Source organism: Cupriavidus yeoncheonensis (genome assembly GCF_905397275.1).
Lineage (GTDB): Bacteria > Pseudomonadota > Gammaproteobacteria > Burkholderiales > Burkholderiaceae > Cupriavidus > Cupriavidus yeoncheonensis.
On the sequence record NZ_CAJPUY010000001.1, the window covers coordinates 397,201 to 485,894 of the forward strand.

78 protein-coding genes and 1 tRNA gene (1 of these 79 running past the window's edge) are annotated in these 88,694 nt (G+C 66.2%); 34 read left to right on the top strand and 45 right to left on the bottom strand.

Annotated features, from left to right (window positions below):
- The 4 genes from ldcA to queE all read right to left on the bottom strand — a co-directional run.
- Positions 1-765 carry the 5' portion of a muramoyltetrapeptide carboxypeptidase gene (gene ldcA / locus KHO22_RS01910; RefSeq protein ID WP_211945383.1) on the bottom strand. The gene continues 192 nt to the left of window position 1, outside the view, so the window shows 765 of its 957 coding nt (coding positions 1-765); it begins with the start codon at positions 763-765; the stop codon falls past the left edge of the window.
- 15 nt (positions 766-780) lie between these two features.
- Positions 781-1,326: a tRNA adenosine(34) deaminase TadA gene (gene tadA / locus KHO22_RS01915; RefSeq protein WP_211945384.1), complete on the bottom strand. Its 546-nt coding sequence runs from the start codon at positions 1,324-1,326 to the stop codon at positions 781-783.
- Between the two features lie 7 nt (positions 1,327-1,333).
- A complete protein-coding gene (locus tag KHO22_RS01920; RefSeq protein WP_211945385.1) occupies positions 1,334-1,810 on the bottom strand; it encodes a 6-pyruvoyl trahydropterin synthase family protein in 477 nt (158 codons plus the stop codon).
- Between the two features lie 106 nt (positions 1,811-1,916).
- A complete protein-coding gene (queE, locus tag KHO22_RS01925) occupies positions 1,917-2,552 on the bottom strand; it encodes a 7-carboxy-7-deazaguanine synthase (protein WP_211945386.1) in 636 nt (211 codons plus the stop codon).
- Between the two features lie 428 nt (positions 2,553-2,980).
- Here queE and KHO22_RS01930 point away from each other — a divergent pair, with 428 nt between their 5' ends.
- A complete protein-coding gene (locus KHO22_RS01930) occupies positions 2,981-4,186 on the top strand; it encodes an MFS transporter (protein WP_211945387.1) in 1,206 nt (401 codons plus the stop codon).
- A 32-nt stretch (positions 4,187-4,218) separates the two neighbouring features.
- Here KHO22_RS01930 and KHO22_RS01935 read toward each other — a convergent pair whose 3' ends face one another.
- A complete protein-coding gene (locus KHO22_RS01935) occupies positions 4,219-4,725 on the bottom strand; it encodes a DUF1993 domain-containing protein (RefSeq protein ID WP_211945388.1) in 507 nt (168 codons plus the stop codon).
- A 175-nt stretch (positions 4,726-4,900) separates the two neighbouring features.
- Between KHO22_RS01935 and KHO22_RS01940 the strand changes: the two genes are divergently transcribed.
- A complete protein-coding gene (locus KHO22_RS01940) occupies positions 4,901-5,302 on the top strand; it encodes a hypothetical protein (RefSeq protein WP_211945389.1) in 402 nt (133 codons plus the stop codon).
- Positions 5,303-5,391: 89 nt separating this feature from the next.
- Here the strand turns inward: KHO22_RS01940 and KHO22_RS01945 are convergent, their stop codons facing one another.
- On the bottom strand, positions 5,392-6,816 hold the full coding sequence (locus KHO22_RS01945; RefSeq protein WP_211945390.1) for an aldehyde dehydrogenase family protein: 1,425 nt from the start codon (positions 6,814-6,816) through the stop codon (positions 5,392-5,394).
- A 108-nt stretch (positions 6,817-6,924) separates the two neighbouring features.
- Here KHO22_RS01945 and KHO22_RS01950 point away from each other — a divergent pair, with 108 nt between their 5' ends.
- Entirely contained in the window at positions 6,925-7,827 is a 903-nt protein-coding gene (locus tag KHO22_RS01950; protein ID WP_211945391.1) for a LysR family transcriptional regulator, read from the top strand.
- A gap of 112 nt (positions 7,828-7,939) precedes the next feature.
- Here the strand turns inward: KHO22_RS01950 and guaA are convergent, their stop codons facing one another.
- From guaA to guaB, 3 genes are all read right to left on the bottom strand, one after another.
- Positions 7,940-9,559, bottom strand: coding sequence for a glutamine-hydrolyzing GMP synthase (gene guaA, locus KHO22_RS01955; protein WP_211945392.1), 1,620 nt, complete (start codon positions 9,557-9,559; stop codon positions 7,940-7,942).
- Positions 9,534-10,157, bottom strand: coding sequence for a hypothetical protein (locus KHO22_RS01960; protein WP_211945393.1), 624 nt, complete (start codon positions 10,155-10,157; stop codon positions 9,534-9,536). Before KHO22_RS01960 ends, guaA begins: the two co-directional genes overlap by 26 nt.
- 76 nt (positions 10,158-10,233) lie before the next feature.
- On the bottom strand, positions 10,234-11,697 hold the full coding sequence (gene guaB / locus KHO22_RS01965; protein WP_211945394.1) for an IMP dehydrogenase: 1,464 nt from the start codon (positions 11,695-11,697) through the stop codon (positions 10,234-10,236).
- 123 nt (positions 11,698-11,820) lie between these two features.
- Here guaB and KHO22_RS01970 point away from each other — a divergent pair, with 123 nt between their 5' ends.
- Together KHO22_RS01970 and KHO22_RS01975 are read left to right on the top strand one after the other, a co-directional pair.
- A complete protein-coding gene (locus tag KHO22_RS01970) occupies positions 11,821-12,780 on the top strand; it encodes a DMT family transporter (RefSeq protein ID WP_211945395.1) in 960 nt (319 codons plus the stop codon).
- A 79-nt stretch (positions 12,781-12,859) separates the two neighbouring features.
- Entirely contained in the window at positions 12,860-13,378 is a 519-nt protein-coding gene (locus KHO22_RS01975) for a DUF4124 domain-containing protein (RefSeq protein WP_211945396.1), read from the top strand.
- Between the two features lie 37 nt (positions 13,379-13,415).
- Here the strand turns inward: KHO22_RS01975 and KHO22_RS01980 are convergent, their stop codons facing one another.
- Positions 13,416-13,763, bottom strand: coding sequence for an RnfH family protein (locus KHO22_RS01980; protein WP_211945397.1), 348 nt, complete (start codon positions 13,761-13,763; stop codon positions 13,416-13,418).
- Positions 13,750-14,187, bottom strand: a complete 438-nt coding sequence (locus KHO22_RS01985) for a type II toxin-antitoxin system RatA family toxin (protein WP_211945398.1) — start codon at positions 14,185-14,187, stop codon at positions 13,750-13,752. Before KHO22_RS01985 ends, KHO22_RS01980 begins: the two co-directional genes overlap by 14 nt.
- Before the next feature lie 211 nt (positions 14,188-14,398).
- Here KHO22_RS01985 and smpB point away from each other — a divergent pair, with 211 nt between their 5' ends.
- Positions 14,399-14,851: an SsrA-binding protein SmpB gene (gene smpB, locus KHO22_RS01990; protein ID WP_211945399.1), complete on the top strand. Its 453-nt coding sequence runs from the start codon at positions 14,399-14,401 to the stop codon at positions 14,849-14,851.
- Positions 14,852-14,869: 18 nt separating this feature from the next.
- On the opposite strand, the gene KHO22_RS01995 is transcribed toward smpB, so the two are convergent.
- The 3 genes from KHO22_RS01995 to ppsA all read right to left on the bottom strand — a co-directional run bounded on the left by KHO22_RS01995 (position 14,870) and on the right by ppsA (position 18,865).
- A complete protein-coding gene (locus tag KHO22_RS01995; RefSeq protein WP_211945400.1) occupies positions 14,870-15,799 on the bottom strand; it encodes an SPFH domain-containing protein in 930 nt (309 codons plus the stop codon).
- A 61-nt stretch (positions 15,800-15,860) separates the two neighbouring features.
- Positions 15,861-16,286, bottom strand: a complete 426-nt coding sequence (locus KHO22_RS02000; protein WP_211945401.1) for an NfeD family protein — start codon at positions 16,284-16,286, stop codon at positions 15,861-15,863.
- Positions 16,287-16,480: 194 nt separating this feature from the next.
- Complete coding sequence (gene ppsA / locus KHO22_RS02005; RefSeq protein ID WP_211945402.1) at positions 16,481-18,865, bottom strand: phosphoenolpyruvate synthase; 2,385 nt, start codon at positions 18,863-18,865, stop codon at positions 16,481-16,483.
- 277 nt (positions 18,866-19,142) lie between these two features.
- Here ppsA and ppsR point away from each other — a divergent pair, with 277 nt between their 5' ends.
- Entirely contained in the window at positions 19,143-20,060 is a 918-nt protein-coding gene (gene ppsR / locus KHO22_RS02010; protein ID WP_230426707.1) for a posphoenolpyruvate synthetase regulatory kinase/phosphorylase PpsR, read from the top strand.
- A 12-nt stretch (positions 20,061-20,072) separates the two neighbouring features.
- Here the strand turns inward: ppsR and KHO22_RS02015 are convergent, their stop codons facing one another.
- The 16 genes from KHO22_RS02015 to rpsB form a co-directional block, all read right to left on the bottom strand.
- Positions 20,073-20,858, bottom strand: a complete 786-nt coding sequence (locus KHO22_RS02015; protein ID WP_211945403.1) for a TrmH family RNA methyltransferase — start codon at positions 20,856-20,858, stop codon at positions 20,073-20,075.
- A gap of 28 nt (positions 20,859-20,886) precedes the next feature.
- On the bottom strand, positions 20,887-21,543 hold the full coding sequence (gene rnhB, locus KHO22_RS02020; RefSeq protein WP_211945404.1) for a ribonuclease HII: 657 nt from the start codon (positions 21,541-21,543) through the stop codon (positions 20,887-20,889).
- Positions 21,543-22,751, bottom strand: a complete 1,209-nt coding sequence (gene lpxB / locus KHO22_RS02025) for a lipid-A-disaccharide synthase (RefSeq protein WP_211945405.1) — start codon at positions 22,749-22,751, stop codon at positions 21,543-21,545. The genes rnhB and lpxB overlap by 1 nt, the downstream gene beginning before the upstream one ends.
- A 12-nt stretch (positions 22,752-22,763) precedes the next feature.
- Positions 22,764-23,567 carry an acyl-ACP--UDP-N-acetylglucosamine O-acyltransferase gene (gene lpxA, locus KHO22_RS02030; protein WP_211945406.1) on the bottom strand — a complete coding sequence of 268 codons (804 nt, stop codon included), beginning with the start codon at positions 23,565-23,567 and terminating at the stop codon, positions 22,764-22,766.
- Between the two features lie 110 nt (positions 23,568-23,677).
- The gene (gene fabZ, locus KHO22_RS02035) at positions 23,678-24,130 is read right to left on the bottom strand and encodes a 3-hydroxyacyl-ACP dehydratase FabZ (RefSeq protein ID WP_211945407.1); all 453 of its coding nucleotides are present in this window, start codon (positions 24,128-24,130) and stop codon (positions 23,678-23,680) included.
- 10 nt (positions 24,131-24,140) lie between these two features.
- Complete coding sequence (gene lpxD / locus KHO22_RS02040) at positions 24,141-25,229, bottom strand: UDP-3-O-(3-hydroxymyristoyl)glucosamine N-acyltransferase (RefSeq protein ID WP_211945408.1); 1,089 nt, start codon at positions 25,227-25,229, stop codon at positions 24,141-24,143.
- A 34-nt stretch (positions 25,230-25,263) separates the two neighbouring features.
- On the bottom strand, positions 25,264-25,791 hold the full coding sequence (locus KHO22_RS02045) for an OmpH/Skp family outer membrane protein (protein WP_211945409.1): 528 nt from the start codon (positions 25,789-25,791) through the stop codon (positions 25,264-25,266).
- Between the two features lie 21 nt (positions 25,792-25,812).
- The gene (bamA, locus tag KHO22_RS02050; protein ID WP_211945410.1) at positions 25,813-28,167 is read right to left on the bottom strand and encodes an outer membrane protein assembly factor BamA; all 2,355 of its coding nucleotides are present in this window, start codon (positions 28,165-28,167) and stop codon (positions 25,813-25,815) included.
- A 99-nt stretch (positions 28,168-28,266) separates the two neighbouring features.
- Positions 28,267-29,658: an RIP metalloprotease RseP gene (rseP, locus tag KHO22_RS02055; protein ID WP_211945411.1), complete on the bottom strand. Its 1,392-nt coding sequence runs from the start codon at positions 29,656-29,658 to the stop codon at positions 28,267-28,269.
- Positions 29,659-29,778: 120 nt separating this feature from the next.
- Positions 29,779-30,966 carry a 1-deoxy-D-xylulose-5-phosphate reductoisomerase gene (ispC, locus tag KHO22_RS02060; RefSeq protein WP_211945412.1) on the bottom strand — a complete coding sequence of 396 codons (1,188 nt, stop codon included), beginning with the start codon at positions 30,964-30,966 and terminating at the stop codon, positions 29,779-29,781.
- Between the two features lie 17 nt (positions 30,967-30,983).
- Positions 30,984-31,805 carry a phosphatidate cytidylyltransferase gene (locus KHO22_RS02065; protein ID WP_211945413.1) on the bottom strand — a complete coding sequence of 274 codons (822 nt, stop codon included), beginning with the start codon at positions 31,803-31,805 and terminating at the stop codon, positions 30,984-30,986.
- Between the two features lie 39 nt (positions 31,806-31,844).
- Positions 31,845-32,615, bottom strand: a complete 771-nt coding sequence (locus KHO22_RS02070; protein ID WP_211945488.1) for an isoprenyl transferase — start codon at positions 32,613-32,615, stop codon at positions 31,845-31,847.
- A gap of 48 nt (positions 32,616-32,663) precedes the next feature.
- On the bottom strand, positions 32,664-33,224 hold the full coding sequence (frr, locus tag KHO22_RS02075) for a ribosome recycling factor (RefSeq protein ID WP_211945414.1): 561 nt from the start codon (positions 33,222-33,224) through the stop codon (positions 32,664-32,666).
- Positions 33,225-33,331: 107 nt separating this feature from the next.
- On the bottom strand, positions 33,332-34,042 hold the full coding sequence (gene pyrH, locus KHO22_RS02080) for a UMP kinase (protein ID WP_211945415.1): 711 nt from the start codon (positions 34,040-34,042) through the stop codon (positions 33,332-33,334).
- 271 nt (positions 34,043-34,313) lie between these two features.
- Complete coding sequence (tsf, locus tag KHO22_RS02085) at positions 34,314-35,192, bottom strand: translation elongation factor Ts (RefSeq protein ID WP_211945416.1); 879 nt, start codon at positions 35,190-35,192, stop codon at positions 34,314-34,316.
- A gap of 293 nt (positions 35,193-35,485) precedes the next feature.
- Positions 35,486-36,229 carry a 30S ribosomal protein S2 gene (rpsB, locus tag KHO22_RS02090; RefSeq protein WP_211945417.1) on the bottom strand — a complete coding sequence of 248 codons (744 nt, stop codon included), beginning with the start codon at positions 36,227-36,229 and terminating at the stop codon, positions 35,486-35,488.
- A 354-nt stretch (positions 36,230-36,583) separates the two neighbouring features.
- Between rpsB and map the strand changes: the two genes are divergently transcribed.
- From map to KHO22_RS02105, 3 genes are all read left to right on the top strand, one after another.
- Positions 36,584-37,402 carry a type I methionyl aminopeptidase gene (gene map, locus KHO22_RS02095; RefSeq protein WP_211945418.1) on the top strand — a complete coding sequence of 273 codons (819 nt, stop codon included), beginning with the start codon at positions 36,584-36,586 and terminating at the stop codon, positions 37,400-37,402.
- Between the two features lie 74 nt (positions 37,403-37,476).
- Complete coding sequence (locus KHO22_RS02100) at positions 37,477-40,059, top strand: [protein-PII] uridylyltransferase (protein ID WP_211945489.1); 2,583 nt, start codon at positions 37,477-37,479, stop codon at positions 40,057-40,059.
- A 23-nt stretch (positions 40,060-40,082) separates the two neighbouring features.
- Positions 40,083-42,095 (top strand): pseudouridine synthase, encoded by a 2,013-nt coding sequence (locus tag KHO22_RS02105; protein ID WP_211945419.1) that lies wholly within the window; start codon positions 40,083-40,085, stop codon positions 42,093-42,095.
- Positions 42,096-42,194: 99 nt separating this feature from the next.
- Here KHO22_RS02105 and def read toward each other — a convergent pair whose 3' ends face one another.
- The 4 genes from def to smc are packed head-to-tail and all read right to left on the bottom strand — an operon-like array spanning position 42,195 to position 49,713.
- On the bottom strand, positions 42,195-42,728 hold the full coding sequence (gene def / locus KHO22_RS02110) for a peptide deformylase (RefSeq protein ID WP_211945420.1): 534 nt from the start codon (positions 42,726-42,728) through the stop codon (positions 42,195-42,197).
- On the bottom strand, positions 42,725-44,857 hold the full coding sequence (gene ligA / locus KHO22_RS02115; RefSeq protein WP_211945421.1) for an NAD-dependent DNA ligase LigA: 2,133 nt from the start codon (positions 44,855-44,857) through the stop codon (positions 42,725-42,727). Before ligA ends, def begins: the two co-directional genes overlap by 4 nt.
- Before the next feature lie 12 nt (positions 44,858-44,869).
- Positions 44,870-46,201: a cell division protein ZipA C-terminal FtsZ-binding domain-containing protein gene (locus KHO22_RS02120; protein WP_211945422.1), complete on the bottom strand. Its 1,332-nt coding sequence runs from the start codon at positions 46,199-46,201 to the stop codon at positions 44,870-44,872.
- Positions 46,198-49,713 carry a chromosome segregation protein SMC gene (gene smc, locus KHO22_RS02125; RefSeq protein WP_211945423.1) on the bottom strand — a complete coding sequence of 1,172 codons (3,516 nt, stop codon included), beginning with the start codon at positions 49,711-49,713 and terminating at the stop codon, positions 46,198-46,200. The genes KHO22_RS02120 and smc overlap by 4 nt, the downstream gene beginning before the upstream one ends.
- A 409-nt stretch (positions 49,714-50,122) precedes the next feature.
- Here smc and KHO22_RS02130 point away from each other — a divergent pair, with 409 nt between their 5' ends.
- Positions 50,123-50,950, top strand: a complete 828-nt coding sequence (locus KHO22_RS02130) for a ferritin-like domain-containing protein (protein WP_211945424.1) — start codon at positions 50,123-50,125, stop codon at positions 50,948-50,950.
- Positions 50,951-50,979: 29 nt separating this feature from the next.
- Here the strand turns inward: KHO22_RS02130 and KHO22_RS02135 are convergent, their stop codons facing one another.
- Positions 50,980-51,945, bottom strand: coding sequence for a DMT family transporter (locus KHO22_RS02135; RefSeq protein ID WP_211945425.1), 966 nt, complete (start codon positions 51,943-51,945; stop codon positions 50,980-50,982).
- Positions 51,946-52,122: 177 nt separating this feature from the next.
- Between KHO22_RS02135 and dapC the strand changes: the two genes are divergently transcribed.
- The 8 genes from dapC (at position 52,123) to KHO22_RS02175 (ending at position 59,798) form a co-directional block, all read left to right on the top strand.
- A complete protein-coding gene (gene dapC, locus KHO22_RS02140; protein ID WP_211945426.1) occupies positions 52,123-53,322 on the top strand; it encodes a succinyldiaminopimelate transaminase in 1,200 nt (399 codons plus the stop codon).
- 77 nt (positions 53,323-53,399) lie between these two features.
- Positions 53,400-54,227, top strand: a complete 828-nt coding sequence (gene dapD / locus KHO22_RS02145; RefSeq protein ID WP_211945427.1) for a 2,3,4,5-tetrahydropyridine-2,6-dicarboxylate N-succinyltransferase — start codon at positions 53,400-53,402, stop codon at positions 54,225-54,227.
- A gap of 113 nt (positions 54,228-54,340) precedes the next feature.
- Positions 54,341-54,700 (top strand): hypothetical protein, encoded by a 360-nt coding sequence (locus KHO22_RS02150; protein ID WP_211945428.1) that lies wholly within the window; start codon positions 54,341-54,343, stop codon positions 54,698-54,700.
- A 41-nt stretch (positions 54,701-54,741) separates the two neighbouring features.
- A complete protein-coding gene (locus KHO22_RS02155; protein WP_211945429.1) occupies positions 54,742-55,089 on the top strand; it encodes an ArsC family reductase in 348 nt (115 codons plus the stop codon).
- 16 nt (positions 55,090-55,105) lie between these two features.
- A complete protein-coding gene (gene dapE, locus KHO22_RS02160; protein ID WP_211945430.1) occupies positions 55,106-56,257 on the top strand; it encodes a succinyl-diaminopimelate desuccinylase in 1,152 nt (383 codons plus the stop codon).
- Between the two features lie 43 nt (positions 56,258-56,300).
- Positions 56,301-57,194 carry a 50S ribosomal protein L3 N(5)-glutamine methyltransferase gene (gene prmB / locus KHO22_RS02165; protein ID WP_211945431.1) on the top strand — a complete coding sequence of 298 codons (894 nt, stop codon included), beginning with the start codon at positions 56,301-56,303 and terminating at the stop codon, positions 57,192-57,194.
- Between the two features lie 100 nt (positions 57,195-57,294).
- Positions 57,295-58,557, top strand: a complete 1,263-nt coding sequence (locus KHO22_RS02170) for an MFS transporter (protein WP_211945432.1) — start codon at positions 57,295-57,297, stop codon at positions 58,555-58,557.
- Positions 58,558-58,907: 350 nt separating this feature from the next.
- The gene (locus tag KHO22_RS02175; protein ID WP_230426708.1) at positions 58,908-59,798 is read left to right on the top strand and encodes a CAP domain-containing protein; all 891 of its coding nucleotides are present in this window, start codon (positions 58,908-58,910) and stop codon (positions 59,796-59,798) included.
- A gap of 99 nt (positions 59,799-59,897) precedes the next feature.
- Here KHO22_RS02175 and KHO22_RS02180 read toward each other — a convergent pair whose 3' ends face one another.
- Entirely contained in the window at positions 59,898-60,776 is an 879-nt protein-coding gene (locus tag KHO22_RS02180) for a substrate-binding periplasmic protein (protein ID WP_211945434.1), read from the bottom strand.
- Between the two features lie 64 nt (positions 60,777-60,840).
- Positions 60,841-61,320 (bottom strand): cytochrome c-550 PedF, encoded by a 480-nt coding sequence (gene pedF / locus KHO22_RS02185; RefSeq protein WP_211945435.1) that lies wholly within the window; start codon positions 61,318-61,320, stop codon positions 60,841-60,843.
- A 306-nt stretch (positions 61,321-61,626) separates the two neighbouring features.
- On the opposite strand from pedF, the gene KHO22_RS02190 reads away from it, so the two are divergent.
- Positions 61,627-63,714 carry a sigma-54-dependent Fis family transcriptional regulator gene (locus KHO22_RS02190; protein ID WP_211945436.1) on the top strand — a complete coding sequence of 696 codons (2,088 nt, stop codon included), beginning with the start codon at positions 61,627-61,629 and terminating at the stop codon, positions 63,712-63,714.
- A 22-nt stretch (positions 63,715-63,736) separates the two neighbouring features.
- On the opposite strand, the gene KHO22_RS02195 is transcribed toward KHO22_RS02190, so the two are convergent.
- Positions 63,737-64,678, bottom strand: a complete 942-nt coding sequence (locus KHO22_RS02195) for an alpha/beta fold hydrolase (protein ID WP_211945437.1) — start codon at positions 64,676-64,678, stop codon at positions 63,737-63,739.
- 82 nt (positions 64,679-64,760) lie between these two features.
- Here KHO22_RS02195 and pqqA point away from each other — a divergent pair, with 82 nt between their 5' ends.
- From pqqA to pqqE, 5 genes are all read left to right on the top strand, one after another.
- Positions 64,761-64,835: a pyrroloquinoline quinone precursor peptide PqqA gene (gene pqqA / locus KHO22_RS02200; RefSeq protein WP_012355514.1), complete on the top strand. Its 75-nt coding sequence runs from the start codon at positions 64,761-64,763 to the stop codon at positions 64,833-64,835.
- Positions 64,836-64,996: 161 nt separating this feature from the next.
- Positions 64,997-65,914, top strand: a complete 918-nt coding sequence (gene pqqB / locus KHO22_RS02205; RefSeq protein ID WP_211945438.1) for a pyrroloquinoline quinone biosynthesis protein PqqB — start codon at positions 64,997-64,999, stop codon at positions 65,912-65,914.
- Positions 65,911-66,603 carry a pyrroloquinoline-quinone synthase PqqC gene (pqqC, locus tag KHO22_RS02210; protein ID WP_211945439.1) on the top strand — a complete coding sequence of 231 codons (693 nt, stop codon included), beginning with the start codon at positions 65,911-65,913 and terminating at the stop codon, positions 66,601-66,603. The genes pqqB and pqqC overlap by 4 nt, the downstream gene beginning before the upstream one ends.
- Positions 66,600-66,872 (top strand): pyrroloquinoline quinone biosynthesis peptide chaperone PqqD, encoded by a 273-nt coding sequence (gene pqqD, locus KHO22_RS02215; RefSeq protein WP_211945440.1) that lies wholly within the window; start codon positions 66,600-66,602, stop codon positions 66,870-66,872. The genes pqqC and pqqD overlap by 4 nt, the downstream gene beginning before the upstream one ends.
- Positions 66,844-68,013 (top strand): pyrroloquinoline quinone biosynthesis protein PqqE, encoded by a 1,170-nt coding sequence (gene pqqE, locus KHO22_RS02220; protein WP_211945490.1) that lies wholly within the window; start codon positions 66,844-66,846, stop codon positions 68,011-68,013. The genes pqqD and pqqE overlap by 29 nt, the downstream gene beginning before the upstream one ends.
- Before the next feature lie 59 nt (positions 68,014-68,072).
- On the opposite strand, the gene KHO22_RS02225 is transcribed toward pqqE, so the two are convergent.
- The gene (locus KHO22_RS02225) at positions 68,073-68,396 is read right to left on the bottom strand and encodes a c-type cytochrome (protein WP_211945441.1); all 324 of its coding nucleotides are present in this window, start codon (positions 68,394-68,396) and stop codon (positions 68,073-68,075) included.
- A gap of 85 nt (positions 68,397-68,481) precedes the next feature.
- Positions 68,482-70,224 (bottom strand): PQQ-dependent methanol/ethanol family dehydrogenase, encoded by a 1,743-nt coding sequence (locus KHO22_RS02230; protein WP_211945442.1) that lies wholly within the window; start codon positions 70,222-70,224, stop codon positions 68,482-68,484.
- 472 nt (positions 70,225-70,696) lie between these two features.
- Here KHO22_RS02230 and KHO22_RS02240 point away from each other — a divergent pair, with 472 nt between their 5' ends.
- From KHO22_RS02240 to KHO22_RS02250, 3 genes are all read left to right on the top strand, one after another.
- Complete coding sequence (locus KHO22_RS02240) at positions 70,697-73,138, top strand: TonB-dependent receptor (RefSeq protein WP_211945443.1); 2,442 nt, start codon at positions 70,697-70,699, stop codon at positions 73,136-73,138.
- A 232-nt stretch (positions 73,139-73,370) separates the two neighbouring features.
- On the top strand, positions 73,371-74,075 hold the full coding sequence (locus tag KHO22_RS02245) for a cysteine peptidase family C39 domain-containing protein (RefSeq protein ID WP_211945444.1): 705 nt from the start codon (positions 73,371-73,373) through the stop codon (positions 74,073-74,075).
- Positions 74,076-74,442: 367 nt separating this feature from the next.
- Positions 74,443-76,008, top strand: coding sequence for an alpha/beta hydrolase family protein (locus KHO22_RS02250; RefSeq protein WP_211945445.1), 1,566 nt, complete (start codon positions 74,443-74,445; stop codon positions 76,006-76,008).
- Positions 76,009-76,015: 7 nt separating this feature from the next.
- On the opposite strand, the gene KHO22_RS02255 is transcribed toward KHO22_RS02250, so the two are convergent.
- The 3 genes from KHO22_RS02255 to KHO22_RS02265 form a co-directional block, all read right to left on the bottom strand.
- On the bottom strand, positions 76,016-76,309 hold the full coding sequence (locus KHO22_RS02255; protein ID WP_211945446.1) for a hypothetical protein: 294 nt from the start codon (positions 76,307-76,309) through the stop codon (positions 76,016-76,018).
- 93 nt (positions 76,310-76,402) lie between these two features.
- The gene (locus tag KHO22_RS02260; protein ID WP_211945447.1) at positions 76,403-76,792 is read right to left on the bottom strand and encodes a hypothetical protein; all 390 of its coding nucleotides are present in this window, start codon (positions 76,790-76,792) and stop codon (positions 76,403-76,405) included.
- Positions 76,793-77,026: 234 nt separating this feature from the next.
- Positions 77,027-77,512: a DUF3761 domain-containing protein gene (locus tag KHO22_RS02265; RefSeq protein WP_211945448.1), complete on the bottom strand. Its 486-nt coding sequence runs from the start codon at positions 77,510-77,512 to the stop codon at positions 77,027-77,029.
- Between the two features lie 519 nt (positions 77,513-78,031).
- On the opposite strand from KHO22_RS02265, the gene KHO22_RS02270 reads away from it, so the two are divergent.
- Both KHO22_RS02270 and KHO22_RS02275 read left to right on the top strand, forming a co-directional pair.
- Complete coding sequence (locus KHO22_RS02270) at positions 78,032-79,330, top strand: MASE1 domain-containing protein (RefSeq protein WP_420839570.1); 1,299 nt, start codon at positions 78,032-78,034, stop codon at positions 79,328-79,330.
- Entirely contained in the window at positions 79,327-80,565 is a 1,239-nt protein-coding gene (locus tag KHO22_RS02275) for an alpha/beta fold hydrolase (protein ID WP_211945449.1), read from the top strand. Before KHO22_RS02270 ends, KHO22_RS02275 begins: the two co-directional genes overlap by 4 nt.
- A 34-nt stretch (positions 80,566-80,599) precedes the next feature.
- Here the strand turns inward: KHO22_RS02275 and KHO22_RS02280 are convergent, their stop codons facing one another.
- Positions 80,600-82,915, bottom strand: coding sequence for a patatin-like phospholipase family protein (locus KHO22_RS02280; protein WP_420839568.1), 2,316 nt, complete (start codon positions 82,913-82,915; stop codon positions 80,600-80,602).
- A gap of 543 nt (positions 82,916-83,458) precedes the next feature.
- On the opposite strand from KHO22_RS02280, the gene KHO22_RS02285 reads away from it, so the two are divergent.
- The 3 genes from KHO22_RS02285 (at position 83,459) to KHO22_RS02295 (ending at position 86,217) form a co-directional block, all read left to right on the top strand.
- Positions 83,459-84,466, top strand: a complete 1,008-nt coding sequence (locus tag KHO22_RS02285; RefSeq protein WP_211945450.1) for a tripartite tricarboxylate transporter substrate binding protein — start codon at positions 83,459-83,461, stop codon at positions 84,464-84,466.
- A 62-nt stretch (positions 84,467-84,528) separates the two neighbouring features.
- Positions 84,529-86,076 carry a class I adenylate-forming enzyme family protein gene (locus KHO22_RS02290; protein ID WP_211945451.1) on the top strand — a complete coding sequence of 516 codons (1,548 nt, stop codon included), beginning with the start codon at positions 84,529-84,531 and terminating at the stop codon, positions 86,074-86,076.
- 64 nt (positions 86,077-86,140) lie between these two features.
- Positions 86,141-86,217, top strand: a tRNA-Val gene (locus KHO22_RS02295).
- Positions 86,218-86,320: 103 nt separating this feature from the next.
- On the opposite strand, the gene KHO22_RS02300 is transcribed toward KHO22_RS02295, so the two are convergent.
- Positions 86,321-86,938, bottom strand: coding sequence for a cysteine hydrolase family protein (locus KHO22_RS02300; protein WP_211945452.1), 618 nt, complete (start codon positions 86,936-86,938; stop codon positions 86,321-86,323).
- A gap of 84 nt (positions 86,939-87,022) precedes the next feature.
- Between KHO22_RS02300 and KHO22_RS02305 the strand changes: the two genes are divergently transcribed.
- On the top strand, positions 87,023-87,868 hold the full coding sequence (locus KHO22_RS02305) for a LysR family transcriptional regulator (protein WP_211945453.1): 846 nt from the start codon (positions 87,023-87,025) through the stop codon (positions 87,866-87,868).
- Positions 87,869-88,694: the final 826 nt, after the last annotated feature.

Genomic DNA, 88,694 nt, shown 5'->3' on the forward strand with positions numbered 1-88,694 from the left:
GTTGTCGTAGTCCGTCACGCGGTAGTTGGAGAAATCACCGAGGACGATGGCGCGCTGCGTGCCGAGCACGCCGGCCTGATGCAGCTGCACCAGCATGCGTTCCACGCGGTACGGCGGCTCGTTGATGTCTTCCAGGAACAGGATGCCGCCCTCCACCTGTGGCATGTAGGGCGTTCCCAGCAGGCTGCACAGCATGGCCAGGTTGCCGCCCCACAGCGTGCCCGCCACCGTGCCCGAGAACGGCTGCCCGCCGTTTTGCGGGGCCGGCACCGTCACCGTGTAGGCCGGATCGCGCAGGATGCCCTCGAAGTGCTCCCACATGAACGGGTCGACCGTGTCCGCGCCGAAATCCGCCAGCAGCATCGGGCCGGCAAACGTCACAGCGCCGGTCGCGGCCAGATAGGCCAGCTGGAACGCCGTGAAATCGCTGTGGCCGACGATGGGCGTGCCGCTGGCGCGCGCCTGTTCGGCGATCTGCGCGAAATCGAGCCGCTCCAGCAGCCGCGCAATGCCGTAGCCGCCACGCACGGCCAGGGTCAGCTCGTGCGGCGTACCGGTACCGATCGCATGCAGGTCCGCTAGCCGTTCGGCATCGGTGCCACCGAAGCGCAGGTAACGCCGCGCCAGCACGTCGGGATTGGTCGTGTGGTACCCGTGCGCCTTGAGCCAGGCACAGCCGCGTGCCGCGATGGCGACATCGTGCGGGTAGCCGGACGACGCGATCAGACGGACTTCGGTATGCGGCTGGTTGCTGGGTGTGCTCATGCGTGCTGGGCCTGGTCAGGGTTGTTCGGGATCGGTCAGTGTGCGTGCAGCGAGTTGCGCGGCCTTCTGCGCGCGGCGCCGGGCTCCGAAGAAGTCCTTCAGCATCTGCCCGCAATCAGCCCCGAGCACGCCACCCGTGACGGTGGTCTGGTGATTGAGCTGCGCCTGCTCGAACAGGTTCACCACGCTGCCCGCCGCGCCGGTCTTCGGGTCCGCCGCGCCGAACACCACATGGCGCAGGCGCGCATGGAGGATGGCGCCGCTGCACATCGCGCACGGTTCCAGCGTCACGTAGAGTTCGCACTCGGGCATGCGGTAATTGCCCAGCACCTGCGCCGCCGCGCGCATGGCCCGCATCTCGGCATGGGCCGACGGATCCATCGACGTGATCGGCAGGTTGTGCCCGCGCGCGATGATGGCATCGTTCCACACCACCACTGCGCCGACCGGCACCTCGCCAGCGGCCTCGGCCAGGCGTGCCTCGTCCATGGCGGCGCGCATGAAGTGCTCATCGCGCGCCATTTCGCGCGCCATTTCCTGCGCCGTGCGGGGTTCCGTCATGGCCGCTTCAGTCCTGCGCCGGCAGCGCCGCCGTAGCGGTGACCTCGGCCCAGCAGTTGGGCGTTTCGAACAGGACCAGGCGCGTCAGCTGCAAGTGGTGGCCAAAGCAGTCCTTGAACACGGGCGCCAAGATGTCGAAGGCGATCTGCGCCAGGTTTTCGACGGTCGGGATGGCATCCAGCACCACGGTCTTGTGCCCTTCCATCGATTGCAGGAAGTTCAGCAGCGCCGTGTCGCCGCGGTAGATCAGGAACGCATGGTCCCACCGGGACACCAGGTGCTCCTGCGCCAGCGACTTGATATCCCCGAAATCGAGGATCATGCCGTCATCCGATGCGCCCTCGCGGTGCAGCACTTCGCCGGACAGCGTCAGGTCCAGGCGATAGCGGTGGCCATGGATGTTGCGGCACTGGCCGCAGTGGTTCGGGATGCGGTGGCCGGAATCGAATTCCAGCCGGCGGGTAATGGAAACTTGTTTGCTCATGGGTACGGGCGCTTGCAAGGCGGCCTGCATTGGGTGGACTTCGTGCCGGAGTCCGCGGGCTCTATTGTGGCCCACGGTGCGGCCACGCGACAGTTATCCGCGACGATCAGCGGATGCCCAGCAGCTTGTGGGTCTGCAGCGACAGGCGCCAGCGCGGATGCTGCTGGCAGAACGCCACGGCGGCGGCGGTATTTTCGCGGGCCAGCGGGCCATCCATGGCCTGCACCAGGAAATACTGGAAATCCAGCTGCTCGTATGCGGCGAAGTCCTGCCCGGCCTGCGGAATCACCACCTTCAGCTCGTCGCCTTTCCTGACCACGAGTTCGGAACCCATCTTCGGACTCACGCAAATCCAGTCGATCCCCGGCGGAACCTCGATCGTGCCATTGGTTTCGATCGCGATCTCGAAGCCCTGCGCATGCAATGCATCGATCAGCGGCGCATCGAGCTGCAGCAGCGGCTCGCCGCCCGTGCACACCACCAGCGGCTTGCCGCCGGCGCCTTGCGGCCATTCGGAAGCGACCGTCGCGGCCAGCTCCGCGGCCGTGCGGTACTTGCCGCCGCGCGTGCCGTCGGTGCCGACGAAATCCGTGTCGCAGAACTGGCATACCGCCGTGGCCCGGTCCTCTTCGCGCCCGCTCCACAGGTTGCAGCCGGCAAAGCGGCAGAACACCGCGGCACGGCCGGCGTTGGCGCCTTCGCCCTGCAGCGTATAGAAGATTTCCTTGACGGCGTAAGTCATGCTTTGCGGCGCGCCCCGGTCAGGAACGCAATGGTTTCAGCGGCCAATGACGGCCGGTCTTTCATGGGTCGGGAGAGCGAGGCCAGGACTCCGGATCAGAGATGGCTTGAGGTAAGGCGGCGGCCTCTGGCAGTTGGCAGTGCATCGGGGCGGTGGTCCGCATGGCCTCTTCGCAGGCTGTATCCGGCAGCGGCCAGACAACATAGAAGTATACCAGACGAGTCAGGGTTTCCGCTGATATCGCGACCGGACGGCACGTGACGCGAGGGCAGCCATCTTCACCTCACCATCCCCCCGCGCCGCACGGCTTCGAGATAGCGCGAGTCATTATTCTTGCGTTTGTTTCAAGTATCTTCTGTCGATCACCGCCTTAATCCGCAAAGGTTATACAGGCACACTGCCGCCATCCCATCTTCTGGAGGCAGACCATGCCCATTGCCCTGTTGGCGCTGACCATCAGCGCGTTCGCCATCGGCACGACGGAATTCGTGATCGTCGGGCTGATCCCGACCATCGCCACCGACCTGCACATCAGCGTGCCGTCGGCCGGCATGCTGGTCAGCCTGTACGCCCTCGGCGTGGCGGTCGGCGCACCCGTGCTCACCGCACTGACCGGCCGCCTGCCGCGCAAGGCACTGTTGCTGTCGCTGATGGCGCTCTTTACGCTTGGCAACCTGCTCGCCTGGAAGGCGCCAGGCTATGAGTCGCTGGTCGTGGCGCGCATCCTGACCGGCCTGGCCCATGGCGTGTTCTTCTCGATCGGCTCGACCATCGCTACCGGCCTGGTGCCGAAGGAAAAGGCGGCCAGTGCCATCGCCATCATGTTCACCGGCCTGACCGTCGCACTCGTGACCGGCGTCCCGCTGGGCACGTTCATCGGCCAGCATTTCGGCTGGCGCGAGACCTTCCTGGCCGTGTCCGGACTCGGCATGATCGCCTTCGTCGGCAGCCTGCTGTTCGTGCCGTCTTCGATCCCGCACACGCCGCCCGCGTCGCTGCTGCAGCAGGCGCGCGTGCTGGCGGAGCCGCGCTTGTTGCTGGTGTACGCCAAGACAGCGATCGGCTATGGCGGTTCGTTCATTCCGTTCACCTTCCTCGCGTCGATCCTGCAGGATGTGTCGGGCTTCAGCGCCAACGCCGTCGGACTGGTGATGCTCGTGTACGGCGTGTCCGTGGCCGCGGGCAATATCTGGGGCGGCCGCCTGGCCGATCGCCATGGTCCGATCCCCGCTTTGCGGCTGGTCTTCCTGCTGCTCGCGGCCGTGCTGTTCGTGCTGACGTTCACCGCGCCGCACCCGTGGCTGGTGGTGGCCACCGTGCTGGCCTGGGGTGCCGTCGCCTTCGGCAATGTGCCGGGCCTGCAGGTCTACGTGGTCAAGCAGGCAGAGCGCCATACGCCTGATGCCGTCGACGTGGCCTCCGGCCTGAACATCGCGGCCTTCAACCTTGGCATTGCCGGGGCGGCCTGGGCCGGTGGCCTGATCGTCACGCACCTTGGCCTGATGCATACGCCCTGGATCGGTGCCCTCGTCGTCCTGGTGGCGCTTGGCCTGACGGAACTGAGCGGCCGGCTGGACCGCGCCGCCGGCTTCGATGCACGCGGCACCCTGCCTGCCGGCGCCGCGATGCACTGATCCCCTGCCCCGGCCGGGGCAGGGATAGCGGCTCAGCGCGAGCCGAGGTAATCCATCTTGCCGATCTGCACCCCCTTGTGGCGCAGGATGTCGTAGGCGGTGGTGATGTGGAAGTAGAAGTTCGGCAGGGCAAAGCCCAGCAGGTAGCTCTTGCCGTCGAAGGTGACCGCGCCCTGCCGCAGCTTCAGTTCGATCTCCCTCGACTCGCTGCCTTCGAGCTGTTCAGGACGGACCGACTTCAGGAAGCCGACGGTCTTCGCGATACGCTCCTGCAGTTCCGGAAACGTCGCCTCCGTATCGGCATAGGACGGCACCTCGATACCCGCGAGCCGCGCCGCGCAGCCCTTCGCGGCATCGCTGGCACGCTGTACCTGGGCCGCCAGCGTGTCCATGTCGGCGATCAGGCGCGTCTGGATCAGGTCGGCCGGGTCCATGCCCTGCGCCTGCGCATGCGCCGCCCCTTTTTCCAGGATGGCGGACAGGTTGGTCAGGGCGCGGATGAACGCGGGAATCGATACGTCATACATCGAGAGGGCCATGTGGTCTCCTGGCATGGGTCGTGTCTGGTTTTCGGTATGCGGCGATGACTGCGCCGCAGCGGCAGCATAAATCGAATTGGCGCGTCGTGCAGTCGGACCGTTGCGCCGCCCCGCCGCGCCGTGCTTTAAGATATCCAGCTACCGCCCCCGCACGGGGCCCGCCCCGCCGCCCCCGATGAACGCGCCCTTCCCGATCCGTACGGAATGCCCGCCCGGCGCCTGCACCTGCCGCAGGGAAGAACTGCTGGCCGATCCGAACGCCGATCTCAGCGTCCTGCGCCTGACCCGCGAGGAGGAAAAACGGCTGGTGGCGCGGCTGGAAAGCGTGACGAGCCTGGCGGACCTGCGGCACCTGGGCGGTCGCCTGCAGGCACAACTGGGCATCGTCCTGACCATCACGCCGAGCGCGCATGGCGTGCGCACGCTGCGGGGGATCAACATCCAGCTGGAAGACCAGCCGGGACTATGCAGAAAGACGAAGCAGGCGATTCCCGCGGCGATACGGCGGGCGATGGAGGCTACGCCCGAGATTGCCTACGCGCTGCTGGATGAGCAGGATCTGCTGGGTGGCAGTTGAACCTGCCGGGCCCACCCTCCATCCCGCTTCCCTGCGCGTAACGTGCGTGGGCCGTCGCCGCCATCGGCGCCGGCTGCGTCAACATCCGATCAGCCCTGCCCCACCAACAAGGTCTTGGGTTCCAGGTATGCGCTCATCCCCCATTTGCCCATCTCGCGTCCCAGCCCGGAGTGCTTGAAGCCACCAAACGGCGCACGCGGCTCATGGGCCAGCGTGTTGATGAGCACGCGGCCCGAGTCGATCTGGCGCGCCACCCGCTCGCAGCGTTCGAGGTCCTGGCCGAGCACGACGGCGCTCAGGCCATAGCGCGTGTCGTTGGCAATGGCGATGGCATCGGCTTCGTCCTCATAGGGGATGATGGTCAGCACGGGGCCGAAGATTTCTTCGCGGGCAATGCGCATCTGGTTGGTGGCATCGGTAAAGATCGTCGGCTTCACGAACCAGCCCGCGCGCAAACCATCGGGCCGGCCCTCGCCGCCCGCCAGCAGTCGCGCGCCTTCCTCTACGCCGATGCGGATGTAGTTCTGCACGCGTTCCCACTGTCTGGCGCTCACCATCGGACCGATCGCGGTGTCGGCATCCCGCGGATCGCCGGACTTGACGTGCGAGACGGCCTCCTGGACCACCCGCTCGAACTCGGCGAGCCGATGGCGCGGCACCAGGATGCGCGTGCCTGCAATGCAGGCCTGGCCGCTGTTGGCGAATCCGGCCTGAAGCACGAGGGGCATGATTTGGCCAAAGTCCGCGTCTTCCAGCACCACGGTGGGCGACTTGCCGCCCAGCTCCAGCGTCACGCGCTTGATGGTGGCGGCACCCGTGCTCACCAGATGCTGCCCCACGGCGGAGGAGCCGGTAAAGGATATCTTGGCGATGTCGGGATGACGCGCGATGGCTTCACCGACCACCTCGCCCCGGCCATTGACGATGTTGAACACGCCCGGAGGCAATCCTGCTTCGTGCAGCGCCTCGGCCACGATCTGCGTCTGCATCGCGCTCATCTCGCTGGGCTTGATGACAGCGGTGCAGCCCGCTGCCAGCGCGGTGGCGAGCTTGTTGCAGATGAAGCCGGCATTGCTGTTCCAGGGCGTGATCAGGCCGGCCACGCCAATGGGCGTCAGGATCACCCGCGCCGTGCCAACCTGTTCCTCGAACTCAAACGTTTTCAGGGCGTCAATGGCCTGGGCAACGACATCGGCCGGATAGGTTGCCATCCACCGCCCGCGCTCCGCAGGTGCGCCGTATTCCGTGACGATGGCTTCCATCAACTCGCTCTCACGTGCGGCAATGGCCTGATGGATTCGCCTGAGCGCGGCGATGCGCTCCGCGCGCGTGGTGCGTGACCAGGCGGGAAACGCTGCCTTGGCCGCAGCAATGGCTCGCTGCGCGTCCTCTTCGTCGCCCAGGCGCACCTGGCCGATGACTTCCTCCGTGCTGGGGTTGTGAAGATCGAACCATTCCTGGCCGTGTGGCGTGACGAATTCGCCGTTGATATAGATATGCCCGATGCGTTGCATGTCAGCCTCTCCTGTCTGGAATCGCGATGCCACACAGTCTAGGAATGGTTTATTGTCCTGATAAGCCGTCTTGTGACGAATGACATATCCCGAAAATCAGGACAATCCATGCACCGCACAGGAATGACCGAGCTCGAAGTGGTTCTGGCCGTCGCGCGCCGGCGCAGCTTTCGCGGTGCGGCGCTGGAACTGGGCATGTCCACCACCGCCGCGAGCAGTGCCGTGGCCGGGCTGGAAGCCCGCCTGAAAGTACGCCTGTTCAACCGCTCGACGCGCAGCGTGTCGCTAACCGACGCGGGGCAGCGCTATGTGGAGCGTATCGCCCCCGCACTCGCTGAAATCCAGAGCGCCGGCGAAGAGGCTGGCACCGGCCCCGACACGCCCAGCGGCACGTTGCGCATCAATGCGCCGCAGGGCGCGGCGCTCCTGCTGCTGGAGTCCTTGTTCAGCCGCTACGCGCAACGCCACCCCCAGGTGCGCATCGACATCGTGAGCGAGTCCCGCCTGATCGACATCGTGGCCGAGGGCTTCGATGCGGGCATCCGCCTGGCAGAGTCCGTGCCACAGGACATGATCGCCGTGCCCCTCTCGGGCGACTTCCGCATGCTCGTCGTGGCAACGCCCGAATACCTGAAGCGCCATGGCACACCCAGGCATCCGCGCGATCTGCTCGCGCACCAGAGCATCGGCATGCGCATGTCGCACGGCGGCATCTATCACTGGGAAATGGAGCACAACGGCCAGAAGCTGCAGATGGATCTGCCTGTACGCATGGCACTCAACGAGCTGCCAGCGATCAAGCAGGCGGTACTGCTCGGGCTGGGCATCGGCTTCATCACCGAATGGTTCATCACGGAAGAACTGAAGTCCGGTGCGCTGAAGCCCGTGCTGGTGCCATGGTGCCCGTCGTTTGGCGGACTGAGGCTCTACTACTCAGGCCACCGCTTCGTTCCGGCACGGTTGCGCGCGCTCATCCATCTCGTCCATGAGCTGCGCCTGGCCCAAAACTGAATGGATTGAATTTGTGCTTTCCAGAAAGGCGAAGCCCGCGCAACAGCGCGGGCTTCAGGGACATGCTCAGAGTCGGCTCAACAGCCTGGAATCGCTATCGGCTCCCGCCGCATCACTCCCACTCAATCGTCGCAGGCGGTTTGCCTGACACGTCATACACGACCCGATTCAGACCCCGGACCTCGTTGATGATCCGGTTCGAGCAACGACCCAGCAGCGAATACGGCAGGTGCGCCCAGTGTGCGGTCATGAAGTCGGTCGTCTGCACGGCACGCAGCGCAACGACATAGTCATAGGTACGGCCATCGCCCATCACGCCCACCGACTTCACCGGCAGGAACACGGCAAAGGCCTGGCTGGTCAGGTCGTACCAGCTCTTGCCCACCTGTTGCGGCTCGCACAGGCCGGCGGCGGCGTCTTGCTCCGTGGCGATGGTCTTGCGCAGTTCCTCGATGAAGATCGCATCCGCGCGGCGCAGCAGTTCGGCGTAGTCGCGCTTGACTTCGCCCAGGATGCGCACGCCCAGGCCCGGGCCCGGGAACGGGTGGCGGTACACCATCTCCGGCGGCAGGCCGAGCGCCACGCCCAGTTCGCGGACTTCGTCCTTGAACAGGTCGCGCAGCGGCTCCAGCAGCTTCAGGCCCAGCGTTTCGGGCAGGCCACCGACGTTGTGGTGGCTCTTGATGGTGGTGGCCTTCTTGGTCTTGGTGCCGCCCGACTCGACCACGTCGGGGTAGATCGTGCCCTGGGCCAGCCACTTCGCGTTGGTCAGCTTCCTGGCCTCGGCCTGGAAGACTTCGACGAACTCGCGGCCGATGATCTTGCGCTTCTGCTCGGGGTCGGTCACGCCGGCCAGGTGGCCGAGGAACTGTTCCGAGGCATCGATGTGCACGACCTTGGCATGCAGGCGGCCGGCGAACATCTCCATCACCATCTTGCCCTCGTCCAGGCGCAACAGGCCGTGGTCGACGAACACGCAGGTAAGCTGGTCACCGATCGCGCGATGGATCAGCGCGGCCGCCACCGACGAATCCACGCCGCCGGACAGGCCGAGGATCACTTCCTCGTCGCCGACCTGCTTGCGGATCAGAGAGACGGCTTCCTCGATGTGGTCCTTCATCACCCAGTCCGCTCCGGCGCCGCAGACGCCCAGCACGAAGCGCTCCAGCATCTCGCGGCCCTTCGACGTGTGGGTGACTTCCGGGTGGAACTGGACGGCGTAGTAGCCGCGCGCCTCGTCGGCCATGCCGGCGATGGGACAGCTCGGGGTGGATGCCATCAGTTTGAAGCCCGGCGGCAGCGTGGCAACCTTGTCGCCGTGGCTCATCCAGACCTTCAGCATGCCATGGCCTTCGGCCGTGGTGAAATCCTGGACGTCCTTGAGCAGCGCGGTGTGGCCATGGGCGCGGACTTCGGCGTAGCCAAACTCGCGGTGGTCGCTCCACTCGACCTTGCCACCCAGCTGCACGGCCATGGTCTGCATGCCGTAGCAGATGCCCAGCACCGGCACGCCCAGGTCCCACACGGCCTGCGGCGCGCGCAGCTGGTGGTCCTCGTAGGTGCTGGCGTGGCTGCCCGACAGGATGATGCCCTTGGGCGCGAATTCGCGGACGAATTCGTCGCTCACATCGTTCGGATGGATCTCGCAGTAGACGTGGGCCTCGCGAACGCGGCGGGCAATCAGCTGCGTGACCTGCGAGCCGAAATCAAGAATAAGGATTTTGTCGTGCATGATGGACGGGTGGCGTATCTTCCGGTGCGGGTTCGGTTGTCACTTCCGTGCCCGGTCCGTAGCCGGGCGGCGGCGTGATGACCGGCTCGCGCCGGTTGTCGGGGAATGGCGTAGTTTGCGCGCGGCGCGCAGGGCCGGGTTGGGTGCGCGGATCACTGGCTTCGGTGGCCTGCTGCAACTCGCGCTCTGCCTTCAGCTGCCGCTCGCGGTTGCGTACGCGCTTGGCCGCCGGTATCTGCACCAGCGCGAAAAAGCCAAGCACGGCCACCAGCATGGGCACCCAGACCTTGCCGGCGCCTTCGAGCGGCAGATCCAGGAACACCATCCAGGAAACGATCAGCAGCGCGCTGGCCAGGTTGACGTAGCCGGCGGTCCGCGCCACCGTCACCGTCATCTGTCCGTTGAAGGTGGCATGCCACAGCAGCCAGGCCAGGCCGATCAGCGCTACGCCCAGCAGCTGCCCGAACAGCGCCGGTTGCGGCTGGGGCAGTTGCAGGGCCGCATACAACGTGGTGAACGGCGACATCAGCAGCAGCACGCCGAGCATCAGGTCCAGCACGGCGTCGAAGAACAGCACGGCTCGCAGCAGTACCTTCATGAGCGTTCCTCAGCAGGCCCGGCAGGCTTGCCTGCCGGGATGCCTGGCACCTGGCTCGGCAGGCCCGCCGCGCGGGTCAGTCGATGTGGTAGTTCGGCGCTTCCTTGGTGATCTGCACGTCGTGCACGTGCGACTCGCGCATGCCGGCCGCGGTGATCTGCACGAACTGCGAGGTTTCATGCCAGTCGGCGATCGACTTGCTGCCGCAGTAGCCCATCGAAGCACGCACGCCACCGGTGAGCTGGTGGATGATGGCCATGACCGAACCCTTGTAGGCTACGCGGCCTTCAATCCCTTCCGGAACCAGCTTGTCGACGTTGGCGGTGTTGTCTTCCTGGAAGTAGCGGTCAGCCGCGCCGTCCTTCATGGCGCCCACCGAACCCATGCCGCGGTAGCTCTTGAACGAACGGCCCTGGAACAGGAACACCTCGCCCGGCGCTTCCTCGGTACCCGAGAACATGCCGCCCATCATCACGGTGTGGGCGCCGGCTGCCAGCGCCTTGGCCACGTCACCGGAGTAGCGCACGCCGCCATCGGCGATCAGCGGCACGCCGGTGCCTTTCAGGGCTTCGGCCACGTTCGACACCGCGGTGATCTGCGGCACGCCGACGCCGGCCACGATACGCGTGGTGCAGATGGAGCCCGGGCCGATGCCGACCTTGACGCCGTCCGCGCCATGCTCGACCAGCGCCCGTGCGGCATCGCCAGTGGCGATGTTGCCGCCGACGACCTGCACCTGCGGGAAGTTCTGCTTGACCCAGCGCACGCGGTCCAGCACGCCCTGGCTGTGGCCGTGCGCGGTATCGACCACGATCACGTCCACGCCGGCCTTGACCAGCAGTTCGACGCGCTCGTCATTGTCCGGACCCACGCCGACCGCGGCGCCGACGCGCAACTGGCCGTGGTCGTCCTTGCTGGCCAGCGGGTTGTCCACGGCCTTCTGGATGTCCTTGACGGTGATCAGCCCGCGCAGCTCGAAGGCCTGGTTGACCACCAGCACGCGCTCCAGGCGGTGGCGGTTCATCAGGCGCTTGGCTTCATCCAGCGTGGCGCCTTCGTTGACGGTCACCAGCTTTTCGCGCGGGGTCATCTTGGCGCGCACCGGCGCGTCCAGCTCTTCCTCGAAGCGCAGGTCGCGGTTGGTGATGATGCCGACGACGGTCTTGCCTTCCAGCACGGGGAAACCGGAGATGCCGTGCTGCTGCGACAGCGCGATCACTTCCCGCACCTTCATGTCCGGCGAAATGGTGATTGGATCACGCAACACGCCCGATTCGTAGCGCTTGACGCGAGCCACTTCGCGGGCCTGGTCCGCCGGCTTGAAGTTCTTGTGGACGATGCCGATGCCGCCGGCCTGCGCCATGGCAATGGCCAGGCGAGCCTCCGTCACAGTATCCATGGCAGCGGACACCAGCGGAATGTTCAGGTCGATCGAACGGGTCAGGCGGGTACGAAGGGAGACATCCCGGGGCAGGACGGCCGAATAGGCCGGCACGAGCAGCACATCATCGAACGTGAGTGCTTTCTGGACAAGACGCATAGCAATTCCTCTAGGCGCAAAACCGAATTATACAGGAATGCGCGCATCTTGACGCGCCGCAAACGCCCGCGCACGACGGCCTCTGCTATGCTCGAAATCTTTTTTCTTCGACGCGTGGCAGGAATGGGAATCGGCGTACTGTGCGGACTGCTGGCGGGCGCGTTCTGGGGCATGGTCTTCATCGCGCCCAAGCTGCTGCCGGCATTTTCGCCATGGGAGCTCGCCATCGGGCGCTACCTGGCCTACGGGCTGGTCGCGCTGGTCGCCGCCTTGCCGCTGATGAAGCGCATTGCGCGCAAGCTCACGCGCGCCGATTGCGTGGCACTGCTGCGCCAGGCCTTCACGGGCAATCTGCTGTACTACGTACTGCTGGCCTTCGGCGTGCAGCTGGGCGGGGTGGGCCCGACCTCGCTGATCATCGGCATCCTGCCGATTTCCGTGACCATCATGGGCCGGCGCGACCATGGCGCGGTGCCGCTGTCGAGGCTGATATGGCCGCTGCTTGTGGTCGCGGCCGGCATTGCCTGCATCAACATCGACCTGTTCGGCGGAGGCCCGAGCGCCCACGCCTCCGCAGCCGGCGCCATGGCCCGGCCAGTCTGGCAGAAGCTCGCGGGCGTGGCCTGCGCGGCTGGCGCGCTGGTCTGCTGGACGCTGTATGCCGTGGACAACGCGCGCTACCTGCAGCGCAATCCGCACTACAGCGGCAATGAGTGGTCGGCGCTGTACGGACTGTCGACCGGCGCGGTCTCCGCCGTGCTCGCCCTGGGCGGCTGGCTGCTGGCCGGCGACGCGCTCAGCGCCCCCGGCACCGGGCGCGACTGGCAATGGTTCTGGATGGTCAACGCCGCGGTGGCGCTGGGGGCGTCGCTGATTGGCAACAACCTCTGGAACATCGCCAGCCGCCGGTTGCCGCTGACATTGTCGGGCCAGATGATCGTATTCGAGACGCTTTTCGCGCTGGCATACGGCTTTGTGTTCGATCACCGCTGGCCGCGGCCGCTGGAAATCGCCGCCATCGTCCTGCTCATGGTCGGCGTCGCCTGGTCTGTCCGCTTGCACGCCGGCGACAAGTCTGCGTAGACTTGCACTCGATGCCGCCGGGGTCACATCCAAGACGTCCGGCCACAGAAAATCGTCCAGACACAACCTGCATCCAGCCATGATCCGTTCGTCCGCGCTGTCGCTTTCGCTGCTTGCCGCCGCCCTCGCCACCGTGCCGGCATCGGCATCCGCCCAGTGGCAATGGCGCGACGCCAGTGGTCGCATGGTCTACAGCGACGTTCCCCCGCCTCCCGATATCAAGCGCATCGTGAAGGGGCCCGGGCAGCCCGCCGGCGAATACAATCCCGCCGAGGCCACCGCCACCAATGCCGAAGTCGCTCCGGCCCGGCCTGCCACGGCAAAGGCGGCAGCGGCACCCGCACCCACGGCCGAGGAAGCATTCCAGAAGCGCCGCGCGGAGCGACTCGAGGCGGCTGCCAAGGATGCACAGAAAGAGATGGAGGCCAACGAGCGAGCCACGCGCTGCGCCCAGCTGCGCAACTACGCGCAGGGCCTGCAGCAGGGCGCGCGTACCGGCGTGATGACCTCGGACGGTGGCGTGCAGTTTCTGGGCGGCGAGCAGCGCCAGGCCGAGATCGTGAAAACGAACGCCAATATCGAGAAGGACTGCGGCTAAGGCCTGTACCGGACACCAGCGCTGGTGTCCGCGGCCCTCAGCCGCCCCCGCGCAGCCATTTCTGCCCTTCGCGCGTGCCGCTCGCGCGCGTCTTCTGCACGCGCCGGCGCCGGGCCAGTTTCGGATCCGCGGTCAGGGGCCGATAGACCTCGACGCGATCGCCTGCACGCACGAGGGTATCGGGGGTCTTGAGCTTGCCGTAGATGCCGACGCGCATGGTCGACGGATCCACTTCGGGACAGGCCTGCTGCAGGCCGGAGCCGATGATGGCGGCGGCGATCGTGGTGCCTTCCGGCACCTCGAGTTCCTTCAGGAAAACGGAATCCGGCCTCGCGTAGCACACCGAGATGCGCACCATGCCCGGCGCGGCATCAGTGGGCGCCATAGACCACCTCGGCGCGCTTGACGAAGGCATCCACGAAGGTATTCGCGATCACGCTGAATACCGGGCCAATGATCTTCTCCAGCAGCAGGCTGGAGAACTCGTAGTGCAGGTGGAATTCGATCTTGCAGGCGTCCTCGCGCAGCGGCGTGAAGCGCCAGGAGCCGTTGAACGTCTTGAACGGCCCGTCGGCGAAAGTCATGTCGATGCGCGTGGGCCGCTCCTGCGTATTGCGCGTATGGAAGAACTGCTGGATACCCTTGAACTGGATGTGGATCTTCGCATCCAGCATGGTTTCGGTCTGCTCGAACACCTCGACGCCACCACACCACGGGAGGAACTTTGGGTAGTCCTCCACGCACGTGACCAGGTCGTACATCTGCGCGGCCGAATAGCCGAGCAGCACGGATTTATGGACGTCTGCCATGAATGGAACAATCGGGCATCCGGCCATACCGCACTGCAATATCGCGCCAATCGGACCTGGCGCGCCGCGGACATGGACCGGTACCGGGGCTGGTTTGCTAAAATCGGGATTCTAGCCGACACCGGCGTCCGCGGCATCCCCGCCGCAGCATGGGCCATTGAGCCCGCCCTGCCGGCGACATTTTCCACTTACGCACCCCTTACCCGCACGCATGACCATTGCAGACAACAAGAAGGCCTTTTTCGACTACTTCATCGAAGAGCGATTCGAGGCTGGCATCGTGCTGGAAGGCTGGGAAGTCAAGGCGATCCGCGCGGGCCGCGTGCAGATCAAGGAAGGCTATGTCGTGGTGCGCGATGCCGAGATGTACCTGATCGGCGCCCACATCAGCCCGCTGCAGAGCGCCTCCACCCACGTCAACCCGGATCCGGTGCGCACGCGCAAGCTGCTGCTCAAGGCAGACGAGATCAAGAAGCTGATCGGCAAGGTCGAACAGCGTGGCTATACGCTGGTGCCGCTGAACCTGCACTACACGCGCGGCCGCGTGAAATGCGAGATCGGCCTGGCAAAGGGCAAGAAGCTCTTCGACAAGCGCGAGACCGAGAAACAGCGCGACTGGCAGCGCGAGAAGTCGCGCATCATGAAGGGCGGCGGCAAGGAATAAGCCGCCAGCCCTGCCCGATCAGGCTGCCTTCTGCCCTTTCACGATCTGCAGGGCCGAGGCAATCATCCCGCTCATCTCGCCGAGGTTGCCCGGCACGATCAACGTATTGCCCTGCTTGGCCAGATTGCCGAAAGCCGTGACGTACTCCTCGGCCACCTTGAGGTTCACGGCCTCCATGCCGCCCTCCAGGCGGATCGCCTGACCGATCTTCTGGATGGCCTGCGCATTGGCCTCGGCCACCGCCAGGATGGCCGCCGCCTCGCCCTGTGCCTTGTTGATGGCGGCCTGCCTCTCGCCTTCGGACTTCTGGATCGCTGCTTCGCGCGCCCCTGAGGCCAGATTGATCTGCTCCTGGCGCTTGCCTTCGGAGGCAGCGATCAGCGCGCGCTTTTCCCGCTCGGCCGTGATCTGCGCCTGCATGGCATGCAGGATCTCCTTCGGCGGCGTCAGGTCCTTGATCTCATAGCGCAATACCTTCACGCCCCAGTTGGCCGCGGCCTCGTCCAGCGCGTTGACCACGCTGTGGTTGATGAACTCGCGCTCCTCGAAAGTCTTGTCGAGTTCCAGCTTGCCGATGACCGAACGCAGCGTGGTCTGCGACAACTGCGTGATCGCCACCACGAAATTGCTCGAACCGTACGAAGCCTTCATCGGGTCCGTGACCTGGAAATACAGCACGCCATCGACCTGAAGCTGCGTATTGTCCTTCGTGATGCATACCTGACTCGGTACGTCGAGCGGGATTTCCTTCAGGATGTGCTTGTACGCGACGCGATCAACGAATGGCACCACGATCGAAAGCCCGGGAGTCAGCGTTGCGTGATACCGCCCCAGGCGCTCAAGCACCCAGGCATGCTGCTGGGGCACGATCTTGACACCCCTCGCAATCAGCACGATCGCGGCAATCAGGATGATCAGCGGCAACAAGCCAAGCTGAAAGACTTCCATGTAGGACCCTCCGGACAGTTGACAGCAGTGCCGCGCCACCAGGGCGCGGCAACAACGGGAATCAGCGCGGCAGGACGATCAGCGTCGAACCGCGGACTTCGACAATGCGGTAACGCCCCGGCGCGGCATCGGGGCCGGGGGCAAGCTCGACGGTCCAGTCCGCGCCACGGTACGGCACGCGCGCACGGCGGTAGGTGTCCCATGCCGGCACTTCGAGCTCCTCGCCGATGTCGAGGTTGACGCCTGGATCGGCCGCCGCATTGCCCCTGCGCAGCCGGCCAAACCGCGTGCGGCGCAGCAGGACGATGGCGATGACCGCCACCAGTGCCGCCACCAGCGTCTGCGCCGGCGGCTCCAGCCCCGACAGCGCCGCGACGCCGCCTGCGGCCAGCCCGAGCGCAACCATCAGCAGATAGAACGTTCCGGTAGCCAGCTCCGCTATCACGAGCACAGCCACGGCGACGAACCACAGGTAGTGCATTGCCATGTGTCCCCTTTTCCCCGGGCAAGGCCGGGCTACCGTCTTCTACCGTCTTCAACCTTCGTCCAATGCGTCGGCAAAGAAAAACCCCCGCAACGCCAGCGGCGTCTGCGGGGGTCTTTGTTCACACCTGCCGCAGGGCCGGTGCTAACCGGCGCATCGCGGCGCCGGCAGTTGTCGTTATTGTGACGCCAAATACATCAGGACGCCAGCTGTTGCCAGGTGTCGACCACCGAATCCGGGTTCAGCGAGATCGACTTGATGCCTTCCTTGACCAGCCAGGCGGCAAAGTCCGGGTGGTCCGAAGGTCCCTGGCCGCAGATGCCGACGTACTTGTCCTGGCGGATGCAGGCCTGGATCGCACGCGACAGCATGAAGCGGACAGCCGGATCACGCTCGTCGAAGTCCTTGGCCAGCAACTCCATGCCGGAGTCGCGGTCCAGGCCCAGGGTCAGCTGGGTCAGGTCGTTCGAACCGATCGAGAAGCCGTCGAAGTACTGCAGGAACTCGTCAGCCAGGATGGCGTTGGACGGCACTTCGCACATCATGATGACGCGCAGGCCGTTTTCGCCGCGCTTCAGGCCATGCTTGGCCAGCAGGCCGATGACCTTCTCGGCCTGGCCCAGGGTCCGCACGAACGGCACCATGATCTCGACGTTGGTCAGGCCCATTTCGTCGCGCACGCGCTTCATGGCCAGGCATTCCATCTCGAACGCTTCGGCGAAGTCTTCGGCGATGTAGCGCGAGGCGCCGCGGAAGCCCAGCATCGGGTTTTCTTCATCCGGCTCGTAGCGCGAACCGCCGATCAGCTTCTTGTACTCGTTGGACTTGAAGTCCGACAGGCGCACGATGACGGGCTTCGGATAGAAGGCGGCACCGATCGTGGCGATCCCTTCGGCGAGCTTGTCGACGTAGAACGCGCGCGGGCTGGCATGGCCGCGGGCCACGCTTTCCACGGCCTTCTTCAGGTCGGCGTCGACTTGCGGGTAGTCGAGGATGGCCTTCGGGTGCACGCCGATGTTGTTGTTGATGATGAACTCGAGGCGGGCCAGGCCCACGCCCGAATTCGGGATCTGTGCGAAGTCGAAGGCGAGCTGCGGGTTGCCGACGTTCATCGTCAGCTTGACGCTGATCTCCGGCATTTCGCCACGCTGGACTTCCGTCACCTCGGTTTCCAGCAGGCCGTCATAGATGCGGCCCTCGTCGCCTTCGGCGCACGACACGGTCACCAGGGTGCCGTCCTTCAGCAGGTCGGTGGCATCGCCGCAACCGACCACGGCCGGGACACCCAGTTCACGGGCGATGATGGCCGCGTGGCAGGTACGGCCGCCACGGTTCGTGACGATCGCCGAGGCGCGCTTCATCACCGGTTCCCAGTTCGGGTCGGTCATGTCGGCCACCAGCACGTCGCCGGGCTGCACGCGTTCCATTTCGGACGGGTCGTTGATGACGCGCACCGGGCCGGTACCGATCTTCTGGCCAATGGCACGGCCGCTGGTCAGGACCGGAGCGGTGCCCTTCAGCTTGAAGCGCAGCTCGGCCTTGCCAGCCGACTGGCTCTTCACGGTTTCCGGGCGGGCCTGCAGGATATAGATCTTGCCGTCCTTGCCGTCCTTGCCCCACTCGATATCCATCGGGCGGCCATAGTGCTTCTCGATGATCATGGCGTACTTCGCCAGTTCCGACACGTCGGTGTCGGTGATCGAGTAGCGGTTGCGCAGTTCGGCGGGAACGTCCACGGTCTTCACGCGGCCGGCTTCGCCCGGCTTGGTGAATTCCATCTTGATCAGCTTGGAGCCGATCGAGCGGCGGATGACCGGGTACTTGCCGGCCTGCAGCGTCGGCTTGAAGACGTAGAACTCGTCCGGGTTCACGGCGCCCTGCACCACCGTTTCGCCCAGGCCATAGCTGGAGGTGATGAAGACCACGTCCGGGAAGCCCGATTCGGTGTCGATGGTGAACATCACGCCCGACGAGGCCAGGTCCGAACGAACCATGCGCTGCACGCCGGCCGACAGCGCCACCACGTCGTGGGCAAAGCCCTTGTGCACGCGGTAGGAAATGGCACGGTCGTTGTACAGCGAGGCGAACACGTGCTTGATCTTGTCCAGCACATCGTCGATGCCGCTGACGTTCAGGTAGGACTCCTGCTGGCCTGCGAAGGAAGCATCCGGCAGGTCTTCCGCGGTAGCGGAGGAACGCACGGCGAACGAGGCCTCGGCACCTTCGCGCTCGGCGGCGCGCGCGTAGAACTCGCGCACTTCCTGCTCCAGGCGCGGCTGGAACGGGGCATCGACCACCCAGCCGCGGATCTCGGCGCCGGCTTCGGCCAGGGCCTTGACGTCATCGACGTTCAGGGTCTTCAGGCGTTCGGAAATACGGGTGGTCAGGTCGTTGTGGGCGAGGAAGTCGCGGAACGCCAGCGCGGTGGTGGCAAAACCACCGGGGACACGGACGCCGGCTTCGGCCAGCTGGGAGATCATCTCGCCCAGCGACGAATTCTTGCCGCCAACCGTTTCCACATCCGACATGCGCAACTGCTCGAACGGCTGCACGTAGGCGCCGTTATTTGCCTGGTTAGTCATGAAAGCCTCAAAACAAAGTAAGAAAACTGGCGCGGGGGTCCGGTATGTTCTTGTTGTTCTGTTCCCGAACGGATCGCTTGGCTAAACAACCCCGCAGAATTCAGGGGAATTGTGTTTTGTGGCTCTCGTCTCGCAGCGCACATTGTCGACAATTCCGGCCGCGATGGCCGCAAAGGCAAACGCCTACAGAATTGCTTAGCGAAAAGATCGCCGCTATTCTACCGTGCTGCGCCGCACTTTTCTGCGGAACATCGTATCTATTTATTCCTGCTCGCCCATGTCTGAGCCAGTCTCTGAGCCTGTCGCGCCCGACGGCGCCCAGCCGGCAAATGCCGGTGCAACGCCGCAGTCTCCCCAACCCGCCAAGAGCGACCGCCCCGCCACCCGTACGGTCTTCATTGTTTCGGACGGCACCGGCATTACCGCCGAGACGTTCAGCCATTCGATCCTGGCACAGTTCGAAATGCGTTTCCGCAAGGTGCGCATGCCATTCGTCGATACTCCGGAAAAGGCACATATCGCCGTTGGCAAGATCAACGAAGCGTTCCACGCCGAAGGGGTGCCACCCATCGTCTTCACCACGCTCGTCAACCAGGAAGCGAACAAGGCACTGCGCCGCGCCAAGGCGATGATCCTGGACATGTTCCAGACCTTCATCGAACCCCTGGAAAAGGAACTCGGGCTCAAGTCGACGCACGCGATCGGCCGCTTTCACCAGAACGCGGATACCGAGGCCTACAAGAACCGCATCGAGGCCATCAATTTCTCGCTCGCGCATGATGACGGCCAGTCACACAAGAACCTGCAGGAGGCCGACGTGATCCTCGTGGGGGTCTCGCGCAGCGGCAAGACGCCGACCAGCCTTTACCTGGCCATGCAGTACGGCCTGAAAGCGGCGAACTATCCGCTGATTCCCGACGACTTCGAGCGCGGCAAGCTGCCCAAGGCGCTGTACGACTACAAGAGCAAGATCTTCGGCCTTTCCATCGACCCGCAGCGTCTCACGGAAATCCGCAACGAGCGCCGGCCCGGCAGCAAGTACGCCGCGTTGGAAAACTGCCGCTACGAGGTGAACGAGGCCGAGGCCATGATGCGCCGCGAAGGCATCAAGTGGCTGTCGTCGACGCACAAGTCGATCGAGGAAATCGCCACGACCATCCTGCAGGAAATCAAGGTCGATCGCGACAACTACTGAACGGCGCGGCGCCTATGGCGTCGTGCGCCGCTGCCGCACTGCCTCGAACAGGCAGATCGCGGTGGCGGCCGCTACGTTCAGCGATTCCAGGCCGCCGGGCTGCGGAATGCCGACGGTGCGCGCCACGCGTTCCATCCAGGCGGCACTGACGCCTGCGCCCTCATTGCCCACGATCCATGCAACCGGCTTGCGCAAGTCGGTATCGAACACCGCCGCGTCGGCATGCGATGACGTCGCCAGCAGCGGCACGGCCAGCCGCGGTGCCAGCATGTCGATGGTGCAGTGCTCGACGATGTTCAGGTGGAAGTTGGCGCCCATGCCGGCGCGCAGGGTCTTGATCGACCACGCGAACGCGCAACCGGTGCCCAGGAAGGCGTGACGGATGCCGGCTGCCGCGGCGCTGCGCAGGATCGACCCGACATTGCCGGCGTCCTGCAAGCCATCGAGGATGATGCAGTCTTCCTCGATCCGCGCCGGCAGATGCCCCGCCGGCGTCTCAATCACCAGCATCAGGTCGATGCCGTTTGCCACCCCGCTGACCTGCACGAACAGTGCATCGGCCAGCACGACTAGCCGCTGGCTGTCGATCTGCGTCAGCAAGGGCGCCACTTCGGCGTGGTCGTAGTGGCGCTCCGACACTACGCAACTGACCGGTTGCCCCAGGGCCGCGACGTAGGCCTGCGCAAGGTGCACGCCATCGAGCAGCGACTGCCCGGCCTTGCGGCGCTGGTGCGTCGACGTGGCGAGGGCCTTGAGATGTTTGAACAGCGCGTTGTCGCGCGAAGTGACGTGCTTCACAGGTTGATTCTCGGTGCGCGCGCTGCGCTCAAAAGGCTACCGGGCCGCGGGCCAATGCCTCGCGCACGGGTGCGAAGGATCGCCGATGGTGCGGCGAAGCGCCGAATTGCGCGAGCGCCGCCAGGTGCTGCGGTGTCGGATAGCCCGAGTGGGCATCGAAGCCGTACTGCGGATAGGCGTCGTGCAAGACCAGCAGCTCGCGGTCCCGCGCGACCTTCGCCAGGATCGACGCCGCCGAGATTGCCTTGACCAGCGCGTCGCCCTTGACCACCGCCTCGACCGGAAACGGCACCTGCGGACACCGATTGCCGTCTACCTGGACCAGGTCCGGCGTAATGCCCTGCTCTGCCAGTCCCTGCACCGCGCGCTGCATCGCCAGCATGGACGCATGCAGGATGTTGATGGTATCGATCTCCTCCACAGTGGCGAAGGCGATATGCCAGCCCAGCGCACGCTCGCAGATCTTGTCGTAGAGTTCTTCGCGCTTTTTCGCGGTGAGTATCTTCGAATCCGCGAGCCCGCGAATCATCGGCTTGCCCGGATCGAAAACCACGGCCGCAGCGTATACGGGCCCCGCCAGCGGCCCCCGGCCGGCCTCATCGACACCGCACAGGAACCGGACGCTTGCCGCGGCTGGCGCAAGGTCGAATCCCATCTGCGGAGACGGCGAATTGCGGCGCACCATCAGGCCAGCCCCCTCGCGCGCACCAGGTCGACGACCACATCGGCGGCAATCTGCGCGGTATTGCACTTGAGCGTTTCGTGCATGCGCGTGAAGTGTTCGTACAGGAAGGCGATATTGCCCTGGTCATTGAGCTGCAGCAGCGTCTCGCGCGCCAGCGCTTCAGGCGTGGCATCGTCCTGCAGCAACTCGGGCACGACAAAGCGCCCTGACAGGATATTCGGCAGGCCCACGTAGGGCAGGTAGCCCTGTCGCTTCATGATCTGCGCGGTCAGCCAGGGCACCTTGTACGAGATCACCATGGGCTTCTTGTAGAGCGCCGCCTCCAGCGTCGCGGTGCCGCTGGCCAGCAGCACCACATCGGCTGCCTCCATGGCCAGGTGCGAATGGCCGTCGACAATGGTGAGGCGCAGCTCCGGGTACTGCTGGTGCAGGCTCTCCACGATGGCGCGCAACGGCGCGCTCGCGGCGGGAAGCACGAACGCCAGGTTCGGGTCCATGCGCTGCATCTGCGCCATGGCGGCGAAGAACGTGGCGCCGAGATTGCGCACCTCGGACTGCCGGCTACCTGGCAGCACCGCCACCACGCGGTGGCCTTCAGGCAGGCCCAGCGCCGTGCGCGCCCCTGCGACATCGGGCACCATCGGAATCACGTCGGCCAGCGGATGGCCCACATAGGTGGCCGGAATGCCGGCCTTGGCATAGATCTCGGGCTCGAACGGAAACAGGCAGAGAATGTGGTCGACCGCGCGCGCGATGGTGCGGATGCGCCCGCCCCGCCAGGCCCAGATCGAGGGACTGACGAAATGGACCACCGGAATCCCCGCGCGCCGCAGCGGCACCTCCAGCCCGAAATTGAAGTCCGGCGCATCCACGCCGATAAAACATACCGGCGGATTCGCCAGCAGCGAATCACGGATGGCACGGCGTGTTGCCAGGATCTCGCGCAGCGAACCCAGGACTTCGACGTAGCCGTTGACCGACAGTGTCTCCATCGGCCAGTGCGAAACAAAGCCCTCCGCCATCATGCGCTTGCCGCCGATGCCGGCATAGCTGACTGTATCGCCCAGCCGGGCCTTGAGCCCGCCCAGCATCAACGATGCCAGCAGGTCGCCGGAAGCTTCGCCGGCCACCATGGCAATGGTGCCACGCTGACCGACATGGGTTCCGGTACCGGCAGGCAGCGAGCCCAGAATCGCGGTGTCGACCATGTCCGGTCAGTCTCAGCGCACGATGCCGCGCTGGGTGGCGGCAATGAAGTCAAGGAACTCGCGCAGGGGGCCGGCGGCGCTCGCATCGGCCTGGGCCAGCAGCGCAGCGATCTCGTTGCGCGCGTCGTCGAAGCCGAGATCCGACTTGTACAACAGCTTGTAGGCCTGGCGCAGCGCGGCGATCTGCGCGGCGTCAAAGCCGCGGCGGCGCAGGCCTTCCACATTGACACCGTGCGGCGTGGCCTTGTTGCCGCTCTTGTCGCTGGCCGCGATCACGAACGGGGGCACGTCCTGCACCAGGGCCGAAGCACCGCCCAGCATGGCATGCGCGCCGATGCGCACGAACTGGTGCACGCCACTCATGCCGCCGAGGATGGCCCAGTCGCCCACTTCCACGTGGCCGGCGATCTGTGCGTTGCTGGAAAACACCGTGTGGTTGCCCACCGAGCAGTCATGCGCGATGTGCACGTAGGCCATGATCCAGTTGTCGCTGCCGATCGTGGTCACGCCGCGGTCCTGCACCGTGCCGGTGTGGATCGTGGTGAATTCACGGATGGTGTTGCGATCGCCGATATCGAGCCGGGTCGGCTCGTTGCGGTACTTCATGTCCTGCGGCACGCCGCCCACCGAAGCGTACGGGCCGATGTTGTTGCCCTCGCCGATCGTGGTGTGGCCTTCGACCGTCGAGTGCGCGCCGATCTGGGTGCCGCTGCCGATCCGCACATTCGGGCCGACAATGGAAAACGGGCCAACGGTCACGTCGGCCGCAAGTTCTGCTTTCGGGTCGACCAGTGCGGTGGGATGGATTTGCGTCATACGTCCTGTCCTGTTGGTCTGGTGTCTGGGGGCCGGGAACTGGGCCGCCCCGGCCCAGGCGTGGCGGCAGATAGCCGCCGTGCCCGCGGCGCTGCCGCGGGCGGGTGGACTCAGGCGTCAGCCTGCTTGACGGTGCACATCAGCTCCGCCTCGCACGCTACCTTGTCGTCCACCGTGGCGAATGCCTTGAACTTCCAGATGCCGCGGATATAGCGCTCCACGGTCACGTTCATGTGCAACTGGTCGCCGGGGTAGACGACCTGCTTGAAGCGTGCGCCGTCGATGCCGACGAAGTAGTACAGCGCCCCTTCCTTGCGCCCCATGTCTGCGCCGAACGTCAGCAGGCCGGCCGATTGCGCCAGCGCTTCCAGGATCATCACGCCGGGCATGACCGGCTGATCGGGGAAGTGGCCCTGGAAGTACGGCTCGTTGATGGTGACGTTCTTCAGCGTCTTGATGCGCTTCTGCGGCTCGAATTCCAGCACGCGGTCCACCAGCAGGATCGGATAGCGGTGCGGAAGCAGCTTCAGGATCTTGCGGATGTCGATTTCGGCGGCGGTCATGATCTTTCTCTTAGTCTTGTGAGGTTTGGGTCCCGGCGGACTGGCCGCGCAGGCGGCGCTCCAGTTGCATGACGCGTTCACGCAGCTTGGTTAGTCCACGCACGATGGCGGCGTTGCGCTCCCATTCGCCGTGCGGCAGGAACGGAAACACGCTGGTGAAGTGCCCACCGGGCTTGGTAATGGATTTGGTGATCGAGGTCCCGCCCGACACCGTGGTGCGATCGGCAATCGTCAGGTGCCCCGAGAAATTCGCGGCGCCGCCGATCACGCAGAACCGTCCGATGTGCGTGCTGCCCGAAACCGCGGCGCAGCCCGCAATCACCGTATGGGCGCCAACCCGCACGTTGTGCGCGATCTGGACCTGGTTGTCGATCTTGCAACCGTCCTCGATCACGGTATCCGCCATCGCGCCGCGGTCGATGGCGGTATTGGCGCCGACTTCGACATCGTTGCCGAGCACGGCCCGGCCGGTCTGCGGAATCTTCACGTACTCGACGCCGGTGGGACCGATATCCGGCGCGAAACCGAAGCCGTCGGCACCGATCACGACCCCGCTGTGCAGGATCGCGCGCGCACCGACCACGCAATGATGGTAGACCGACACATTGGCGTAGATCAGCGAATCCTCACCGATCTCCGCATTGGCGCCGACGAAGCTATTGGCCAGGATACGCACGCGCTCGCCAATGCGCGCTCCGGATTCGATGACCACGTTCGGGCCGATGAAACACGAAGCCGGAACGGCAACCCCCTGGGCAACGCTGGCGCGCGGGTCGATGCCCGTGCGCGTGTCGCGGTTGGCATTGTCGAAGCGCTGGGCGATCCATGCGAAGCAGACATACGGATTGCGCGCCACCAGCCAGTTGCGGCCGACGGCCTGCCCTTGCGCACGGATGCGTTCCAGATCCGCCGCCGACACGATCACGGCGCCGGCCTTCGATGCCAGCGCCTGCGACAGGTAGAGCGGATTGGAGAGAAACGAGAGTTCGCCGGGACCGGCCTGATCCAGCGGAGCCAGGCCGATGATCGCGAGGTCGGGATCACCCACAACCTGCGCGCCGTTCTCGGTGGCGAGCTGCCCCAGTGTGGGTGTCTGCATGGCGGTACTTCCTGAAAAAAGGACGGCCAGCGGCTTACTTGCCGCCAGCGTTCAGCGCCTTCATCACATCGTCGGTGATGTCGATGCGCGGGTTCACGTACACCGCTTCCTGCACGATCAGGTCGTACTTGCGCTGCTCGGCAATCGATCGGATCACCCGGTTGGCGCGCTCGAGCACCTGCGCCAGTTCCTCATTGCGGCGCTGGTTCAGGTCCTCGCGGAATTCCCGTTGCTTGCGCTGGAACTCGCGGTCCAGGTCCGCGACTTCGCGCTGGCGACGCTGGCGGTCCGAATCGGCCAGCACGGCCGTGTCCTTGTCCAGCTTGTCGGCCATGCCCTTGATCTTCTGGGCCATGTCCTGGAGCTCGCGGTCGCGCTTGGAGAACTCCTGTTCCAGCTTGACTTGCGCAGCCTTGGCAGGCTGCGAATCGCGCAGGATGCGCTCGGAGTTCACCGCGGCAATACGGGCTTCCTGGGCCATCGCCGGTGCCGCGGCACACAGCGCCGCCGCAGCCACGGCGGCGGCGCTCAGGGTCTTGACCAATTTGGATTTTGTATTCATGAAACAGATCCTTTTACAGAATCAGAACGCAGTGCCGATCTGGAACTGGAAGCGCTGAACCTTGTCGGTATCGTCCTTCTTCAGCGGGAAGCCCATGCTGATCTTCAGCGGGCCGATCGGCGACAGCCACGACATGCCGAAACCGGTGGAGTACTTCAGTTCGCTGAACGACAGCGGCGCGCCTTCCTGATACACGTTACCGAAGTCGAAGAAGGTGAACAGGCGCAGCGTGCGGTCCACGCCCGAACCCGGCAGCGGGAAGATGAATTCCACGTTACCGATCATCTTGGACGCGCCACCCACCGGGTTGCCGTTCTGGTCCTTCGGGCCCAGGGTGCTGGTCTGGTAGCCGCGCACCGAGCCGATACCGCCGGCGTAGAAGTATTTGTACACCGGGAACGGCGTGTTGCCATAGCCGTGGCCGTAAGCGACTTCGCCGTTGAGGGCCAGCGTGAAGGCCTTCGAAAGCGGATAGAAGTACTGCTGCTGCACGCTGGCACGATAGTACTGCACGTCCCCGCCCGGAATCCCGACTTCCAGGTTCGCCTGGGTGTAGGGGCCCTTGGTCGGAACCAGCGCCGAGTCGCGGCGGTCACGCGCCCAGCCGATCGTGAACGGGAAGTTGTTGATCGGCGACGCGGTGCCCACGGTCTGGCCGGCCGGGAGCTTGCCGATATCGTGCAGGAACTTGACGTACTGGGCCGGCGTATTCGGCGAGACCGAGATACGGGTCCATTCGTAGCCGATACCGAAGAACACGGTATCGACTTCCGAGAACGGCACGCCGAACTTGAAGCCGCCACCGGCCGTTTCGATCTTGTAGTCCTGATCGCCCGTGTAGTACAGCGGACGGGACGTACGGTAGTAGATATCGGTCGAGCGGCTGATGCCATCCACCGTGAAGTACGGGTCGTACTGCGTCAGCGCAATGGTACGGAACGACTTGGCGGTGTTCACGTCCAGGCCCAGGCTGGTGCCGGAGCCGAACACGTTGTCCTGGCGCAGGCCGGCCTGCAGCACGAGCTTGTCCGTGGACGAGAAGCCCACGCCCAGGCTGATCTGGCCGGTCGGCTTTTCGGTCACATTGACGTTCACATCCACCTGGTCCGGCGCGCCCGCGACGTCCTCGGTGGTGATGTTGGTGTCGGTGAAGTAGCCCGTGCGGTTGATACGCGCCTGGGACTGCTGGAGCTTCTCGCTGTCGAACCAGGAGCTTTCCATCTGGCGCATTTCACGGCGCACCACTTCGTCGCGGGTCTTGCTGTTGCCGACCACATTCACGCGACGCACGTACACGCGGCGGCCCGGGTCGACCATCAGCGTCAGCGCGACTTCGCGCTTTTCCTGGTCGATCTGGGGCTGCGGGTTGATGGTGGTGAACGCATAGCCATAGGTGCCGAGCAGGTCGGTGATGGACTTGGTGCTTGCCGTCAGCTTCTCGGACGAGAAAATATCGCCCTTCTTGAGCTGCAGCAGCTTTTCCATTTCCTCCTGCTTGCCGAGCAGTTCGCCGGCCAGGCGGATATCGGACACCTTGTACTGCTCGCCTTCCTTGATGTTCAGCGTCAGGTAGATGTCCTTCTTGTCCGGCGTGATCGATACCTGGGTCGAATCGATGGCGAATTCCAGGTAGCCGCGATTCAGGTAGTACGAGCGCAGCGCTTCCAGGTCAGCCGTGAGCTTCTGCTTGGAGTAGAGATCGTTCTTGGTGTACCAGGACAGCCAGTTCGGCGTGGACAGCTGCATCTCGTCGCGCAGCGTGCCTTCCTTGAAGGCCTTGTTGCCGACGATATTGATCTGCTTGATCTTGGCGACCGGGCCCTCTTCCACGTTGAACACCACCGACACGCGATTGCGGTCAACCGGCGTCACCGTGGTCTGCACGTCGGCCGCGTAATAGCCGCGGGCCACGTACTGGCGCTTCAGTTCCTGCTCGGCCTTGTCGATCAGGGCCTTGTCGTAGTACCGCGCTTCGGCGACACCGACGGCGCGCAGCGAACGGCGCAGCGTGTCCTTGTCGAATTCCTTGATGCCGACGAACTCGAGCTGCGAAATGGCCGGGCGCTCTTCCACCTGCACGACCAGCACGCCGTCTTCGGCGCGGATCTGCACGTCCTTGAAGAAGCCGGTGTTATACAGGGCGCGGATGGCGTCGGCGCCCTTGTCGTCGGTGAACGTCTCACCAACGCGGACGGGAAGGTAGCCAAAGACCGTACCCGGTTCCACGCGTTGCAGACCCTCAACGCGGATGTCCTTCACGACAAACGGATCGGCGGCCCAGCCTGCCGGGCTCCAGGCTGCAATAATGGCACTCGCGAGCAAGCCCAGCGAGATGCGCTTATGTCTGATCAATCTTGATCCCCTCTTTGATTCCATCCAGGATTGCGCTCCGATGCTTCGTGGGACTGCGCCTGTCAATAGCGTCCCGGGCGACGGTGTCGGCAACACGACCGCCCTGTTTGCCGTTACCTGTTTCTAGCCATTGGCCAGGAACATCCGGCTGACGTCATTGAACAAAGCGAGCGAAGTCAGGAGCAAGATGCAGGCGATGCCTACCTTCTGCAGCATTGCCTGCCAGTGGTCTGGGACGGGCCTGCCGGTCAAAAATTCCACGCAATAATACAGCAAATGCCCCCCATCCAGAACCGGAATAGGTAACAAATTCAGCACGCCGAGGCTGACGCTGACCAGCGCCAGGAAGCTGACAAAGGCCTGTAGCCCGAGGTGGGCGGCACGTCCGGCGTAGTCCGCCACGGTCAGCGGGCCGCTCAGGTTCTGCAGCGAGGCCTGTCCGATCAGCATCTTGCCGAGCAGCTTGAGCGACAGGACGCTGGTGCTCCAGACCTGGCCGGCGGCACGCGTCAGGGCCTGTACCGGCGCATAGCGCACGGTCTCCATCTGCACCGCCTGGCTGAGCGCGGCGCCCAGCTTGCCGGCCGGCGCCGTCCCCGGGGCTTCGCCTTCGCGAGGTGGCGTGCTGTCGAGCGTTACCGGAAGATCCAGGCGCTGGCCACCGCGCTCGATGCCGAGCGCCACGCGCTGGCCCGGCTGCGCGCGCACCGCCTTGATCAGTTCCGCGGCCTGGGTGAGCGGCGTGCCCTGCCATGCCACCACCCGATCGCCCGGCTTCAGGCCGGCCCTTTCCGCCGCGGAACCGGGCAGGACTTCGGTGATCGTCACGGGGCCACCCTTCAGCGAAAGGCCGAGCATGGCAAGCGGATCCTGCTCGGGATTGCTGCCGGTGCTGGGCAGCCGGGCCAGCGTCAGGTCGCGTTCGCCGCCGTCGGCGCCGCGGACCCGCAGTACAGCGCGGGCGTCACCGAAGCCTTCGGCAAATACCGCCATGCGCAGCTCGTTCCATGAACGCACGGCTTCTTCGCGCCCGTTGGCCTCCAGCGACAACACCCGGTCGCCTTCGCGCACGCCGGCCTGGGCGGCCATGGTGCCGCTTGCGGGGGCTGCGAGGATCGGCGCCGGCTCGCGCATTCCGCCCGTAAAGAGACCGAAATACAGTACGATCGCCAGCGCGAAATTGGCCAGCGGCCCCGCCGCGACAATGACAAAGCGCTTGCCCACCGGCTGCCGGTTGAAGGCGCGCGGCAACTCGGCCGGGTCGATCGGCGCGTCATGCTCGGGGTCCCGCTCGCGCTCGTCCAGCATCTTGACGTAGCCGCCCAGCGGAATGGCCGCGACGGTCCATTCCGTGCGGTCCCTCCCCTTGGAAATCCAGCGCAGCAGCGGCCGGCCGAAGCCGATCGAGAACCGCAGCACCTTGACTCCGCAAGCGCGCGCGGCAAGGTAGTGGCCCATCTCGTGCACGAAGATCAGCACGCAGAGGGCGACGACAAAGGCGATTACGGTTTGCATGGCAGGGTCGTCAGGAAAGTTGGCCGGGCTGGCGGTGGCCAGGCCGCACGGCGGCCGCCCCTTTCATGGGCACCGGCTGCCGCGGCATCGCCATTGTCGCAGATGCCGCTGGCCATACCGTCAGCGCGGGGCGCTTGTTGTCAGTTCCTGCAGACAGGCACGTGCGGCCTGCCGCGCCCTGTGGTCGGCATCCAGCACGCATTCGAGCGAGTCGGCCGCACTGTTGGGTGTACTTTCCAGCACGTTGCCAACGATCCGTGCGATGTCGGTAAAGCGGCTGCCACCCTGGAGGAATGCCTCGACCGCCACTTCGTTGGCCGCGTTCAGCACCGCAGGCGCCACGCCGCCCGCGCGCAGCGCATCGAAGGCCAGCGCCAGGCAGGGAAAACGCGCCAGGTCGGGCTTTTCGAAATTGAGAGCGCCGGCCACAGTCAGGTCCAGCGCCGAAACGCCCGCATCGATCCGCTCAGGATAGGCCAGGCCATAGGCGATCGGCGTGCGCATATCCGGGTTCCCCAGCTGCGCCAGCACCGAACCGTCCAGGTAGGCGACCATCGAATGCACGATGCTCTGCGGATGAATCAGCACTTCAATGTGCTCGGCCGGCGCCCCGAAAAGCCAGTGGGCCTCGATGACCTCCAGGCCCTTGTTCATCATGGTGGCCGAGTCGACCGAGATCTTGCGGCCCATGACCCAGTTGGGATGGGCGCAGGCCTGGTCCGGCGTGATGTCATGCAGCGTAGACGGATCGCGCGTACGGAACGGACCGCCCGACGCAGTCAGCACGATCTTGGCCACGCCGGCGCGATAGCGCTGATCGCTCGCCGGCAGGCACTGGAAGATGGCGTTGTGTTCGCTGTCGATCGGCAGCAGCGTGGCGCCGTGTTCGCGCACCGCATCCATGAAGATGCGCCCGGACATGACCAGCGCTTCCTTGTTGGCCAGCAGCACGCGCTTGCCGGCGCGGGCGGCCGCCAGCGTGGGACGCAACCCCGCCGCGCCGACGATCGCGGCCATGACCGAATCTGTCTGTGCGTCGCTCGCGACAGACTCCAGCGCGGCCTCGCCGTGGCTGACTTCCGTCGCAACACCGGCCGCGCGCAGCAGCGTTTCCAGCTCCCGCGCGGCTTCCGGCGTGCCCACGACGGCGCGGGCGGGCCTGAATTCGATACAACTCGCCGCCAGTTTCTGCACCTGCCGGTGCGCGGTCAGGGCATGTACTGCATAGCGGTCCGCGTGGCGCCGCACCACGTCGAGCGTGCTTTCGCCGATCGAGCCGGTAGCGCCGAGGATGGTAATTCGATGCATATCAGAACAGAACCGCTTCAGAAATAGGTCACCATCAGGGCCGCCAGCGGAAACACCGGCAACAGGGCATCAATGCGATCCAGCACGCCGCCATGGCCCGGCAGCAGCCGGCTGCTGTCCTTCATGCCGACCTGCCGCTTGAGCAGCGACTCGAACAGGTCGCCAATGATACTGGCGGCAACCAGCAGCGTGGTCAAGAGCGCCACCAGCACCAGCCCGCCATGGTCGGCCATGACAGAGAACCAGGTCGGGGCAAACGCATGCGTCGCCGCCAGGCTCAGGCCGATCAGCATCGCCAGCAGCCAGCCGCCGATGGCGCCTTCCCAGGACTTGCCCGGGCTGATGGATGGGGCGAGCTTGCGCCGGCCGATGGCCTTGCCGACGAAATAGGCGCCAATGTCGGCAGCCCACACCAGCACGGCGGCGGTCAGCAGCACGCCAATGCCGGCACCGCGCAGGATCAGCGTTGCGTGCCCGAATGCTGGCAGCATGATCAGGCCGAGCATGGCGCCCAGCAGGGTGAACCCGGCTGTCGCCGTCCGCACGCCGCGCGCGAGCAGCACCAGCGCAACCCCCCAGCAGACCACGGCTGCCTGCAGCAGCCAGACCAGGCCCTGGCGGACCGGCAGATCATGCCAGGCAATCAGCGCCACCAGGCAGGCCACCGCATAGACGTAAGGCCAGACGCCGCGCAGGCCGATAAGCCGCCCGAATTCCCAGCCGCCGAGCAGCACGATCACCGCGACAAGGCCGGCCAGCGCCGCAGGCGGCGCCAGGAACAGGATCGGCAAAATCAGCAGCAGCAGGCACAGGGCGGTGATGACGCGGGTGAGAAGCATGCGCTGCTAGTCCCGTGGAAAGGTGGATCGGCCTGCCTTTCAGGCAGTGCCGGACAGCCCCGGCGCGACCAGCTGGGCGCTGGTGCGGCCAAAGCGGCGTTCACGCTGGCGGTACGAGGCAAAAGCCTTGTCCAGCTCGGCGGCGTCGAAGTCCGGCCAGTAGACGTCGGTGAAATACAGCTCGGAATAGGCCAGCTGCCACAACAGGAAATTGCTGATGCGCTGCTCGCCGCCGGTACGGATGAACAGGTCCGGCTCCGGCGCATAGGACATGACCAGGTGCGGCGCCAGCACCGACTCGTCGATCGACTCGGGGTCGAGCATCGGCGAGCGGGCCAGCATCTTGCGCATGGCCTGCAGCAGGTCCCAGCGACCGCCGTAATTGGCGGCGATGGTCACGGTCAGGCCGCTGTTGCCCGCCGTGCGCGCCTCGGCATCCTTGATCAGTTGCTGGATCCGCGGGCTGAAGCGGCTCAGGTCCCCTACCACGCGCACGCGGATATTGTTCGCGTGCATCTTGACCACTTCGCGGCGCAGAGCGGTCATGAACAGGCGCATCAGGAACGATACCTCGTCCGCGGGACGGCGCCAGTTCTCGGAGCTGAACGCAAACAAGGTCAGGAATTTCACGCCGCGCGCGGCGCTGGCCTCCACCACGGCGCGCACGGCGTCCAGCCCGCGGCTGTGACCGGCCACGCGCGGCAGATGGCGCTGTGTCGCCCAGCGGCCGTTGCCATCCATGATGATGGCAACGTGGCGGGGCACATAGGTGGTGTCGGGGACGGCGAGCGTAGAACTGATGTGCTGCATGGTGGCAAACGACACTGAAGACGCCGGCGGCAAAGCGCCGGGCAGCCCTCAGACCGTCATGATCTCCTTCTCTTTTTCGGCGACCATCTTGTCGATTTCGGCCACGAACTTGTCGGTCAGCTTCTGCACCTCGTCCTGGCCGCGGCGCTCGTCGTCCTCGGAGATGGTCTTGTCCTTGACCAGCTTCTTGAACTGCTCGTTGGCGTCGCGGCGAAGGTTGCGCACGGCCACCTTGGCGCCCTCGGCCTCGCCCTTGACCACCTTCGTCAGCTCCTTGCGGCGCTCTTCGGTCAGGGCCGGCATCGGCACGCGGATGATTTCACCCATGGTGGCCGGGTTCAGGCCCAGGTCGCAGTCGCGGATGGCCTTCTCGATCGCGCCGACCATCTTCTTTTCCCAGGGCTGGACCGTAATGGTGCGGGCATCGCCCAGACCGACGTTCGCCACCTGGCTGATCGGTACCATCGAACCGTAGTAGTCCACCTGTACGTGGTCGAGCAGGCCGGTGTGGGCACGGCCGGTGCGGACTTTAGCCAGATCGGCCTTGAAGGCCTCGATCGTCTTCTGCATCTTCTGCTCGACGCTCTTCTTGGTTTCGGCGACGCTCATCATTACCTCCGGAAATCAGCTACCAAGATCCCAGATCCTGGCATTGAAAATGAATCATTCTACTCTTTGCCGGGCCGCACACCAGATTTCGCGCCCGGCTCCCGCGTTCAGACGTGGACCAGCGTACCTTCGTCCTCGCCCAGGATCACGCGCTTGAGCGCGCCCGGCTTGACGATGGAGAACACCTTGATCGGCAGCTTCTGGTCGCGGCACAGCGCGAAAGCCGTGGCATCCATGACCTGCAGGTTGCGCGAGATCGCCTCGTCGAACGAAATCGTGGTGTAGCGCGTGGCGCTCGGGTCCTTCTTGGGGTCGGCCGTGTACACGCCGTCCACCTTGGTCGCCTTGAGCACGATCTCGGCGCCGATCTCCGCGCCGCGCAGCGCCGCGGCCGTGTCGGTCGTGAAGAACGGGTTGCCGGTGCCGGCGGCGAAGATCACCACCTTGCCCTCTTCGAGCTGGCGGATGGCGCGCGGGCGGATATAGGGCTCGACCACCTGGTCCATGCGCAGCGCGGACTGGACGCGGCCTTCGATACTGGCGTGGCGCATGGCGTCCTGCAGGGCCAGCGCGTTCATCATGGTGGCCAGCATGCCCATGTAGTCGGCCGTGGCGCGATCCATGCCGGCGGCACCGCCCGCGACACCGCGGAAGATATTGCCACCGCCGATCACGACCGCCACCTGGACGCCGAGCTTCACGATCTCGGCAATATCATTGACCATCGCTTCGATGGTGGCGCGGTTGATGCCAAAGGCATCGTCGCCCATGAGGGCTTCACCGGAGAGTTTCAGTAGGACGCGCTTGTAGGCTGGCATGTTCACCCTCGGACAGGAGCAAGTCGCTCGATTTGAGACGTATAGTTTTGATACACCCGTGCGGCCAGGCCGCGCGAATGCCGGAGATAAACCGGTTTTCGGGGTCACCCGCGATGGACGGATGACGCCGGAAACTGGCTGTTGCAGCGCACACAACCGGAGCCGTATGCTGCTGCTTCGATCCTACTTACACAGAGGGGCACCTCGCGGCGCCCCTTCGGCATTATAGGCGGCGCGCCAACCCCGGAAGGGTGGCACCCCGCCCCGGTCATCAGCCCTTCTGTGCAGCGGCCACCTGGGCGGCCACTTCGGCAGCGAAGTCGTCCTGCTTCTTCTCGATGCCTTCGCCCACGACGTACAGGGTGAAGCCCTTCACGGTCGTGTTGGCAGCCTTGAGCATCTGCTCGACGGTCTGCTTGTCGTTCTTCACGAACGGCTGGTTGAACAGCGACACTTCCTTCAGGTACTTCTGGACCGAACCCTCCACCATCTTGGCGGCGATTTCGGCCGGCTTGCCCGACTCGGCAGCCTTCTGCTCGGCAATGCTGCGTTCCTTGGCGATCAGCTCGGCGGGAACCTGGTCAGCCGACAGCGACACCGGCTTCATGGCGGCCACGTGCATGGCGACGTCCTTGGCGGCAGCTTCGTCGCCATCGAACTCGACCATCACGCCGATACGGGTGCCGTGCAGATACGAAACCAGCTTGCCGCCGTTGGCGTAGCGAACAAAGCGGCGGATCGCCAGGTTTTCGCCGATCTTGCCGATCAGGGCGGTACGGGTGGCTTCAACGCTCACGCCGTCGATTTCCAGCGCCGACAGCGCAGCCACGTCGGCCGGGTTCTGCTTGGCGATCAGCTCGGCAACCTTGGCGGTGAAAGCCAGGAAGTCGTCGTTCTTGGAGACGAAATCGGTCTCGCAGTTCAATTCGACCAGCGCACCGGTGGTGCCGTCGATGAACGAGGCGACCACGCCCTCGGCGGTCACGCGCGACGCGGCCTTGCTGGCCTTGTTGCCCAGCTTGACGCGCAGCAGCTCTTCAGCCTTGTCCAGGTCGCCGCCGGCCTCGGTCAGGGCCTTCTTGCATTCCATCATCGGCGCGTCGGTCTTCGCGCGCAGTTCAGCCACCATGCTTGCGGTAATTGCCGCCATTTGTCACTCCTTGAATGGTTCGCGCCGGGTGCCCCAGTTTCCTGTCTGGCAACCGGCCGGGTGTACAGCTTCACCCGCGGCAGAGCTTGCCTGCGGCGGATGACAATCATCCAGATACTGCAAATTCAAAAAAAGGGGGCGCCGGATGTGCCCCCTTTTTCTTGTCGCAATGCCGAGGCCGGTATTGACCGGCTCCGCGCAACGCCCCGCACCTTTTGTCAGGTCCGGTGGCCGATGCCTTGTGATCGTTCCGTGGCGATGCGCGTGATCGGGGTCCTCTCGGCAGCCGGCAATCAGCCTTCCTGCACTTCGACGAAGTCGTCACCGCCGCGAGCGGCTTCGACAACTTCCTGAACGGCGTTGGCACGGCCTTCCAGGATCGCGTCAGCCACGCCGCGCACGTACAGGGCCACAGCCTTGGACGAGTCGTCGTTGCCCGGGATCACGTAGTCGATGCCTTCCGGCGAGTGGTTGGTATCGACCACGCCGATCACGGGGATGCCCAGCTTCTTGGCTTCGGTCACGGCGATCTTGTGGTAGCCGACGTCCACCACGAAGATGGCGTCAGGAACGCCGCCCATGTCCTTGATGCCGCCGATCGACTTTTCCAGCTTGATCATTTCGCGCTCGAACATCAGCGCTTCCTTCTTGCTCATGGTTTCCAGCGCGCCGGCTTCCTTGGCGGCTTCCATGTCCTTCAGGCGCTTGATCGAGGTCTTGACCGTCTTGAAGTTGGTCAGCATGCCGCCGAGCCAGCGGGCGTCGACGTAGGGCATGCCGGCGCGGCCAGCTTCTTCAGCCAGGATTTCACGCGACTGGCGCTTGGTGCCCACGAACATGATGGTGCCGCGGTTGGCGGCCAGTTGACGCACGTACTTCATTGCGTCCTGGAACATCGGCAACGTCTTTTCGAGGTTGATGATGTGAATCTTGTTGCGATGGCCGAAGATGAAGGGGGCCATCTTCGGGTTCCAGAAGCGGGTCTGGTGGCCGAAGTGGCAACCGGCTTCCAGCATTTCGCGCATGGTAACGGACATGTAATTCTCCAATAGGGTTAGGTCTGAAGTCCGCCCCGACATTCCTGAAGAGGAACACCCCGGATGGGCGGACCAGCGATTTCACGATCTCAAATACGGCCGGTGACAGCGAACAACAGCGAATGTTGCACCGCAACCAGGCCAGCCCGCTATTCTAGCAATAAATGCGCGTACCACTCAAGCGGACAGCAACGCTGCCGATACGGGCACGAAGAAACGGGAAGTGCCTTTCATCTGACCCCGATTGCAGGGCCAACCGCTGCGACCGAGCCCCGATGGTGCGATAATCCCACATTCCCCATCTGATTCTGGCGCGGCCCGTGGCCTCGCCTTCACTTTTTCTGGCGAAGCAGCATGAGCATCCACCTGAATACCGCCGAAGACATCGCCCACATGCGCGTGGCTTGCCGCCTTGCCTCGGAAGTCCTCGACTACATCACACCGTTCGTCAAGCCCGGCGTGACGACGGGCGAACTCGACCGCCTCTGCCATGCCTATATGCGTGACGTGCAAGGCACCGTGCCGGCGCCGCTGAATTATGCGCCCCCGGGCTATCCGCCCTTCCCCGGCGCCATCTGCACCTCGGTCAATGACGTGATCTGCCACGGCATCCCCGGCGACCGCGTGCTCAAGAGCGGCGACGCCGTCAATCTGGATATCACGGTCATCACCAAGGAAGGCTACTATGGCGATACCAGCCGCATGTTCCTCGTCGGTGATGCTTCGATCCTGGCCAAGCGGCTCGCGCAGGTGACCTACGAATGCATGTGGAAGGGCATCGCGCAGGTGCGCGGCGGCGCCCGCCTGGGCGATATCGGCCACGCCATCCAGGTACATGCGGAAGCCGCCGGCTACAGCGTGGTGCGTGAATACTGCGGCCACGGCATCGGCAAGAACTTCCATGAAGATCCGCAGATCCTGCACTACGGCCGCGCGGGTACCGGCACCGAGATCAAGGCAGGCATGATCTTCACCGTCGAACCGATGATCAATGCCGGCAAGCGCGATATCCGCACCATGCCCGACCAGTGGACGGTCAAGACCCGCGACCGCAGCCTGTCCGCCCAGTGGGAACATACCGTGCTGGTGACCGAGACCGGCTACGAGGTACTGACCGTGTCCGCCAACACGCCCGCACCGCCCGCGTTCATCACCGAGTCGGTCGCGGCCTGAGCCGCACATGGTTGGGGGCGCCTGACGGCGCCTTTCTTTTTCCAGCCATGCCCACGAACCATCCTGCCCAGCCCATGGACACCACGCCGGAACTCCTGCTCGCCGCACGCGTTCGCGACAAGTTGAAAGCCGACAAGCAGGCCCTGTTTGCCGACTTCACCTTGTCGTCTCACGTCGGCACGCTCATCACGCGTCTGCGCCGGGCCGTCGATGCCGCGCTCATCGAGGCGTGGCGCGGGCTGGACATGCCCGCCGGCGCGGCGCTGGTGGCCGTCGGCGGCTACGGCCGCGGGGAACTGTTCCCGTATTCCGACGTGGACGTGCTGCTGCTGCTGCCGTCCGAGCCGGATGCCGGCACGGCGAGCCGGCTCGAGCGGTTCATCGGCATGTGCTGGGACCTCGGGCTGGAGATCGGCTCGTCGGTGCGTACGGTGGAGGACTGCATCCGGGAAGCCCGCGCCGACATCACGATCCAGACCTCGCTGCTGGAGGCGCGCCTGCTGACCGGCGAGCGCAAGCTGTTCAATGCGCTGCGCACGCAGCACCAGGCCGATCTGGACCCGGCCGATTTTTTCCAGGCCAAGCTGCTGGAATTGCGCCAGCGGCACGCCAAGTACCAGGACACGCCCTACGCGCTCGAGCCCAACTGCAAGGAAAGCCCGGGCGGCCTGCGTGACCTGCAGGTGATCCTGTGGATGACGAAGGCTGCGGGCCTGGGCCACAGCTGGAAGGAGCTGTTCGAGAAGGGCCTGCTGACAGAGCGCGAAGCCCAGGAGCTCGCACGCAACGAACGCCTGCTGAAGACCATCCGCGCCCGCCTGCACATCATCGCGGGACGACGCCAGGACGTGCTCGTGTTCGATCTGCAGACCGCGCTGGCCGAATCCTTCGGCTACCGCCAGAACGACAACAAGCGCGCCAGCGAGCAGCTCATGCGCCGCTACTACTGGGCCGCCAAGGCGGTGACCCAGCTCAACAGCGTGCTGCTGCTCAATATCGAGGCGCTGCTGTTCCCGAGCGAATCGCAGGTGACGCGCGTGATCAACGAGCGCTTCGTCGAACGCCAGGGCATGCTGGAAATCACCAGCGACAGCCTCTACGAAAGCGACCCGCACGCGATCCTTGAAACCTTCCTGCTGTACGAGCGCACGCCGGGCATCAAGGGATTGACGCCGCGCACGCTGCGCGGCCTCTACAACGCGCGTACCGTGATGGATGCGCGCTGGCGCAGCGACCCGGAAAACCGCCGCCTGTTTCTGGCCATCCTGCAGGAGCCGCAGGGCATCACCCACGCGCTGCGCCTGATGAACCAGACCAGCGTGCTGGGCCGCTACCTGATCAATTTCCGGCGCATCGTCGGCCAGATGCAGCATGACCTGTTCCACGTCTACACCGTGGACCAGCACATCCTGATGGTGGTGCGCAATATGCGCCGCTTCGCCATTGTCGAGCACACGCACGAATTCCCGTTCTGCAGCCAGCTCATGGCGAGCTTCGACAAGCCGTGGGTGCTGTGCGTGGCGGCGCTGTTCCATGACATCGCCAAGGGCCGCGGCGGCGATCACTCGAAGCTCGGCACCGTGGATGCGCGCCGCTTCTGCAAGCAGCACGGCATTGCGCGCGAGGATGCCGACCTGATCTGCTGGCTCGTCGAGCATCACCTGACCATGAGCCAGGTGGCGCAGAAGCAGGACCTGACCGATCCTGAAGTCGTCCACGCCTTCGCCCGGGTGGTCGGGGACGAACGCCACCTGACGGCACTGTACCTGCTGACGGTGGCCGATATCCGCGGCACCAGCCCCAAGGTGTGGAATGCCTGGAAGGGCAAGCTGCTGGAAGACCTGTACCGCATCACGCTGCGCGTGCTGGGCGGCGCCAGGGTCGATCCGCATTCGATCTGGGCGCAACGCAAGGAAGAAACGATCTCGCAGCTGCGCCTGAAGGCATTCGAGCCCGAACTGGGCAAGCCGCTTTGGGCGCAGCTCGACGTGGCCTTCTTCCTGCGCCATGATTCGCGCGATATCGCCTGGCTGACCCGCCATCTGTTCAACAAGGTGGACAGTCCGGTGCCCGTGGTGAAGGCGCGGATTTCCCCAGCCGGCGAGGGCTTGCAGGTTGCGGTCTATGTCAAGGACCAGCCTGATCTCTTCGCCCGCATCTGCGGCTACTTCGAGCGCAAGGCGTTCTCGATCCAGGACGCCAAGATCCACACCACGCGCCACGGCTATGCACTGGACACGTTCCAGGTGACCGACCCGGGCATGGATCACGATGGCGGCAACTATCGCGACATCCTCGCGCTGGTGGAGCATGAACTGGGCGACCGCCTGCAGCAGCAGGCAGCGCTCCCGGAACCCAGCCAGGGCCGTCTGTCGCGCCAGTCGCGCAGCTTCCCGATCAAGCCGCGCGTGGACCTGCGGCCCGACGAGCGCGGCCAGTACTACCTGCTGTCGCTGTCGGCCAACGACCGCACCGGCCTGCTTTACGCCATCACACGCGTGCTGGCGCAACATCGCGCATCCGTGCATACGGCGCGCATCAATACCCTTGGCGAACGCGTCGAAGACGTGTTCCTGCTCGACGGCAGCCGTCTTGCCGCCGACAACCGATTGCAGATTCAGCTTGAACAGGACTTGCTCGCCGCGCTGGAAATCTGACCCGGCCGCGCAGCATTGAAGATATGACCGACAGCAATTCGCCGAAGCGCAAGACGCTCGGCATCAAGCCGCCCGAAGGCACCGCCCCCCGCAAGCCGGCCGGCAACCGGCCCGTGCGCGTCTCGGACCTGAACCGCAAGCGCGTGCAGGCCGTGGCCGACGGTATCCGGCGCGCGCAAGGCGGCGCTGGCGCGAAGTCCGCCAAGGGCACGAAGTCACCGGCCGACCCCGCCACTGGCCGCGCCCCGCGCCAGGGCCGTCCGGCCGATGGCGAGCGGCAGGCGCGCCCGCGCCGTTTCGACGATGACGCACGTCCCCGCCGTTTCAGCGACGACAACCGCCCGCCACGCCGCACCGAGGGCGGTGAAGCGCCGCGCCGCTTCGGCAATGACGATGCACGCCCCCGCCGTTTCAGCGACGACAACCGTCCGCCACGCCGCACCGAAGGCGGTGAAGCGCCGCGCCGCTTCGGCAATGACGACGCACGCCCCCGCCGTTTCAGCGACGACAACCGTCCGCCGCGCCGTACCGAGGGCGGTGAAGCGCCGCGCCGCTTCGGCAATGACGATGCGCGCCCCCGTCGTTTCAGCGACGACAACCGTCCGCCACGCCGCACCGAGGGCGGTGAAGCGCCGCGCCGCTTCGGCAATGACGACACACGCCCGCGCCGTTTCAGTGATGACAACCGTCCGCCGCGCCGTGAGGGCGGTGATGCGCCGCGCCGTTTCGGCAATGACGATGCACGCCCCCGCCGTTTCAGCGACGACAACCGTCCGCCGCGCCGCACCGAGGGCGGTGAAGCGCCACGCCGCTTCGGCAATGACGATGGACGCCCCCGCCGCTATGGCGACGACAACCGTCCGCCGCGCCGTACCGAGGGCGGTGAAGCGCCGCGCCGCTTTGGCAATGACGACGCGCGCCCCCGCCGTTTCAGCGATGACAATCGTCCGCCGCGCCGTACCGAGGGCGGTGATGCGCCGCGCCGCTTCGGCAATGACGATGCGCGCCCCCGCCGTTTCAGCGACGACAACCGTCCGCCGCGCCGCACTGAGGGCGGTGAAGCGCCGCGCCGCTATGGCGATGACAACAACCGTCCGCGCCGCTTTGGCGATGACGACCGCCAGCGCCGCGCGCCGGACTCCGGCGGCCGGCGCGGCGATGCGCCGGCGCGCCGCTTCAGCGACACCGCTGACCGTGCGCGCCCGCCGCGTGCCGACCAGCAGCCGTCCCACGCCGGCACCGATGCGCATGAGTCCGGCCACGATGACGGCCTCGTCCGCCTGTCCAAGCGCATGTCCGAACTGGGCCTGTGCTCGCGTCGTGAAGCGGACGAATGGATCCCGCGCGGCTGGGTGCTGGTCGACGGCAAGCCCGTGACCGAACTCGGCTCACGCGTGCGGGCTGACGCCAGCATCGAGATTCACCAGGCCGCCCGCTCCGAGCAAGGCGAGCGTGTCACGGTGCTCCTGCACAAGCCGATGGGCTTTGTCTCCGGCCAGGCCGAAGACGGCTACGAACCGGCCGCCGTGCTCTTCACGGCGGAGAACCAGTGGTCGGAAGACCCGACGCGCAAGCGCTTTGCGCCGTGGCAGCGCAAGAGCCTGGCGCCTGCCGGCCGCCTCGACATCGACTCGACCGGCCTGCTGGTCCTGACCCAGGATGGCCGCGTGGCCCGCGCCCTGATCGGCGAAGACTCGAACGTCGAGAAGGAATACCTGGTGCGCGTGCAATGGCACTCGCCCGAAGGCGTGGTCGAGCGCAAGGTCAGCGAAGTCTTCCCGGAAGACCAGCTTGAACTGCTGCGCCACGGCCTGTCGCTCGACGGCGTGACCCTCAAGCCGGCCAAGGTGAGCTGGCAGAACGAGGAGCAGCTGCGCTTCGTGCTGCGTGAAGGCCGCAAGCGCCAGATTCGCCGCATGTGCGAACAGGTGGGCCTGGAGGTGGTTGGACTCAAGCGCGTGCGCATGGGTCGCATCGTGCTGGGCGACCTGCCGCCGGGACAGTGGCGCTTCCTCGGGCCGTTCGAGAAGTTCTGAGGCATCGCATCACTGCCGGCGAGCCTGGTCTCGCCGGGCAGGCATCAATGAAAACGGGGCGCCAGATGGCGCCCCGTTTTTCATGGTTGTCACAGCCCTTCAATCGTCACTGTTCGGTGGCAACTCGGGAAACAGGACCTCGGTAAAGCCGAAACGCGTGAAGTCGCGCACGCGCATCGGGTACAGGATGCCTTGCAGGTGGTCGCATTCGTGTTGCACCACGCGCGCGTGAAAGCCCTCGGCAATGCGCTCGATGCGCCCGCCCTGCAGATCGTGGCCGCTGTACTTCAGCCGCGTGTGGCGCGGCACCACGCCGCGCAGCCCCGGCACCGACAGGCAGCCTTCCCAGCCGTCCTCCAGTTCATCGGACAGGGTCTCCAGCACCGGGTTGATCAGCACCGTCTTGGGCACCATCGGCGCGTCGGGATAGCGCGGATTGCGGTCAAAGCCGAAGATCACCACCTGCAGGTCCACGCCGATCTGCGGCGCCGCCAGGCCCGCGCCATTGGCATGGTCCATGGTGTCGAACATGTCTTCGATCAGCGTGCGCAGTTCCGGCGTGTTGAAGCGCTCCACCGGCCGCGCCACCTGCAGCAGGCGCGCATCGCCCATCTTGAGAATCTCGCGGATCATGGCTGTTCCCCCGGTTGACCTGCCCCGGCCGACTCCAGCAGCGCCAGCATGCCGGCCTCATCGAGCACCGGCACGCCGAGGGCCTCGGCCTTGTCCAGCTTGCTGCCGGCCTCGGCGCCGGCCACCACGTAGTCAGTCTTCTTCGACACCGACCCGGCCACCTTGGCGCCCGCGGCTTCCAGCATTTCCTTGGCGGTCTCGCGCGACAGGGTCGGCAAGGTGCCGGTCAGCACGAAGGTCTTGCCGGCCAGCGGCGCCGGCGCCCTGGCGGCGGGCTCGCTTTCGGCCCAGTGTACGCCAGCCGCGCGCAACTGCTCGATGACCTCCACATTGTGCGGTTCGCCGAAGAAGTTGACGATCGACTGCGCCACCACCGGGCCCACGTCGTTGACTTCGAGCAGCGCGGCCTCGTCAGCCACCATGAGCGCGTCCAGCTTGCCGAAATGGCGCGCCAGGTCCTTGGCCGTGGCCTCGCCGACATGCCGGATGCCCAGCGCAAAGATAAACCGGTTGAACGTGGTGCTGCGCGAAGCTTCGATCGCCGCCACCAGGTTGCCGGCCGACTTGTCGGCCATGCGGTCCAGCGCCGCCAGCTTGGCCACGCCGAGCTTGTAGAGATCCGCCGGCGTATGGACGATGCCCTGGTCCACCACCTGCTCCACCACCTTGTCGCCCAGCCCTTCGATATCCATGGCCCGGCGTTGCGCGAAATGCAGCAGCGCCTGCTTGCGCTGCGCGGCGCAGATCAGGCCGCCCGTGCAGCGCGCGATGGCCTCGTCCTCCAGGCGCTCGATGTGCGAACCGCAAACCGGGCAGGTGACCGGCATCACGAAGGCCCGCGCGCCTTCCGGGCGCCGTTCCGGCACCACCGCCACGACTTCCGGAATCACGTCGCCGGCGCGGCGCACGATCACCGTATCGCCGATATGCACGTCCTTGCGGCGCACCTCGTCCTCGTTGTGCAGGGTGGCATTGGTCACCGTCACGCCGCCCACGAACACCGGCTGCAGGCGGGCTACCGGAGTAATGGCGCCGGTGCGGCCGACCTGCACTTCGATGTCCTCGACGATGGTGGTCATCTCCTGCGCCGGGAACTTGTGCGCCAGCGCGAAGCGCGGCGCGCGCGACACGAAGCCGAGCTGCTCCTGCTCGGCCAGCGCATTGACCTTGTAGACCACGCCATCGATGTCGTACGGCAGCTGGTCACGCTTCTCGCCCACCTTGCGGTAGAAATCCAGCAGACCCTGCGCGCCCTTGACCACCGCGCGCTCCTGGCAGACCGGCAGCCCCATGGCGGCAAAGCCGTCCAGCATGGCACTGTGCGTGGCGGGACGTTCCATGCCCTGCAGCTCGCCAAGGCCATAGGCGAAGAACGACAGCGGACGCCTGGCGGTAATACGCGGATCGAGCTGGCGCAGGCTGCCGGCGGCGGCATTGCGCGGATTGACGAAAGTCTTCTCGCCGGCCTCGGCCTGGCGGGCATTGAGCTTGTCGAAATCGCGCCGGTACATGAAGACTTCGCCGCGCACTTCGAGCACCGGCGGCGCCGCGCCACGCAGCTTCAGCGGAATCGCCTTGATGGTGCGCACATTCACCGTCACGTCTTCGCCGGTCTCGCCGTCTCCGCGCGTCGCCGCCTGCACCAGCCGGCCGTCCTCGTAGCGCAGCGACATCGCCAGGCCGTCGAACTTCAGCTCGCTCGCGTACTCGACGGCTTGCGCGGCGCTGAACAGGTCCTGTTCGCCGGCCGCGGCGCTGCGTCCGAGCCCTTGCGCGCAGCGACGGTCAAAGCCGACCACGTCCTCGTCGGAAAAGCCGTTGTTGAGCGACAGCATCGGCACGCGGTGGCGCACCGTATCGAAGGCCGACAACGGTGCGCCGCCCACGCGCTGCGTTGGCGAGTCGGGCGTCAGCAGTTCGGGGTGTTCGGTTTCAAGCGCTTGCAGCTCGGAAAAGAGCGCGTCGTACTCGGCATCCGGGATGGTCGGGGCATCCAGCACGTAGTACTGGTGGTTGTGGCGATCCAGCTCCTCGCGCAGCCATTGCACGCGCTCGGCGGCGGATGCGGGCGGCAAGCCGCCAACCGGCGCGGAGGCATCTGCCTGCGCGCCGCGATGGGTTGCGTTCATGACAGGCTCCGGCTAGACGCTGAACAATCGTGCCGCTACCGGCGAACCGGCGGGCATGCCGCGCGCCTCCAGCTTCTGGTAGAGGGTCTCGAGCTGGTTGAAGATCGCGACGAACGACGCCTCGGTCAGCGGCCGCATATTGTCGTCGACCAGCTGCGCGCCCATGCGCTGGGCCAGCGAGTAGCCGTATTCGCAGACCGTCTTGAACGGCTTGCCGCCCTGGTCCGCTTGCGGTACGTCGAGCAGCAGCGTGATCTGGCCACCGCCCTTGACGGTCAGGTCATCGCGCAGGAAGTTCGTGTCGCCGAACTGCAGCGCGAACAGCGTACGCTGCACGCCCTCGGCGTTGGCCAGGTAGCGGATGAAGCGCGTACCGTCGCGCGACAGCACCAGACCGTCCTGTGTCGCCACGCTCTGCACGTAGGCGGCCGACCATGGCGCGCCATCCGAGATCACGTTGACGCCAAGCTGCACGTCGCAGCTTGCGGCGAACCCGTCGAGCTCGCGTGCGTTGGCGACGGTCTCGCCCATGTCAGGCAGGTCGGCCGAGGCATCCAGCGATTCGGCCAGCGCTTCGACCGCGTTCACGAATTCGGAGAACTCCAGCGCATTGAGCGGGCCGTTGCGGCTGGCAAGCTGCACGGCCACCTGCAGGTCCTCGTACTGGTGGCCGGCGGTCACCGGCTCCCAGGCGTTGGCCTCCACGCGCAGGCCCTCGATATGGATCTGCTTGGTGCCGGCGCGGCGCAGCCTGCCGGTCAGCGGCAGGATGCGGTCGCCCGAAGCCTTGCGCTCCAGGTGCAGCGGCACGATGCAGTCGATCAGTGGATCGATCGTGGCCGGCTGCGGCTGGCCGTCGGACACGACGGGTTCCGCCACCCTGGCCGGTGGCACCACCTTCGCTTGCGCCGCGCTCCCGGCTTGCGCTTCGGGTTCCGCTTCGGGTTCCGCTCGGGGTTCCGTTTCCGCTGCGGCAGAGGCGGCCGGCGCGGCCGCCAGCGCCACCTCGTCGGCCACGGCCTCATCGGCGTCCGCCGAACTGGCCGCGGCGGATGCGGCAACCGCCGCCACCTCATGCGGTGCCGGGCGCGCGGCCGGCGTCAGCGTCGGCTCGCGCCGCTCGACATGCTCCGGCGCAGGGGCCTCATGCAGCTTGGCAGCCACCTCCGGCGTGGTGGTCTCCCCCACCACGGGCTCGCGCATCGGCGGCAGGTCATCCTCGGGGCGCAGTTCGCGCGGGCGGCGCGCCTTGCGGATCTGCCACTGGTTGTAGCCGAACAGCAGCGCCAGGAAAACAAGGCCGGCGACGATCAGCGAGGTCTGCAAGTCCATGTTGATGTTCATGCCGCCTCCGCCATCGACACCGCCGCATCCATGTCCACCGCCACGATGCGCGACACGCCCTGCTCCTGCATGGTCACGCCGATCAGCTGGTGCGCCATTTCCATGGCGATCTTGTTGTGCGAAATGAAGACGAACTGCGTCTTGTCCGACATGCGGGCCACCATATTGGCGTAGCGCTCCGTATTGGCGTCATCGAGCGGGGCGTCCACCTCGTCCAGCAGGCAGAACGGGGCGGGATTGAGCTGGAACATGGCAAACACCAGCGCAATCGCGGTCAGCGCCTTTTCGCCGCCCGACAACAAATGAATGGTTGAGTTCTTCTTGCCCGGCGGCTGCGCCATCACCTGCACGCCGGCATCGAGGATTTCCTCGCCGGTCATGATCAGGCGCGCCTGGCCGCCACCGAACAGCGACGGGAACAGCTCGCCGAAATGGTGGTTGACCTGGTCGAAGGTGCCTTGCAGCAGCGCGCGGGTTTCCTGGTCGATCTTGGCGATGGCGTCTTCCAGCGTGGTAATCGCATCGTTCAGGTCGGCCGACTGCGCGTCGAGGAAGGTCTTGCGTTCGCGCGCCGCGGACAGTTCGTCGAGCGCGGCCATATTGACCGGGCCCAGCGCATTGATGGCGTTGTTGATGCGCGTGACTTCGCCCTGCAGGTAGGACGGCTTGAGGTCCGTCGTCAGCTTATCGGCCAGCGCCACCTCGTCGACCTGGGCCTCGGTCAGCTGTTCGCTGAACTGCTCCTGGTTCAGGCGCGCGGCCTGCTCCTTGAGCTGGGATTCGGTGATGCGGTCGCGCAGCGGCTGCAGGCTGCGTTCGGCGGCCAGGCGCTGTTCGTCGTGCTGGCGCAACTGCGCGGACAGCGCATCCAGCTCGATGCGGGCAGCGCCGAGCTTCTCTTCCTTCTCGGCGCGGCGTTCCAGCGCGTCCTGCAGGCCGGTATGGGCGGTCTGCTCGTTGATCGTCTCGAGTTCCGCGCGCGCGTTCTCGAGCGATTCGGCGATGCGCTCGGCCTGGTCGCTCGCCACCTGGATATTGCGGCGCAGCTCTTCGATGCGGCTGGCCAGGTTGCGTTCGCCAAAGACCGCCTCCTGCGCCGCGCGCTCGAGGTCGCGCAACTGGTGGCGCGCCGACGACAGCTTGCTGTCCAGCGCTTCGAACGCCATCTGCTGGTCTTCATGCGTGGCCTGCATCTCGGCCAGCGCCGCATCGTGCTGCTCGAAACTCGCTTCGGATTCCGCACGGATGGCGCGCTGCTTGTCGACCTGCGCACCGATTTCGTCCAGTTCCTCGCGGATCTGGCCACTGCGCGCGGCGTAGCGTTCCATCGCCTGCGACAGCTTGAGCACGTCCATCTGCAGCGCATGCGCGCGGCGCGTCGCCTGCTCGCCGCGCGAGCGTGCCTCGGCCAGTGCCTGGCTCGCTTGCGTATAGGCGGCTTCGGCGCGCACGGCCTGGCTCCTGGCCTCGTCCGACAGGAGCACCTGGGCACGGGCCTGCTTCTGCAGGTTCTCGATTTCCTGCTCGCGGGCCAGCATGCCCGCCTGCTCGGAATCGGCGGCATAGATCTGGATGGCGTTGCGGCCGATCAGGTGCCCTTCGGCCACCACGAACGACGCGCCGTCGGGCAGCGTATTGCGCGCGGCCAGCGCCTGCGCCATGTCCGTGGCCGTGTAGATATCGGCAAGCCAGTCCTGCATCACCGCGCGGATACCGGGCTCGGTGATCTGCACCAGCGACATCAGCGGACGCAGGCCGGCAGGCGCTTCGATCGGCCGCGCGGCGGGCGGCGGCGAATAGAACGCCAGCTTGGCGGGCGGCGCGTCCGACAGGAAGGCCTTGACCCAGTCCAGGTTCGACACCTCGAGTGCGGCGAGCTTCTCGCGCAGCACCGATTCCAGCGCGCTTTCCCAGCCCGGCTCGATATGGACCTTCTTCCACAGCCGCGGCAGCTCCGCCAGGCCATGCTTGGCCAGCCAGGGCTGCACCTTGCCGTCGGTCTGCACGTTCTCCTGCAGCTGCTTCAGCGCGGACAGGCGCGCCTCCAGCGCGGCGATCGCGGCGGCTTCGCTCTGCACGCGCTCCTGCGCGGCGCGGCGCTCGCCATCGAGGCGCGGCACGCTGTCCTCGGCATCGGCCAGGATGGCCTGCGCTTCCTCCAGCACGGCTTCCTGCTCGGCCAGTTCGGCACGCGCCTCTTCCAGCCGCGTCTCGTCCGGACGATCGAGACCCTTTTCCTCACCCGACAGGCGTTCGCGGCGCTGTTCGAGCTGCTGCAGCATCTGGTCGGCGCTGCGCTGCTGCGCGGCTTCGAGCTTGAGCGCCTGTTCGGCCTGCATGATGCCGGAGCGCTGCTCGTTGAGCAGTTGCTGCGCGTCGCGCCACTGCGCTTCCAGCGTGGGCAGCTCGTCGTTCTTCTGCGCCACCGCTTCCTGCGCCTGCACGGTGCGCCCTTCGGACACGGCGAGATTTTCCTCGGCCTGCGCGAGTTCGTCGCTGGCCTGCTGCGACTTGCCCTGCCACTGCTCGCGCTGGGTGGTCAGCGCCGCGATCTGGGCCTGCACGCGGTTGCGCGACTCCACCACGTAGCGGATCTCGGCTTCCAGCTTGCTGACTTCGGCATTGGCCTCATACAGCGCACCCTGCGCCGCGTGCATGCCGTCGGATGCCGCATAGTGCGCGACCCGCATGGTTTCGAGTTCGGCCTCGACATGGCGCAGCTGCGCGGTCTGCGCTTCCAGGTCGATCTGGGCCTGCTCGATGGCGCGCTGGTGGCGCTCCTGCTCGACCTGCGCCTCGCGCTTGCGCAGCAGCCACAGCAGGTGCTGCTTCTCTTCGCCGTCGGCCTGCAGCGTCTTGAAACGCTGCGCGACCTCGGCCTGCCCTTCGAGCTTCTCGAGATTGGCGCCGAGTTCGCGCAGGATGTCTTCCACGCGGGTCAGGTTCTCGCGCGTGTCGGACAGGCGGTTCTCGGTTTCGCGGCGGCGTTCCTTGTACTTGGACACGCCGGCGGCCTCTTCCAGGAAGATCCGCATGTCATCGGGCTTGGCCTCGATGATGCGCGAGATCATGCCCTGGCCGATGATGGCGTAGGCGCGCGGCCCCAGGCCCGTGCCCAGGAAGATGTCCTGGATGTCGCGGCGGCGTACCGGCTGGTTGTTGATGTAGTAGGACGAGGTGCCGTCGCGCGTCAGCACGCGCTTGACGGCCACTTCGGCATACTGGCTCCACTGGCCGGCGGCGCGGCCCTCGGCATTGTCGAAGACCAGTTCGACGCTGGCCCTGCCGGCCTGCTTGCGGGCCGTGGAACCGTTGAAGATGACGTCCTGCATGGATTCGCCACGCAGCTCGGACGCACGTGACTCGCCCAGCACCCAGCGGACTGCATCAATGATGTTGGATTTACCGCAGCCGTTGGGACCTACGATCCCGACCAGTTGGCCGGGCACCTGGAAATTGGTCGGATCGACGAAAGACTTGAAGCCCGCCAGCTTGATCGAAGATAGTCGCACGGTTGTCGTGTGGTATCGGCGCTGATGGCAGCGCACGCAGCATTAGAGCGTTCAGGAATGAGCGGCACACGCGGACGGGCGGACGCCCGGCGTGCCGCCAGCGTCCCTTCTCGCCCCCCGTGACCGAGAATTGGCGGTAATCATACCATCGCAACCCGGCGATCCGGCCGCTCCGGCAGTGGGTTCCACGGCATTTTTCCGGGTCGCTTTTCCTTTGCGCGCAGCTATTTACGAGCGTTTCTGCAGGCACTTTTCGAACGCGCCTGCGCTGATCCTGTTGCAACAGTTATGTAACAACCGGGAAACCAACTAGGGTAAATGCTAGTCTCTCAGACATGCCAGCGTGACGCCAGATGCTCCCGGGACGACAACTCCGACGCGGCGTCCGGCCCTTTGCGGAGGATCCAGCATGACCCAGCCGTCAGCGGCAAACCTGCCGTGGTCTGTCAGCGAGATTGATTACCGGGCAATCCAGTCCGAACGCGTGCGGGGCGACCGCGACCTGTTTTATCTGCTGGTGTCGGCATCGTTTATCGAGAGCGGATCCGACACCTATGCCGGCAACCTTGCGACCTACTATGCCGCCGTGCCCGAGGCGGCCGGGTGGCTGTCGGACCACTGGGAAGCCGAGGAACTGCAGCACGGCCTGGCGCTGCGCCGCTACGTCGAGCATGTCTGGCCGGAATTCGACTGGGAACGCGGCTACGAACGCTTCTTCGAGGAATACTGCCAGACCTGCTCCATCGACCAGTTCGAGCCGACCGGGGCACTGGAAATGGCCGCCCGCTGCGTCGTCGAGACCGGCACGGCGGCCTACTATCGCGCGCTGGAACAAGCCAGCGACGAACCGGTGCTGCGTACCCTGACGCGCCGCATTGCCAACGACGAGGTGCGGCACTACAAGCACTTCTACCGCTTCTTCAACCGCTTTGCCGAGTCCGAAAGGCTTGGCCGCACCAGGGTGCTCGGCGCCCTGACGCGCCGGCTGCTCGAAATCAAGAACGAGGATGCAGCCATTGCGCTGCGCAATGTGCTGCGCATGGAGCGCGGGCAAGAGGACATCCCGGAACACGAAGTCAAGGCGCTCAACTCGCGCGTCAGCGCGGTGATCCGGCGCCATCTGCCCGTGGAAATGACCGTAAAGATGCTGCTGCGACCGCTGAACCTGCACGTCACGCTGGAACGCGCCGTACGCAAGCCGCTGGTGGCCGTCGTGTCGCGGGTCATGCTGCACTGACCCGCGACCGCGCTCACCCTCTCGCCCGCTCAGGCGGCGGCTTCGGCGCCGGCCGCCACGGCTTCCGGTGCGCGGCGACTGCGATGCACCAGCCCCGAAAGCGCGCCGGCGGCAACGATACAGAGGCCGCCCACGGCCTCTTTCCAGCTCAGCGTCTCGGTCGCCAGCCACCAGGACGACACGGCGGCCACCACGATCTCGAACAGCATCAGCAACGACACGCGATTGGCCGGCAAGCGCTGCAGCCCATACTGGACCACGGCATTGCTCAGCACCAGGACCGCCGCCAGCCCGGCCACCAGGGCCGCCACGGCGGCGCCCGCGCCCGGCGCGATCACCGCCGACTGTGCATCGAGCAACAGCGCGCAAGGCACGCCGACCGCCGTGCAGCCCAGATAGACCACGACCGTGCGCAGCCGCGCATCCATGTCCGGAAACTGCTGCCCGGCCCGTCGCGACAGCACGTTGTTGACGGCGAAGCCCATGCCGCCAGCCAGTCCGGACCATTCCGCGGCGCTCCCCGGCAGCGGCACGCCCACCTCGGGTGTCCACAGCATCAGGCCGGCGCCGGACAACGCGAGCGCAATCAGCGCAAGACCGCCCGCCGACAGCCGTTCGCCCAGGAACACCCGCGCGAACAGCGCGGTCCAGACCGGGGTCAGGTAGAACAGCAGCAGCACGCGCATGACGTGCCCGTTCACGCTGCCCCAGACAAAGCCCGCATTGGTCACGCCCGCGGCCAGGCCAATCGCCACGAACAGCCACGATGCCCGCATGCCGCGCAGCTGCCTGCGGAACGCCAGCAGCGAGACCACGGCCGCCGCGCAACTCACCAGTGCCGCGGCGCTCATGCCGCCCAGGCCCCAGCCCGCCAGCACGCGGTACGGGAACCAGGCAATGCCCCAGACCGAGGCACCGATCAGGATGGAAAGCGAGGACTTGACCGCATGGCGGTCGGCGGCGCCATGCTGCGCCGCAATATTATTGTCAGTCATTTGGAAATAGCTACGAGGGGCCAGCCTGCCAGCAGAAACGCGCGCATCCGTCGCCGGCATCACATGCCGGTGATGCCCGGCATCCGCACACCGGATGCGCCGCGCCGGCCGCGCCATCGCACGGGAAAGCCTGCCGTTCCCTTATAATGCTGGGTTTCAACCGGCCCCATCCAGAACGTGAATCCGCGCCTCGACCTGCTCCAGCCCTACCCCTTCGAGAAACTGCGGGTGCTCTTCGCGGAAGTGAAAGCGGCCGACAAGCCGGCGATCAGCTTCGGCATCGGCGAGCCCAAGCACCCCACGCCCGAATTCATCAAGAAGGCGTTGGCCGAGTCGCTGGCGGGGCTGGCGAATTATCCCACAACGGCCGGTTCCGATGCACTACGACAGTGCATCGCCACCTGGCTGGAACGCCGCTACGGGCTCCCCAGGGTCAATGCCGCGACCGAGGTGCTGCCGGTGACCGGCTCGCGCGAAGCGCTGTTCGCGTTCGCGCAGACCGTGGTCGACGGCACCCGTCCCGGCGCGCTGGTGCTGTGCCCGAACCCGTTCTACCAGATCTACGAAGGCGCCGCGCTGCTGGCCGGCGCCACGCCGGTGTTCGCGAACAGCGACCCCGCGCGCAACTTCGCCCCGGCGTTCGACCGCATTGCCGACGAGGTCTGGCAGAAGGTGCAGTTGCTGTTCGTCTGCTCGCCCGGCAACCCGACCGGCGCGGTGCTGTCGCTCGACGACTGGAAGCAGCTGTTCGCGCTGTCGGACAAGTATGGCTTCGTGATCGCCTCGGACGAGTGCTACTCGGAGATCTACTTCGACGAGAGCCGCGCGCCGCTGGGTGCGCTGGAGGCCGCCCACAAGCTGGGCCGCGGCTTCGAACGGCTGGTGATGTTCTCGAGCCTGTCCAAGCGCTCGAACGTGCCGGGCCTGCGCTCCGGCTTCGTCGCCGGCGACGCCGCCCTGCTGAAGAAATTCCTGCTATACCGTACCTACCACGGCGGCGCGATGAACCCGGCCGTGCAGACTGCCAGCATTGCCGCCTGGAACGACGAGGCCCACGTGCGCGAGAACCGCGCCGCCTATGTGCGCAAGTTCAGCCAGGTGACGCCGATGCTGGCCGAAGTGCTGGACGTGGCGCTGCCCGACGCCGGCTTCTACCTGTGGGCCGATGTCTCGCGCACTGGCCTGACCGATGTCGAGTTCGCCGCGCGGCTGCTGGCCGCGCAGAACGTCACGGTGCTGCCGGGCAGCTACCTCGCGCGCGAGGCCGGCGGCATCAACCCCGGCGCCAACCGCGTGCGCATGGCGCTGGTGGCCACGCCGGAGGAATGCCTGGAAGGCGCCCGCCGGATCGTGGAATTCTGCAAGTCGCTGGGCTGATCCGCCGGGATCCGACGCATATCCGTGGCGCGGCCTGACCGCCGTGCCTTCTCCAAACAACCACTGAAGAAACCCAAATGACGCAAGCTCTGCAAGCCCTGATCGACCAGGCCTGGGAAGACCGCACCAGCCTGTCGCCGAAGTCCGCCCCCGCCGATATCCGCGAGGCAGTCGCCAACGTCATCGGCCAGCTCGACGCCGGCACGCTGCGCGTGGCCGAGAAGCAAGGCAAGGACTGGATCGTCAACCAGTGGGTCAAGAAGGCCGTGCTGCTGTCGTTCCGCCTGGAAGACAACGCGCCGATGAGCGCCGGCGGCTTTGCCCAGTTCTACGACAAGGTCCCGACCAAGTTTGCCAACTGGAGCGCCGACGACTTCGCCCGCGCCGGCTTCCGCGTGGTGCCGCCCGCCGTGGCCCGCCGCGGTTCGTTCATCGCCAAAAACGCCGTGCTGATGCCGTCGTACGTGAACATCGGCGCCTATGTCGATGAAGGCACCATGGTCGACACCTGGGCCACCGTCGGTTCGTGCGCGCAGATCGGCAAGAACGTCCACCTGTCGGGTGGCGTGGGCATCGGCGGCGTGCTGGAGCCGCTGCAGGCCAACCCGGTCATCATCGAAGACAACTGCTTCATCGGCGCGCGTTCGGAAGTCGTGGAAGGCGTGATCGTCGAAGAGAACTCGGTCATCTCGATGGGCGTGTACCTGGGCCAGTCGACCAAGATCTACGACCGCGAAACCGGCGAGATCCACTATGGCCGCGTGCCGGCCGGCTCGGTCGTGGTGGCGGGCAACCTGCCGTCCAAGGATGGCAAGTACAGCCTGTACTGCGCCGTGATCGTGAAGAAGGTGGACGCGCAGACCCGCGCCAAGACCAGCCTGAACGACCTGCTGCGCGGCGACTGATCGCCCGCGGCGGCCCGGTCCGAGGCTCCGCCACGCGCGGGGCCGCGGCCGGGCCTTCCCCTGCATCACCCCGCCACACCGCCCGCGACGTGCCCTCCCTCCGCAAGCGACTCATGGCCCTGGATCCCACCACCGTCAGCACTGTCCTCTCCCTCCTGCCCACGATCCTCGAACAGGCCAACAAGACCATCGACAAGATCAAGAAGGGCCGACGCAAGGATGACGGCCCGGATGGGGCCGCGCCGGAAACGCGCGACCCCGCCGCACGCATCGCGGAACTGGAAGCCGCCGCCGTGCAGCAGGCCGAGGCGGTCAAGCTGCTCGCCGAGCAGCACGCCCTCACCATCGACGCCCTGCGCAAGGAAGCGGCGCGGCTGGACCGCCGCCTGCGCCTGATGACGAGCGTGGCCATGGCCGGCGTGGCGCTCGGCCTCGGCGGCCTGGTGATCGCCCTGAACCTGCTTTTCCGCTGAACCGCTCAACCGCTGCCCCCCCAGCCAAGACCCGACACGCCATGACCGTCCTGCTCTACGGCATCCCGAACTGCGACACCGTCAAGAAGGCCCGCACCTGGCTGGACGCCAACGACGTCGCCTACACCTTCCACGATTTCAAGAAGCAAGGCGTCGATGAAGCCATGCTGCGCGGCTGGCTGAAGCACGTGCCGCTGTCGACCCTGCTCAACCGCAAGGGCACGACCTGGCGCGCGCTGCCGGACGCCGACAAGGTGCGCGCCGAAGAAGAAGCCGGCGCCATCGCGCTGATGCAGCAAAGCCCTTCGCTGATCAAGCGCCCGGTGCTTGCGCACGACGGCAGGGTCAGCGTGGGTTTTTCCGCCGACCAGTACGCCAGCCAGTTCTGAATTTCTCCGTCCTCCCATGACCGCCACCCTTGCCCTCACCGAAGACCTGATCCGCCGCCGCTCCGTCACGCCCGCGGACGAAGGCTGCCAGGCCGTGCTGGAAACCCGCCTGAAGGCGCTCGGCTTCACGTGCGAAGCCATCGTCAGCGGCCCCGATGATTTCCGCGTGACCAACCTGTGGGCCGTGAAGCGCGGCACGCAAGGCAAGGACGGCAAGCTGCTGGCCTTTGCCGGCCATACCGACGTGGTGCCCACCGGCCCGCTCGAGCAGTGGAACTCCGACCCGTTCGAGCCGACGCACCGTGACGGCCGCCTGTTCGGCCGCGGCGCCGCGGACATGAAGACGTCGATCGCCGGCTTTGTCGTGGCGGTCGAGGAATTCGTCGGGGCGCATCCGGACCACGCGGGCACCATCGCTTTCCTGATCACCAGCGACGAGGAAGGCCCGGCGCATGACGGCACCATCAAGGTCGTGGAGGCCCTGAAGGCGCGCGGCGAACGGCTGGACTACTGCGTGATCGGCGAACCGACGTCGGTCGACACGCTCGGCGACATGGTCAAGAACGGCCGCCGCGGCTCCCTGTCGGGCAGGCTCGTGGTCAAGGGCGTGCAGTGCCATATCGCCTATCCGCACCTGGGCCGCAACCCGATCCATGAAGCCGCCCCCGCGCTGGCCGAACTGGCCGCCGAAGTGTGGGACCAGGGCAACGAATACTTCCCGCCCACCAGCTGGCAGATGTCGAACATCCACGGCGGCACCGGCGCGACCAACGTGATTCCGGGCCACGTCACGATCGACTTCAACTTCCGTTTCTCGACGGCAAGCACGCCCGAGGGCCTGAAGTCGCGCGTGCATGCGATCCTGGACCAGCACAAGCTCGAATACACGCTGGACTGGACGCTCGGCGGCGAGCCCTTCCTGACGCCGCGCGGCGACCTGTCCGACGCCCTGTCGGCCGCGATCGAAGCCGAGACCGGCGTGAAGACCGAACTGTCGACCACGGGCGGCACCTCCGACGGCCGCTTCATCGCCAAGATCTGCCCGCAGGTGATCGAGTTCGGCCCGCCCAACGCGACCATCCACAAGATCGACGAGAACGTCGAAGTCCGCTTTATCGAACCGCTCAAGAACGTCTACCGTGGCGTGCTGGAACGGCTGATTGCCTGATCGCCTGCCGATCGCACTCCCATCGACCACAGGATCCACGACCATGGCCACTCCCTCCCCGCTGCGCACCGTGCGCGACCTGCTGCGCCTGGCGGTGTCGCGCTTCACCGCGGCGCGCCTCTCGTTCGGCCACGGCAGCGCCAACGCCTACGACGAAGCCGCCTACCTGGTGCTGCACACGCTGAACCTGCCGCTCGACACGCTCGACCCGTTCCTCGACGCGCGCCTGCTGCCCGAGGAAATCGACGCGGTGATGCAGGTCATCGACCGCCGCGTCAACGAACGCGTGCCGGCCGCCTACATCACGCACGAGGCCTATATGCACGGCCTGCGCTTCTACGTCGATTCGCGCGTGATCGTGCCGCGCAGCTTTATCGGCGAACTGATGCAGGACGGCCTCGAACCGTGGATCGGCGAGACCGCCCAGGTTGGCCCGGTGCTGGAGCTGTGCACGGGGTCCGGCTGCCTGCCGATCCTGGCGGCCCACGTGTGGCCCAACGCGCGGATCGATACGGTCGACATCTCGCCCGATGCGCTCGCCGTGGCGCGCCGCAACGTGGCCGACTACAAGATGCAGGAGCGCATCCACCTGTTCGAGGGCGACCTGTACGCGCCGCTGCCGCCGGGCGCCAGGTACGACGTGATCCTGACCAACCCGCCGTACGTCAACGAAGCCTCGATGCAGGCGCTGCCGCCCGAATACCTGGCCGAGCCGCGCATTGCGCTGGCCGGCGGCGACGACGGCATGGACGTGGTGCGCCGGATCATTGCCGGTGCCAAGGCGCGCCTGAACCCGGGCGGCGTACTGGTGGTGGAAATCGGCAACGAGCACGCCAATGTCGAAGCGGCGTTCCCGGACCTGGAGATCGTCTGGCTGCCCGTCAGCGCGGGCGACGAGCAGGTCTTCCTGCTGACCTACGACGCGCTGCCCGGATAAAGGGCAGTCGGCGGCAAGGGGCGCGGACACGTGCCGCGCCCGTCTTTCCCGAAGTGTTTCAATCGAAGTGTTTTAACCCGCGGCCCCCATAACAAGAACAATGACCGGAGACGACCTCCAGGCCCTGCCCACCGGTAGCGCCCCTTCCCCGTCCACTTCCCCGCGCGACGTGGCGACACGCGGCATCGCCGTCCTGACCTTCGCCTTCGCACTCAGCCAGTTCTTCCGTTCCTGCCTGGCGGTCATGGCCCCGGAACTGCAGCACGATTTCGGCCTGTCTCCGGCCGGCTACGGTGCGCTGTCCTCCTCCTTCTTCCTGGCCTTTGCCGTGGCCCAGATCCCGGTTGGCATCGCCTTCGACCGCTATGGCGTGGGCAGGCCCACGGCCGGGCTGCTGGCGGTCGGCGCGGTGTCGTCGATCCTGTTTGTCCTGGCGCCCAACGGCGCTGTGGCCACGCTGGCGCAGGTCGGGCTGGGGCTGGCATGCGCGCCGGTATTCATGGGCCTGCTGCATTTCGCTTCGGAACAGCTCTCCGAGCGCGACTACACGCACGTGGTCAGCAAATCGAACGCCATGGGCATGATCGGCGCCTTGTGCGCGACCGCGCCGCTGGGCTGGGCCACCGAACTGGTGGGCTGGCGGCCGTCGATGGCGGTCTCGGCACTGGGCATGGTCATCGCCGCGTGGGGCGTCTGGCGCTTCGTGCGCGATACCGGCCACGCGGAGGCGCGCAGCGCCTCGTGGCCGTCCATGCTCACGCAAAGCGCCCGGCTGCTGGGCCTGGTGCCGCTGTGGACGCTGATCCCGCTGTGCGTGGCCATGTCCGCCGGCACGGCCTTCCGCAACGCGTGGAGCGGGCCTTACCTCGCCGATGTCTACGGGCTCAGCTCGGCATCCCGCGGCGTGGCGCTCACGCTGCTGAGCGTGGCCGGATTCCTCACCGCCTTCATGCTGCCCGTGCTGGTACGGCGCAGCACGCTCAAGACCGCCATCCTCGCCTGGTCCTGCCTGTCGATGTCCGGCGCCGTGATGCTGACGCTGTGGCCCGCTTCCGGCGTAGCCAGCGGCGTGGCGATGATGGCCCTGCTCTCGACCATCGGCATGCTCCATCCGCTTGTGATGGCGCAGGGCCGCAGCCTGATCCCGCCGTCCAAACGCGGGCGCGGGCTGGGGTTGCTCAATACCTTCGTGTTCCTTGGCTCCGCGCTCACGTCGTGGGGCTATGGGCTGATTGCCAATATGGGACATCTGCAGCGTTGGGGAGAGCCCGCGACGTATGCCGCGATCTTCCTGTCGGCGGCAGTGCTGGTGGCTGCGGCGCTGGTGCCCTATGTCTTCAGTCCGGCGCAGGGACATCACTAGCGTCAGGCTTCAATAGGCCGGAACGCAGCCGGCCCGGTCCGCAAGTTCCTGCATTGGTGCGGGCGCCGGCGGCGAGCCCTGCCCGCGCTCACAAACTTTCCGCCTGCAGGCGTGCAGGCTCGTGTGCACGAATCCACGCCCTTTCACGTTAAGCCTCCGGAAGCGGATCAGCCCGGGTCCCGCGCGGATCCCGAGCCCCCGCTTGTACAGACCAAAAACAACCGGAAAACGTGAGAAAGAGCCTCCTCGCATTCGCCGCGACGTCAGCCGTCGTCGCGGTCTGCGCCTGCATTGACAACGCCGGTGCCACCCCTCCGACAATCGTCGCAAACCTCTCGGGCAAACCGACCTTGAGCAAGGAGCCCTCTCCTTCAGCTCCGGCCGGAACCACGCACAGATCCACTTACTTCCGGGCCGACCCGCGCCTCGAATTCTTCAATGCCCTCAACGCCCTGCGCGTTGCAATGGGTGTAGGCGCGTTGCGGCAGGACCCCGCCCTGGACGCCGCGGCCGAGAACCACCTGGAGTATATGAAGCTCAACGCGGTGATGAGCCATACGGAGACGCCCGGGAATCCTGGCTTCACCAGCCCCGATCCGTACCACCAGGTGCTTGCCGTGGGCGGCTCGCACAGGCAATGGGTCGGACAGAATGCCTACAACGGCGATATCGGTCGCTGTCTTGCCTCGCTGGCGAACTCGGTTTACCACCTGCAAGGGATCACCAGCAATCAGGAGACCATCGGCCTGGCCATGCGTGACAATTACTGCGTGGCGAACTTCGGCGTGGTGACCGCGGCGGGAACCGGAGGCTATGGCCTCGCCCAATGGGGCGGCCAGCAACTGCCTCCCGGCACTGGCGCCCACTACCCCGCCAGCAATGCCAGCGTGCGCGGCCTGTTCGTTCCCGCTGACGAGATCCCGAATCCGGCGCCCGACCTGGCCGCCGCCGGTACCCCGATCATGTTCCGGGTCAATGTGGAAAAGCCAGCCGACGTGCTGACGGTTTCAAGCTTCACGCTGACGGGCCCACGCGGCGATGCCGTGCCCGCACGCATCCTGGTGCCTGCCGAGTCCAAGGCCGGCTCGGTGGCTTCGGCCGTCGCGGACGCGAGCCTGTACCGGGGCGTGGTTTTCCTGCTCCCCACGCAGCCCATCGCCGCCGGCACCTATATCGCGAGCTTTGTCGGTGCGCGAAATGGCGTGGCGATCAGCAAGTCCTGGCGCTTTACGGCGTATTGATCGGCGTCCTTTGCAGGGACAAGCGTTGCCACGCTGCGTTTCCGGCCGTTCCTTGCGTGCCCATGACCGGAGCGGCCCGCCTTGCGGGCCGCCCTGCCCTTATGGCTCCTGCAAGGTCACCCCATGGCTGGCGAAGATGCGGGCCAGTTCACCCTTGCGCCGCAGCGCCTCCAGTGCGTTTTCCAGTGATTCGGCCAGCGCCCGGTCGCCAGCCTTGATGGCCATGCCAATGGCCCATCCGCGCGGCGGCAACAGCGGTGAAGCGATGTCTGCCGTGGCAAAGCGCGAAGCGGACTGATTCGCGGTTTTCAGTGCGCTCTCGTATTGCGCGCGGGTCACCATGGCAGCGGCGATATCACCGGCAAAAAGCGCGCGCAGGGCGTCGTCGGCTTCGGGGTAGATCTTCACCCTGTCACGCAAGGCGCCCCCCGCGCCGGACAACAAGGCGTTGGCGCCGGCCGAGCCGGCGGCTGCGCCGGTGGCCTGGCCCGCCAGGTCTTCGAGGCCGCGCACGTCCGGCACGCGCTCGCGGTCGCGCACCAGCACGAAGGTCTCGCGGTAGTAGGGAGCGAAGATCAGGGCCTGGTCGTTGGCACGCATGAAGGCGCGGTCGACCGGCACGTGCAGCATCACGTCCGCCGGCCCGTAGCCGAGGTAATGGCCGCGCCATACCATCGAGCGCAGGTCGTCGGCCATGTCATCGTCGGCATCGAAGGGCAAGAGCGACACTTGCAGGCCCAGCTCGCTGGCCAGGGCCCGGGCCAGCGCCACGTCGATGCCGGCGTACTGGCTGCCCGCGACCGCCGAGAACGGCGGCAAGCCCTTGTAGACCGCGACCTTCAGCGTGCCGTTCTGGCGGATGCGAGCCAGGTCTGCCAGCGCCGGCCGGGTGCAGAGCAGCGCGCCGGCCGCCAGCAAGGCGCCGCAAAACCTGCGCCGGGCCGGCTCGGCCGGGATCGGACGAAGCCTCGGTGACATGGGATCTCCTGAACGTGGAAACAACGAATCTGAAAGAGGGGTTCGCCTGCGGGACAGCGCTGCCTCACTCGCGCCGCGATTCCAGATAGGTCTTGATCGCCCACACGGCTTCCTGGCTCAGCACGCCGTCGAACGGCGGCATGTAGACACGGCCATCGCGGGTTCGGCCCTTGCGCACGGTGGTGGTGAAGTACTGCGAGATTTCGCTGAGACAGGCCTGCTTCTTCCTGGCATCGGCCAGCGACATGCAATCGCCGTCGAGCTTGCGCAGGTCGGGGGCGATGCCGCCGGATACCGCTTCCAGGCCGTGGCAGCGCGCGCAGTTCTGGTTGTAGGCCGAGCTGCCGATCCGCTGCGCCTCCTGCTGTTCGCCGCCGGCGCGATAGGGGTTGTCCGGACGCCATTCTTCGCCAAGCTGCGGCAGGGACTTGGTGTCGACCGCTTGCGGCGTGACATCGCCGTGGGCCCATGCGGTTCCGGCCGGGGTGGCGCCCAGCATGGCGCAGAGCGAAAGCAGGGCAAGCAGGCGGCGCTGCGTTTTCATGGATGTCTCCTACAGTGGTGGATGGGGTTTTTGTTTGCCACCATTTCCGCAAGAGCCATACCAGCGGGCCGGAACGGGCCAGAGCAGGCCGGAGCAGGCGCCGCACCGCCTGGCAGCAGGCTTTCCGGCGACTGCTCCGGCGCGTGCAGCGCACCATCGCCACGGCGGTGTCCCGGAATGCCACACTCTGGCAAGCGTCTTGCTACATGACGCAACACTGTTGACGCCACGCCAGGCCATGGCGACGAAGGCGCCGACTGCGACCCGCGCAAAGATCGCGGGCGACCATCCACAGGAGACACAGACATGACCATCCCAGCGGAGCCCGTTCGCCCTGCCACGTCCGGCAATCTGGGCGATCTGGCCGGCCAGCCCGAGCGCGCCGAACTGATTGCCCTGGCCCACCAGCGCTCCGCCTCGTATGGCCTGCGCCCCTATGAGTCGCCGGACTTCTGCCCGGTGCTGCAAAGCGAACTGAAGACAAGAATCGAACGCAGCCAGTCCCTGTTCACCTACGCGCTGCCGGTGATGGAAACGCTCTACGACCAGATCGTGAATACGCAGAGCATGGTGATCCTGACCGACGCCGACGGCCTGATCCTGCACTCGCTGGGCGACGACGATTTCCTCGCCCGGGCCGACAAGGTGGCGCTGCGCGCGGGCGCGGACTGGTCGGAGGAGAGCCGCGGCACCAATGCCATCGGCACCGCGCTGGCCGAGAACCGCGCCACGCTGGTCCACGGCGCCGACCATTTCCTGGAAGCCAACCAGTTCCTGACCTGCTCGTGCATGACCATCCTGGACCCCTACGGCAAGACGGTAGGCGCGCTGGATGTGACGGGCGACCAGCGTGGCTTCCACAAGCACACCATGGCGCTGGTGCGGATGTCGGCGCAGATGATCGAGAACCAGCTGTTCGGCAACGCCTTCCGCGACATGGTGTGCATCCGCTTCCATTCGCGCGCGGAGTTCCTGGGCACGCTGGTGGAAGGGATCGTCTCGTTCACGCCCGGCGGACGCTTCCTGTCGTCAAACCGCAGCGGGCAGTTCCAGCTTGGCATGTCCAATGCGGCGCTGCAGGCGCATACCTTTTCTTCGCTGTTCGGGATGCCGATGTCCCTGCTCTTCGATGCGGTGCGCGGCGCGCCGGCCGGCATCGTGCAGTTGCAGCTGCCGAGCGGCGTCAAGGTCAGCGCGCGCGCGGAATGGAAATCCAGTCCCGCCTCGATGCCCGGCACGGCCGCCGCGCCCGCAGGCGCCCCGGATGCCATCACGGCGCCGCGCCGCCTCTACGCAGCCCCGGCCCGGCCCGAAGGGCTGGCTGACCTGGACACCGGCGACGCGCAGATCCGGACCGTGATCGGCAAGCTGCGCAAGGTCATCGGCAAGGACATACCGGTGATGGTGCTGGGCGAAACCGGCACCGGCAAGGAGCTGATGGCACGCGCCATCCACGCCGACAGCCCACGGCACGCGGGGCCCTTCATCGCGGTGAACTGCGCGTCGATCCCGGAAAACCTGATCGAGTCGGAGCTGTTCGGTTACGAGGAAGGCGCCTTCACCGGCGCCCGCAAGAAGGGCGGCATCGGCAAGATGCTCCTGGCCAATGGCGGCACCCTGTTCCTGGATGAGATCGGCGACATGCCGCTGCACCTGCAGGGGCGGCTGCTGCGCGCGCTGCAGGAACGCGCCGTCCAGCCGCTGGGCAGCAGCAAGGTGATCCAGGTGGATGTCCTGGTGGTGTGCGCCACCAACCGCAACCTGCGCGAGATGGTCGCCGGCGGCCAGTTCCGCGAAGACCTCTACTACCGCCTGAACGGGCTGGTGGTGCGCCTGCCGGCCCTGCGCGAGCGCAGCGACCTCGACGTGGTGGCAGGCAAGCTGCTGCGCCAGGACCAGGGCCAGGCTGGAGCGGAGCCGCCCCGCATCCGGGACTCCGTGATGGAACTGTTCCGCCGCTATCACTGGCCGGGCAATATGCGTCAGCTCGGCAACCTGCTGCGCACGGCACGCCTGATGGCGGAAGGCGAAGCCGAGATCACCGAGGACCACCTGCCCGACGACTTCCTGGACGACCTGCGCGAGCGGCAGGAGCGACACGAGGGGCACGAGGGGCACGAGCGACACGAACTGGCGGCGGCGCCGGGCGGGCCGGTGGTACGGGGCTTGACGGTATCCGTGGCTCGCCCCGTCGGGCAAGGGGGCACACAGCAGGGCACACAGTGGGGCACACAGCCGACGCGGCTGGCCGAGGTCGAGGCACAGCTCATCGTCGCCACCGTCAAGGCGCACCACGGCAATATCTCGGCCGCGGCCAAGGCGTTGGGCATCTCGCGCAATACGGTCTACCGCAAGATGGAGGAGGCGCGCGGGCTGCCGCAACCTCCGGGCTGATCCCTCGCCTTCCGTGCCGCCGTCATCCCGGCTGCCAGCGCACTGCGACGATCGCTGCGGCCAATGCCTTGCCCAGTGCGCCGGTGGCGAGGTGCCCGCCATCGACCCACTCCAGGCGCGCGCCAGGCATGGCGGCCTGCAGGCGCCGGGCATTGGCGGGACGGCAGACCGCGTCGAACCTGCCATGCAGCAGTGTCACCGGCAGGCCATGTGCGGCAATGGTCCGCGCCGCCCGCAGCAGGCCCGGCTTGCCCAACCCGGCCCGGTTGCGCAGGTAGCGCGCCTGGATGCGGTACTTGGCGGCCATCGCCTCCCGCATGCGCGGCGGCTGGCGGCGCAAGTGCTGCCGCGCGGGCAGGCCCAGCAAGACCTGCTCGCTCTCGCGCCACGCCGCGGCGGTGTCCCATTTCCGGACAGGTGTTCCACTTTGCAACAGTCGTGACACAGTGAGCCGGTGGGCCCGCGCATCCGGCAGGCGCTCGCCGCGCGGTTTGACGCCTTGCAGCATGCGCCGGCCGCCGCGGCGCGGCGCAAACAGCCTGGCGATGTCGTCGCGCCCGGTCAGGAACGTACCCCGCAATACCAGCGCTGCCACCGCATCGGGGCACTTCGCCGCATAGGCCAGCCCCAGGGCCGCGCCCCAGGAGCCGCCGACCACGCCCCAGCGCTCGATGCCCAGCGCCTGGCGCAGCTGTTCGAGGTCGGCCAGCAGTGCGCCCACGTTATTGCGGCGCAGGGAACCTGCCGGCCTGGACTTGCCCGCACCGCGCTGGTCCGGCATCACGACCCGGTGCCATCGCGGATCGAACCATGCCGCCATCGCCGCCGAGCAACCGCTGCCGGGGCCGCCGTGCAGGACCAGCCATGGTTCGCCATCCGGGGGCCCGGCCAGCCGCACATGCACGCGCTGCGCGTCCGGCGTACGCAGGTAGAAGCAGTCGGATGTCGCAGACACGTCGGGCATGGATGTTGCCTTGAGGGAATGCGGCAGCCAGCCTGCCGCGTCAAGACGATATTCACTAAACATGCCAACCAAGGAGAGAGACATGACCTGGACCACGCCTGCCTATACCGAGCTGCGGCTGGGCTTCGAGATCACGATGTATATCGCCAACCGCTGAGGCTTGCTGCGCGCGGCGACATGCCAACGTCCCGGCATGACCGCCGCGATCGCAAACGCAAGGCACACAGGCGGACCGCAAGAACCGTGAAGCATCGCGTCCGGCGCGCCGGGCCGCACGCCTGCCCCTTGCAACCATGACAACCCCAACTCGCTCGCGCCATGACAACCATCCGGGTACTCGGATCGGCCGCCGGCGGCGGCTTTCCGCAGTGGAACTGCAACTGCCACAACTGTGATGGCGTGCGCCGCGGCACCGTGCGGGCCACGCCCCGCACCCAGTCATCGATCGCCCTGTCCGGCAACGGACCGGATGCGATCGTGGTCAATGCTTCTCCCGACATCCTGCAGCAGCTGCGCCAGACGCCGGCGCTGCAACCGGCACGCGCGCCGCGCGATACGGCGATCGCGGCGGTGTTGCTGATGGATGCCCAGATCGACCACGTCACCGGCCTGCTGATGCTGCGCGAGCACCGCCAGGCCTTGCCGCTCTATGCCACGGCCGCGGTGCTCGACGACCTGGGCACCGCGTTCCCGCTGACCCGCATGCTGTCGCACTACTGCGGCTTGCAGACGCATACCCTGCCCGGTGACGGCTCGCCGTTCTCCGTGCCGCCGCTGGACGACGTCATGCTCACCGCGGTGCCGCTGCAAAGCAAGGCGCCCCCCTATTCGCCCGGCCGCCACGCGCCGCGCGTGGGTGACAACATCGGCCTGCGCATCGAAGACCGGCGCAGCGGCCGCCGCGCTTTCTATGCGCCAGGCCTTGGCAGCATCGACGACCACGTCTTCGCCGAGCTGCGCAGCGCGGACATCGTGCTGGTCGACGGCACCTTCTGGCGCGAGGACGAGATGCAGACGCTCGGCTTCTCCGCCAAGGCCGCCGCCGACATGGGCCACCTGCCCCTGTCGGGCCCCGGCGGCATGATCGAGATCCTCGACCGGGTGCCGGCGAGCCGCAAGATCCTTATCCACATCAACAATACCAACCCCGTGCTGGTGGAAGACTCGCCGGAGCGCGCCGTGCTGGCGCGGCACGGCATCGAACTGGCGTACGACGGCATGGAGATCGCCCTATGACACATTCCACCGCATCAAGCCCCGCAGCGTTCGAGGCCCGGCTGCGCGCCAGGGAAAGCGGGTACCACATTCACCACCCGTTCAACCAGCGCATGGCGGCCGGCCTGTGTTCGCCCGAACAGATCCGCGCCTGGGTCGCGAACCGCTTCTACTACCAGGCCAACATCCCGCTGAAGGACGCCGCCATCCTTGCCAACTGCCCCGACCGCGACACGCGCCGCGAGTGGGTGGTACGCATCCTCGACCACGACGGCACCGACACGCGGCCCGGTGGCATCGAGGCCTGGCTGCGGCTGGGCCAGGCCACGGGGCTCGAGCGCGAGGCCTTGCTCGACCATCGGCACGTGCTGCCGGGCGTGCGCTTCGCCGTCGACGCCTATGTCAACTTCGCGCGGCGCGCGCCGTGGCAGGAAGCGGTGTGCTCCTCGCTCACCGAGATGTTCGCGCCCGAGATCCACAAGGAGCGGCTGGCCGGCTGGCCCACGCATTACCCGTGGATCGAGGCCGCCGGGCTGGACTACTTCCGCTCGCGCATCCCGCTCGCGCAGCGCGATGTCGACCACGGCCTGCGCGTGACGCTGGGCTACTTCCGCACCCCGGAACAACAGCAACGCGCCCTCGATATCCTGCAGTTCAAGCTCGACGTGCTCTGGTCGATGCTCGATGCGATCCAGCTGGCCAACCCATGACAGCCCATCCGCCAGAACTCGCCCGTCCGGTCCTGCACCGGACCTTCCGCCTGCAATGGGAAGAGGCCCAGCAGAGCTGGGTGCTGCTGTATCCGGAAGGCATGGTCACCCTCAACGACAGCGCTGCCGCCATCCTGCAGCGCTGCGACGGCGGCCATACGCTGGACATGCTGATCGACGACCTGCAGGCCGCTTTCGGCGTGCAGGGCATCGCCCCGGAGGTACATGCCTTTGTCAAACATGCCACCGAACGCGGCTGGCTGGTCTGATCCCCCGGCCGCCGCACGGCCCGGCCCGCCGCTGTGGCTGCTGGCCGAGCTGACCTACCGCTGCCCGCTGCACTGCGCGTTCTGCTCCAACCCGGTCGACTATGCCCGGCACACCGCTGAACTCGACACCGCGCAATGGCTCGACGTATTCACCCAGGCCCGCGCGCTCGGTGCGGTGCAGCTCGGCCTGTCCGGCGGCGAGCCGCTGCTGCGCAAGGACCTGGAACAACTGGTGCGGCATGCGCATGGACTGGGCTTCTATACGAACCTCGTCACCTCCGGCGTGGGCCTGACCGACGCCCGGCTCGCCGCGCTGCGCGAGGCGGGCCTGGACCATATCCAGCTGTCCTTCCAGGACTCCACGCGCGCGCTCAACGACTTCCTGTCCAGCACCCGCACCTTCGACCTGAAGCAGCGCGTGGCGAGGCTGATCAAGGCGCATGGCTATCCGATGGTGATGAACTGCGTGCTGCACCGGCACAACCTCCCGCATGTCGGCACCATCATCGACATGGCGCTGCAGCTGGGGGCCGAGTACCTGGAGCTGGCCAACACGCAGTACTACGGATGGGCATGGCACAACCGTCTTGCGCTGATGCCGACGCAGGAGCAACTGCTCGAGGCCGAGGCTGTAGTCGGGCGATACCGGGCGCGCATCGGCAAGCAGTGCCAGATCCTGTTCGTGGTGCCCGACTACTTCGAGGGCAAGCCCAAGAAGTGCATGAATGGCTGGGGCACCACCTTTCTCGGCGTAGCGCCGGACGGGACTGCGCTACCGTGCCATGCGGCGCGGATGCTGCCGGACCTGGCCTTGCCGAATGTCACCACGCACGGCCTGCGGGAGATCTGGTGCGACAGCGAGGCGTTCCGCCGCTTTCGCGGCACGGCGTGGATGCAGGAGCCCTGTCGTTCATGTGACCATCGCGAGGAAGACCACGGCGGTTGCCGCTGCCAGGCTCTGCTGCTGACCGGCGATCCCGCCGCGACGGACCCGGTGTGCGAGCGTTCCGGCGAGCATGGCAGGGTCAGGGAAATCGTGCTGCAGGGCAGGCTCGCAACCCTGCAAGCGCACGGCGAGATGCAGCCGATGGTGTTTCGCAGCGATGGCAATTCGCTGCGGCTGAGCAGCGGCAACGAATGATGTAGTGGGTCCTGGCACTACAGACGTCCAACCGTAGTGCCAGGAGCGATCGCACAACCTTACCCCGCGCTCAGCACCCACTCCGCCAGTTTCCTGGCATCCGCCTCGCCGAGATTCCCGTGCGACGGCATGGGAACCGGCCCCCACACACCCTTGCCACCGTCGCGGATCTTCCGGCCGAGTCTCTCGGCCGCCTGCCCGTCCCCCTTGTACTTCGCCGCCACCTCGGCAAACCCGGGGCCTACCACCTTCGATTGCATGCCATGGCAGGCAAAGCATCCGTTCTTGTCAGCCAGGGCCTGCATATCGGCCGCGGCGTCCGCCTGAGCCACGCAAGGCAGCAGCAGTGAAGCCGTCGCCAGCGCTATCCATTCCTTTTTCATACCTTGGTCCCGCTGTTTCGTGTTGCAAAGACGCCGGCATCGGCTCAGCGATGCCGGCGTGTCCAGAGCATTGATGGGTCCGCGTTCAGCCCTTGTGCAGCCTGAAGACCCACACCGAACCGCCCTGCTCCAGGAAATTCACGCGCTTGGCGACTTCCCCGCCCCACAGCGGCACCGCGCCGCCCCAGCCTGACACCACGGCCACGTATTGCTCGCCGTTGTCTTCCCAGGTGACCGGCGGCGCCACCACGCCACTGCCGGTCTGGAATTTCCAGAGTTCCTTGCCGGTCCTGGCGTCGGCGGCCTTCAGGTAGCCTTCCGGCGTGCCCCAGAAGACCAGCCCGCCGGCGGTGGTCATCGCCCCGCCCCACAGCGGCGCGTTGTTCCTGACCTCCCAGACGATCTTGCCGGTCCTGGGGTTGATCGCGCGCAGCGCGCCGATGTAGTCCTCGTTCAGCGGATGGATGGTGAAGCCGGCGCCCAGGTAGGCGGCGCCCTTCTTGTAGCTGACCGGCTCGTTCCAGATGTCCATCGCCCACTCGTTGGCCGGCACGTAGAACAGGCCGGTCTGCGGGCTGTAGGCCATCGGCTGCTGGTTCTTGCCCCCCAGGAAGCCAGGCGCGGCGAGTACGGACTTGCCCTTGTTCGGGTCGGTGCCACTGGCCGGGTCGCCGGGGCGGCCTTCGTCGATGTAGTTGGGCCGGCCGGTCTTCAGGTCGATGCCGCTGGCCCAGGTGATCTTCTTCACGAACGGGAAGGCGTTGACCAGCTTGCCGCTGGTCGCGTCGTTGACATAGAAGAAGCCGTTGCGGTCGGCCTTGCCGCCCATGCGCCTGCCGTCCAGGTCGAAGGTCACGAACTCATTGACGCCGTCAAAGTCCCAGCCGTCGTTCGGGGTGTTCTGGTAGTGCCAGACGATCTTGCCGGTGGCCGGATCGATGGCCACCGTCGACGCCGAGTAGAGGTTGTCGCCCTTGCGGATATGGCTGTTCCACGGGCCGGGGTTGCCGGTGCCGAAGTAGACCAGCCCCGTGGACGGATCATAGGTGCCGCCCAGCCAGGTAGCGGCGCCGCCGGTCTTCCAGGTCTCTCCGGGCCAGCTGGCGTTCTCGGTGCCGGTCACGCCGTTCTCGGTCTTGTTGCCGTCCTTGTCGTACTTGTAGCCCATGTGGCCTTCGACCACCGGGCGCGACCACACCAGTTGCCCGGTCCTGGCATCGCGCGCATCGACCCGACCGACCACGCCGAACTCGCCGCCCGAAATGCCGGTGAGCACCATGCCTTTGACGATCAGCGGCGCCGCCGTGTACGAATAGCCCGCGGCATAGTCCGCCAGCTTCTCCTTCCACACCACCTTGCCGGTCTTCTGGTCGAGCGCGACCAGTTGCGCATCCAGCGTGCCGAAGATGACCAGGTTGTCGTAGAGCGCCGCGCCGCGGTTGACCACGTCGCAGCACGGCATGATGCCTTCCGGCAGCCGGTGCTCGTACTTCCACAGCTTGCTGCCGGTCTTCAGGTCGAGCGCGTAGATGCGCGAGTACGACGCCGTGACAAACATCTTGCCGTCGTGGATCAGCGGCTGCGCTTCCTGCCCGCGCTGCTTCTCGCCGCCGAACGAGAACGACCACGCCGGCACCAGGTTGGCAACGTTTTTGGTATTGATGCGCGTCAGCCCGGAATAGCGCTGGCCTTGCGGCCCCATGCCCCACGACAACACGTCGCCGGGGCTCTTCGCATCGTTCTCGATCATGGCATCGGTCACTGCCGCCTGCGCGGCCAGGGTGGCCACGGCAGCCGCGACTGCCATCACTAGTCGTAACGTCCTCATTGTCTTCTCCTCCTTATTTTCGGTTTCCACCGGTGCGCCACTGCGCCACACACCAGTGACGCAGTTGGCAATTCCCATGCCAGTGGAATTTCCGCGCAAACACGCCGGTTGCAGCCGCATGAGGCCGTGGTGGCCGTGTCAGCGCGCAACATTGCGTTGCATCTGCTCCGGAATTGAACAACCGCCAGTGGCCTGGGCAGTCAGCCAAAGCCGTGCGCCACCGCATGGCGATGCGTCTCGACGCGGTTGGCCAGTCCCGTCTTCTTGCGGATCAGCGTCTGGTAGCTGGCCACGGGCAGGAACGCGCAGCGACGTCTTCGATTGCAGTGCCGCGTGCGAACTGGCGGAACCAGTCGAGCTCTCGTCCTCTTCGTACCCAAGGTACAAAACCTGCTCTCCATCCCCTCAGCGAGTTCAAGTCCAGCCGCTGCCCAACGCAGGCAGCGCACCCCTGTTCCGGAGGAGACGCAAGATGCCAGCCAACCCGTTCCCTGCGCCGCAGCCGCAGGCCATCCACCACGCCCGCGCGCGGCGCGGCAAGCGCTGCCGCCGCGCGGCCACGGCCATTGCCATGGCCGCAGCGGTGCTGGCGCAGCGGCCCGCTGTTGCGCAATGGGACACCGCTGCGCCAACGCAGGACAGTGCCGTCCTGCCGGAAGTGCTGGTGGTGGCGGCCGCGCCGCTGCCCGGCATCGGCGTGGACAGCAGCCTGGTGCCCTACACCGTGCAGACCGTGCGCGGCGCTGACCTGAACGGCACGCGCGCGAGCAACCTGGCCGACTACCTGGGCCGCAACCTGGCTGGCGTCAACGTCAACGATATCCAGGGCAGCCCCTTCCAGAGCGACATCACCTACCGCGGCTACCGCGCTTCATCGATCGCGGGTGTGCCGCAAGGCCTGTCGGTCTATCTCGATGGCATCCGCATCAACGAGCCGTTCGGCGACGTGATCAGCTGGGACATGATCCCGGAGGCTGCCCTGGAAAGCGTGTCGATGGTCTCCAGCGCCAACCCGGCCTATGGCCTGAACAGCCTGGGCGGCGCGCTGGCCATGACCACGCGCTCGGGCCTGGACTCGCCCGGCTTCACCGCCGACCTGTCCTATGGCAGCGGCAACCGCAAGCGCGCCGACCTGTCGGGCGGCGTGCGCGGCGAAGGCGGCTGGCACGCCTTCGCCGCCGGCACGCTGTTCCAGGAGCACGGCTGGCGGGACGACTCGTCAGGGCAACTCGGCAACGTCTTTGCCAAGGCGGGCTACGCGGGCGAGACCGACAGCTTCGATGTATCGCTGCTCCATGGCCGCAGCACGCTGACCGGCAATGGACTGGTACCGGCCTACCATGCCAGCGGCAACGGGACTGAGCCCGACCTCTACCAGCTGAACCGCCGCGCGGTTTATACCTACCCGGACCAGACGCGCAACCAGCTCACCCAGGTCGCCGTCAACGGCCGCCACTGGTTCGACGACAAGACCAGCGCAGCCGCCCTTGCCTATGTGCGCACCAGCCGGCGCGACACCACCAGCGGCGACGTCAACCCCGACTACGAAGCCTATGCCCAAGCCTGCGAGGACGGGTTCAATGCCGACGGCAGCCCGCGTGGCGACGGCTGCGGCTTCACCCGTGCCGAAGGCGCCGCGCTGCACCCCGCCGTGGTCAATACCAGCCATATGCGGCAGCAGACCGTGGGCGTGGCGCTCAGCCTGGCCAGGGAGACCGGACACCACGTGCTGAATGCCGGCATCAGCCTGGACCGGAGCCGGCTGACCTACTCCCAGTATGCCCAGCCGGGCAGCTTCACCGACGACCGCGGCGCCGTGGCCGACGCCGGTGCGCCAAACAGCCTGGTCTCCGGCGTCAGCGGCAATGCCCGCACGTTCGGCATATACCTGTCCGACACCTGGACCCTGACGCCGAGCACGTTCCTGACGGCGTCGGCACGATGGAATCTCGCCACGGTGAGCAATACCCTGCAGAACAGCGACGGCAGCGAGCAAGCGCGAGAGAGCTTTACCTACCGCCGTCTCAATCCCGCGCTGGGCCTGGTGCAGAAGCTGGGCGGCGGCGTCTCGGTGTTTGGCGGCTACGCGCAGAACAACCGCGTGCCCACTGTGCTCGAACTCGGCTGTGCCGACCCGACGCAGCCGTGCCGCCTGCCCGCAGGGCTGCAGGCGGACCCTTACCTGAAGCAGGTCGTCTCGCACGCCTATGAAACCGGTGTGCGCTGGCGCCCCGGCAAGGACACCGACCTCACCGCGACGCTCTACCGCATCGACAACCACGACGACATCCTGTTCCTGCGCGCGCCCAACACACAGATGGGCTACTTCGCCAACTTCGACCGCACCCGCAACCAGGGCCTTGACCTCACCGCCCGCCAGCGCATCGGCGCTGTCACCTTGCGCTTTGCCTACAGCTACCTGCAGGCAACCTACCAGGCGACCGGGCAGCTTGCGGTCGGCGAGCGCACCATCAACGTCCACCCCGGTATGCGCATGGCAGGCCTGCCGCGCCACACACTCAAGTTCGGTGCAGACTGGCAGGCGCTGGCGGGGCTGACGCTGGGCGCCGACCTGGTCGCCGTGTCCGACAGCGCCGCCAGCGGCAATGAAGACGGACTGCGCGGCGACCCCCAGCCGGACCAGCCGCCCAAGGCGGCCAACTGGCACGTGCCCGGCTACGCCACGGTCAACCTGCGCGCGGTGTACCAGTTCAACAAGCACTTCGAGGTCTATGCCCGCGTGGCCAACTTGCTTGACCGTCGCTACGAGACCTACGGCCAGGTCGCGAACAATGTGTTTCCCGGCGGCACCCTGGTGCAGCCCCACGTCGCGCCAGGCGACAGTGCGACGGCGTTGTTCGTGGCTCCGGGGGCGCCGCGGAGTGTCTGGCTGGGCGTGGTGTACCGGATGTAGCGGCCGCCCGAGAGGGCCTTGTCCTGAAAACACACAGGCGTTTCAATCCTGATTCAATCCTGGCGCGCGGCGACTCTAGCCCGTTTTCACGATAGGCCCGTGCGCCCTGGTGTACTACGCTCGAAAAAAATGGATCACACCACTGAAACCGGGGGGAATCATGGGTGAGCGTATTTCGCGCGTGCGGCACGCGCCGGCTGGCCCTGCGCTATCTGAAGCGCCTGCAGAAGGCATGGCGGCCCCTTCGGCGCCATCGCGGCGAACACCATCACCCGGGACGGATCCCACCGCGCATTCCGGCGCTCCCGACCCGCATTGCCCTGCTGCCCAAGGCGAGCACGCCGCCGCAACCGGCCGGCTGTCGGGCGCGGATGATCCGCTCCTGGGCTGCCTGCTGCTGATGAACCGGACCCTGCAACGACCGGTGTCGTCCGCAGCCCTGCAGGAAAGGCTGCCCCGGGAAGGGGTGAACCTGACCTTGCCACTGCTGGGCATCGCCGCGGCGCATTTCGGCTTGTCGACCCAGCTGGTGGCTTGCAGTCTCGACGAGATCTCGGACACCATGCTGCCGGCCATCCTGTTGCTGGGCGGGAACCGGCCGTGCGTGCTGCTCCGGCGCAGCGAATACGGACAATGCGGACGGCTGATCGTCGCCCTGCCAGGTTGGGGCGGCGGGGTGCAGGAAGTCGGTCACGATGAACTGCTGGCCCAGTACAGCGGGCACGCAGTCCTGGCGCAGCCCGCGTCAGAGCCCGAATTCCCGGCCGATACCGAACTCCACCAGCCCTGCCCACCGTCCGGCATGGTGCCGCAGCCAGCATGGCCTGGCCATGGCGAGCGGCTGCTTGCCGCGACGCTCAAGGTGCTAAGCCTGGCAGGCAGCCGGCTGAAGATGTGGCCCGCACTGGCCGGCACAGCATCCCGGGAGCAGGTCTAGAAATTATCACGCAGCTTGCCGCCTGCTCCGATGCGATGGCCGGAGAACCGGGAATCTGGCGGTCCCGGTCGGCATTGCGCTGAAGCATGTGCTCCTTGACTTTCAAAAGGCGGAATCTAGGATTCTGAGAGCCACGGCGACCTGTATGCGAGTATTTCTCCTTCGCAGCAGCCTGGCTGACCAGCTGAAGCCATTACGCGCTGGCCATCGCGAATCAGGCAGACCGTCGCACTTGCCGGACCAGGCGTGGCATGCAGCCTGGCGAGGTTGCTCATGAGGGCCGTACACTCGAAAAAGGGCGCTACCGGTTGTCGATTCGTGGACCACGCGACTAAAAACAAACCGAATCATCGGGATAAGGGTCAACATGAATCCGATCAAGCGAAAGCATTGTATTGCGGCCTTAGCCTGCCTGACACTCAGTGCGGGGGCCTTCGCGCAATCCGTGCACGGACTGCGGGGCCAGTTGCTGGATCAGACCACCACGCTGCGCGTCAGTGCGGGCGCGTTGGCGAACCTGCTAGGTTCAAGCCATGCAGGACGGCAGCTTATGCGGGTCGCCGGTACTCCGGCCTGCGCCCTGGAGATCGTGTACTTCCGCTACGGCACGATCGGCGGCGCCAATGAGACCACCAACGCCAGCGCGGCCCTGATGATTCCCAGCGGCGGCCCGGCCTGCAGCGGGCCACGCCCGACCATGCTGTATGCGCACGGGACCACCACCTATCGCCATTTCAATATTGCCGACCTGGCGCAAGCCGACAAGAAAAACGGCGACGGCGCATCCGAAGGCCTGGCCGTTGCCGCCATGTACGCCGCTCAGGGCTATATCGTCATAGCGAGCAACTACGCGGGATATTCAGGCTCCGGCCTTGCTTATCACCCATACCTCAATGCGGCGCAGCAGTCCGCCGACATGATCGACTCGCTCACGGCAGGCCGTGTTGCCATCGGCAGAGCAGCCTCGCGCAAACTGACCTGGGATAGCGGCAAGCTCTTCGTGACGGGCTATTCGCAGGGCGGCTACGTTGCCATGGCCACGCACCGTGCCCTGCAGGCGGCGGGCGTCAACGTGACGGCGGCGGCGATGGGTTCCGGCCCCTACGCCCTCGGGGCCATGGGCGATGCCTTGGTCGCGGGCGAGGTGGATATCGGCTCCACCGTGTTTACGGCCCTGGTGGCAACGAGCTACCAGCATGCCTACGGGAATCTCTATGGGAGTCCAGGCGATCTCTACGAGCCTGCCTACGCGCATGAGATCGAACGATTGCTGCCGAGTATGACTTCCATCGACGCCTTGATCGGAAAACGAAAACTTCCTGCCGCTGCGCTCTTCAGCCTTAGCGCGCCCGCCCCGCAGTTTGCCGCGCTGACGCCACCCACCTCGTCACCGATTACGCCGGCAGACCTGACGCCAATATTTGCCCTTGGGTTCGGCCATGGCAACCTCGTGCGCAATGAATATCGTCTGAGCATGCTGCAGGACGGACTCGTGCATCCGGATGGCGCATTCCCGAACGCAACCGTTGCGATGGCCCCGGCGGCCAGTCCGGCCCATCCCCTGCGTCAGGCATTCATGCGCAATGACTTGCGCAACTGGACGCCGAACGCTCCGGTTCAACTCTGCGGCGGGCACAACGACCCGACTGTCTTTTTCTTCAATGCGACCGTCGAGCAGGCTTACTGGAAAAACGCCAAAGTGCCGCAAACACTGACGACGGTGCTGGACGTCGATGCCTCTGTCGCCGGGACTGATGATCCCTATGCCGCGATCAAGCAGGGCTTTGCCAGCGCGAAGGCAACACTGGCCGCGCAGGCTGTCGCCGGCGGCGCTACGGATGGCGGCGCCTCCGCGGTGATCGAGGCTTACCATGGCGATCTGGTGGCGCCGTTTTGCATGGCTGCGGCACGCACGTTTTTCGGGAGCTTCTGAGGCCTTGTCAGTTTCCTGCGTGAGCGGTGATGAGCAGGCCGGCACGCGTGTGTTTCGCGGTGATGCCGTTGCAGGCGTGCAGCATCCGCGTGCCTGCCAGGCCGACCATGAGACCAGGCAGGCCGGGACCATTGCGGAAGACCCGGAAGACCTGATACTGGTGCTCCAACGCGCTGCAGGCTCTTCGTACGCTTGATGCTGAACTGGCGGTTGGCATAGGCCCGCGCAGTTGCCGCGCAGTTGCCGCCCTCTGCGCGATAATGACAATGAAACAGGAGGCGGCAGTTACCAGATCGGGCATTTGCTCATCTCTGCTAAGGCGGGCTTTCCAGTTGCGGCGCGAACAACGGCCGCCCCGCCCCCAACCATCCACGCTGTGGGGCCGCGACAGATATCAGGCGAGTTTTTCCTTCAGGAATGCCACGAGATAGGGAGTCGCGGCGGCGGCCAGGGTCGATGCGGTGGCTGGGTCAATGCCCATCTTTCCCGCGAGCGACTCCGCCACCCGGCCAGTCAGGATGCCCTCCCCGCCCTCCTTCAGCGACTGAAAAAAACCATCCCCATGAACCAGGCCTGCGGCGAAAGCCGCAAAAAAACTCTTGCCTGCATGCTCGCCCATCAGGCCGCCACCCTGTTCTTCCACGTGATCATGAGCGGCTTCTGCCGCATGGCTCAGCATCTGCTGGGCATCGTCCGCGCCGATGCCCTGATCCGCCAGCGCCTGGGCGGCCTGCCCTCCGTGCTCGGAAGCAAGAAATTCAGTGACGAGTTGCTGCACATCCATGGCACGCCCTCCTGAAGGGACACGGTTGCTTGACCCGAACCGGGACTAGTGCGGCAAACGGGCGAATGCCGCCGGGTGATGCTGTCACTACTGCGTGAAAGCTGGCCGACCCGGTGACAGACGTGTCGGCCCACGCGCGCGCCCGTCATCGCAGTGGAGTGGGACAGTAGCGTCGGTCGGCCTGCTCTGAGTCATTCGAAAGCAGGGCTGGAGGGCCCCACGCAGCGGATGCCTTCAGGAGCAAGCCTTCCCGTGATCCGGCTTGTAGCCCTTGGCCTTCGCGTCCGACTCCGACATGTATTCGCCGCTCTTGGTCTTGCCATAGTAGCGGTCGGACGGGCAATGGTAGACCTTTGTGGATGCGTTGACCCAGACCTGACCCGGGCCACCGCCCGGCGCCACGGCGGTCTTCTTCTCGCCTGCCGGGGCCAGCGGCGCTGCGGGCTTCGACGGGGCCGCCGTTGCGGCGGATGAAGACGCTGCCGTCTTCGGCGCGGGACCGACGGCCGCGGGCGCCGAAGCGGCAGCCTCGGCGCCATACCAATCCTTGATGCCCTTGTGTCCGGTGCAAGCGCCTTTCTTTGTCGCGCCCGAATAGTAGGTCCCGTCCTTGCAGAGGGCGGTACTGTCGGCCGGCGCGCCAGCGGGTGCCTGCGCATGGGCACCGAGCGACATGCCCAGCGCGGCCGCTGCGACCATCGATAACAGCAGTGTCTTCATTGGCTGCTCCCATATCCGGGTGAAACCACGGCATGAAATGCGTCTGCACGACGCTGTCGACAGGCTGATCAGGCATTGCCCGAGGTGAATTGCCGGCACTGGCAGTGCCGCGGGCGACCATGCCTGGTGCGGGGCGCGCGGTATTGCGGCGTTTTGCCCCACCCGTCTTCATTAACTGCTGCAAGGTGCCCGCCGTTGACAACGGGTCGTGAATTAGTGGAAACAGCAGCAGCTGGCGTTTTCCGTATCCGCCGCGTCCGTGGGGCTGCACCAATCGCCGCGGTGAGCGGGAGCCGGGACGATGACGGCGTCTGGTCGCCGGGTGCACGGCAGGATCCATTTCCAATCGGTCTGGCAAACGCAGCGGGAGCGGTAGGCATGCAGACAGGTAGGCGCCTCGTTCAATGTTTGCTTTGGTCGACGCATCGACGCAAATCGCACTATCTGGCAAAGTACGGCATTTTCATGCCGGGACGGCCGGGCCCCTCGCAAGCCGCTCTCAACGCAAGGAGCACCATTGTGAACCCAATCGCTCGCGGCGCTGCCCTGCTCCTGTGGGCAGCGCTGTACTTCGGCTCCGGCTATGTTTCCCACAAGATCAACGGCCCGTTTGCCACCACCGGCTATATCTGGTTGCCGGCAGGCGTGACGGTTGCGGCCTTCATGCTGGCACCGGCGCGGCGCTGGCTGGCGCTCGGCATGGCCTTCTTCGCGGCACAGATGCTGCTGGGCGCGGTCGAAGGCCGCGACGCCTGGCGCATGGTGCTGTTCTCCCTCGACGAAATCGGCTTTGCCGCAGTTGCCGTCGCGCTGGTCCGCCTCACACGCCTGACCCGGTTTTCGCTTGAAGGCCTTGCCTTCGTTCGCGCGCTGCTGATTGCCGGTCTGGTGTGCAGCGTCGCAAGCGCCGCTTTTGGCGCGGGCTGGTACACGATCGTGACGGGCGCTCCGTTCTGGCCGGTTGCCCGGGTCTGGGCCGCCTCCGACCTGGTGGGGGTGCTTATCATGACGCCTGTCCTGGCCGGTTGGTCGCACTTCCGGGCCAAACGCTCGGGCAGCATCAGCCGCAGCGACTTCCTGTTCGGCCTGGGCGCATTTGGCGCACTGCTGGTGACTGCGCTGCTCATCTTCGATGGGATCGGCCTGCCGCCGCTACCAAGCGGCCTTTCGTTCGCGCTGACGTACATTCCGCTGTTCTTTGTCACGGTCGTGACCCTGCTGTGGGGCGCGCGCGCCGGATCTGCTTCGGTCGCCCTGCTCGCTTGCTTCGTCCTGATCAATACCAGCCAGGGCGATGGGCCCTTCGTGGAGACTGCCCTGCATCGCGGCAGGTCACTGCTGGAAGCCCAACTCTACCTGGCAGTGGCTGCCCTGCTGACGCTGCTGATCAATACACTCAAGACAAGCCGCGAACAACTCCATGAGCAATCCGCCACCCGGCAGAACGACGTGGAACTGGCGCTTGCCGCCAGCGCCCAGCTGATCTATTGCCTGGATCCCCATCACGGCACGATCCGCTGGAGCGGCAACCTTGAGCGCGCCCTGGGCGTGTCCGAAGCGGACTTCTCCGATCTCGACAAGGTCCTTGCCCGGGTCCACCCCGAGGACCGCGCGCTGGTGCGCGGCCGCTGGCTTCGCGAAAGCGACGGCGAATCACGCGATGACTTGCGGTTCCGGCTGCAATTGCCGGCCGGCACCACGACGACGCTCGTCGATATGAGCGGTCCCCTGCTCGATGGCGACGAATCGGTTGCCGTCATCGCCGGTGCATGGCGCGTGGTCAGACCTGTTCAAGCGGAAAGCCGGATCGCGGCATGACAGCGTCGACGGGCACTGGCACCGGCGCCTTGCTTATCCACGGGCTGGGTGGCACCCAGTTCGACCTCGGCCCGCTGCACAAGGCCTTGCGGCGCGTTGACGTCGAGACGCATGCCATCACCCTGCCCGGCCACGGCGGCCAGCCCGAGGCACTGCTGCCAGTGCGCGCGGAGGACTGGCTCGACGCCGTCACGAGTGCATACGATGAACTGGCAGGGCGATACGAAGTCTTCCACGTGATCGGCATGTGCATGGGAGCGCTGCTGGCGCTCGCCCTGTGCGAACGCCGCCAGCACCGCAAGGGCCAGTTGGTGGCGCTCTCGGCGCCGGTTTACATCGATGGCTGGTCGACACCCTGGTATCGCCTGCTGCGCTATCCGGTCTATCGGGTTCCAGGCCTGCCTGCGCGGATCAAGGTCGAGGAGGACGAGCCCTACGGCATCAAGAATGATCTCGTGCGGGCCATCGTCAAGGCCAAGTTCGAGCGCGGCGACAATTTCCACTACAGATGGGTGCCGCTGGCCTGCATCCGTCAGGTCGACCGGCTGCGCCGATGGGTGCAGCACGGCGCCTCCCGCATCACCTGCCCTACCCTGGTCGTGCACGCGCGGGAGGACGAACTGACCAGCCTTCGCTCCGCCGACTTCCTTGAAGCCACGGTGCCGCACGTGCGCAAGATCGTCCTGGAAAATTCCTACCACATGATCTGTGTCGACAACGATCGCGAACAGGTTGTCAGCAGCGTGCTCGAATTCCTGGGGTTCGACCCGGCGCGCGCCCGCAGGCAAGCCCGCAAGCAGGTCGAAGTACCGATGGCGCACGAGGCCGTGGCCAGGCTGGCTGCCGAGTATCTGGCGGCGTTGACCACGCATCGCGTCGAGGCGTTGTTTCCCTTGCTCGCGCCGACCGTGCAATGGCGACACCTGGGCACGCATCCGCTGGCCGGCACCTATGACGACCGCGACGCCGTGATCGCGCTGTTTGCCCGGATGGGGGAAATGGCCGGCCCGTCTCTGCGTGTTGCCGCCCCGACCCCGCCCCGCATCGAAGGGCAGACCGTAGCGATCCCGCTGGTGATTTCGTACGTGGCCGACGGCCACGCTGTCGAGCGCCACGGCACGCAGATGATCCAGTGCAGCAATGGCAGGATCCTGGCCGTCGAATACCGGCCCGCTCCCGACACGGAGGACAGAGACGCCGTGGCCGCGGATCGGGCGCCGGCCGACGGGGAATAACTGGGCCCAGAACACGCGGCCTGGAACACGCGGCCTAGAACACGCGGCCGAGTTGAAGGTACAGGTTCCACACGCCCTGCGGCGCGGCCGCGAAACCGAAATAGAGCGGCCCGATCACGCTGTTGCCGCCAATGAACAGGCTGGCGCTGGATTTGTAGGGGCCACTGCCGAAATTCCTGCGCCGCAGCCAGACGTCGCCCACCTCCAGGCTGGTGCCCACCACGGTGGTGCGCAGCCCGGGCAGGATGAACTCGCGCAGGTCATTCAGGTAGGTCACGCGGCCATACAGCAGATAGTTGCCTGAAAACTGATCCGGCGCGTAGGCCGACAAGTGCTGGAAGCCGCCCAGCGTGAAACCGAGGCCACCGCTGAAGCTGTTGTCGCTGCGGTGATCGCCGTAGGTCGCCGCCCCTTCGGCCGCGAGATTCAGGGTATGGCGGCCGACGCTCGCGGCCCAGAGGGCCTTGGCGCTGACATCGTTGTACCGGTTGTCGGCGCTGCCTAAAGACAACTGGTTGACCATGAACAGGTAATAGCCCTTGCGTGGAAACAGGGGGTCATCGAGCTGGTCGATCGTCAGCTGCGCCCGCACGACGGGCTGGCGGACCTCGGCGGTCGGGAACAGGCGCGTGCGCGGCGAGACGATGTTGTAAGCCGCCGAATAGCGGATCTGCTGGTAGTTCACCCCCGCGCGGAACTCCCCCAGCCTGCCGATCGGCACGCCCAGATCGATCCCGGCCATAGCCGTGTCCACATTGAATGCCGTGAGCGGGACGGTACTGCCGTTGGAGGCGGTATCGGCGAACAGGTCGACCCGCCTGCGGCCGTATTCCGCATAGGGCGCAATGTAGAACCCCTGCCTGCCGAACACCGGCTGGCGCAGCTCGGTATGCCACTTCGCCTGCTGGCTGCCGAGCACGATGTCGTTACGCCACTCCAGACCGCTTTGCGTGATCCACGGATAACGATGGCCGAACTGGAGGCTGAATCCGCCCTGCCCGTTGAACGTCGTGGAGACCCCGAAGCCGAACAGCAGGAAATGCGGCCCCCACGACTTCTCCTGCGCATCCACCTTGAGCACATTGCGCCCGTCTTCGATGACCATCTGCTGCGTCACGCTCTCGAAATCGCCCGTCGTGGCAAGCTGCGCCAGGTCGCGATTGAGGGCGGCCACGTCGTAGGTATCGCCCTCGCGCACGCCCAGCGACTCACGCACGTAGGACGCAGGGATGCGGCCGTGGCTGTTGATCTCGATCGCGTCGATGCGCAGGTGATCCGCCAGCCTTTGCCTCGGCTTGCGGCCTGCCAGGTACGTTTGCCAGGCATCCGGCGGCAAGGAAAGCGCAGCCAGCCTGGCACCTGCGCCCTGGGCGGCTGCCGCGCCGCCCTGCACGCCCTCGCCGGCGCGGGAGAAATCCGTGAAGGACAGCGTGCCCAACTGCGGTTCCAGCAGGATATCGCGGTCGGTCAGCAAGGCCTTCTCTGTCGCGACGTTCTGGTTCGTCAGAATGGTGAGCATCTGCTGGGTCACTGCCGCCGGCGAATCCAGTGCCGCGGGATCGTCCAGCGGCGCCGCGATATTGACGGCGATGATGACGTCGGCGCCCATATCGTGCGCCATCCGTATGGGCAGATTGCTCACCAGCCCGCCGTCGACCAGCGTCCGCTTGCCCACCTTCACCGGCGCGAATAAGCCAGGGACCGCCACGCTCGCGCGAATGGCCAGCGGCAGCGAGCCATGGTCGAGCACGACGCGCTCGCCGTTGCTCAGGTCGGTAGCCACCGTCCGGAACGGAATCGGGAGCCGGTCGAAATCGAGGTCTGCAGGCAGCTGTGCAGTCCAGTTCTGCAGCAAGGCCAGCAGCCGGTTACCCTGCACCAACCCGCTTGGCAACTTCAGCTTGCCGTTGCCGAACCCCGCCGAAATCCCCACCGGATAGCGGATGTCGTCCTCACGCAGCGTTTGCGGCAGGTGAGCCCGTTCGTTGCGGTCGAACACGATATCGCTGAGATCGGTGTGCGACAGCCGTGCCTCCAGCTCGCTTGCCGACAAACCACTGGCGTAGAGCCCGCCCACGACCGCGCCCATGCTCGTGGCGGCGATGCAGTCGACCGGCACGCGCATTTGCTCCAGCACCTTGAGCACGCCGATATGGGCGTAGCCCCGTGCCCCGCCGCCGGAAAGCGCTAGGCAGACGCGCGGCCGCTTGGCCGGCGTCGGCGGCGCCGGTGGCGTCCGAACCAGATCCGCAGCCGCGGATGTCATCGCGCAGGACAGGCCTAGCCAGAGCAGCCACCAGCGCAGCAGCTTCCGCTGGCGTTGAGCAAGGATCAGGGCAACACGGTGCATGGCAAGGACAGACGTGGGGGAATGGCGGTGCCACGCTGGGGCGGCAAAGGCAACCCGCGCCGCCGCGGCGGCATTCGCGAGTTAAAGGTTGCAAAGATAAGACAATTGCCCCCTGTTGAACAGGCGGCAGGGCAAAAATCAGACGCTTATCGTTCGCATGCCTTAACGGAAGATGGCGGGTATCTCCCGATATGACCGCTGGCGCAGAAGTGGCGGCAAGACATCACTTCATGATGTTTCACGACACGACACCAGCGCGCGCCGTGGCGACGTCAGACGGGAATGGGATGATGCCGGCAAGTGGCGGAATCAAGAAATCTCCTCGATCGCAAAGATTTTGGCAGTTCAGCGGCAACAAACCCAAAAATCTCCCCGATCACAAAGATTATGGAGAGAGGCCACCCGTTGCGGAACACAGCCTTAGCCATTTCCGAATTCCCCTGCCCGCGCGCGCGATTTAAGGTTTCCGACATAAGTGTCCCAGCCGCCACGCGAGAGGACACTCCGGCACCGGCCGGCAAAAGGACACCCAAGGAGACAGTGATGAATACGCTTTCGCGCGCCGGCACGCAGCGCCGCGCCTGGCTGCTGGCAACCGGCCTGGCATTCGCCGCGGCCGCCACGCTTGGCCACTCCGGCCTGGCCAGGGCGCAGACCTGGCCTTCACGTCCGATCCAGCTTCTGATCCCCTATCCGCCCGGCGGCAGCGCCGACCTGCTGGCGCGCCCGGTGGCCGCGCGGCTGCAGGAGCGCCTGGGCCAGCCCGTGGTGCTGGATTACCGCCCCGGCGCCGGCGGCACCATCGCCACGCAGATGCTGGCGCGCGCCAGGCCCGACGGCAACACGCTGATCATGGTGCTGGCCGCGCATGCGATCAATGCGAGCCTGTATCCCAGGCTGCCGTATGACACGCGCAAGGATTTCGCGCCGGTCTCGCTGGTAGCGAACCTGCCGATGATCCTGGCCGGCAGCAGCTCGCTGCGTGCCGGCACGGTGCCGGAGCTGATTGCCGAAGCCAAGGCGTCGCCGGGCAAGCTCACGTTCGGCTCGGCCGGCAATGGCAACACCGGCCACCTCGCGGGCGAGCTGTTCGATTCGGTGGCAGGCGTCAAGATGACCCACGTGCCGTACAAGGGCAGCGCGCAGGTCGTGACGGCGATGCTGTCGGGCGAAATCCAGCTTACCTTCGACAGCATCTCGACCACGCTGCCGCATGTGCGCGCCGGCAAGGTGCGCGCGCTCGCCGTGACCGGCACGAAGCGCGCAGCCATCGCGCCCGAGGTACCGACGCTGGCCGAGGTTGGCGTGCCGGGCATCAACATCACCGGCTGGTATGCCGTACTGGCGCCGGCCGGCACGCCGGCACCCGTGGTCGAGCGCCTCAGCCGCGAGATCGCGACGGTATTGAAGGAGCCCGAGCTGAAGGCCAACCTCGCCGCCAATGGCTATGAACCGGTGGGCTCGACGCCTGACGCCCTGCGCACGCACATCGACGCCGAGATCACGCGCTGGAGCAAGGTCGTCAAGGACTCCGGCGCCCAGGTGCAATAAGCTCTCCCGAACTGAAACCCCTCATCGCCGGCGGCAGGACAACCTCCGCCGGCCTGCATGCCATGACCGACACCTCCCCGATGCAACGCCCCTTCACCAGCATGTCCACGCTCGTGCGCGGTCACGCTGCGAGCCATCCCGCGCATGCCGCCCTGGTGCAGGGCGGGCAATCGATGTCCTATGGCGAGCTCGATGCCATCATGAACCGCATCGGCGCCGCGCTCCAGCGCGACGGCGTGCAGCCCGGCGGCGCGATCTCGATCTGCGCGACCTCGTCCGTCGAATATGCCGCGGTGTATCTCGGCGCCATCCGCGCCGGGGTGGTCGTCGCACCGCTCGCGCCGTCTTCCACCGCGCAAAGCCTGGCCGACATGGTGGCCGATGCGGGGGCCGGCATCCTGTTCGTCGATGCCGCAGTCGCCGCCGCGCTGCAGCCCGTGCTGCCGCAGCTTGGCGCCACGCGTATCGTGACGCTGGACAACAGCGCCGCGGGCCAGACCTTCCACGCGTGGCTGGCACCGGCCGGTGCCCCGTTCGCGGAACCGGAGGTGCGGCCGGAGCTGCCGCTCAACATCATCTACTCGTCCGGCACGACCGGCATGCCCAAGGGCATCGTGCAATCGCACGGCATGCGCTGGGCGCACGTGTCGCGCGGAGCGATGACCGGGTATGGCACCGATGCCGTCACGCTGCTCTCCACCCCGCTCTACTCGAACACCACGCTCGCGAGCTTCTTCCCGACCATCGGCCTGGGCGGCACCGCCGTGCTGATGCCGAAGTTCGACGCCGGCAAGTACCTGGAGCTGGCCCAGCACCATCGCGTCACGCACACCATGCTGGTGCCGGTGCAATACCAGCGCCTGATGGCCCATCCGGATTTCGACAAGTACGACCTGTCGAGCTTCCGGCGCAAGTTCTGCACGAGCGCACCGTTCAGCCCCGCCCTCAAGGCCGAAGTGCTGCGCCGCTGGCCGGGCAAGCTGATGGAGCTGTACGGCATGACCGAGGGCGGCGGCGGCTGCCTGCTGGCCGCTGACGAGTTCCCCGACAAGCTGCATACGGTCGGCCGCCCGGCAACGGGCGCGGATGTGCGCATCATCGACGAAGACGGCAAGGAACTGCCGCCCGGCAGCACCGGCGAAGTCGTCGGTCGCTCGGGTGCCATGATGAACGGCTACCACAACCTCCCGGCCAAGTCCGCCGAGGTGGAGTGGCATGACGCCGCGGGCAATCGCTTTATCCGCACGGGCGATATCGGCCGCTTTGATGAAGACGGCTTCCTCGTGCTGGTGGATCGCATGAAGGACGTGATCATTTCGGGCGGCTTCAATATCTACCCGAGCGATATCGAGGCCGTGGTGCGCACGCATGAGGCTGTGTCGGACGTATCGGTGGTCGGCGTGCCGTCGGAGCGCTGGGGCGAGACGCCGGTCGGCTTCATCGCCCTGCGCGACGGTCACGGCGCCACGGCGCAGGCGGTGCTCGACTGGGCCAACGAACGCCTTGGCAAGACCCAGCGGCTAAGCGCGCTGCATGTCGTCGACAGCCTGCCCCGCAGCGCCATCGGCAAGGTGCTCAAGCGGGAGCTGCGGGACCGTATCACCGGCTGAACAAAAAACTTTCCCGAAACACTTGCACCGCCGTGGAGGCATGTCTATAATCTGCGGCTTCGCTAGGCTCGTAGCTCAGCTGGTTAGAGCACCACCTTGACATGGTGGGGGTCGTTGGTTCGAGTCCAATCGAGCCTACCAACGCACAACGCAAACACGGACGGTCGCCACTTCGGCACCGTCCGTTTTTGTTTTGGCAGCGCGGTTCTTCCAGGGGCGCCCTGCCGCAGCGCGCCCTGCCGAATCAGGCCTTCCAGACCGATGCATCCGGCACCACCGTCGCAAAGCGGTCGTGCAATGCCGCCAGCGTGGCACGGTGCAATGGCGCCGCGCGCAAGGGCTCGCCGCCGAGCGGGTCGGGCAGGTCGCGCGTGGCGCAGGCATTGGCCACCAGCGTGACGCGATAGCCGTGGTCCAGTGCCGAACGTACCGTCGCGCTGATGCACATATGGGTCTGGAAGCCGGCCACGATCAGTTCCTTGCGGCCCAGTTCCGCAAGCCGCGCGGCCAGGTCCGTGCCGGCAAAGCTGTTCGGCAGGTGCTTGACCACGGTCTGCTCGTCCGCCTGCGGCGTCAGTCCTTCGATGAACGACACATAGGGCCCCTCCGGATCAAAGGCACCCTTGCCCTTGCCGTGGTGCATCACGTGGACGACCGGCGTACCGTGCCGTCGCGCCAGCGCCAGCAGGTCGGCACAGGCGGCAACGGCCTCCGGCATCCCGACCAGCGGCAGCACGCCGTCGGTGTATTCGCGCTGGTGGTCCACCAGGACCAGTACCGACTCCTCCCAGGCAGACGGCTTGCGGCTGGCGCCGGCGGCGTCGAGCAGTGTAATGGGATTAACAGGGGTAGCAGCAGACATCGCGGATCTCCGGTTGAGCAGGTTGTGCAGGCATCGTAGAGCACGCTATGCTGTGCGCCAATTACCCACTCACACACAGCCGCTGTGCAAAAACGTACAGTCTCGTGGGACGACCTGCTGACTCTGTCCACACTGATTCGCGCCGGCAGTTATTCGGCTTGCGCGCGCGAGCTGGATATCACCCATGCCACGGCCATCCGGCGCATCCGGCGGCTGGAAAACGCGCTGGGCAAGCCCGTGGCCACGCGCGCCGAAGGCGCCTTCGAACTGACCTCGGCGGGCCGCAACGCGCTGACGGCGGCGCGGCAGATGGAACAATCGGCCGACCGCCTGATGCGCCAGCTTGAAGGTACGGGCAGCGGCACGTCCGGCGTGGTGCGCGTGGCCGCGACCGCGGCGCTGGGCAGCCACTTCCTGATCCCGCGGCTGCCCGGGCTGTATGCAGCCAATCCCGACATCGTGGTTCGCCTGGAACTGGATGACCGCCGCGCCAGCCTGGCCCGGCGGCATGCCCATCTGGCCGTGCGGCTCGCACGGCCGCAGGAAGACGATATCGTGGCTCAGCGCGTCGGCACGGTGCAGTTCGGGCTCTATGGCTCGGCCACGATCCCCATGGACGACAGCACCCCGCTATGCGCGCTGCTCGACGAAGGCTATGGCATTCCCGAAGCCACCTGGCCGCATGGCGCGAAGCGTCGCATCGCCTTTCACTCCAACAACCTGCTGGCCGTGCGCGAAGCCGTGCGTGCCGGCCTCGGAACCGCCTTGCTGCCGCACTACGTGGCGCATGACGATGCGGGGCTGCGACTGCTGCGCGAGGTGCCCGAGGTCATGCGCGAGATCTGGCTGGCCTACCCGACCGAGTTTCGCGGTGCGTCGCGCTTCCGGCCGGTGATCGAGTGGCTGGCCGATACGCTGTCCCGGTGTTGACGACAGCCGCCAGTTTTTTCGGTTCCTCGTCGGATTGCGGGAATGGGGATGGGTTGGGGTTTCTTGGCAGGCGCCGCTGTTTTGCCGGCGTAGCCGGCAGGGTTTTGATTGGTGTGTCGTACTTGGCAGACGCTGCCGTTTCGCCGGCGTAGCCGGCGAGTTACTTCTTGTCCAAGCGACAAGAAGTAACCAAGAAACGCGTCGCCTGAGCGGCTGGCTATCAACGAGGCGCTTCTACTGTTCGACCGGCTTTGGTCTCGCGAGACTTGGTTGCTCGTTCGACCCTGCTACGCCTAGTGAGTCAGAACCAGTGCCTGCGATAACCGGCTTTTGTACGATCCCCATGTAGGACTCGGGTACAGCGTTCCAACAGCGTCAGCGGTGGGACGCCTTCGGCTGCGCTGAGCGCACGTCCTGGTCGGGATGCGGGCGGCATCAATGTTGCTGGCGCCGGTGCTTCCGTTCCGGTCCTCTCCCAGCAATTCCCCTGCCCTTATTGCCCTGATTGTTTTCCGCTGAGCCGCGCGCAGCGCAGCCGCAGGCGTCCGACCGAGGGCGCGCTTAGCAGGGGCCACCAAGTAATCCGGGTTCGTTCATCCGACGTCTCTATCCTGATCATCTACGCGGCAGGCAGTCTGGCTATGCCCTGTACCGTCTTCACCCCAGCGGGCCGTTCATCGACCACGAAGACGCGTTTTTGCCTACTTTTGCCGCTCGGGCAAAAGATGGAATGAACGCGCCCCGGCCTTCCGATCAAAGGCGCCGGTAGTTCAGTTGCTTCTGGGGAACGTGACAGGATAGGTGGGCCCTCCATCACGAAACGGCA

What these genes read in the sequence shown, in the direction of transcription:
- KHO22_RS02260 (WP_211945447.1), bottom strand. Translation starts at nt 76,792, where the DNA reads ATGGATGTGCAGCAACTCGTCACTGAATTTCTTGCTTCCGAGCACGGA.
- KHO22_RS02180 (WP_211945434.1), bottom strand. Translation starts at nt 60,776, where the DNA reads ATGTCACCGAGGCTTCGTCCGATCCCGGCCGAGCCGGCCCGGCGCAGG.
- KHO22_RS01920 (WP_211945385.1), bottom strand. Translation starts at nt 1,810, where the DNA reads ATGAGCAAACAAGTTTCCATTACCCGCCGGCTGGAATTCGATTCCGGC.
- KHO22_RS01950 (WP_211945391.1), top strand. Translation starts at nt 6,925, where the DNA reads ATGCACCGCACAGGAATGACCGAGCTCGAAGTGGTTCTGGCCGTCGCG.
- guaA (WP_211945392.1), bottom strand. Translation starts at nt 9,559, where the DNA reads ATGCACGACAAAATCCTTATTCTTGATTTCGGCTCGCAGGTCACGCAG.
- KHO22_RS02170 (WP_211945432.1), top strand. Translation starts at nt 57,295, where the DNA reads ATGACCGGAGACGACCTCCAGGCCCTGCCCACCGGTAGCGCCCCTTCC.
- tsf (WP_211945416.1), bottom strand. Translation starts at nt 35,192, where the DNA reads ATGGCGGCAATTACCGCAAGCATGGTGGCTGAACTGCGCGCGAAGACC.
- lpxB (WP_211945405.1), bottom strand. Translation starts at nt 22,751, where the DNA reads ATGGTCGACACCGCGATTCTGGGCTCGCTGCCTGCCGGTACCGGAACC.
- frr (WP_211945414.1), bottom strand. Translation starts at nt 33,224, where the DNA reads ATGAGCGTCGCCGAAACCAAGAAGAGCGTCGAGCAGAAGATGCAGAAG.
- KHO22_RS02285 (WP_211945450.1), top strand. Translation starts at nt 83,459, where the DNA reads ATGAATACGCTTTCGCGCGCCGGCACGCAGCGCCGCGCCTGGCTGCTG.
- KHO22_RS02290 (WP_211945451.1), top strand. Translation starts at nt 84,529, where the DNA reads ATGACCGACACCTCCCCGATGCAACGCCCCTTCACCAGCATGTCCACG.
- rpsB (WP_211945417.1), bottom strand. Translation starts at nt 36,229, where the DNA reads ATGTCCGTTACCATGCGCGAAATGCTGGAAGCCGGTTGCCACTTCGGC.
- tadA (WP_211945384.1), bottom strand. Translation starts at nt 1,326, where the DNA reads ATGACGGAACCCCGCACGGCGCAGGAAATGGCGCGCGAAATGGCGCGC.
- KHO22_RS01935 (WP_211945388.1), bottom strand. Translation starts at nt 4,725, where the DNA reads ATGGCCCTCTCGATGTATGACGTATCGATTCCCGCGTTCATCCGCGCC.
- pedF (WP_211945435.1), bottom strand. Translation starts at nt 61,320, where the DNA reads ATGAAAACGCAGCGCCGCCTGCTTGCCCTGCTTTCGCTCTGCGCCATG.
- guaB (WP_211945394.1), bottom strand. Translation starts at nt 11,697, where the DNA reads ATGCGTCTTGTCCAGAAAGCACTCACGTTCGATGATGTGCTGCTCGTG.
- KHO22_RS02105 (WP_211945419.1), top strand. Translation starts at nt 40,083, where the DNA reads ATGACCGACAGCAATTCGCCGAAGCGCAAGACGCTCGGCATCAAGCCG.
- KHO22_RS02155 (WP_211945429.1), top strand. Translation starts at nt 54,742, where the DNA reads ATGACCGTCCTGCTCTACGGCATCCCGAACTGCGACACCGTCAAGAAG.
- KHO22_RS01975 (WP_211945396.1), top strand. Translation starts at nt 12,860, where the DNA reads ATGATCCGTTCGTCCGCGCTGTCGCTTTCGCTGCTTGCCGCCGCCCTC.
- KHO22_RS01995 (WP_211945400.1), bottom strand. Translation starts at nt 15,799, where the DNA reads ATGGAAGTCTTTCAGCTTGGCTTGTTGCCGCTGATCATCCTGATTGCC.
- KHO22_RS02135 (WP_211945425.1), bottom strand. Translation starts at nt 51,945, where the DNA reads ATGACTGACAATAATATTGCGGCGCAGCATGGCGCCGCCGACCGCCAT.
- KHO22_RS02045 (WP_211945409.1), bottom strand. Translation starts at nt 25,791, where the DNA reads ATGAATACAAAATCCAAATTGGTCAAGACCCTGAGCGCCGCCGCCGTG.
- KHO22_RS02255 (WP_211945446.1), bottom strand. Translation starts at nt 76,309, where the DNA reads ATGCCCGATCTGGTAACTGCCGCCTCCTGTTTCATTGTCATTATCGCG.
- pqqE (WP_211945490.1), top strand. Translation starts at nt 66,844, where the DNA reads ATGCCACCGAACGCGGCTGGCTGGTCTGATCCCCCGGCCGCCGCACGG.
- KHO22_RS01930 (WP_211945387.1), top strand. Translation starts at nt 2,981, where the DNA reads ATGCCCATTGCCCTGTTGGCGCTGACCATCAGCGCGTTCGCCATCGGC.
- KHO22_RS02190 (WP_211945436.1), top strand. Translation starts at nt 61,627, where the DNA reads ATGACCATCCCAGCGGAGCCCGTTCGCCCTGCCACGTCCGGCAATCTG.
- bamA (WP_211945410.1), bottom strand. Translation starts at nt 28,167, where the DNA reads ATGGAATCAAAGAGGGGATCAAGATTGATCAGACATAAGCGCATCTCG.
- ligA (WP_211945421.1), bottom strand. Translation starts at nt 44,857, where the DNA reads ATGAACGCAACCCATCGCGGCGCGCAGGCAGATGCCTCCGCGCCGGTT.
- KHO22_RS02100 (WP_211945489.1), top strand. Translation starts at nt 37,477, where the DNA reads ATGGACACCACGCCGGAACTCCTGCTCGCCGCACGCGTTCGCGACAAG.
- KHO22_RS02250 (WP_211945445.1), top strand. Translation starts at nt 74,443, where the DNA reads ATGAATCCGATCAAGCGAAAGCATTGTATTGCGGCCTTAGCCTGCCTG.
- dapD (WP_211945427.1), top strand. Translation starts at nt 53,400, where the DNA reads ATGACGCAAGCTCTGCAAGCCCTGATCGACCAGGCCTGGGAAGACCGC.
- KHO22_RS02070 (WP_211945488.1), bottom strand. Translation starts at nt 32,615, where the DNA reads ATGCAGCACATCAGTTCTACGCTCGCCGTCCCCGACACCACCTATGTG.
- KHO22_RS01960 (WP_211945393.1), bottom strand. Translation starts at nt 10,157, where the DNA reads ATGAAGGTACTGCTGCGAGCCGTGCTGTTCTTCGACGCCGTGCTGGAC.
- KHO22_RS02000 (WP_211945401.1), bottom strand. Translation starts at nt 16,286, where the DNA reads ATGGCAATGCACTACCTGTGGTTCGTCGCCGTGGCTGTGCTCGTGATA.
- KHO22_RS02065 (WP_211945413.1), bottom strand. Translation starts at nt 31,805, where the DNA reads ATGCTTCTCACCCGCGTCATCACCGCCCTGTGCCTGCTGCTGCTGATT.
- KHO22_RS02130 (WP_211945424.1), top strand. Translation starts at nt 50,123, where the DNA reads ATGACCCAGCCGTCAGCGGCAAACCTGCCGTGGTCTGTCAGCGAGATT.
- KHO22_RS01980 (WP_211945397.1), bottom strand. Translation starts at nt 13,763, where the DNA reads ATGGCGCCCACTGATGCCGCGCCGGGCATGGTGCGCATCTCGGTGTGC.
- KHO22_RS01940 (WP_211945389.1), top strand. Translation starts at nt 4,901, where the DNA reads ATGAACGCGCCCTTCCCGATCCGTACGGAATGCCCGCCCGGCGCCTGC.
- KHO22_RS02280 (WP_420839568.1), bottom strand. Translation starts at nt 82,915, where the DNA reads ATGCACCGTGTTGCCCTGATCCTTGCTCAACGCCAGCGGAAGCTGCTG.
- fabZ (WP_211945407.1), bottom strand. Translation starts at nt 24,130, where the DNA reads ATGACCGCCGCCGAAATCGACATCCGCAAGATCCTGAAGCTGCTTCCG.
- ppsA (WP_211945402.1), bottom strand. Translation starts at nt 18,865, where the DNA reads ATGACTAACCAGGCAAATAACGGCGCCTACGTGCAGCCGTTCGAGCAG.
- KHO22_RS02230 (WP_211945442.1), bottom strand. Translation starts at nt 70,224, where the DNA reads ATGAGGACGTTACGACTAGTGATGGCAGTCGCGGCTGCCGTGGCCACC.
- def (WP_211945420.1), bottom strand. Translation starts at nt 42,728, where the DNA reads ATGATCCGCGAGATTCTCAAGATGGGCGATGCGCGCCTGCTGCAGGTG.
- map (WP_211945418.1), top strand. Translation starts at nt 36,584, where the DNA reads ATGAGCATCCACCTGAATACCGCCGAAGACATCGCCCACATGCGCGTG.
- KHO22_RS01945 (WP_211945390.1), bottom strand. Translation starts at nt 6,816, where the DNA reads ATGCAACGCATCGGGCATATCTATATCAACGGCGAATTCGTCACGCCA.
- prmB (WP_211945431.1), top strand. Translation starts at nt 56,301, where the DNA reads ATGGCCACTCCCTCCCCGCTGCGCACCGTGCGCGACCTGCTGCGCCTG.
- smpB (WP_211945399.1), top strand. Translation starts at nt 14,399, where the DNA reads ATGACCATTGCAGACAACAAGAAGGCCTTTTTCGACTACTTCATCGAA.
- rseP (WP_211945411.1), bottom strand. Translation starts at nt 29,658, where the DNA reads ATGCAAACCGTAATCGCCTTTGTCGTCGCCCTCTGCGTGCTGATCTTC.
- ispC (WP_211945412.1), bottom strand. Translation starts at nt 30,966, where the DNA reads ATGCATCGAATTACCATCCTCGGCGCTACCGGCTCGATCGGCGAAAGC.
- KHO22_RS01985 (WP_211945398.1), bottom strand. Translation starts at nt 14,187, where the DNA reads ATGGCAGACGTCCATAAATCCGTGCTGCTCGGCTATTCGGCCGCGCAG.
- queE (WP_211945386.1), bottom strand. Translation starts at nt 2,552, where the DNA reads ATGACTTACGCCGTCAAGGAAATCTTCTATACGCTGCAGGGCGAAGGC.
- pqqC (WP_211945439.1), top strand. Translation starts at nt 65,911, where the DNA reads ATGACACATTCCACCGCATCAAGCCCCGCAGCGTTCGAGGCCCGGCTG.
- pqqD (WP_211945440.1), top strand. Translation starts at nt 66,600, where the DNA reads ATGACAGCCCATCCGCCAGAACTCGCCCGTCCGGTCCTGCACCGGACC.
- KHO22_RS02275 (WP_211945449.1), top strand. Translation starts at nt 79,327, where the DNA reads ATGACAGCGTCGACGGGCACTGGCACCGGCGCCTTGCTTATCCACGGG.
- KHO22_RS02195 (WP_211945437.1), bottom strand. Translation starts at nt 64,678, where the DNA reads ATGCCCGACGTGTCTGCGACATCCGACTGCTTCTACCTGCGTACGCCG.
- KHO22_RS02265 (WP_211945448.1), bottom strand. Translation starts at nt 77,512, where the DNA reads ATGAAGACACTGCTGTTATCGATGGTCGCAGCGGCCGCGCTGGGCATG.
- KHO22_RS02245 (WP_211945444.1), top strand. Translation starts at nt 73,371, where the DNA reads ATGGCGGCCCCTTCGGCGCCATCGCGGCGAACACCATCACCCGGGACG.
- KHO22_RS02120 (WP_211945422.1), bottom strand. Translation starts at nt 46,201, where the DNA reads ATGAACATCAACATGGACTTGCAGACCTCGCTGATCGTCGCCGGCCTT.
- KHO22_RS02225 (WP_211945441.1), bottom strand. Translation starts at nt 68,396, where the DNA reads ATGAAAAAGGAATGGATAGCGCTGGCGACGGCTTCACTGCTGCTGCCT.
- KHO22_RS01970 (WP_211945395.1), top strand. Translation starts at nt 11,821, where the DNA reads ATGGGAATCGGCGTACTGTGCGGACTGCTGGCGGGCGCGTTCTGGGGC.
- pyrH (WP_211945415.1), bottom strand. Translation starts at nt 34,042, where the DNA reads ATGCCAGCCTACAAGCGCGTCCTACTGAAACTCTCCGGTGAAGCCCTC.
- KHO22_RS02240 (WP_211945443.1), top strand. Translation starts at nt 70,697, where the DNA reads ATGCCAGCCAACCCGTTCCCTGCGCCGCAGCCGCAGGCCATCCACCAC.
- dapE (WP_211945430.1), top strand. Translation starts at nt 55,106, where the DNA reads ATGACCGCCACCCTTGCCCTCACCGAAGACCTGATCCGCCGCCGCTCC.
- pqqB (WP_211945438.1), top strand. Translation starts at nt 64,997, where the DNA reads ATGACAACCATCCGGGTACTCGGATCGGCCGCCGGCGGCGGCTTTCCG.
- KHO22_RS02300 (WP_211945452.1), bottom strand. Translation starts at nt 86,938, where the DNA reads ATGTCTGCTGCTACCCCTGTTAATCCCATTACACTGCTCGACGCCGCC.
- ppsR (WP_230426707.1), top strand. Translation starts at nt 19,143, where the DNA reads ATGTCTGAGCCAGTCTCTGAGCCTGTCGCGCCCGACGGCGCCCAGCCG.
- KHO22_RS02150 (WP_211945428.1), top strand. Translation starts at nt 54,341, where the DNA reads ATGGCCCTGGATCCCACCACCGTCAGCACTGTCCTCTCCCTCCTGCCC.
- lpxA (WP_211945406.1), bottom strand. Translation starts at nt 23,567, where the DNA reads ATGACGCAAATCCATCCCACCGCACTGGTCGACCCGAAAGCAGAACTT.
- rnhB (WP_211945404.1), bottom strand. Translation starts at nt 21,543, where the DNA reads ATGGTGCGCCGCAATTCGCCGTCTCCGCAGATGGGATTCGACCTTGCG.
- lpxD (WP_211945408.1), bottom strand. Translation starts at nt 25,229, where the DNA reads ATGCAGACACCCACACTGGGGCAGCTCGCCACCGAGAACGGCGCGCAG.